Genomic DNA, 115,343 nt, shown 5'->3' with positions numbered 1-115,343 from the left:
TAAATAAAGGAGCTTATGAAATGAAATATAGATCAGCTTTTGACATCATTGGACCCGTTATGATCGGTCCTTCCAGCTCACATACAGCAGGTGCAGCGAGGATTGGCCGTGTCGCCAGAACATTATTTAACCGATTGCCGAAAAAAGCAGTGATTTCATTATATGGTTCATTTGCAAAAACGTATAAAGGACATGGAACAGATGTGGCAATCGTCGGCGGGTTATTAGATTTTGATACATTTGATGAGCGCATCCCAACTTCTCTTCAGCTTGCAGAGGAAGCAGGCATGGAAGTTGTTTTTCAGGTAGAAGATACAGTGACAGAACATCCGAATACGGTTCGGATTAATTTATATGATGACCAAAGTGATTTAGAGGTTGTTGGAATTTCGATTGGCGGTGGAACAATTGAAATAACAGAGCTAAATTCCTTTGAATTGAAATTATCTGGTGAACATCCAGCGATTCTTGTTGTTCATAATGATCAGTTTGGCGTGATTTCAGCTGTAACTCAAATATTAGCGAATCATGAAATAAATATTGGACATATGGAAGTTTCCCGAAAGGAAAAAGGGAAAATGGCATTAATGGTTATAGAAGTCGACCAAAAAATTGACCAAGAGATCATGAAAGAGATTGAAAAGCTGCCAAATGTAACGCAGACAATTAGAATGGTCGACTAAGAAAAACGCAAGCGCAATGATCATCGCCGTACAAACGCAGAAGGACTGGTCTTTCGATAAAGGAAATACGGTGAGCGAGAGCAAACTGAAGTTGACGCTATCATTGTAGAGATGGCCTGAAGTTTGATAGGCGCTGCAGCTAGACAACTCTCTAACTCCAATATTATAGTTTCTTATCTTTTAAAAAAGTACGTTGTGTATTATTAAACCAAAATGAAAGCAGCCAAGAATTAGGGGTGAAATCATGTTATTCAGAAACGTAGCGGAACTTGTTGAACTTGCGGAAAGTAAACAAGTGAAAATAGCAGAAATTATGATTCAGCAGGAAATTGAAGTGACAGGTCTATCAAGAGAAGAGATTATTGCAAAGATGGATCGAAACCTAACTGTGATGGAACAAGCGGTAGAACGAGGGTTGAACGGTGTAACCTCTGTTTCCGGTTTAACAGGAGGGGATGCGGTCCTTCTGCAGAAATACATTCAAAGTGGAAAAGCTTTATCTGGAAATATCTTATTGGATGCTGTGAGCAAAGCGGTTGCAACAAATGAAGTCAATGCTGCCATGGGTACAATCTGCGCAACACCAACTGCTGGTTCAGCTGGAGTTGTTCCAGGTACATTATTTGCCGTGAAAGAAGTATTAAATCCTACAAGAATGGAAATGATTGAATTCTTATTCACTTCCGCAGCCTTTGGATTTGTTGTAGCGAATAATGCGTCCATATCAGGGGCTGCTGGCGGTTGTCAGGCTGAGGTAGGATCTGCAAGTGGAATGGCTGCTGCTTCGATTGTTGAGCTGGCTGGCGGGACACCGCGCCAAGCAGCTGAAGCGATGGCGATTACATTGAAAAATATGCTAGGTCTTGTTTGCGACCCTGTTGCTGGATTAGTAGAAGTTCCTTGTGTAAAAAGAAATGCCATGGGTGCTTCTAATGCGATGACGGCTGCCGATATGGCTTTAGCAGGAATTACAAGCCGAATTCCATGTGATGAAGTCATACATGCGATGTTCCTTATTGGGCAATCTATGCCGTCTGCACTTAGAGAGACCGCTGAAGGTGGACTTGCTGCCACGCCAACTGGAAGAAGGCTGGAAGCTGAGATTTTTGGAAAGAAAAATTAGCTGTACATTTATGCCTGGATCCTTTTTAAAAAAGGGTTTAGGCTTTTTATTTGTAAAAAGTAAATGATCGGTTGATGACCTGTTCAAGCATATATGACGGGAAGAATAACTAGCACAGAGATGAAGATATAATGATATTTATATGCTAGGCTGTTAGCAGTCAATTTTTACTTACTTTTTTATCAACAATAAAGATTTCCATAAATTTCATAGAAGATTAAAAAAAGTGTAAATAAATATACACAGATTCCTTATAGGAACAATGATAATATAAAATTACCAAAAAAGCAGGGAGCGATACTTATGGAGGAGATACTAAAGCAGATATTATCTGGCATGAATGAAATGAAGAATGAAATAGCTGAAATCGGAAAAAACATTAAAACAGTTGAACATAGGCTGGACCGCTTAGAAAAAATGGACAGCATTGAACATAGAGTAGAAGTGAATCAAATTGATTTGACTGATATTAAGGAGATATTGGAGAAAATGGATTCATTCCAAACAGATGTCCTTAAGGACTTTTTCCAAATTTTTAAAGGCAATTCATTTAATAAAGTCCTTCAAGAAGAATTAGGTGTAATCAATCAGCGTTTAGATGCACAATTAACGAAAATTGCAAAAAATGAAGAAGCAATCTTAATGATTGAAGGGAAAAATAATAAAGTAAGCTAAACTATGCATAATCACGAGGCGCTAAAAAAGCGCTTTTTTTATTTTCCTCAAAAGAAACCATAAAAAATAAGAATCTTTTTACTACTAAACTTACGGACAAAAAATTCAAGTTATAACTGGATGTAACCCTCCAGAATTGTTGGAAGGGTCACTTATAATATGCTTTGTACCAATCGATGAATTGATGTAAACCTTGAACAATGGATGTTTTAGGATAAAACCCCACATCGGTCTGTAAATCGGATATATCCGCATAGGTTTCCTTTACGTCTCCTGGCTGCATAGGTGCAAATTCTATTTTTGCTTTTTTGCCAATTAAGCTCTCTAATGTATGGATGAAATCCATTAATTTAATTGGTTGATTGTTGCCGATATTGTATATTTTATATGGGGCATAGCTTGAACTTGGAATTGGATTTTGCCTATCCCAATTTTCGTTATATTTTGGCGGGTGATTAAGCAAGCGGATTATGCCTTCGACGATATCATCTATATAAGTAAAATCTCTTCGCATTTCTCCATTATTAAATACCTTTATAGATCTCTCCTCTATAATATTTTTCGTAAACGAATAATATGCCATATCAGGTCTGCCCCAAGGACCATAGACCGTAAAGAAACGAAGACCTGTAGCAGGTATATTGAATAGATGGCTATAAGTATGAGCCATTAATTCATTCGCTTTTTTTGTTGCAGCATATAAACTGACTGGATGATCAACTGAGTCATTGGAAGAGAATGGAATACTCTTATTTGCTCCATAAACGGAACTAGATGAAGCATAAATCAGGTGTTCTACACCATAATGTCTGCATGCTTCCAAAATATTCATAAATCCGATCAGATTTGATTCAATATAGGAATGCGGGTTCTCTAGGCTGTAACGCACTCCAGCCTGAGCTGCCAAATTTACAACTATTTTAATCGTTTTAGCTTTGAAAATTTCATTTACCTCTTCTCTATTGGTCAAATCGATCTTATAAAATTTGAAGTTTTTGTTTTTTTCTAGTAGTTTTAGACGGTCTTGCTTTAAACGAATATCATAATATTCGTTTAGATTATCTGCACCAATAACATGATAACCAAGGGTTAACAAGCGCTTTGATAGGTGGAACCCAATAAACCCTGCTGCACCCGTTACCAATATATTCATTGTGTTTCTTCTCTTTTTCGAATCACTAGATTTAGAACTTGTATTTTTCCAAAGCATCTATTACTGTATTGAATCTTCATTTTTTTTGCTCCTTTAAAAGGGAATGTAGGTTTAAGCTTACACATTATATATTCAGTAGATCACTATATGTATATGCGTGAGCCTACTATCCTAAAGGATGGGCAAATATAATCGTGAAAAAATATTTTCTGACATGGCTGTCATTGTGTTTTTAGCTGTTACCGCTGAAACAAACGAATTAAAAATTCCTATTAGCCCAAGCTATCTAGTTAAATCGTGCATATTTTATTTGGAAAGGACCAGAAGTTTTCTGATTTTGAACGAAAGGAGAAGATTTTTTTGCCTACTGCTATGCATTTAAATTTAAGAGTAGATCCAACTCAATATATTCCGCAGATTCGGCAAGTTCCTGGCTATGAATACATTCATTTAATCCGCCTGCCTGAGTATATGGTAGATAATTCCCTTCTGAATGAGAAGGTTCATTATTTAAATGAAATTTCCTCCCCAAAAGAATATGTAACTAAGAATAATATATCTCTTTTACATGCTCACCATGGTCAATTTGGTATATTACTGCTCCCTTTCAAAGAAAGGACAAATCTTCCATTAGTAACAAGCATTAGGGGAAGAGATGCAACCCTGGCAAACCAGCCTGTAAATTATTTAGGGAATATGAAATTGCTTTTTGATCAGGGCGAACGTTTTTTTCCTGTTTGTGAGTATCTTGCAGATAAAATTAGTTTATGGGGCTGTCCTGGTGAAAAAATAAGAATTTTATATGGCGGTGTTGACCTGAATCAATTTAAATACCGGCAGCCGAAGCTGGATGGCTCACAAAACATTCTATCCATAGGAAGGTTTGTTGAAAAAAAGGGTCATCATATCTTGATGCAAGCTTTTCAAAAAATAAAGGATAAATTTCCAAATGCCACTCTCACCATTATCGGAAGAGGAGAACTTGAAAGTTATTTGAAAACATTATCTAATCAGCTAAATCTAGGGGAGTCTTTTCGGCTATTAAATTATCTCCATAAAGATAAAGTACATGATCATATGGCAAGAGCTGATCTTTTTTGTGCGGCAAGTCTTGAAGCTTCTAATGGTGATGTGGAAGGGATCCCTAATACAATAAAAGAAGCTATGGCAACAGGAGTACCTGTCATCTCAACTTTTCATGCTGGAATCCCTGAACTAGTTACACATAACGAAGATGGAGTATTGGTAAAGGAAAATAATGTAAATGAACTGGCAGAGGCAATTGAATTCATGCTGAATAACAGGGAACTGTGGAAAGAATACACAATCAGAGCCCGTAATAAAATTGAACAGAAATTTGACCAAAATAAGCAGCTGCAGCTGCAGGCGAAATATTATGACGAATTGTTATATGGGAATTAAACTTCGAGAATTCAATACGGAAGCTATGTTTTTCAAAAATGAAAATTTTGAAGATCAGGTGTCCAATTGCAATCGTAAAAAAACTTGTGATTTGAAAATATAATGTATGAATCTATCAGAATACAAGCCAGCAATAGAAATACACTACTTATCAAGTATTTTTACTGAAGAGCTTGTAATAAAAGGGCTTTAGTAAATGGGTAGTAAATTCCCCCTTTTCTCTTCTTCTTATATTTCCCTTGTACACCCATATTCATATTTATTTAACAAATCATCTGTCCATTTTATATAGAGAAAAAGTAAAAGGTGAACAGAGTTCTTGCATAATAAAATAGAACAACAGCAAATGGGGACGGTGTAATGACAAAAGACAATTATTCATGCAGCAAGATAAGTATTATAGCTTTCGTATGCTGTTATCACTCCATTTAACAGCTTTAAAATGCAAATCTAATTAATTTGTCCTATACAAATATAGTTTATTAACATAATTTATAAAAGATTCATGATACTTCAAAGGAGGAGTAATATGAAAAACTTACAAATCGTCCCATGGGAAGTTGATGAACTTGTGCACGAGTTTTTTATTCCTGACTATATTACTGAACTAGCAAATGATGTTCTTCAGTCATATGACTTTGCTGTTCAAAGCATTGAGGTGGTTACTACTAAGCCGGATAAAGGAGGAGCGATCTGGAAACTAGAAACGAGTTCTGGGCCAAAGAGTTTAAAATTACTACACCGAAGACCCACTAGAAGTCTGTTTAGCTTAGGAGCTCAGGAATATTTAGTTAATGTGCAAAAGGCAAGGGTACCGCCGATTATAAAAACAAAGGATGGTGCACCGTATGTTGAGGCAGGAGGAAAGCTTTGGTTCGTAGCTGAGTGGATTTTACCATTGGAGCCTGTTACAAAAGATTTGGATGGAGCCAAACTCCTTTGTAGCGCTCTTGGAGAATTCCACCGATTAACCAAGGGCTATGTTCCTCCTCAAGGAGCTGAAACTGCTTCTAGATTATTTAAATGGCCAAAAAGCTATGAAAAAATAATGAACAAAATGGACTGGTTTCGAAATATTGGCAAAGCATATGAAGAAATGCCTGCAAGTCCATATTTACTGAATGTTATAGATGTATTCGAAAAACAGGCAAGAAATAGCTTAGAAAGATTGAATGAATCAAGCTATTGGGAGCTTGCACAGCAGGGTAATGAATACTGGGGATTAGTCCATCAGGATTATGGCTGGTCAAATGGGCAAATGGGTCCTAATGGCATGTGGATTATTGATTTAGACGGAGTTGCATATGATCTGCCAATTCGTGATTTAACAAAACTGATTACTGGTACGATGGCGGACTTGTATAATTGGGATGCATCTTGGATAAGAGAGATGATCAAGGCTTACAATGAGGAATACCCAATTTCAACGAAACTATACGATATCCTAATGATTGATTTATCCCTTCCGAATGAATTTTACAAGAATATTAAAGAGGTAGTATATGAACCTGAATTATTTCTCGATGATACTGCAACAGCCTTAATCCAAACCATAGTAGATACCGACCAGTCAAAGTGGCCAGCATTGGAAGAAATTAAAGACGATTGGAAGGGAGTAAATCAAGCATGAAAGTGTTAATGATTTGTACCGAAAAGCTTCCGGTTCCGCCAATAATGGGAGGTGCCATCCAAACCTATATATCCGGCATTCTGCCTTATTTAAGTAAAGTCCACGATATTAGTGTTTTAGGAGTAAATGATGCATTACTTCCGGATCAAGAAACAGTAGATGGCATCCATTATGTTCGTGTACCGGGAAAAATATTTGATTTATACAGAAAAGAGGTCATTCGTTATCTTGAATCTAATCATTTTGACCTCATCCATATATTTAACCGCCCTCTATTAGTCATGCCTGTTAGACAAGTGTCACCTAATTCAAGAATAACCCTAAGTATGCATAATGACATGTTCAATCCGGAAAAGATCAATCCCGAAGAAGCGAAATTAGCTTTAAATGAAGTCTCTAAAATTGTAACTGTCAGTGAATATATTGGTGATGTCATTCGAACCTTATATCCTGAGGCTTCGGCCAAGATCAGTACAATTTATTCTGGCGTGGATTCCAGCCGGTTTTTACCTGGTAATCATCCAAAGATGCAAAAAACACGCAGCGATATTCGCAAGGCGCATGGCTTAGAAAACAAGACGGTTATTTTATTTGCTGGGAGACTTTCCAATAATAAAGGAGTAGACAGGCTAATTAGGGCAATTCCAAATCTTTCGAGAAAATTTAATGATTTAGCCTTAGTTATCGTTGGCAGTAAATGGTTTAGTCAAGATGACATTTCGGATTATATTGCCTATGTAAAATCATTAGCAAAGAAACTGCCGATCCCCGTGGTAACAACAGGTTTTGTTGCACCAAATGAAATTCAAAACTGGTTTGCTGCAGCTGATATTTTTGTGTGTACATCAATATGGCAAGAACCACTGGCACGGGTGCATTATGAGGCGATGGCTGCTGGTCTGCCTATCGTGACAACTGCAAGAGGGGGAAATCCCGAAGTAATACTTTCTGGAGAGAACGGCCTTGTTGTGGAAAATCCAGAGGATCCTGGCTGCTTTGAAGAAAAAATTGCGGAAATATTATCGAATAAGTCACTGATGAGGAGAATGGGAGAAAGAGGGAGAGAGCTTGCGGTTTCTATTTATAAGTATGATAGAGTAGCTTCTGAGGTTCTTGATATTTGGGAGCAATCTATCCAAATGCCGGCCAATCAGGTACTTAAGGAAGAAGCAGTCTCGGCTGAAGTACCTATTACGTTTGAAATGCATAATGAATTAGAAAATCAAGGAGAACAAGAATTTGAGAATGCTAAAGTAGGTAGTATGCTTGGTAGTGAGCCTGAATTTGAGATTCCTAGTGAATCCCTTACTAAACAGCCTAACATCCCTCAAAGTGAACCGACCGATAAACCCCAAGGTATATATGAAGAAAACAATGAAGAAATATTGCTATACAAATTATTAATAAGAGGATTAGGAAAGGGAGTAAAAGAACTAGCCACCGAATTCCCTGAAATTGGGAAGGGGTTAATGCAATTATTATCTAACAATGTACCACCGCAAGGTACCGTTAAGACTTCTGTAGTCCCTGCTACGAAAGAAGTGCATAAATCTTTTGAGAATCAAGAAGAACAAAAAATTGACAATGAGTCCACTGGTAAACAATCTGACGCTGCTCAAACTAAACTAAACAATAATCTCCAAAGTCTTTTTGGCGGGAAAATTATGGATATATTGACAAATGAGTCATTAATGAAGAAAGTGGGGGATAAAGGAAGAGAAATCACATCTGAGGTTCTTGTCATTTGGGAAGATTTTTTACAAACGATATCTAATTATGTAGTTCAGGAAAATACCGATAAAACTGCTGAAGCGTCTAATATGAAGAACACACAAAACAATTTTGAAAATCAAAAAGAACAAGAAATCGAGAAGCCTAGTGAATATTCAACTAAACAATCAAAAGTCCTACAAACAAATCTGCATAATAAACCCCACACACAATCTCATATCACTTCCCAAAAACAGCGATTGTCTAAAAAAGATCGTTATCAAGGGGATAACTCCTACTCTGTAATGAAAGGCCGCTACAAAAATGAAGAAAGTTATTCAGTTATGAGGGGCCGCTATATTGATCCTGACAATCATCGGAAAGATAAATAATTGGCAACCGTGTCAGCCGAAGAAAATGCCATGCTGCTCAAGCTCGTGCAATTCAGAAAATAATCAATGACGTAAAAAACTGCTCCTATGAGAAGGGAAACAACCAAGATACTAATCACACAGAGGAAAAGGGCAAAATGGCTGTTATAGCATCCATTAGATTAAATAAAACTCCATGCCCATTTGGGTAAAGGAGTTTTTTATTGCAGTATATTGGCAAGTAAATCGCCAATATCAGAAAAGTACCTTGTTTAGTACGAGGAAAGATAGCAGGTTAGTTAACCTAACACGTTTTACAGTATTTAAATAAACCTGTTATTTATGCACAGTTGTTAGGCTTTTAACGTAGCGGTAATTATCTACTTGCATATAAAAGATTAAGGAAAAAATAGGGAGGCAGTTTATGAAAATTCGAAAAGCCATCATTCCCGCCGCGGGCCTTGGGATTCGCTTTTTGCCTGCTACAAAAGCTCAGCCAAAGGAAATGCTGCCGATTATTGATAAACCGACAATACAATATGTTGTGGAGGAAGCGGTAGCTTCAGGAATAAATGAGATTGCTATCATAATAGGGCGAGGGGAAAAGTCAATAGAGGATCACTTTGATAAATCATATGAAATTGAACAAGCACTATTAAATAAAAAGCAATTCGAATTATTAGAAGAAATCCAGAAAATATCTAACATGGCAACTATTTATTATATCCGCCAAAAGGAGCCAAAGGGTCTAGGAGAAGCGATTCTATGTGCGAAAAGCTTCATTGGCAATGAACCCTTTGCGGTCCTGTTAGGGGACGACATTATGATGTCTGAAATACCTTGTTTGAAACAAATTATCAATGTTTACGAATACTATAATTCCTCAGTGGTATCTGTCCAAAGTGTCCCTGCGAAGGAAGTAAGTAATTATGGGATTATCAAGCCAAAAGGGAATGAACTTGAGCCGAATCTTTTCTGCATTGATTCATTAGTAGAGAAGCCAAGTATAGAAGAGGCTCCTTCAAGATATGCCATTATGGGCCGCTACGTGTTAAGGCCCGAGATTTTTGACATTCTCGAAAAGCTTCCAGCTGGACATGGAAATGAGTTGCAGCTGACGGATGCTATACATGAATTAAACAAGCAGCAGGCAGTATACGCTTATAATTTTGAAGGAACTCGCTATGATATTGGAGGGAAAATAGGGTTTATTAAGGCAACGGTAGATTTTGCTTTACAAAGAGGCGATACTAGGGAACTAGTTCTTGAGTATTTAAAGGAAATAATCAACAAGGAAAATCATCTATATATAGAAAGAGAGCTTGAATAAGATGAATGTAGCCATTATAGGTACAGGTTATGTTGGGCTGTCTACAGGTGTGTGTTTGTCCGAAATTGGTCACAGAGTTGTATGTATTGATCTGGATGAACAAAAAATTAATTATCTTACTCAAGGGATATCCCCCATCTATGAACCTGGCCTTGAAGATTTACTTATTAAAAATATTCAAGCGGGGAGAATGGAATTTACAACATCCCATCGAGATGGGTTAAAAGGTGCCGAAATCATTATTATTGCTGTAGGAACACCGCAAAAGAATGATGGTGCAGCTGATTTATCGTATCTCGAGCAAGCGGTGCAGGATATTTCAATTCATTTAGAAGAGAGTGCTATTGTTGTATTAAAGAGTACAGTGCCAGTTGGTACCAATGAATATATTAAAAGCATTTTAGATGAACGCTGCAGCAAACAGGCAGCCATTGAGATTATTTCAAATCCAGAATTTCTCAGGCAAGGTTCTGCCATAATAGATACAATGCAAGCTGACCGAATAATTATTGGCTATGAAAAACGAGAGGCTGCAAATAAAATTCTAGAGATGTATCGTCCATTGAATGTTCCAATTTTATTAACAAGCATTAGAAGTGCGGAAATGATTAAATATGCTTCCAATTCATTTTTAGCGACAAAGATTAGCTTTATTAATGAAGTTGCAAACTTATGTGAAGCAGTAGGAGCGGATATTAAAGAGGTTGCTGAAGGGATGGGGAAAGATAAAAGGATTGGAGAGACTTTCCTTCGTCCAGGAATTGGATACGGAGGATCATGTTTCCCGAAGGATGTTAAAGCATTGCTTCATACTGCCGATTTACATGGAGTTCACTTCTCTCTGCTAAAGGAGACCATTGCTATTAATGATCTTCAGCAGGAAACCCTTGTCAGGAAAGCAGTGAATCGTTTTGGTGACTTAAAAGGAAGAAAGATTGCGCTGCTTGGTCTCGCTTTTAAGCCAGAGACAGATGATATGCGGGAAGCGCCATCTATTAAAATTTCGCGACTATTAACAAACCTTGGTGCAAAAGTGGCTGCATATGATCCTGTTGCAAAGGAAAATGCCAGAAAGATATTAGGGGATACCATCACGTACTCCAGCTCAATCAATGAAGCAGCTCTAAATTCCGACGCTGTTTTTATTATCACAGAATGGAAAGAAATTAAGAACGTGGACATGGAAAACCTGCTGAAAAATATGAAACATCCAATCATTTTTGATGGAAGAAATTGTTTAGATGAAGAAAGTGTAAGAGAATGTGAGGCTATAGAATATTATCCAATAGGAAGACCGGCTATTTTGATAGAAAAAAAATAAATGTATAAAAGTGGCTGGACCATCTGTTTATATGAATACCACTTGCTGATAGAGGAAGCAGTTAATTATAAAATAGAAGGAAAGAAGTTGAGCGAACACCTGCTGATTTTCAACTGAGTCAGCAGGTGTTCTTATGTTTAAAAAAATTATTTAATTTTCTGAAAACTAATTGACTTTTACCTGTTAACACGGTATCTTTGTGTTAAATATATATGACATTTAAAAGGTGTAACGTCTAATAAACGTTATATGCAAATATAATATTTTTAAAAGAAAATTATTAGGGGGTGTAGGCATTGTCGGATGTTATTTTTTCAAACCAATTAACTGAACAGGAAAAATACGGACATTTTTTAAAGCGGATTGAGGCAGGTGAAAAAATTGAAGCAGACGATTGGATGCCAGATGAATATCGCTTCACACTAATCAAACTGATCTCCATGCATGGAATTAGTGAGATTATGGGGGCCCTGCCTGAAAAAGAGTGGGTGCCAAAAGCTCCTTCATTAAAAAGAAAGTTAGGCATTATGGCTAAAGTGCAGGATGAAATGGGGCATGGCCAGCTATTGCTTCGAGTGGCTGAAGACTTAATGAAGCCTTTAGGAAAAACACGTGAGGATATTATGGAAGATTTATTTAGCGGCCGCCTGAAATTTCATAATGTATTCCATATGGAGGCGCCCACATGGGGAGACGCGGGACTAATTGGATGGCTTGTTGATGGAGCAGCGATTATTTCACAAACAAATATGCTAAATGCTTCTTACGGTCCTTATGCACGTGCATTAAAAAGAATTTGTGCTGAAGAAGTATTTCATGCCCAACATGGAGAAGCCATTATTATGGCATTGGCAGAAGGCACAAATGAACAGCGCACAATGGTTCAAGAGGCAGTCAATCGTTGGTGGGAAGCGCTTCTTATGTTTTTTGGCCCTGCAGATGCATCAACAACTGGCACATCAAAGCAGGATATAACGATTAAATATCGGATCCGGACAAAAACAAACGAGGAGCTAAGGCAGGACTTCTTTTCAAAATATATTCCAAGGGTGTTATCACTAGGGCTGACGTTGCCAGATGAAACGATGCATTTTGATAAGGAGAAAGAGGTTTGGGTATACAAACAGCCAGATTGGAATCGCTTTAAAGAAATCATAAAGAATAATGGACCAAAATCAAAGGATCGTTTGGAGCTTCGGAAGACCGCATATATTGAAAATCAGTGGGTACGAGAAGCTTTGAACATGGCTAAATAAGAAGAGTCCAGAAAGGAGAGAACCTTTTGAGCAGTGAAGGATTTTATCAGGAATTCGAGGTTTTTAGCAAACGATCGGATACCGCTCCACTTCAATATCAATTTTCTTTGCTGGCACCTAACAGTGAGCTTGCTCTGATTATGGCACAGGAAAATTTTATGAGGAGAGAGCCGGTGTCTGATATCTGGGTTGTGAAGCGTTCAGATATCCGCAAAATGAATTGTGAGGAAAAGCAATCATTGCAAAGGCTTGATAATAAGGATTATCGCAATACAAAAGGATATGGCTACTTAAAGAAAAAATGGCGTCATTATGAACAAGGGATGCTGGATGAGAAAGAAATTCTGTCATGGGGAGAGGAGAAGAAACGTGAAAATGGTTGATGTGAAACCAATGAATAAAGACTATCAATCTTCATTAATTTCACTCCTGTATCAACTGGCAGATGATGATTTCATTCTTGCCTATCGGGGTTCAGAATGGCTTGGTCTTGCTCCTCATATAGAGGAGGATGTTGCATTTTCATCTATTAGCCAAGATACGATGGGGCATGCAGCCATGTTCTATCAGTTACTTAGTGACCTTGGTGAAGGTGATGTGGACGATCTTGCACATGCACGTCCAGCAAAAGTGCGGAAAAATGCAATATTGCTAGAAATGGTGAATGGACCTGGTCATTATTTATCAAAGCCGAGTTATGATTGGGCATTTGCTGTTGTCAGAAATTATTTCTATGTCCAGGCGAAAAAGGTCCGTATGGAATCCTTGAAAAATTCATCTTATGATCCATTGGCAAATGCAGCGCTGAAAGTGAATATGGAGCTTTATTATCATCTTTTGCATTGGAAAACATGGTTTGTACAATTGATGCAGGCTGGTGGCGAAGCAAGGAAAAGAATGGAGGATGCTATTCATCGGGTTTGGGATGATTTTGCTGGTGTTCTTTCACTTGGGCCATTGGGTAAAGAACTAGCCACATTTAAAATCATTGAGTCTGAGAATATTCTTAAGGGGAAATGGAAGCAATCTATGAAGCCTGTCTTTGATTCAGTGAATCTGTTAATGCCAGAAGAGTTTGGCACGCAGAGTGGAGATGGACGAAAGGGAGTGCATATAAAAGATCTGGAGGATGCTTTGCTGACTCTTAGGGAAGTGTATCAAACCGATCCTGCTGCAAGCTGGTAGGAAAAGAGGAGGAATGGCCCGGTAAAAAATGCAAAGGATTGATGCAGAATGCCTCAAGAAAAAGAAAAAAGTGTAATGAAAGCGCTTCAGAAAGTAAAGGATCCTGAAATTGATTCGATCTCCATTATTGAATTGGGGATGGTTAAAAAAGTAGAGGTAAATGGTGACTCTGTTTTAATTGAGCTTTTACCAACTTTTATGGGCTGTCCTGCTCTGGATATTATCCATAAGAATGTAGTCGATTCGATAGCTGAATTGACTAGTATGAAAGAAATCGATGTTCAATTTATATATCATCCCCCCTGGACGTCTGACCGAGTTTCTGATGAAGGAAGATTGAGGCTAAAGGAATTTGGAATTGCACCACCCCCTAAAAGGATAACAGAAACTGGCGAATGGCACGTTGATTGCCCTTACTGTGACTCTACTTATACCACCATAGAAAATATTTTTGGTCCGACTGCCTGCCGCAGTATTCTATATTGTAAATCTTGTAAAAATCCATTTGAAGCGATGAAGCCTGTCTCGACCATAATGTAGAGCAATGAGGGCAAATAGAGGCTACGCAAAAATGAAGGACAATTTTCAAAAAGATAAGAGGTTTCGTAAAAAATAAATGATTGTTGGCAAATAAATATGAGGTTTAGCAATATTAATGATTGTTTGAAAAAATAAGTTATCGCAAAAATAACTAACGAATGACAAAAATATAAAAATGAGAGAGGAAGTTGTCCAAATGGTAAAACTAATCGCGCTTTACAAGCATCCTGAAAATAAAGAGGCTTTTGACAAGCATTATTTTGAAACGCATGGTCCCTTAACAGCAAAAATACCCGGACTTCGAAAAATGGAGGTTACTAGAATAGTAGGCAGCCCAATGGGGGGAGAAGGGAAATATTATTTAATGTGCGAGATGTTTTATGACAGTCATGAAGCGTTGCAAACAGCGATGAGAACGGATGAAGGGAAAGCATCTGGAAAAGATGCGATGAAATTTGCGGGAGATCTCATTACGCTAATGATTGGTGAGGAAGTGAATGAATAATCACTATGAATGTATTGAAGCTTCCATAACCGGAAAGCTTGGCCTCATCAATTTGAATCGTCCAAAAGTGTTAAATGCCATCAATCGTCAGATGGTGTCCGACATTCTTTCTGTAATGGAAGACTTTGATGAGAATGATCAAGTTCGTGTCATAGTATTATGCGGGAATGGAAGGGCATTTGCTGCTGGTGCAGATATTGATGAAATGGCTGCTGATGATGCGATCGATTTTGAGCTTCGCAATCAATTCAAGGATTGGGACCGCCTTGCGAGGATCAAGAAACCTATTATAGGTGCTGTACAGGGGTTTGCTCTTGGCGGCGGCTTTGAACTCGCCTTATGCTGTGATTTGCTTTTAGCTGCTGATGATGCTGAATTTGGGTTTCCTGAAGTGAATCTAGGCGTTATGCCAGGTGCAGGAGGAACACAGCGGTTAACAAAACTCGTCGGAAAAACAAAAGCAATGGAGTGGCTATTTACTGGTAAAAGAATTGGTGCACGCGATGCCCTCCAATTTGGAATTATCAATCGCATTGTCGCTAAAGAAGTCCTCATGGAAGAGACGTTGAAGTTTGCGGGGGAAGTTGCAAATCAGGCACCATTATCCATCCGGCTTATTAAGGAGTCCGTTCTTAAAGCAGTGGATGTTTCCTTGGACGAAGGAATGCAATTTGAACGCAAAAATTTCTATCTCTTATTCTCAACGGAGGATCAAAAAGAAGGAATGAGTGCTTTCCAAGAGAAAAGAAAGGCAAATTTTAAAGGTAAATAGAGGGGGGCTACATACACAATGTTTGAAACAGTTAAATATGAAGTCAATAATCAAGTAGCCTTGATTACGTTAAATAGACCTGAGAAATTGAATGCCTTTACAGAGCAATTGAATAAAGATCTAGAGCGTGCAGTGAAGCAGGCAAACAGAGATTCAGCGGTTCGCTGTCTAGTAATAACTGGAGAAGGTCGGGCCTTTTGTTCGGGTGAAGACCTTGCAGGGGTAAAGGAAGACATGGATCATGGGGAAGTCTTAAGACGCCGCTACAATCCGATGGTGATGGAGCTTCATAAGTGTGAAAAACCAATTGTTGCAGCTGTAAATGGAGTCGCTGCAGGTGCTGGGATGAGTCTCGCGTTAGCCTGTGATTTCCGTCTTTTATCGGAAAAAGCGAGTTTTATCGAGGCATTCATCCATGTAGGCCTCGTGCCAGATGCTGGGAACCTTTATTATTTACCTAAATTAATCGGACACGCAAAAGCATTGGAATTAGCTGTTTTAGGTGAAAAAATCTCTGCCCAAATGGCAGCAGATATAGGACTTGCGACAAAGGTTATTCCGCTTGATAGATGGGGAATGGAGGTAACGGCATTTGCAGAAAAGCTGGCAGCTATGCCTACAACTGCCATTCGATTGATTAAGAAAAATTTAAAGGCTAGCTGGGACCATTCTCTTGAAGAAGGTCTGGAAAAGGATGCACAGGCACAGCGGATCGCAGGTCTGACATCAGATCATAGAGAAGGTGTGCATGCCTTTTTAGAGAAAAGAAACCCGGTATTTACCGGTAAATAATTAGTATGGAACGAGCACAATGCCAATTTAGTGCTCGTCTTGTGTTTGTCGGGATGAACGCAGTGTTTCCGCATTTCTAAAGTTAGGGGTGAAATCATTGAAAAAAGTGGTTGTTATAGGTTCTGGTGTCATGGGAAGAGGGATAGCCTATGTAAGTGCAGTAGGTGGTTTTCATACAACTTTAATCGATATTAATGAGACACAGCTGAAGAATGCAGAAAAAGAGATCAATGCCATTTTTGAAAAAGGAATTTTGCGAATGAAGCTGACGTCTGAAAAAATGGAGGCAGCAAAAACAAGGCTCCACTACTCGATTAGTCTATCTCAAAATGTAATGGAAGCGGATTTAGTTATTGAAGCAGTTCCAGAAGTAATGGAAATTAAAAAAAATATCTTTGAAGTAATCGACCAGCATGCCGAAGCACATTGTATTTTTGCGACAAACACCTCTACGATGAGTCCAACGGAAATAGGATCCTTTACCAAAAGACCAGATAAGGTTATTGCCATGCATTTTTTTAACCCTGTGCATAAAATGCCTCTTGTTGAGATTATAAAGGGCTTGGAGACGAGCGAGGATACTGCAAACGCTATTAAGCGAGCTGCAGAACAAATGGGCAAAGAGACAGTCGTAATTAATGAATTTCCTGGCTTTGTCACAAGTCGGATTAGTGCGCTCGTAGGGAATGAGGCCTTCTATATGCTCCAGGAAGGCGTCGGCACACCAGAGGAGATTGATAAAGCCATCAAGCTTGGGCTGAATTATCCAATGGGACCCTTTGAGCTAGGGGATCTTGTTGGTCTTGATACAAGATTAAATAATTTAAACTATCTCCATGCAAAATTAGGGGAAAAATATCGTCCGGCTCCACTCCTTGAGCAATATGTTAAAGCAGGCAGGCTTGGCAGGAAATCTGGCAGAGGTGTATATGATTATCGGGGAAAGGAGGATTGAAGATGTCAGAAGAGGTTGTTATTGTTGATGCAGTAAGGACACCATTTGGACGGTACAATGGCATATTAAAAAGTGTGCGTCCAGATGATTTAGGTGCGATTGTTATTAAAGCCTTGTTAGAAAGGAATCCAGAAATAAAGCCAGCTGAAATTGAAGAAGTGATTCTGGGAAATGCCAATCAAGCAGGTGAGGATAATCGTAATGTTGCACGCATGTCATCACTCCTTGCAGGTCTTCCTGTAGAAGTTGGCGGTTCGACCGTCAATCGGCTTTGCGGTTCAGGCTTAGATGCGGTTAATTATGCCGCAAGGGCTATCCTTGCTGGAGAAGGAGAAGTATTTATTGCGGGCGGCACAGAGAGCATGACTCGCGCACCGCTTGTGATGGCAAAGCCACAGATTGAGTACCCAAGAGGAAATATGGAATTATATGACACCACAATCGGCTGGCGTTTCACAAATGAACGTTTACGTGCGAACTATGGGGCAGAGAGCATGCCGGAGACCGCGGAAAATGTTGCTAGGGAATATGCGATAACTCGCGAGGAACAAGATCGGTTTGCTTTAGAAAGCCAACGGAGAGCAAGAGAAGCTATACAAAAAGGGTATTTTAAAGAAGAAATTGCTTCTGTCACATTTAAGGATCGTAAAGGGACTGAATGCTTGGCTGAAAGGGATGAACATCCTCGACCGGAAACTACATTAGAAAAACTGACACAGCTTAAGCCTATTTTTCCGAATGGGACGATTACAGCAGGTAATTCCTCAGGAGTGAATGACGGAGCAGCAGCTTTATTATTAATGGCTTCTAAAAAGGCAGATCAGCTTGGTTTAAAGCCTTTAGGGAAATATATTGTATCTGCTTCAGCAGGTGTTCATCCGTCTGTCATGGGGATTGGACCAGTTGATTCCACAAGAAAGGCACTAAAGCGTGCCGGGCTCAGCGTAGATGATATCGATTTAATTGAATTGAATGAAGCGTTTGCGGCTCAATCGATTGCATGTATGAAACTTTTAGAATTAAATCCAGATAAAGTAAATGTAAATGGCGGGGCCATTGCATTTGGTCATCCGTTAGGAGCAAGCGGTGCAAGAATTTTGACAACCCTATTATATGAAATGAAAAGAAGAAAAGTAAAATATGGACTCGCTACAATGTGTATAGGTGTAGGACAAGGAATATCGACAATTGTAGAAAATATTTAACAAGGCTTACCTGTATGGGGATATTTCTCTTAATATATCGTTATTTCGGAAAAATATTTTTGGAAAATAAAGAAATCTTTTAGTAGAATAGAGATATAACGTATTTTTTCCGAACAAGTTTGTAAATGAAATGAGGATGTGTGCAGGTTGAATACAAGATCAATGATTTTTACATTATATGGAGATTATATTTCCCATTATGGAAGCAAAATTTGGATAGGCAGCTTAATCAGACTATTAAGCGAGTTTGGTCATAATGATCAGTCGGTCAGAGCGGCTATTTCGAGAATGAATAAGCAGGGATGGGTTCAGTCTGAGAAGATTGGCAATAAAAGCTATTATTCATTGACTGATCGTGGACAAAGAAGAATTGATGAGGCAGGAAAACGGATTTTTAAATTAATGCCGGAAAAATGGGATGGGAATTGGAGAATTTTCATGTACAACATTCCGGAGGAAATTAGGAATATAAGGGATGAACTTAGAAAGGAGCTTGTTTGGAGCGGGTTTGGCACACTTTCGAACAGCTGCTGGATTTCCGCAAATGACTTAGAAAAACAAGTTTTTGATCTAATTGAGAAATATGAAATTGATGACTATGTAGACTTTTTTATTTCAAAATATGCCGGACCGCATGAAAACAAACGATTGGTCGAAAAAAGCTGGAATTTAGAGGAAATCAATGCGAAGTATCAGGACTTCATTTCTGAATACAGTCAAAAATATATAATAGATAAAAATAAAATCCATAAAGGCAATATAACAGATGCGGAGTGCTTTGTTGAACGAACAAAGCTTGTACACGAATACCGTAAATTCCTCTTTGTCGATCCAGGTCTTCCAGAAGAACTGCTTCCAGAGAAATGGTTAGGCAGTCATGCAGCGTCTTTATTCGGCGATTATTACAAAGAATTGGCTGAACCAGCTTCTCGCTTTTTTGAAAGTGTTTTTCAAGAAGGAAATGAACTGAAGAATAAGGATCAGGAGTATAATGTGCTAACTCACCCCCTCATCCTCGAATAAAGGCCCAGTCACCACTAGTTTACAATTTGATAAAGAGTGCACGACCAGGGAGGATAAATTCTAAGGGGGCATTGAGATGAATTCTTTAACAAACCTATTAAAAATTAAGTATCCCATCATTCAAGGGGGAATGGGGAATATTAGCAATGCCATATTAACAGCTGCTATTTCGGAAGCGGGGGGGCTTGGAACAATAGGTGCAGGGACGATGACACCTGCTGAAGTGGAAGAAATCATAAAGGAAACAATAAGAAGAACGGATAAGCCTTTTGCTCTCAATATAGCACTTACAGTTTCTCCGTATGTTCGTGAAATTCTTTCCCTAGTAAAAAAATATAATATTACTGTCGTATCTCTTTCTGCAGGAAATCCTGCCCCGTTTATTCCGAAATTGCATGAAGACGGTGCAAAGGTAATAACTGTCTGTGCATCTATTAGGCAAGCAAAAAAAGCTGAAGCAGCCGGAACGGATGTAATTGCTGCTGAAGGATATGAAGCAGCAGGAATTAATTCTTCACTTGAAACGACAACACTTGTATTAATCCCACAAATTGTTGAAGCCGTTACGATTCCAGTCATTGCAGCTGGAGGAATAGGAGATGGGAGAGGGGTTGCATCGATGCTAGCTTTAGGTGCAAGCGGCGTCCAAATGGGGACGAGATTTATAGCTACAAAGGAAGCACCTTTTCATGATAAGTATAAACAGAAAATAATCGATGCTTCTGATCATAGTACGGTAATAGTAGGGCGGTCAGTGGGAAGAATCCGACGAGTTTTAGAAAATGATTATTCAAAGAAACTATTAAAACATGAGGAAAACGGAATTTCTCTAGATGATTTTAATAGACTAACCTCGGAAAATTTCCACAGAATAGGTGCACTGGAAGGGAAGGATGAAGAAGGCTTTATGAACGGAGGACAAATTGCTGGCTTAATTACTGATATTCCATCAGTCCAAGAACTAATGGAAAAAATAATCAATGATGCTAAGAACCAGCTAGAACAAGCATATCTACTATTTAAATAGGTAACGATTGAAAGCATACAGATTACTTTTCTGTATGCTTTTCTTCTTGCTATCATATAATTAATTATAGTAATCTAAAAATATAAAATTTTTAGAATATTATTGACCTTTCTGTCTGGAAGGTGTTAATATAACGTTATAAATACGTTATTCATAGTATTTATCATATAAAATTCAATGCATCAAACCAAATAGCACATCTACATAAGGAGTTCACACTATCATCTTTTGGTAGTGTTTTATTTTAAAAAATATTAAGGGGGTTAATTAGAGTGAAAAAGTCTTTAAAGGCATTTTCTTTAGTATTAGCAGCAGGTTTGCTTGTATTAAGCGGCTGTGGGAAAGAGGCTGCAAATGAGCCGTCGAAAGAGTCGGCAGCAAATAATGAAGAAAACAAAACATATAAAGTAGGAATTACTCAATTCGTTGAGCATCCTTCTTTAGATGCAGCTACTGAAGGATTTAAAAAAGCGATGGAAGAAGCCGGATTTAAAGAAGGAGAGAATGTTGAGTATGACTTCCAAAATGCACAAGCAGATATGAATAATACTCAAACAATTGCAAATAACTTTGCTGGAGATAAGGTGGACCTCATTTTTGCCAATGCAACTCCTAGTGCGGTCAGCGCTTTAAATGCAACTAAGGAAATTCCGATTGTTTTTACGTCTGTTACCGATCCAATTGGTGCAGGACTTGTGGAGGCACTAGACAAACCAGGGGATAATATCACTGGAACAACAGATAACCACCCGGATGGAACAGAGAAAACGATTAAATTTATTGTTGAGGAAGCAGGAGCTAAGACAATTGGCATAATTTATAATGCTGGAGAGCAAAACTCCGAGGTTCAGGTTGCTCAAGTAAAGGAACTGGCAGCTAAATTCGGTGCTACAGTTGAAGAAGCATCGATTTCAACGTCAGCAGAGGTTAAACAAGGGGCGGAGTCACTAGTTGGACGTGTGGATGCTATTTACGTTCCAACAGATAATACAGTTGTATCTGCACTTGAATCTGTAATTGCTGTCGCAAATAATGAGAAAATTCCGCTGTTTGTTGGAGAACTTGATTCTATGGCACGCGGAGCTATTGCTGCAAGTGGATTTGACTATTTTGATTTAGGCTTTCAGACGGGGAAAATGGCTGCTGACATTTTAAAAGGAAATAAGAAGCCTTCAGAAATTCCTGTTGAACTGCCAAGCAGTCTAACATTGATGATAAATAAGAAAGCTGCTGAAGCACAGGGGCTTGAAGTGAAGCAGGAGTGGGAAAAAATTGCGGAATTTTATGAAGGCGAATAATAAAGGGTGTGATTCTTAATGCCTACTGCGGTCTTTGGAGCGTTTGAGTCTGGAATTATCTATGCCATTATGGCACTTGGTGTGTATTTATCCTTTCGTGTGCTTGATTTTCCCGATTTAACAGTCGATGGCAGTTTTGTTACTGGAGCGGCTGTTTCTGCAACAATGATTGTCAGCGGGGTGAATCCATTTATTGCAACATTAGTCGCATTAGCTGCTGGTTTCATTGCCGGCTGTATTACTGGAGTTCTTCATACATTTGGCAAAATAAATGCGCTCCTATCAGGGATTCTTATGATGATTGCCTTGTATTCTATTAATCTAAGGATAATGGGGAAATCAAATGTTCCTTTATTGAATACAGATACGGCAATGACGAGCATGAGTGATGTTTCGAATAAAATCGGAATGGATTCTTTCTTTAATGGCATATTTTCTGCTATTGGTCTTGGTGACAGTTTGCCAAGGACATGGGGAATTTTAATTTTTATGATTATAGTAACTTTTGCTATTAAGTTTCTAACAGATAAGTTTTTACAAACTGAGATTGGGCTTGCAATCAGGGCAACAGGGGACAATAAAAGAATGATTCGCAGTCTTTCCGCTAACACAAATTTGACGGTTATTCTCGGTCTTGGTCTCTCAAATGCGATGGTTGCCTTTTCCGGTTCTCTCATTGCACAGCAGGGTGGATTTGCCGATGTCGGAATGGGAATAGGGATGATCATCATTGGGCTGGCTTCTGTCATTATTGGGGAAGCGCTTTTCGGTACAAAAACGATTGCTAGGACGACATTAGCAGTTATCGGAGGGGCAATCATTTACCGTATTGTTGTCACATTAGCTCTAAGAGTGGACTTTCTTGAGCCTGGCGATATGAAACTCATCACGGCTACAATTGTTATATTGGCGCTTATTATGCCAAAATTCATCGATGCCTCAAAGGAGAAAAAACGAAAAGCGAGAAGGAAAGCTGAACATATGATAGTAAGCCAAATCCCTTCAGATAGAAAGGGGGAGGCAGATGCTGGAATTAAAGCAGATTCATAAAGTTTTTAATGAGGGGACACCTGATGAGAAAATTGCCTTGGACCGGATCAATCTAACGTTAAATGCAGGTGATTTTGTTACAGTTATTGGGAGTAATGGTGCGGGGAAGTCGACGTTAATGAATATGATTTCTGGCGTTATGACTCCTGATGTTGGAACCGTTTCGATCGATAGTCAGAATGTAACCCCAATATCTGAATACAAAAGAGCTAAACTGATTGGCCGTGTGTTCCAAGACCCGATGGCTGGCACAGCTCCTAGCATGACTATTGAAGAGAATCTAGCGATGGCTTATTCAAGAAATAAGTCGCGCAGTTTAAGAAAAGGAGTTACGAAGAAGCGGAAAGAGTATTTTCAGGAGGTACTCTCAACCCTTCATTTAGGTTTGGAAAATCGATTGTCTGCAAAGGTTGGTTTATTATCAGGGGGAGAGAGACAGGCACTTTCATTGCTTATGGCAACCTTTACTGAGCCTTCCATTCTTTTATTAGATGAGCATACAGCTGCACTTGATCCGGCACGTGCAGAGCTAATCACGAATTTAACAAAAGAAATAGTTGAAAAATTTAATTTAACAACTTTGATGGTTACACATAATATGCAGCAGGCATTAGATCTCGGCAATCGATTAATTATGATGGATAAGGGACAAATCATCCTTGAAGTAGATGAAAATCAAAAAGGACATTTGACGATTGAACAGCTATTATACGAGTTTCAGAGAATTAGAGGCGTTAAAATGGCAAGTGATCGCGCGCTCTTATCCTAAAATTCAAAAGGATTAATTAGGCACTTTTAGCTAGTTAATCCTTTTTATTTTGGAATTTAATCATGTAATAGAATGAATTTTTAAAGTTTTTACAATTTATTGACTATTTATTGAACGAAATGATATTATATCGTTAATAATACGTCATACATATATAGTGATACTCCTTTATTGGCTGTTAAAATAATGCAGGTTGATATTGGCTAGGGGGAATGAACATGAAACAACGACTGAAGATTGGAGATACAGCAACAGTGGAGGTAATTGTTACACCAGATATGTTTGCTCAGTTTGAAGGGGAAATTGTTCATCGAGTCTTTTCAACTGTATCATTGGTCTATTACATGGAGTGGGCATCAAGAAAAATCATTCTTCCCATCCTAGAGGAACACGAAGAGGGGATGGGTGGGGCAGTTTCTGTGAAGCATCTTGCCCCATCTCCTGAAGGTTCACGTTTAACCATTACTGCAGCTGTTTCTGGTCTGGAAGAAAATATAGTGATGACAGAAGTTTCAGTTAAACATGAAGAAAGACTTATTGGCACAGGAGAAGTGAAGCAATTCATTCTTCCAAAAAGGAAGATTGACAGTTTACTTGCTAAATTAGAAGGTAGCTGATTATCTGGCAGCGTCTTTATCGTTTTTAAATGTGTAAGCGTTATCAAAAATTTGGGAGGCTCAATTCATATGAATATGTTTTCAAAAATAAGCGGGCATGAACAAGTTGTTTTTTGCAATGATGAATCAACTGGTTTGAAAGCAATTATCGCAATTCATAGTACAAGGCTTGGTCCAGCTCTAGGAGGCTGCAGAATGCTTCCCTATGCAAGCGAGGAGGAAGCACTAGAGGATGTTCTTCGTTTATCAAAAGGAATGACCTATAAATGTGCAGCAGCAGATGTTGATTTTGGCGGAGGAAAGGCAGTAATCATTGGCGATCCAAGGAAGGACAAAACACCTGAATTATTCCGAGCCTTTGGGCAATTTGTGGAATCATTGAATGGACGTTTTTACACAGGTACTGATATGGGTACATCTCCAGAGGATTTTGTGCATGCATTAAGGGAAACAAACTGCATTGTTGGTGTAGATGAAGTGTATGGGGGAAGCGGAGATTCATCGATTCCAACAGCTCAGGGTGTTATTTATGGGCTTCAGGCAACGAACAGAGCGCTTACAGGTTCGGATGATTTAGCTGGGAAAAGCTATTCTATCCAAGGGCTCGGCAAGGTTGGGTTAAAAGTAGCAGAGAGGCTGATAGAAGAAGGGGCAGACCTTTATGTGACAGACATTAATCAGCAGGCAATTGATAAGCTGCTGACAAAAGCGAAAACAATAGGTACTGGTGTAAAAGTAGTAAACAAAGAAGAAATTTACCAAGCGAATGCAGATATATTTATCCCTTGTGCTATGGGCGGGATAATAAATAGTGAAACGATTGAGCAATTGAGGGTGAAAGCAGTAGTTGGCTCAGCAAACAACCAGCTTTTGGAGGTAAACCATGGGCAATCCCTGAAGGAAAAGGGCATTTTATACGCACCTGATTATATTGTAAATGCTGGAGGTCTAATTCAAGTAGCCGATGAGCTATATACACCAAACAAGGAAAGGGTTTTACAGAAAACAAAAGCTATTTATAATTCATTGCTAAATATTTATGAGGATGCGGAAAGCAAGGGGTTAACTACAATCGAAGCAGCCAATCAATTTTGCGAAAATCGGATAGAGGCACGATCACGCAGAAATAGCTTCTTTTCTCATATGAAGCGACCGAAATGGGCAGTAAGAACGTAATTTTTGCTAATAATAAACAACATTATAACAATAGTAAACTGGTAATCGTAGAAATGATAAAAGAGAAGGGTGAGAAAATGGATAATCAGTTTCCGATCCAGCAAATTATGGATCTAAACGGAATAATTGTTTCACCTGAATATAAAGAAAAAATCACTGCAGATCTCGCCAAAAAATTTTACAGACAACTTGTAAGAATCAGGATGTTTGACCGAAAGGCAATTAGTTTACAGCGTCAGGGTAGAATTGGCACATATGCACCTTACGAAGGCCAGGAAGCCTCTCAAGTAGGAAGTGCGCTTGCATTGCATTCATCTGATTGGATGTTTCCAACGTATCGAGAACATGGAGCTGCATTTGTATTTGGGCATTCGCTGCGAAATATACTTCTTTTTTGGAACGGCAGAAATGAGGGCTGCATCCCTCCAGATGGAAAAAAAATATTTCCGCCAGGTATTCCAATTGCAACGCAAATTCCTCATGCGGCTGGGGCTGCATTAGCGGAAAAGATGAAAGGTACAAAAAATGCTGCAATTGCCTACTTTGGGGATGGGGCAACATCTGAGGGAGATTTTCATGAAGGCCTCAATTTTGCAAGCGTATGTAAAGCACCTGTTGTCTTTTTTAATCAAAATAATCAATATGCAATTTCAGTTCCGATTGAGAAGCAGATGAACTCAAAGACGATTGCTCAAAAAGCAATAGCTTATGATATTCCCGGAATTAGGATCGATGGAAATGATGTATTTGCCGTTTATTTTGAAACATTAAAAGCTTTGGATCGTGCAAGAAGCGGTGAGGGACCGACTTTAATTGAAGCAGTTACATGGCGATATGGGGCGCATACGACAGCTGATGATCCAGCGAAATACCGAGATCAAGAAGCAAGCAAGAAACGCAGAATGGAAACAGATCCGATCTTACGCCTAGAAAGATGGCTAAAAAATGAAGGGCTTTATGATGAGGATTGGGTACGTAATATCGAAACAGATGCAACAGCGGAAATAGAAGAAGCCATTGTTGAAATGGAAGCCTTTCCTCCTGCTGATCCAGCAGATATATTTGATCATGTTTTTGCTGAACCGACTTGGCAAATACGTGAGCAAAAAGAGGAGTATCTTAGATTGATAGGTGGTGTCACTACTTGAGTACAGCAGTTAGAACAAAAACGATGACGCTGATACAAGCTATTACCGATGGACTAGGTACAATGCTTGCCGAACGGAAAGAAGTCGTATTGATGGGCGAGGACATTGGTAAAAATGGCGGCGTTTTTCGGGCAACAGATGGGCTTCAGGAAAAATACGGAGAAGAGCGGGTGATGGATACACCTTTAAGTGAGGCAGGCTTTGTCGGTGCGGGTATTGGCATGGCAGTTAATGGTTTCCTGCCAGTAATTGAAATACAATTTTTGGGTTTTATTTACCCTGCATATGAACAAATCATGACACATGCCACACGATTAAGGATGCGCACGATGGGGCATTATACCGTTCCGATGGTGATTCGTGCTCCATATGGTGCAGGGGTGAGGGCACCGGAGATTCACTGTGACAGCACCGAAGCCATTTTCACGCATATGCCTGGCATCAAAGTGGTTTGCCCCTCAAGCCCATACGATGCAAAAGGATTGCTCATAGCGGCGATCGAAGACCCTGATCCGGTTTTATTTTTAGAACCGATGCGCACTTATCGATCTGCTAGAGAGGAAGTGCCTGAGGGAAAATATACAATTGAAATTGGCAAAGGGAAAAAACGGCTAGAAGGTGAAGACGTCACGGTTATATCATGGGGAGCCATGATGCCAATCGCATTAAAGGCAGCAGAAGACATGAAGGCAGAGGGAGTTCAATGTGAGGTCATTGACTTGCGCACACTTTTCCCAATTGATAGAGATATCATTGCGGAATCTGTCCAAAAAACGGGCAGGACCGTGATTGTTCATGAAGCCCATGCAACAGGCGGAATTGGGAATGATGTGTTAGCCATCATTAATGATACATCATTTTTATACCAAAAAGCACCAGCCGAGCGGGTAACTGGATTTGATGCCCCAGTTCCTTATTTTGGTTTTGAGGATCACTATTTGCCGAATGAAAAAAGAATTAAACATGCCATAAGAAAAGTGATGATGTTTTAGAGGAGGGAAGCAATGGAAGTAAAACTTCATGACATTGGTGAAGGGATAACTGAGGCAGAGATTACTTGTTTTCTAGTAAAACCAGGAGATTTCGTTCAAGCAGATGATCCGCTGCTAGAAGTGCAAACAGATAAAATGACTGCAGAAATCCCTTCCCCGATGGGGGGGATTATACAAGAATTTAAAGTGAAGCCAGGGCAAACAGTACCTGTTGGAACAACACTCGTACTATTGAATAATATTGATGGAGCAGTGGATAGGATTAGTCAAAAAAAATCTAGTAAAACCGCCATAATTGAAAAAGTTCCACATGATATAAATGATAAAAACACTCCATCCAAACGAATTTTAGCTTCCCCTTATACAAGAAAAATTGCGCGTGAAAAGGGCATCAATATTGAAGAGGTGGAAGGAACAGGTCCTAGTGGGCGAATTACCGATGAAGACATCTTTAAGCTTATTTCTGTTCTTCAGGATACGGCAATTGCTCCCGAAATAAACTCAGCTGTGACCCCAACTAAAACCTCCTATGAGAAAAACACGATCCCATTTAGGGGCAGACGAAAGCAAATCGCCAAAAAAATGGTCAGATCCATGTATACAATCCCACATTGCACCCATTTTGAAGAAGTAGATGTGACCAGTATTCTTCAATTTTGCAGCGAGCTAAAGAAACATAATCAAAACATTTCTATGACAGCTTTTTTCTTAAAAGCATTATCCATTTGCTTAAAGGAATACCCAATATTTAATGCTGTCCTTGATGAGGAAAATGAAGAGATTCAGCTTCTGGATGAGCATCATATTGGCATAGCGGTTGATATGGAAGAAGGTTTAATGGTCCCTGTAGTGAAAAATGTAGAAAAAAAATCAATCCGTGCCATTCATTCAGAAATGAAACAGCTTACTGAAAAGACTTTGGAAAATAAACTAGCTTTGAAGGATATTTCAGACGGGACTTTTACAATCAGCAATGTCGGTCCACTAGGAGGGAGCTTTGGCGCTACACCTATAATCCAGCATCCAGAGGTTGCATTAGTTTCCTTCCATAAAACAAAAAAAATGCCCGTTGTTACAGAAGATGATCAAATTATCATACGCTCGATCATGAATCTTTCTATGTCTTTTGATCACAGAGTGGCTGATGGTGCGACTGCAGTTCGGTTCACAAACCGCTTTGCTGCACTGATACAAGATCCTAAAATGCTATTGCTGGAGATGGTGTAATGGTTGTTGGCGAACTAGCTCATGAACGTGAACTCATCATAATTGGCGGGGGTCCAGGCGGCTATCAGGCTGCCATTCGGGCGGCTCAGCTTGGTCAATCAGTAACACTTATTGAAAGAGCGGAACTTGGCGGAGTATGTTTGAATAGAGGCTGTATTCCTACTAAGGTTTTTACAGAGGGTGCTAATAGGTTAGCATCTATTAGAAAAGCTGGCCAATTTGGAATAGAAAGTGATTCAATCCACTTTAATCTTCATACACTTCAAACACATAAAGAAAAAACCATTCACCAGCTGCGTGAAGGCATTGCAGCTTTATGTAAAGCGAATAAAGTGGAACTACTAAGCGGATCAGCTTTCTTTCTTGCAGAAGACCGGATTGGAGTAGAGAATGGCGACCAATATGCAGTGTATCGATTTAAACATGCAATTATCGCAACAGGTAGCATTCCCTTTATACCTAAAGGCATAGAAATTGATCATAAACGCATTGTAGATACATGGTCAATAACAAAACTTGAAACGATTCCTGAAACACTTATTGTTTATGGATATGATTATATTGCATTAGAGATGGCAATGGCCTTTAGCGTTTTTGGATCTCGCGTTACGCTAATAATTGAGAAGAATGACTTTCCCTTTGATCACTCAATCAATCGTGAGATAAAGCGAGTGTTCAAAAAGAACGGAATTAAAATACTCAGAAATACAGCGATTTCTGCAGCATTTGCTGACAGGAATCGTGTATCAATTAATCTAGAAAATGAAGTACTCACTTGCACTCACCTATTTGTTTCCACAGGACAAAAGCCAAACACCGATAACTTAGGGATTAACCGGATTGGCATTGAAATGACATCAAGCGGGTTTATTCAAGTAAATAAGCAATGTCTTACTTCAATCCCCTCTATATTTGCTGTTGGAGATGTGACAGAGGGTCCTGCATTAGCTGTAAAAGCAATTCGGCAAGGAAAAGTCGCATCAGAAGCCATAGCAGGTATCTCCTCTGAGGCAGACTTTAGCTTCTTGCCAACAATCGCTCATACTTTGCCCCCGATTGCGAGCGTGGGTCTAACGGAACAAGAAGCGTACGAGCAAGGATATCAGATAAATGTTGGTCAATTTCCGCTATCATCGAGCGGAATTGCTGCAATTAGTGGAGAAAGAGATGGATTCATTAAAGTAATAATAGACAAAGAGAGTCAGCTTTTTCTTGGTTTGCATATGATGGGATATGGAGCTGTAGAGCTGATTACAAGCGGGGTTTTTTCCTTGGAGATGGCAGCTCGTGATGAAGATTGGCTGTTTCCCACTTATCCGCATCCGAGTATAAATGAGGGGATGCTTGAAGCTGTTGAGTCGATAAAAAAACAGGCCATTCATATTCTACCTCCACTTAGAAATGAAATATATAAAGTTTAATATAACGATAATTTTACTTTAACGCAGATAAGCATCATAGCTTTAACTTATACTCTTGAGAACGTTTACACATTTCATATATTATTAATTTAGTTCAGAATATTATTAATTTTTAAAATAGGAGGAATGAAAATGCAAGAAAAAACAGTTGCTAATCATCAAAAGGTAGAGGAATTTTTTCCTGTAAAAGAGGTGGATTATTTAGAAATATACTCTGGGAATGCGAGACAATCTTGTCATTTTTATTGCTCAGCTTTTGGATTTAAGCCAGTCGCTTACTCAGGCCTTGAAACAGGGAATAGAGAGACAGTTTCTTATGTCCTTCAGCAAAGGAAAATTCGTTTAGTCATCACGGGTTCGTTAAATGATAGCAGTAGAGTAGCTGAGTTTGTGAAGAAGCATGGGGATGGGGTAAAGGATATTGCCCTAACAGTTGATAATGTAGAAAAGGCTTATCAAGAAGCAGTTTCAAGAGGAGCCATTGAAATCTTGCCGCCATTTGAATTAAAGGATGGGAATGGAACGGTAAAAAAGGCGGTCATCGGTACATATGGTGACACGATTCATACATTAGTTGAGAGAAATGACTATCAAGGTGTTTTCATGCCTGGCTATGAACCATTAGAAATGAATGTTCCATTCGAAGATGCGGGATTTATCGGCATTGACCATGTTGTCGGAAATGTAGAGAGAATGGAAGAATGGGTCAATTATTATGCGAATGTAATGGGATTTAAAGAAATGAAACACTTCACAGACAAAGATATTACGACTGAATACTCTGCACTAATGTCAAAGGTTATGCATAATGGAGGCAGAATTAAGTTCCCGATAAATGAGCCAGCTGAAGGAAAGCGGAAATCTCAAATCGAGGAATACTTAGAATATTATAATGGACCTGGAGTCCAGCATCTAGCGATTCTTACTGAAGATATAGTAAAAACAGTTAGCATCCTTCGAAAAAACGGGGTTGAGTTTTTAAGCACTCCGTCTACGTATTATGATGCTTTAGCAGAGCGTGTAGGAAAAATAGATGAGGAAATAGACAAAATTAAAGAATTAAGCATTTTAGTAGACCGTGATGATGAAGGCTATTTGCTGCAAATCTTCACAAAGCCAATTGTTGACCGCCCAACATTATTTATTGAAATCATTCAGCGTAAAGGAGCAAGAGGCTTTGGCGAAGGGAATTTTAAAGCATTGTTTGAGTCTATCGAGCGGGAACAAGAAAGAAGAGGAAATTTATAAATATAGAAGACTCCCTTTATTAAAAAGGGAGTTTTGCAAATAAAAAAGAAGTTCCAAAAAGTAAAAATGAGGCTTTGCAAAATAAAAGGAAAGATCGCAAAAAATCAGGTTTACAATGAAATTCGAGTTCAGCAAAAATAAATGAGGATTACCAAATAAAGTGAAGTTCAGTAAAAATAAATCATGCCTTACAAATAAAACGCATGCTGTCTAAAAAATTGAGGTGTTTTACATGGCAAACATTCAAACAAGACGTGCTGTAGAAGGGATTGTCTCCTATCCTTTAGGAGATTCGGCTGAAGAAATAAAAGAAAAATATCAACTTCGAACAGTAAAAAAAATGTCTGACAATGAAAATGTATACGGCTGCTCAATTCAGGTGAAGGAGGCCATTTCGCAAAATTTGCACCAGCTATCCTTATATCCTGATGGAACGGCGTCAGGGATAATTAATAAATTATCGGCCTTTTACAAGCTTGGGGAAGAAAGTTTTCTAATCGGGAACGGATCAGAAGAGATTATTCGCCTGCTAGCAAGAGCATATATAAATCCCGGTGATGAAGCAATCATGGCTGCAATGACATTTCCTCGTTATGAGACGAACGTTGTTATTGAAGGTGGAGTTGCTGTCACTGTCCCGATGGTAAATGGCACGCATGATTTATCCAATATGTATGTAAGGATTACTGAGAAAACAAAGATGATTTTTATCTGTAATCCAAATAATCCGACAGGAACAATTGTGAGAAAAGAAGAGCTATTAACATTTATCGAAACGATTCCGCAGCAAATTTTGATTATATTAGATGAAGCTTATTACGAATATGTAAGCTCAAATGATTATCTTGAATCCGTTCCACTACTGAGTAGTCACCCAAACCTAGTTGTCCTGCGAACTTTTTCAAAAATTTATGGGTTAGCAAGCCTTCGTATCGGTTATGGGATCATGCACCCAGCAATAGTGAAGGAGCTGCATAAGGTGAAGGAGGTTTTTAATGTAAATCAGCTGGCTCAAGCAGCTGCAGAAAGTGCTCTTGATGATCAGGAATTCATTAAAGGCTGTGCGATGAAAAATGCATTGGAGAGATTATTTGTTTGTGAACAATTGGATGCGATAGGGCTTGGTTATTTTCCATCTGAAACGAATTTTGTTTACGTGTATACAGACCAGTCTGTCACCGCCAAGTTAATATCTAATGGAATCGTTGTCCGGCAAATGAAGCTAACAGGATTTGCTGATGCCTTTCGGATTACACTTGGCACACGAGAAGATAATGAGTTTTTCCTAGAAACCCTTAAAGAAATAGTTAGAGAGAAGGCGGTGTAATTCATTGGAAATCAACCCGGGTAACCTGGAATGGAAAGATGCCTATAAATTACTGGTGGGGTCCATTTTACCCCGGCCGATTGCGTTTGTGACGACACTGGATGAGATGGGCATCGTGAATGCGGCACCTTTTAGTTTTTTTACTGCTATTTGTGCGGATCCGCTGCTCATTTGTTTTTCGCCAATGAGAAGGGGAACGGATGGAAAGAAAAAGGATACGCTTGCCAATATTGAAGCAACAGGGGAATTTGTAATTAACATTGTTAGCGAAGATTGGGTTGAAAAGATGAATATTTGTGCGTCAGAGTTTCCAGCTGAAATTGATGAACTAGAAACCTCTGGTTTGCAGAAGGAAAGCAGTCAGTTTGTTAAACCTCCTAGGGTAAAAGAATCAAAAGTTCATCTGGAATGTTCACTTTTTCAAATCCATCATTTTGGCGAGCACCCAGGTGCAGGGAGTCTCGTCATTGGGAAGGTAGAACATGTTCATGTTGCAGAAGAGCTATATGAAAATGGCAGAATTAATACAGATAAACTAAAACCTGTCGGACGTATGGCTGGACAAATGTATACAAAGCCATTGGGTGATGTTTTTGAATTAGTCCGAAAAACAAACCCGAGGTGAGACTATGAAATTTGTAACCTTTCAAAAAAAGGATGGATCGATAAGAGCTGGATGGATTGAAAACGATCACTTTGTCGTTGATATGCATGAAGCTTCAAACGGTGTATTACCGAAAGACATGCTTTCTTTTCTTGAAAATCATTCCTTTTTCATGAAGTATCTCTCTAGTGAACTGAAGTTCTCGGTTAAAAACAAAGGATTATATTTATTAAAAGAGGTTGAATTAAAAGCCCCGCTGCCAAATCCAAAAAGTTTTCGGGACTTTTATGCTTTTGAAGAACACGTAAAAACAGCAAGAGAAAACCGTGGACTGGAAATGATTCCTGAATGGTATGAAATCCCTGTGTTTTATTTTTCTAATCACTTAGCGATTAAAGGACCAAACGAAAGGATCACTCGGCCGAAAAAATGTGAGTGGCTTGATTATGAATTGGAAGTGGCTTGTGTAATTGGAAAAGAGGGCAGGGATATTAAAGCAGAGCATGCAGATCAATATATTTTCGGCTATTGTATCCTAAATGATTGGAGTGCAAGAGATTTCCAGCGAGAGGAAATGAAGGTTGGTCTTGGACCAGCGAAGGGGAAGGATTTTGCTACCTCAATCGGACCATTTATAGTGACGAAGGATGAAATGGAAGAATATCGAGTCGAGAATGGCTATGATTTAACTATGAGAGCGAAAGTAAATGAAGTCTTATTATCAGAAGGGAATATGAAGGATATTTACTACTCGTTCGGAGAAATGATTGAGCGGGCTTCAAAAGGGGTTACTTTGTATCCTGGTGAAATTATTGGATCTGGGACAGTAGGGAGCGGCTGTATTCTAGAGCTTGGAACGGATGTCCATCGCTGGTTAGTGCCAGGGGATGAAGTTGAATTAGAAATTACTTCATTAGGAAAATTGACTAATACAATCATTAATGAATGAGGTGGGGACATGTTTTATCGCCAAATGGGAAAAATTCCGCATAAACGTCATACGGCGTTTAGAAAAGACGATGGCAGCCTATTCAGAGAGCAGGTGATGGGAACGAAAGGCTTCTCGGGAACACAATCCATTCTTTACCATCACCATATGCCAACAGAGGTAGTTAGAACATCACTAATAGGTAAATATTTGCCGGAATTTGAAGAGCAAGGTCCACTAAAGCACAGACATTTGATGACGAATCATATCAAGAAAAATGGCGATGCGCTAAATGCCAGACAATATCTATTAGGAAATGAAGATTTACTGATAGCGACAGGAAATATAACTGAGCCGATGAAAAGTTATTATCGAAATGGTGACGGCGATGAAATGATCTATATTCATTATGGTAATGGGAAAATAGAAACCATGTTTGGAACAATCACTTATCGGCCTGGAGATTATGTAATTATCCCTATTGGAACCATCTATCGGTTCATTCCAGAAAATAGCGAAAAGACAAAGGTTTTATTTATTGAATCTTTCAGTCAAATAACAACGCCGAGAAGGTATCGGAATGAGTATGGGCAATTACTCGAACACAGCCCATTCTGCGAACGAGATATTCGCGGTCCCGAAATACTTGAAACGTTTGATCAAAAAGGGGAGTATGAAGTCATTACAAAAACGAGAGGTTATCTGCATTCCCATATACTAAATCATCATCCGTTCGACGTGGAAGGCTGGGACGGGTATTTATATCCATGGGTATTTAATATTGAAGATTTTGAACCAATTACCGGTAGGGTTCATCAGCCGCCGCCAGTCCATCAAACATTTGAGGGGCATAATTTTGTGGTTTGTTCATTTGTGCCAAGGTTGTTTGATTACCACCCGGAGGCAATCCCAGCACCTTATACACATAGCAATGTGAACAGTGATGAACTTCTTTACTATGTTGAAGGGAATTTTATGAGCAGGAAAGGGGTAAATATCGAATCCATCACCTTGCATCCAAGTGGAATTCCTCATGGACCGCATCCAGGAACTACGGAAGCGAGTATCGGGAAGAAAGAAACGCTGGAGCTAGCGGTTATGATTGATACGTTCAAACCCTTGAAGGTCGTCCAGCAGGCTAAAATAATAGAGGATGATAAGTATATGTATACATGGGTTTAATTAAAAAAATGCCTGTGAGATAGCATGTATCCCCAGGCATTTTTTTAAAAAGAATTAGTATAACCATTATTAAAATTAGAGAACTGTCTAGCTCCTATTGCACCTCTCTCCCCATCCTACGATAAGTCAAGCACGAATGCGCTACTGCTCTTCGTGTTTCCTTTATTTAGTCGTTGGTGGTCAAGTCTATACGGCACTAAGCAAGGCGCTTCTACTTTCTTTATTCGTTATGCCACAATGTAGCAAGCGTGCCCTCACCAGAATGTGCGGCAATCGTGGAGCTTATTTCACCGATAAAAATATCAAGTTTAGGGAATAGAGCTTTAATTTCATTTCCAAGCTCTTTTGCTTTTTCATGGACATTCCCGTGTAATATTTGAACTTGTGAAATGGAGTGTTTTTTATAGGCATCACCAAGTAATTCAAGCATACGTTTGACTGCTTTCTTCTCTGATCGAACCTTTTCGAAAAGTTCAAATTCCCCATGATTGTTAATTCTGATAATTGGCTTTATATTTAAAAGGCTGCCTAATAAATAAGCGGTACCTGACATTCTTCCGCCTTTGTAAAATTGATCAAGGCTTCCTAGCAAAAAATAGTTTTCTGATTTAGCTGCGTCCTCTTGGAGGAAGCTTGCGATTTCTTTACTAGACATACCCTTTTCAGCAAGATCCATCCCTTTATTTATTAAGGTTGTTATTGCATAAGACATTGACTTTGAGTCGACAGCTTCAACGGGGAAATCTGCGAGCGCAGCTCCAGAAAGACAGCTATTAATGGTCCCGCTTAGTTTACTAGAAATATGAACGGCAACAGCAGAATCATAGTTTTCCTTTAATTGTTCAAACAGCTCTGCAAATCGTCCTGCAGCTGGCTGAGAAGTCTTCGGAATTTCTTTTGCTGAAACAATTCTTTTATATAATTGATCTGTACTTAAATCGATTCCATCTTCAAAGGTTTCATCACCGAATGTAATGGATAATGGAATAACATACACATCAGGATGCTTTTTCAAATCATCTGTAATATAGGCAGTACTGTCAGTAATCCAGGCAATCTTTTTTACAGTCATAAATTAGTTAGTCCTTTATAAATATTTACCCGCTTAAAGGTTAGCCATGAAGAGAAATATTACTATTTTCTCATAGTTATAATTTAAAATTTTATCAATTTACGGGCTTTTTTTATTATACACTATTGTAATCGGTTGCACGAGTTTTATTAAATGTTCAAATATTGGTCACAAATGCCTACATATAAATAAAAGCCCCTGCTATGCAGAGGGCTTCTTTACATGATTATTTAGATAGCTGCTGGGACCATTCTTCGACATTCCATACCTTCGTTACCCAGTCCTCATAAAAATCAGGCTCGTGACAAACTAAGACAACCGTTCCTTTATAGGCTTTTAATGCACGCTTCAATTCTTCTTTTGCTACGACATCAAGGTGATTGGTGGGCTCATCAAAAAGGAGCCAGTTACTTTCGTTCATTAGAAGCTTACATAGTCTAACCTTCGCTTGTTCTCCACCGCTTAATTGGTTTAATGGGCGAGAGATATGTTCATTTTTCAGACCACATTTTGCTAAAGCCGCGCGGACTTGGTGCTGATCCATGGATGGAAATTCATTCCAAACATCATCGATTGGTGTGATATTTTCAGCTTTTACTTCTTGTTCAAAATAAGAAGGGAAGAGGAAGTCGCCTCTTTCAACTTTACCGCTAATCGGGTTGATTTTTCCGAGCATTGTTTTTAGTAGAGTTGATTTCCCGACACCATTACAGCCGACAATGGCAATTTTTTCACCACGTTCAATCGTAATCGACATTTTGGGTAATAATGCGTGTGCATAACCGATTTCAAAGTCCTCTCCTTCGAATACATAACGGCTGCTGCCTCGTGATTCTTTAAATTCAAAGGTAGGTTTCATGGCTGTTTCAGGACGATCTATTCTTTCCATGCGATCAAGCTGCTTTTGACGGCTTTTTGCTCGGCCAGTCGTTGAATACCGTGCCTTATTTTTTGCGATAAAATCTTCTTGTTTTTTAATAAAATCCTTCTGTTTTTCATATGCATTAAGATGCTGATTTTTATTAATTTCTGCCAATTCGAGAAACTTATCATAGCTCGCTGTGTAGCGTGTCAGCTTCGAAAATTCCAAATGGAAGATCGTGTTTGAGACCTGATTCATAAATTCTGTATCATGAGAAATAAGCATGAATGCATATGGATATTCTTTTAAGTAGTTTGAAAGCCAGCGAATATGTTCGACATCCAAGTAGTTTGTCGGCTCATCGAGCAATAGAACTTGCGGCTGCTCAAGGAGCAGCTTTGCGAGTAATACTTTTGTACGCTGTCCACCACTTAAAGCGGAAACATCGCGGTCTAATCCAATTGCATCTAAACCAAGTCCGCGTGCAGCTTCTTCAATCTTAATATCGAGAGTATAAAAACCACCTGCATCCAAACGATCCTGAATTTTCCCCATTTCATCCAGCAATTCTTCAAGTTCTTCAGGAGTAGCATCAGCCATCTTTGATGTAACCTCATTCAGTGCCTTTTCCTGTTCAAAAAGCGGTAGGAAGGCATCCTTTAGCACATCTCGCATGGTTTTTCCTGGAGTGAGAACCGTATGCTGATCTAGATAGCCATAATGAACACTTGGTGTCCATTCGACACGTCCTGAATCATGTATCAGCTGTCCTGTAATAATATTCATTAAAGTTGATTTTCCAACCCCATTTGCCCCAACAAGCCCTACGTGATCTTCTGCTAATAGCCGGAAGGAAACATCTTTAAATAATGTACGATCACCAAAAGTATGGCTCAAATTTTCAACATTTAATAAGCTCATTTTTATATCCTCAACTTTCAAAAGTAATCCATTTTTACATCATACAAGATTTTTATTCATTCGACTAGAGTTTCAGCCGTATGGCTGCGGAAAAAGTAATGGAAAAGAGGTGGAGGGTGAAATAGCGGGGCAGCTTGGCAGAGATTTAGTTATGACAATAGGAGAATCCTAACAAGAATTCAATAACCCAATAATTTATAAAGCAGCAAAAGTTGGGTTCTAACAAAAATTTGTGACCCTATTCATTCGAAAATACAGGAATATTTAGCTGTAATAAGAATTTAAGCATCAACTAATTCCGAAAATTGTTTACGAACCTATTATAACTAAAACATGTATTAAGCGAAAAAGGCATCCATTAAAATAAACGGATGCCTTTTTACAAGAATCTGCTATTTTACCTCTTGTGGAACCTTTAATCCTAGTCCTTCTGCAATACGAGTGCCGTATTCAGGATCTGCCTTATAGAAGTGCTGGATTTGACGGAGCTTAATTTCCTCCAATTCAACAGGCTTCATTGCCGCAACAATGTTGTCAACTAAGCGAGTACGTTCTTCTTCAGACATTAAGCGGTAAAGATCTCCAGGCTGAGTGTAATGATCATTGTGATCGTAAGCAACACTTTCAGCAATTCCGGTAACTGGGAATGCAGCTTGCTTGTGCTCAGGTACTTCAGCAGGTCCCCCGAAGCTGTTTGGTTCATAGTAAACAGAACCGCCGCCGTTATTATCAAAACGCATTTGTCCATCACGCTGGTAATTCTTCACTTCATTTCTTGGACGGTTAATTGGCAATGCTTGGTGGTTTGCTCCAACACGATAACGATGTGCATCATGGTAAGCAAAAAGACGTCCTTGCAGCATTTTATCTGGTGAAACATCAATTCCAGGAACTAGCGTACCAGGGGAGAATGTTGCTTGTTCCACTTCCGCAAAATAGTTTTCTGGATTTTTATTTAAAACCATTTTTCCAACTTCAATTAATGGATAATCTTTATGTGACCAAATCTTTGTTACATCAAATGGATCAAAGCGGTAAGTGTTTGCATCCTCTAGCGGCATGATTTGTACTTTCAGCGTCCAAGAAGGAAAATCTCCATTTTCAATCGCGTTAAATAAATCCTCTGTATGGTAATCAGGATTTTCACCTGCCAGTTTTGCTGCGAGGTTTACATCCATGTTTTTCACACCTTGATCAGCAATAAAGTGATATTTCACCCAAACGCCATCGCCGTCTTTGTTAGTCCATTTAAATGTATGGCTGCCGTACCCATTCATATGTCGTAATGTTGCTGGGATTCCACGGTCTCCCATTAAGTATGTTACTTGATGAAGGGATTCAGGAGATAATGACCAGAAATCCCAAACAGCAGTTGGGTTTTTCAAATGTGTTTTTGGATCTCTTTTTTGTGTATGAATGAAATCAGGGAATTTAATTGCATCGCGAATGAAGAAAATTGGTGTGTTGTTTCCAACAAGGTCATAATTTCCTTCTTCTGTATAAAACTTTACAGCAAATCCACGTGGATCGCGGACAGTATCTGCTGAGCCAAGTTCGCCGGCAACAGTAGAGAAGCGGATAAACATTGGCGTGCGTTTGCCTACCTCAGATAAAAAGTCTGCCTTTGTATATTTCGTAAGATCGTTTGTTACTTCGAAATATCCATGTGCACCTGCACCTTTTGCATGAACTACACGCTCTGGCACACGTTCGCGGTTGAAGTGAGCTAATTTCTCAAGTAAATGGACATCTTGGATTAAAGTAGGTCCTCGAGAACCTGCAGTCATTGAGTTTTGGTTGTCACCAACAGGTGCACCCCAGCTTGTTGTTAGATTATTGTTAGTTGTCATTTCATTTTCACCTCATATGAATTAAGTTAATTAATACTTCTTGCAAATAATGATAACACTTCTCAACAAAAAATCAATACTTATTTATAATTAATATAAATAAAAAATGAATATAATAAAATAATTGATAAAATGATTAGCTTTGCCAAAGGTCAATGAAGTATAAAATATATGTATTGTATGGAAGGGGATGTCCTAATTGTCATAACAGTACATTTATATGAAGAAATCCGGAAATAAGAACTAATGTGAAGATTTTAATCACGAAACTTATTGAATCGCTTGACTTTTATGATAATTAAAATAAAATAGAAATTGAATTTGTTAAAAATGAATAGCAGTACATCACTTTCTTATCCAGAGAGACCGAGGGACAGGCCCAAAGAAGTCTCGGCAGCAGGTTCTAAAATGAACACTGTGCCAATTCCTGCAGATGCATTATGTATCTGGAAGATGAGAAATGAGATGGTTTCGTAAATAGGAGCCTTCTTTTTTCTTATGGATGAGAAAAAAGGAGGTTTTTTTTCGTTCAATTACTTACTCATTACTTTCATATAAAATGAGCAAACTAGAAAATGTAGCTAAAAAATTTACCATCAATTCTGTCCATGAGGTATGTACAAAGTTTAAAATTATGTTAAAGTATAATCTATGAATCCTTTACATAACAAGGTTGCAGATGTCCTCTCTAGAAATACAACTGTATACTGTAAGGTGACAATTAGTGTGAAAATATCTAACTGGGGGATTTAATGATGACAAGTAAAACATTAGATGCATTTTTAAATGAGAATCTTGAAGATTTAAGAGGCAAAGGGTTATATAATGTGATTGACCCTCTGGAAAGCCCAAATGGACCAGTTATTAAGATAAATGGAAAAGAACTAATTAATCTTTCTTCCAATAACTATTTAGGACTGGCAACAGATGAACGTTTAAAGAAAGCGGCGTCGGATGCCATTAACAAATATGGCGTTGGTGCTGGGGCTGTTCGTACAATCAATGGGACATTAGATATTCATATTAAGCTTGAAGAAAAATTAGCAGAGTTTAAACATACAGAGGCAGCAATTGCCTATCAATCAGGATTCAACTGCAATATGGCTGCGATTTCAGCTGTAATGGATAAAAACGATGCCATTCTTTCAGACGAATTGAATCATGCGTCAATTATAGATGGATGCCGTTTATCAAAGGCCAAAATTATTCGTGTCAACCATTCTGACATGGAGGATTTAAGAGCAAAAGCAAAAGAAGCAAAAGAATCAGGTCTTTATAATAAAATCATGGTTATCACTGATGGGGTTTTCTCGATGGATGGAGACATTGCAAAGCTTCCTGAAATAGTTGAAATTGCAGAAGAATTTGATCTTATTACGTATGTAGATGATGCACATGGATCAGGTGTTTTAGGTGATGGTGCTGGTACTGTTAAGCATTTCGGATTATCTGATAAAATTGATTTTCAAATCGGAACACTATCTAAAGCGATAGGCGTAGTTGGCGGTTACGTTGCTGGGAAGCGCGAACTGATTGATTGGCTAAAAGTTCGCAGCAGACCTTTCCTTTTCTCTACTTCATTGACACCTGCAGATGTTGTTGCAAGTACGAAGGCAATCGAATTGCTAATGGAAAGCACAGAATTAAATGAGAAGCTATGGGATAATGCGAACTATTTGAAAGCAGGATTAAAGAAATTAGGGTTTGATATCGGGAATAGTGAAACACCAATTACTCCTTGTATTATTGGTGATGAAGTAAAAACACAGGAATTCAGTAAAAAGCTGAATGAAGAGGGTGTTTACGCGAAGTCAATCGTGTTTCCTACTGTACCAAGAGGAACTGGCCGAGTTAGAAATATGCCTTCAGCTGCACATACAAAGGAAATGCTTGATAAAGCAATAGCGATTTATGAAAAGGTTGGAAAGGAAATGGGCATTATCTAAAAAATGATCATTTCTTAGATAGAGAACACTTTCAATTAGGGAAGAGATGGAGGCAATCAATGAAAAAGATCTTTATTACAGGTGCGTTAGGGCAAATTGGGTCTGAATTAACTGTTAAACTAAGAGATATTTATGGTACTGATAACGTGATTGCAACAGATATTCGAAAAAATGAATCAGAAGCTGCACAATCAGGTCCTTTTGAAGTGGTAGATGTAACTGACTCAAAAACGATGATTGAGGTTGCTAAGAAGTATAATGTCGATACAGTTATTCATATGGCTGCATTGCTTTCTGCTACTGCAGAGGCAAATCCTGTATTCGCTTGGAATTTAAATATGGGTGGACTTATGAACGCTCTTGAAACAGCTAGGGAATTAAATAGTCAGTTTTTCACACCTAGCTCAATTGGTGCGTTCGGCCCTTCTACGCCTAAAGATCAAACGCCACAGGATACAATTCAGCGTCCAACGACCATGTATGGAGTAAATAAAGTTGCGGGTGAGTTATTAGCTGATTATTACTATCATAAATTTGGTGTTGATACACGTGGATTAAGATTCCCAGGCTTGATATCATATGTAACTCCTCCTGGAGGAGGGACAACTGATTATGCAGTGGAAATTTATTATGAAGCGATCAAAAATGGACACTATACTTCTTATATTGATAAAGGAACATACATGGATATGATGTATATGCCAGATGCATTAAATGCAATTGTTGAGTTAATGGAAGCCGATGCATCCAAATTATTACACAGAAATTCATTTAATGTAACGGCAATGAGCTTTGATCCAGAAGAAATTGCAGCAGAAATCCGCAAACATATCCCGAGCTTTAAAATGAACTATAACGTCGATCCTGTTCGTCAAAAAATTGCTGATAGCTGGCCAAATTCTATAGATGCTAGTGCAGCCAAGGAAGAATGGGGCTTTAAAGCGGAATATGATTTAGCAAAAATGACTTCAGATATGTTAGATAAACTAGGGAAGTAATATCGAAAGGACAGCTATGAATAGCTGTCTTTTTTTGTCAAATCTTCGATGGTTTTAGCCCAAAGTCATTCAGTTTTTACTTTTTAGAGAAGGGTAAAGAGTGATAAACTTTTTGAGTATAGTTAGTGATTTGTTCATCGTATACTGGATAATCGTAACACAGTTTATTGGCAACTAATTTGGAGTATTTTCTAAAAAGATCATAGCAATTAAATAATGATTGCCACATATTTTCATAACTGTTCTCTGCAAAAGTATAGAGCAATTGATCCCAGTCATTTTTGTCTAAATGTTTTTGGAGATATTTGTAATTCTTTCCGAGGCTTAGTGAGAAATTAGTTTCTATTCCAATATACCACGACATCATTCGTAAGAGATTAGGTCTTGCAATTTCATTTAAATGATCAATGGCAAAAAGTATTTCCTTACGTGCTAAACCTTTAACAACATAAGTTGATACCATCCAAAACTCATTGCAGCAATCATCAAATTCTTTTGCAGAGGGTTTTTTAATATGAAATTTTTTATCGGTGGGTTCTAATGTATCCTTAATTGAAGAATCCTTATCCAACAGTACCTCTACCAAACCATCAGTATTTAAAAAATACGATTCTGCTTCATCTAATGGAATCAGTGTTAAATCGATTTTATTTCCATCATCAAATAACATTAAATAGGAAAACCAATTGCCAAGTTCAGGTGGAAAAAGTTCCATATCTTCTGGCTTTTGCATGATTATTCTTTTTCCAAATGCATTTAACCATTCATCAGTTGATTTAAAAGAATCAATATCAGTTACAAAGTAAGAAATATCATAGTCTTGAAATTTGTCTTTTGGTATATTTTTATTGGTTCTAGACCCCTCTAAAGTTACTATCCTAATTCTTTCATCTTTTTTTGCGATACTAAGAATTATTTCCATCATTTCTTGTACGCTTCTCAATTTTTATTCCTCCAAAATGATATTTTAATACATTATAGCCGATGATGCGTGTACTTTGCAGGGATTATTGCAGATTCAAAAGCAATGAATAAATTGGATTTTGACCGTTGGATGGACGTATTTTTAAACGCTGTCTGCAAATGTGATGCCAGTAATTTTATCAGAGTCGAGATTGCTCAAGATGTTCAGATAAATGGATTGATTGCAAGTGGTAATGTGCTGAGAATGTCAGAGGGCTAGAGTGGCTACTGCCGGCTTTTAGGGAATGGTTAAGACAAAGAGTTTTCTGAAAGTAAGATTTCCAATATACTAGATTGTGCGAAAGATTCGATTCACGATTCGCCAGAACGAACGAAATCCGTTATGAATAATTTTTTATACACTGTGGGGATTTCGTATTTTCCGCAGCATGAAAATGCAAAATTAGACTATAATAAATAACCCAATTGTCCTCTTCAAAACTATATGTTTTTGGGCTCATATCACACGATCAATTTATGATTTACACTTGCGAAATCTTTATAACTATTTTAAAGTAAAAGGAAGATATTATTAAAGGGTGAACTTTTTGTTAATTGTAGAATTCTAATCTGAATCAACATAATAGCTAAATTTTGTCGAACAAACCACCGACCTTGGTGTTATTTGTTGTGCAAAAAAAGCAAGATTAGAATTAGTTAGCTTCTTATAAACTTTTGGCGCGACTAATTTAGTCGCGCTTTTTCTATTCGTTGATTTAGACAATTTTAATTTATTCCTTATTAAAATTGAGAGGACGAATCTACAATGCAAAAACACTTACAACAAATTACAGCTGATATGCAGCTTGAAGAAAATTATTACACATTAGAAAAGGCTCTACTTGCTTTATATTTCCATAAAAATTGTACAACTAAATCTTTAGCTCATACGACAAACTTACCAATTCCAATCGTTTCAGCTATGAAAAAAGAATTTTCCAAGCGAGGATGGGGCAAACATAGCTTAACGAAAAAGGGTCAGTTAGCTATCTTGCAATATTTTCAACTCACAGGTGCTGATACTAAACTCTACCTTCAATTAACGACCGATGACGCATTTCGTAAAGAATGGATTAAACAAAATATAAGCGAATTAAGCACGATTTATGACGCTAGACCCTCAGCTGACGTGACAATTGATCAAGCGAAATGTACAGTTGAGGCAGCCTTAAAACGTGCATTGCTCGCACTAGACTATACTATGCTATTTAATAAGAGTATTTTGTGCTTAGGCGATGATGATTTCATAAGTGTTGCACTAGCGTTTTTACTAAAGAAACTTGCTCCACATACGACAACTAAAATTGTTGTGTTAGATATTGATAGGCGAATTTTAAGTACGATTAGCAAAATAGCTAAGGACTATGAGCTTCCGATTATAACAGATTATTATAACGTTCAGGATCCTTTGCAAAAAACATACGCCAATCAGTTTGATTGCGTATACACTGATACACCGTATACCTTAATTGGCGCACAGCTTTTTTTATCACGTGCGATTAACGCACTAAAGCCGGAAGCAATGCGGCATGTGTTTTTTTCCTACGCTAAACGCAGTTATCAAAAGCAGTGGCAGCTACAACAAAGCTTATATGCTATGGGTTTCGTTATTGACAGTATTAAATACGACATAAACACATATGAAGGTGCGCAGATTTTAGGGGCAACAAGTCAATTATTCGTATTACAAACAACAGAGCATATGAATTCCTACATGCCTAATCAGCGTAAATTTACACGGCCAATTTACACAGGAGAAATTGAGAGAAAATCCGTCGGTTATCAGTGTATTCATTGTCAGCACTCACTTACAGTCGGCGCTGGCAATCAATTCACCACGATTGCTCAACTTCAATCCAGTGGTTGCCCAAGTTGCAAAAACAAAAAGTTTTCACAAATTAAAAGAACAGTACAAAAGATACAATCCCAGCATGTATTAGGGCATCATATTTTAATAGAGTTGCACGATTGCAATGATATATTACTCAATGATGTGCCACAAATTAAATCGATTATGTGTCAAGCTGCCCATAAAGCAAAGGGAACTATTGTGACTGAACATTTCGATCAATTTTCACTTTACGGGGTTAGCGGTGTAGTTATTATTCAAGAAGCACATTTAACGATTCATACATGGCCAGAGTACGGTTATGCGGCAATAGATGTTTTCACTTATAGCAGTATATTAGCTCTACAAGAAGCTGTTCAATATATTACTGAGGAATTTAATGCAGGAAATGTCACACAACATTATATGCATCGAGGTAAATAGGGGAAATGGAGGGGCATGTTCAATTGTAACGCGACCAATTCCGGTCATTTTAACAATTTCACTGACGGTATATTGTTTAGATTTATGTTAGTTAATAGTTTTTTAGTTCTCTTTCATTTAATTTAGGATGAGCAATTATGATACGCTAGAAGAAGTGGTAGTAATATCAGTTTGTCTAAAATCAGGAGATTTCATTTACCTATAGGGGAGGATAATGATGAGTAGGAAAGTTTATGATGCCAAGGGTACGGTACCCTCAGGACCGTACTCACACGCGGTAGATGCAGGAGAATTTGTTTATTTTTCAGGCCAAACGGCAATGAACTCACCTTTGGGAGAAAAAATGAAAGGTGATATTCAAGCACAAACGAAGCAATGCTTTACTAATTTATTCGAGGTATTGGAAGCAGCTGACCTTACGCCAGACGATGTCGTAAAAGTAAATGTATATTTAACGAATATGAATAATTTTTCTGCTATGAATGAGGTTTATAAGACACAGTTTTCCGCTCCGTATCCTGCAAGGACTTGTGTTGCAGTTTTAGCACTGCCGCTTAATGCAGATGTAGAAATCGAAATGATTGCAAAAAGACGCTAACCTTGTGAGGACGTGTCTTATTATTGGTTAAATGGTAAAATAGAAGTATCAGAAAGTTAGTAAATGATTCCGGCGCTGCTCACTGCTCCGGGATCATTTTTTTTGATTAAAATATTCATTTCCTCTCTATTAACGTCGTTTGCTCTAATGGGGAAAAGGAATCCCCATTAGAATGTATCCAGGTTCTATTAGGGCATAACGGTCCACACCAAACACAGTTTTATGCTCGTTTATATCATCAGGCTAGAAAAGAGATATGATCAATGGATGTAAAAGAGGAAAAGTGCGTAAATTTCAATTTAACGTTTAAATAATTTGGTGTAAAAATGTCTTGACCCTTGGTACATATGGGATTAGACGTTTTTTATATCATAATTAACGTTAATAAGAAATAAAACTCTATTTCTTGAGGTTACTAAACTATCGAAGCAGAAGAGCTTAAGGGCAGTTAAACAAATATAATTTGAAATTGAACACCAATGTCTAGTATTATAAAGTAGACATTAGTGTTCATTTTAATAAGAAAGGGGTAGTTATAGTTGTGCCTAAAGTAACTGCAGCTTATCGGAGAAAAAAACAATTGGAAATAGCTATCGCTGCGAAAGAAGTATTTGAAAGAAAAGGTTACACATATACCTCGATGAATGACATCATGCTTGAAGCAAATATAGCAAGAGGAACACTATATTCTTATTTTGACAGTATTGAGCAGGTATTTTTGGAAGTTTTAGCAATAGTAGATAATCTTTCTTTTACTGCCATAGAGGAAGACTGCAATATGTTTATTGAACGTCTGGATAATTTTGTTCACAAGGAAATTGTTAATCTGCTGCGCCAACCATCACTTGTTCAAGCAAGGGCAGAATATTTCTTTTCATTAGAAGATCCTACATTTTTTGAGCAAAGATATAAAAGAACGATTGAGGGAATTACAAGTTTTCTTCAAAAAGGAGTCGAGTCAGGAGAATTTACACCTCAAAAAAGTGTAAGATCCATTGCACGTTTTATGCTTTCATTCGTAGATGGTCTTATGCTTAATACTTCACAGCTTAGGGAATTCTCTAATTTTGTAAATGATCAGTTAGAAATTTTTCATAGTTCCCTCTATTATTTACTTGGGGTGGATAAGGAAACTAAAACTAGGAATGGCTGTTAAATTATTTTCATAAGGGGGAAAAAGGTATTGTTTAACTCTAATAGAATCAGATTAAGAAAAATGGTAAGTGAGGATGCAGAATTGTATCATTCATGGAGAAATGATATGGAGGTTATGGTATCAACGAATCCCTCATTAGATCTATACACATTACAAGATACAAAAGAATTTGTGGAAAATGTTGTATTAAGCTCCAGTTCTTCAAAGAGTTATATAATAATTGAAAAGGAATTGAGCAAGCCCATTGGTATAACATCATTAATTAATATCGACTATAAAAATAGAAATGCCGAATGTATTATTGATATTGGTGAAAAAGATTTCTGGGGGAAGGGTTACGCAAAAGAGGCATTAAAATTATTGCTCGACTTTGCTTTTCAGGAAATGAATTTACATCGAGTCTCATTAAAAGTGTTTTCGTTTAATGAAAAAGCGATTAATTTATATGCGAAAATTGGTTTTAAACATGAAGGAGTTAGCAGACACTCCTTGTTTAGAAATGGTCACTGGCATGACATTTTCCATATGGGAATTCTTCAATCCGAATTTATTCATTTAGGTCCAGAGGGTGAAGAAAAGGGTGGCAAAATTATTTCTGAGGGAACTCCGGATTCGATAATGAAAAATCCGAAATCTCAAACAGGGAAGTATTTGTAGCATATATTTATTAAAGTATTAAATGAAGTGAAACAAATTTTATTGGAGTTGCACAAATGATTTTATATTGCAGTTTCGAACCTTGTGTGAAAATGAAGCACTATATTTAAATAAGCAGGGAAGATGTCTCTGCTTATTTTGACTTTAACTAAATGCTGTTTGTAAATATTCAGTCAGCATTGGATTTAATGTCGACAATGCAGTATGGAGCGGACGGCAATCGTATAATTATTAATAAATCAGCAATTTGTGAGAAATAAGAATAGCAGGGGTAATAAAAATATTGTCGAAGTTCCTCTAAAACATCTTTATTCGACAAATCAGAAAGTATTACACTGCATTTACCTTATAGTGTATTCCAAATCGAATTTCCCTCTTTTATTTGAAAACGCTAGGTCACTACCAGCGTTTTTTTTTGTTATTTTGGTGATGAAAAATAGAACAATCCCTTTAGGTATTACGCCTAAGCACTAGATGTTTGTCTTAACATATATTATTTAAAACTTCGTAATTAAAGGAGTTACTTAATCAATCCCTTATCTTAATCATTAAATAAAAAGAAAAGAGAGTTGGAAAATTTTAATGGACATCCAAACTTTACAGGTTCGATCCTGTCTTGATTGAACACAAACTTTTTCCTTTTGTGCATCTATAAATAAATATTAGGTTCCAGTGGTTGGTGGGCAACTTGGCCTTTTCCTACCTTCTCATAAAGTTCTACTACACCTGTTCTATTTACTAAAGGAGTTCCAACACTAACTATGACCTTGTATGTTCTCTAGCTGTAGATGCCACCGAAGAAATGTAACCACACACGGAATCAAAAAGTAATGAGTAACGGAGTAGTAGATAGACAGAGAAAAATGCTTCTTCACAATTTATTTTTGAAAGACAATCAAAAGTCTCCCAAACCGAGTTAAGGGAAGTTCATACACTAAAGTAGTTTTTAAATAACAAAGACATATGGTATATACATCAAACTAAGACAAAATACTAGCCAGTTTAGTTTATGAATAATGAGAAAGGCGGTAATACATTATGTCAGAAGAAAGAATAAAAAGGATAACGAGTTCACCTCCAATGCATCAAATTATAGAGCAAAGTGAAGAACATAAGGAGAATGAAGAAAATACATCCATATCAATACTACAAGTGGACTCAACAGATTTTCGAATCTCAACTTTAAATGGACAGCCCGAAAATGAGCCTACTGTGGGGGTCAATCCGAATAATTCCTCGTCAATCATTGCTGCTTCTCACGCCTATACACTTGCAAATGGATTTCCTCAATTCGGGGTATACCGATCCACAAATGGAGGTGCTTCATTCACAACTTCGTTTCTCCCAGTCCCAGCAGGATTTAGAAATACAAGCGACCCAATCATAGATGCCGATTTAAACAATAGGTGGTTATTAGCTGGTATCGCTGTTCAACCTGTTTCAGAGACTGTTAATAGGGCATCCATCATTGTTTATCGGTCAGTTGACGATGGAGCAACCTTTTCTGCTGCCATAAATGTTTCTGGCATAGATAACAATTTCTTTGATGATAAGGAGTATCTTGCCTTCGACAAGACCCCAGGAAGCCCATTTGTAGGGAATGCCTATATTAGTTATACTAGGTTTACTAATGATGCTGCAGCTACCTCTCAAATTTTACTTCAAAGGTCTGAAGATGGTGGTTCAACATGGATGGCGCCAGTCCCTATCTCAGCGGCAATTGGCGGAGCTCCTTTTGTCCAAGGATCAAATGTTCAAGTGGGTCCGAATGGAGAAGTATATGTTGCTTGGATTGAGGGAGATTTCACTAACGCTACGTTTCGGATTCGCCGGTCAGATGATGAAGGGGTAAATTTCGGTCCCACTTTTGATGTCAGTCCTATAGTTCGAGTTCCTTTTACTCTAACTGCGAAGGTACCTGTATGGGCATTCCGTGTCCCTACCTTTGCTTTTCTTGGGGTAGATACATCCGAATGTTTTGGTTCCGAAAATTTCGCAAGAGTGTATGCCGTATGGCAGGCTTACGTCACCACAAATGGCACACCAAATGCTCACATACTTTTGTCTTTCTCGGATGATGGAGGAGAAAACTGGTCTCCCCCCACTAGTGTTGACAACAGTCCAGAGGATACCCAAAATTTTTTCCCGTTTATATCGGTTTCTCCATGCAGCGGGACGGTAACTATTATTTACTATACAAACCGTGAATCTACTACTCTTCTAGATGTTTTTTTAGCGGTATCTACTGATGGAGGAGCCAGTTTTACAAATACACGGATAACCGACGTTTCCTTTAACCCTAATGCTGATCTATCCTTTGGTAATCCTAGTACATTTATTGGTGATTATATCTATTCGGCCTTTATTCCTCCAGCTTTGCCAGAACCGGAAAAGTTAATCTCAGTATGGACTGACACTCGGAGCAACAACAGTCAAGATATTTTTGGCAACATTAGCGATCTGGATCGCATACCAACTATCGTTTGTCCAGATAACATCATTCAGGATAATGACCCGGGTGTATGCGGAGCCATTGTCAACTATTCGTCTCCAACTGTAAGTACTAGTTGCCCAGAAGTTGTTGCAAGTTGCAGCCCTGCTTCTGGAACCCTATTCCCTGTGGGTGAAACCATCGTCACTTGCACTGCTACTGACTCTTGTGGAGGATCTGCAGAATGCTCATTTACGATTACAGTCAACGATGTTGAGCCACCGACCATTATCTGTTCAGGAAACATCACTCAGGATAATGACCCGGGTGTTAGTGGGGCTGTAGTGAACTTTCCACCGCCAACCATAAATGATAATTGTCCTGGAGCAACATTTGTTTGTACACCAGCATCAGGTTCCCTTTTTCCTATTGGAACTACTTTAGTGACATGTATAGCTACTGATACCTCTGGAAATACAGCAGAATGTTCGTTTACAGTAACAGTAAACAATGTCGAACCGCCGGTGATTGATTGTCCTGAAGACATTACAGTATTAAATGATCCAGGTACAAACGGAGCTATTGTCAATTTTCCAGATCCTATAGTAAGCGACAATTTTCCTAACGTTACTTCAGTATGTACACCACCATCTGGATCTTTCTTTCCTCCCGGTAATACCACAGTCATTTGTACTGCAACAGATGCTGCAGGAAATACAAGTACTTGTTCGTTCAACGTGAAAGTAATCGTAGATCCTTGTAGGTTCTTTAGCGGCAGATGCAGTCGAAGAAGATAGCGATTAAACCACACATGGGGTCAAAAAGAAATGAGTACTTTATACAAATCTAGTTAACATTAAATTATTTTTGGGAATTTTCAAATAAAAAACCCCTTGAGCTGGAGAATAACTCAGTAAAATGAGGAAAGGAAAAAACACCCCTTGAGTCGTATTTATTACTTATACGATTTTGGAGGTGTTTTTCTTGTGGGGACAAGAGTTCATTACCAAGAGGAAATTAAGTGGAAAGTGATCAAGTTAAAACAAAAAGGATATACCAACAATCCTATTATGGACCAAATGGGCGTTAAAAATGTTTCTCAAATTAAAACTTGGATGAAATGGCATAGAGAAGGACAGATTCACAGATTTTCTCAGCCTGTTGGCAATTAATACACAAACGGTAAGGAACCAAATGGATTAAGTGAAGTAGAGGAAATAAGAAGAAAGAAACCAATTAGAGATACAGTTGGAAATTCAAAAAATGTACCAAGAGATAGAAATGAGATGGAGCCTGAGGTTGTCGCTGGGGAAAAATGTATCGCCAAGTAATAATGAATCCCTTAGAGGAGCTAAGCATCTCTTTTTGTGAAGAAAAACATTTTCGTTATGGACCCGTTAAATAAAAACTTACTTAAGCGAAAAAACCAGTTAGTTGTAAATCGGAATACAGTGCAAAGAATCATGCAGAAAAACAAAGTGGAGTGTCAAATTAAAGTGAAGCGACCTTAAACGGGGGAAGTAATATAGTAGTGGGAAATCTTTTAAATCGTCAGTTCAGTTCAATAAACCAAAATGAAAAATGGGTAACAGATATTACATATTTACTTTATGGGAAAACAATGATGTATTTATCAACTATTATAGACTTGTATAACAATGAAATTGTGGCGTAAAAAATGAGCACAAGCCTGGACACTCACTTAGTTTTATATTCCCTTTGGGAAGCCATTGATAAAAGGAAACCAAATGAAGGAATTAAGATTCATACTGTTCAAAGGGATGTTTATACCTCCTGTGCCTTTCAAAAACGACAAAAGAAAACTGCAAGATCACAAGCTGTCCCGAAAGGGGAACTGCCATGACTATGCCGTCATCGAATTCTTTCACTCCTTGCTATAGGAGGAAGAATTCAGAGATTAAAGATGATCTTCTCTTAATCATTGTAAAATGGTATATATTGTAAAAAATATATGTATTATTACAACGAAATACGCATTCAGGCAAAATTAAACTACCCATCCCCATTGAATTTAGGGGACAGGCAGCATAGGTGTTTTTTCTAAGTCTCAAAACTATACATCAGTTCATAGTAAACAGATTTTTGTTATTTCATCTGTCTACCTTATAGGGAACATATCACTACACCACACCGCTTTTTCTATAAATATATTACTATATAATATACGAGATAGGTTAGATTAATAAGATGCTATCTTCGTATGCATCTACCACTAAAAAACCGACAAGGATCTACAACCACCCTCACATTGAAAGTACAAGTACTGGTATTTCCAGCAGCATCTGTTGCGGTACAAGTGACCGTTGTCGTACCGGGAAGAAAGAAAGAACCAGATGCTGGCGAACAAACAGTAGTTACAGCTGAGCAGTTATCGCTCGCGGTTGGAGGTGGATAATCTACAATAGCTCCATTTGAACCTGGATCATTGAAAACGGTGATGTCAGGATGACATTCGATGGTTGGTGGTATAGTATCAGGGATAAGGGTAATTTCAACGAATCCGTTCCCTTGTCCGCCACCAGCAGTGTTGATTTGGTTGCTGCCTGCATTAAAAGAACCGCCACCGCCACCGCCACCATCACCGGCGTTTGGAATTTGTTGACCACCACCACCACCACTAAAACCGCCACCACCACCGCCACCATCGAAATCGCCACCACCGCCGCCGCCAAAACCACCAGTACCTCCGCCACCACTACCCGTACCGCCAATTCCTCCAGTGTCGATCGCGGTTCCACCGCCACCGCCACCACCAACACTACCACCATCTGTAAAGATGCCTGCGCCACCGCCGCCGCTATCAACGGCACTACCACCATTGCCGTTTTTTCCACCGCTTCCACCGGGATTCCCAGCAGTTCCATTTGTAGTAATCGATGCAGCTATTCCGGGATTCCCATTAGTGATTTCACCCTGACCACCGCCGCCGCCACCACCAGCAGCAATTAGAATAGATGCAAGGCTTAAATCAGAGAAGTCATTTCCACGCCAAATAAAAGAACCACCGCCGCCGCCGCCAGCACTTGTAGCGCTATTCATTCCTGCTCCTCCGACCAAAATGGATAGGGTTTCTCCAGGGATCACCGAAAAATCACCCTGAATCGAGGCACCGATTCCACCAGCACCACCATTAGTTCCAAAATTCGGGAGATTCCCACCGTTGCCACCTGATGCACCCACAGCACGGATGGTTATAGAGCATACATCTGGTGGGATAGAAAATGTTTGAAGAGCTCCCGTAAAGAAAAAGGTTACCATTCATTGTACTCCTTCCATATTTTTTCCTAAATAAACTGGTTTAAGAGGTCCTTACTTTCAATCCAAATCACGTGACTTGGTTTTTAGAGATTAGTTGGACAACATAATGACGTTGAAAAGCTTGACCACTAAATGAATTAATAAACAATTTAAAATCCTTCCTTGGTTGTATCTATACCATCACAATACTATATGTAAAATTATCATTAAGGAGTTTGTACAAGTGGGAACAGGATAAAATTCGCCATTAACCTAAAATATAATGCAACAAAATAAGCAACTTTTCTTATTCAGCGAAACAAGCTACAAAAATATCTTATGCAACACTAAATTTAGGAATACTAAATAACCGTCCAAAGTTCAATGATTGGAAAATTTCGGGCTGTTTGTTTTTTTTTAAAAACTAGACGGAGATTGATTTGATTGGATAATTTTACACTCTTCAATTTGCTTTGCAAAAGCATGAATTTCATCCAATGTACGGGATCGACTCAAATGGACGCTTACGTTCTACCCCGGCTACCGTTATCATAATTCGATATAAAAAGTGGTCAACCAGAAAAAGTTTTTGGTTAACATTATAATAAGAAGGGTGTTTTAGCTGAAGAACAAAAAATTTTGTTGTTGTAGTAAGGTAAGTGAGGTCATTTGTAGTATAAAAAAGGATAGGAAAAGCAGTATTTATTTCCACATTATATTAAGGTTATTCTAGTATTCTCTTGATTTTTAATTAAATGAATTGGTTCTTTTTTAAAATTTATGAGTAAAGGTAAATGTAATGCTTTTTGTTTTTTATATGAAAGGGGTCGTGCATTTCATAATTAGGATCTTTTCCATTCGAGATTAATTACCAAATCTATTAATTAAAATAAAATTAAGATTTTCTTAATACTTTTCTTTATATTTTCTAAAGTTTTGCCTACTACACTTAGGCTATCAATAATAATGGAGGCAAAAAGTATGAAAAACATCATCGGTCAAATTTTAATAAAAAAATATTTGATCACATTAACAACTATTATGATTCTTTTTGGTTCATTTAATGGAGAAGAAGCTAGCGCACAAACAAGCAAAAAGGTTTATGAGATTGATCAATTCATTCAATCAATGATGGAAAAGAACAATATTCCGGGAGCATCTGTTGCAATTACTCATAAAGATAAGGTGATCTTTTCAAAAGGCTATGGACAAACAGCAGACAAGATTCCCGTCACATCAGATACTCCGTTTCCGATTGCTTCTTTAAGCAAATCCTTTACTGCTTTGGCTGTCATGCAGCTAGTTGAAGATGGGAGAGTAAATCTAGATACGCCTGTTGTCAATTACATTTCTTCTTTAAATTTACACGATAAAAGAGGGTCAAAAATAACTGTACGACATTTATTAAATCAAACAAGCGGGTTAACCGACAGGGTGAATCCTGACATGACTCTGAATCCACAACCAAATAGTCTTAAAGCTGCAATAGACCGAATAAAGAATGTTGATCTTGCTAGTGAACCCGGACAGAAATATCATTACCATAATCCAAATTATCAAATATTAGCTCGCCTGGTGGAAGTTGTAAGTAAAGAGAAATTCTCAGATTATTTAACTAATCATATTTTTAAACCATTAGATATGAAACATACTTATAATGTCACTAATACAAATGAACTTAATAAATCTGACAAGCTTTCTTCCGGACATTTTTTCCTTTTTGGAAAACCAGTGGCAGTAAACGAGCCAGAATGGTTTATCGATGGTCCAGCAGGCATTGTTTCTACCGCTGACGATATGGCGAACTGGTTAATCTCACAACAAAATGGCGGGATGTATAAGAATAATCAAATCCTAAGTTCTAGTGGCATTCAAATAATGCAAACTTCTGCAAGTTCAGAGATTTCATATGGAATGGGGTGGAATATCGGTGAAACAGAGGATGGCAAAAAACAAGTTCAGCATAGCGGAATCTTATGGACATACAAGGCTAAAGAAGTTTTATTGCCAGAGGATGGATATGGTGTGGTCATGCTGTTTAATAGTGGGTTAAATACATTTGTTGACTATTCCTCTTTTACAAATGGTATTACGAAGTTATTGGCCAATCATCCAACAGAAGAGTCTTTTTGGGGCAGCCAGTTTCTAGAAATAGGAATGATTGTTCTAATTGCGTTATCCATCATTTTAGAAATTCGAAACTTCCTGCATATAGAAAACTGGGAGCGAAAATATAAAAAACGTCCAAAATGGCGCTCATTTTTCTATCTCATTGTTAGGCTTATTCCGTTCTTTCTGCTTATTTTAATTCCATCTATCATCACATTTATTGGGGGTGGAAGAGTTCTTAATATGAAAGGAATCCTAATGACAATGCCTAGTATTATCATTTGGCTTGGAATAGTTTCTATAATGAGTCTAATAATTGTTATATCTCGTATGATCCGAATCCTTCAGATGAAGAAATAGATCAAATACATCTATAATACTTGTGAAAAAATAATAAGCTTGAGGATAGATGCCTCAAGCTTATTTAAAAATTCTAAACATGTATTAATCCTATAGCTTTGGGTTTAAAAATGGCAACAATTGTTATCATATTATATATTAATATGAAAATGTTCTTTAAGAAACTTTATTTTTTCTTCCTCTGATGAAAGCTCCCATTTTTCCTTTTGCCCATTTTTCGTTATTGTAACGGTTAAGCCAGATAAGGTTATACGGCCATCAGAAGTTCCGAGTGTAACGATATCCCCATGTGTGAAAGTAGAGTCTGGAGACGTTTGATTATATAGAGAGCCTTCTTCAAAATCTTCAATGTTTTTAACAGCGGTTGAAAATTGATAGAGTGTCTTCCATTGATCCTCATCCAAACGTTGTAAATCAAATGAACTTTGCCCTGCTTCTATTACTCGATAAGTCCCGCTTACATCCGTCTGTTCCTCTCCTGTTAAGGGAATTGGCTTTCGAACTGAGTCCCCAAAGCCAACATCTACAAGGTAGGGCCGGTCTAAGTGAACAATAATAGCTGCGTGTGTATCAGCTTTTGCCCAACCTTTAGGCCTTTTCACGGTGCAAGCTATGAGGTGAGAACGATAGCCTAGATTTGTTAAGAGCTGTTGGAATAGCCCGTTAAGCTCGTAGCAAAATCCTCCTCGCCCATTCTTCATAACTTTTTCATGAAAGCGATCAATGATTAAATTAATTTTCACTTTCCGTGTGACATCTAAATTTTCAAATGGAATTTTTTCCATATGATTTTTCTGGAGTTTAGCCAGATATTCTAATGTTAACTGCTCTTCCTTTTCAACTGAAATGCGTTTTAAGTATGCTTGAACATCCATAAAAACACCTTTGCTTTCTCGCAGATTTCGGCCGGCAAAATCCCAACTTTAGAAGTTCTGGGTACAGTAAATTCTAGGCGGGGGATTAAACAGCCCGTAAATGCCTGATGACGGACAAGATGTCCTAGCCAGGCGAAGGCCACAGGAATTGGCGTTCCTGGGCTATTCGTTTAACTAACAATTTATGGGATGAAGAACCCCAAACTAACTGACGTTTCACTCTTTCAAATAAATGAGCTTATCCTGCCTTTCGGATACTCGCCCAATAATAGATGCAGATGGAAGCCCTGCATGATGCAATTGCTGAACATATTGTTCTGCCTCTTCTTTATTCATTGCAACAAGCAATCCGCCTGAAGTAATTGCATCGCAAAGAATATATTGTTCATCAGGCATAATGGTGCCATAATCAACGTCATTAGCAAGCCAGTTATAGTTTGCTTTTGTGCCTCCAGGAATGACCCCTTTCACAGCAAGTTCATATGTACCATCTAGAATTGGGATACGTTTATAATCAATTTCAAGGCTTACATTACTTCCTCTAGCCATTTCACTTCCATGACCTAGCAGACCAAATCCAGTCACATCGGTTACTGCATGGGGTGTAAAGGAAGTCAAAATTTCAGCAGCGACTTTATTTAGAGAAGCCATTGTTTCGGTTACTTCTCTTTCTTGTTCTATTGTCACTACCCCACGTTTAATTCCGGTGGTCATGATTCCAACACCGATCGGCTTTGTTAAGACGAGAACATCGTCTGGTTTGGCACCAACATTTTTCCATACATGGTTTGGATGAACAATTCCTGTTACAGAAAGACCAAATTTTGGCTCTTGGTCATCAATGGAATGTCCTCCTACTGTAATTGCACCAGCTTCTTTCACCTTGTCTGCTGCACCTCTAAGTATCTCTGCTAATATATCAGGTCCCAGTTTTTTCACAGGATAACCAACAATATTGAGGACTGTTTTGGGCTGTCCTCCCATAGCATAAACATCACTAAGGGCATTTGAAGCGGCAATTTGGCCAAACATATATGGATCATCGACGATTGGAGTAAAGTAATCGATAGTTTGTATTAATGCAATTGAATCTGTTAATTGATACACACCAGCATCATCGCTTGTTTCATGGCCGACAAGCAATTCCGGAACTGGATCTTGTTTCGGCAACAGTCGCAAAACTTGCGACAAGTCCTCAGGACCAATTTTGCAGCCTCAGCCAGCTTTTGTTGACAATGAAGTTAAACGAATTTTTTCTTGCTCACTCACTGATACCACCTCCATCCATCAGTATACCTCTAATACTGAGTAAAATCACTTGATTGTAGTTCAGCATTTGTGGAAAAACAGCATTTATACTACAATAGAAGTGAAAAAATATGAAAGTTTCGAGAATTTATACTTGGAGGTCAATGATATGAAAACCTACGAAGTTAAAATCGAATTTTGCATGCAGTGAAACTATGCACCGAAAGCCGCGAGTTTCGCGGAAGAATTATTTACTCATTTTCGAACGAATATTAAGAAAATGGAATTAGTCCCTAGCTCTGGCGGGGTTTTCGAAGTGACTGTAAACGGAGAAAAAATTTACTCTAAAGATGAAACAGGATTATTTCCGAAAGCTCAAGAAGTGATTGGAAAAATGGAAGCATAGCCTATTAACAAACCTTCTCTATACAAAGAGGAGGTTTGTTTTATATAAAAATATTATGTAAACTAAACTATCAACTAGACTTCCTTTAGCCTTAGGGCAAAAATGGTATATAATGAATCTGCAAGAGAAGGAGGGGGCAAGTTGAAGCAGTTACTAAGAAATATACCTCCTGTTCATGAGCTCCAAAAAGATTCACGTTTTGTTCTATTGTTGGAGAAGAGCGGGATTGATTCAATACATATGACCAATGAAATGAAAAAAGTACTTGAATATGTTCGTACTGAAATTATCAATGGAAAATGGCAAGGGGCTGAGCCAGGCAGTCAGCAATTTACAGAGCTACTTTTTCAGCGTTTAGAAGAACATGCAGGAAAGCAATATAGCTATACGATTAAACGAGTGATTAATGCTACGGGGACAATTTTGCATACAAATCTTGGCCGTGCAAGACTGAGTGAACGTGCTGTAAATCATGTGCTTGAAACAGCATTACATTATTCCAATTTAGAGTATAGACTTGAAGAAGGTGAGCGTGGCTCAAGGCATAGTCATATTGAAGGACTGTTGAAAGAGCTTACTGGTGCAGAGGCTGCTATGGTTGTGAATAATAATGCAGCGGCGGTCTATCTCATACTTAAGGCATTGGCTAATAATCGTCAAGTGATTGTATCAAGGGGCCAGCTTGTTGAAATCGGCGGCTCTTTTCGAATCTCTTCTATAATGGAAGAAAGTGGTGCAGAGCTTGTTGAAGTAGGTACAACAAATAAAACACATCTTGCAGATTATGATCGGGCGATTACTGAACAAACGGCGATGGTTTTAAAGGTTCATACAAGCAATTTTAAGGTAATTGGTTTTACAAAAACAGTAGAAACAGAGGATTTGGCATCGCTTGCGCAAGAACGGAATATTCTCTTTTATGAGGATTTAGGGAGCGGCGCACTTTTTAATTTTGAAGAGAAAGGCATTGGCGATGAACCTATAGTTAAGAAAGTGCTGAAAAAGGGTGCAGATCTTGTTTCATTTAGCGGGGATAAGCTGCTTGGCGGTCCGCAAGCAGGAATTATTGCGGGGAAGCAGGAATTAATAAATCAGCTAAAGAAGCATCAGCTTGCAAGGGTTTTACGAGTGGATAAAATGACACTGGCTGCATTGGAAGGCACATTAATAGATTATTTAAAAGGGGAAGCAGGAATGAAAAATATTCCTGTGATTAGAGATTTATTAACTTCGAAGGAAGAACTGGAAAGAAGAACGCAAGCCTTTATCAGCAAACTTTTAAGCTGCACTGATCAGTACGTTGCAACATTAAAGGAAAGTGTTGGACAAGTAGGCGGTGGAACGATGCCAGATGTTGAGCTCAATACTTATGTTGCCATTATTAAACATAAGAATATGAGCGCAGACCAGCTCGCAAGAAAGCTACGGACTGGCTTCACACCTGGGATAATTGTTAGAATCCATAAGGAAGAGATTCTAATAGACTTAAGGGCTGTAACGAAGGAAGAGGAAATTCATCTCCTTCATTCATTAACTTTAATATAGATAAGGGTAACAGCTGAAGCAATAAGCGACAGCTGTTTTTTAATACCTTTACATATCGTGATTGCTGTTATGCTTTTGTCTTGTATGATTGCGGTTTTTCACTTTCTTTGATCCGCTAAGCGGTTCTGGCTGGCCTGTGTTATGCCCTTTTGTTGCATTTTTTCGCATATCCTTGCCATCGTTTTTATTCATTTCTACATCCCTCCTAGTCAATAGGATGGAATGTTAATGAGAAATTATGCGGAATAATTTTTTAAGGACTGCACAATTTAATTGTACAAAATATAGAAGGGGTGAATAGAACATGCCTTATAATAAGAACAAACAGCAAGCATTCCAAGCAGCCCAGCAGGGGATGGAAGATGCAGAAGAATTGTATCATGAAATTGTTAGAGATACTGCCAGCTATGGCCATCAATTAAAGCATTTAAAGCAGGAAGTGAATGAAGCCTATGAGCAAATTGAAAATGCACTGGAAGTGGCTTCAGAAACACAAAGAGCTCAACTGGAGAAATTTCAACAAGATTTAAGTTCAATGGTTCGTGAAGTAAACGAGTTTCAATAAAGATATATTTGCAAGAGTTACCTAAAGACTTTAAAAATAATGCATTGCTATGCTAAATGTAATTTGTAAAAAAAAGCAAAGTCTTACAAAAATAACTGCTAGCTTACAAAATAAACATGCAAAATAACTCCTGAATATCTGGTTAATTCTACAATAGAATGAAATTCAAAAGCCCGACATTTTACCGGGCTTTTTTTGCTTCTAGAAATAATTATTGATTCTTCTTCCTCTTTTTGTTGTTTTGCTTTTCTTTTTCTGTCAGTGGTTCATTGGCAAATTCCTCGTTAAAACCTGCACCCATTCCTTGACCTTTAGCCTGATTCATTCCTGGTATAACATGTTTTGCTTTCCTGTTTTTTGCCATCGTCTTCACCTCCATGTATAAGTTTTTGTTTTATTTGTAAAATTATGTAGTTTTTTTGCGTTTATCCTCCCGATTTCTTAAAGGTAAAAATTACTTTCTTACTATAATTTAATAAGTCGTTTTTATGAAATCTTAAAAAAACGACACTAATGATTTCCCCCTTTTTAATTAAAAAAATTAGAAATTAATATTTGGTATAAGTAATACTTATCGAAACCAATAACTTTCTTGTTATTTACATATAAAGAAGGTTGTATTAAGATAAGAATTGTGAGAAAAGTTAGGATAGATGAAAATTCCAACTTTTCGACAATTTCCTATATTTATTTTCTTGTAAATTTGTAAAAGGGGGATATACCCATGGCAAAAAATGATGTATTTAATGCCCGTAAATCTTTTGACTTGGACGGGAAGCGTTACCACTATTATCATTTAGGCGCACTTGAAGAAGCTGGCGCTGGCAATGTATCCAAATTACCTTACTCTATTAAAGTTCTATTAGAATCTGTTCTTCGTCAATATGACGGACGTGTAATTACTAAAGAGCATGTTGAAAACTTAGCAAAATGGGGAACTAGTGAAGTGAAGGAAGTAGATGTTCCATTCAAACCTTCACGTGTTATCCTTCAAGACTTTACAGGTGTTCCAGCAGTTGTAGATTTAGCATCCTTACGTAAAGCAATGGCAGACATGGGTGGAGATCCAGACAAAATTAATCCACTTAAGCCAGTAGACCTTGTAATTGACCACTCCGTACAAGTTGATAAATTTGGTACTGCAGAAGCACTGGATTTAAACATGGAGCTTGAATTTGAACGGAATGCAGAACGTTATCAATTCCTAAGCTGGGCACAAAAGGCATTTGATAATTATCGTGCTGTTCCACCAGCAACAGGTATTGTTCACCAAGTTAACTTAGAGTATTTAGCAAATGTTGTTCATGCAATTGAAAATGAAGATGGAGAATTTGAAGCGTTCCCTGATTCATTGGTAGGAACAGATTCCCATACAACAATGATTAATGGGATTGGCGTACTTGGATGGGGTGTAGGTGGAATTGAAGCAGAAGCAGGGATGCTTGGACAGCCTTCTTATTTCCCAGTTCCTGAAGTTGTAGGAGTAAAGCTTACTGGAGAGCTTCCAGATGGTACAACAGCTACTGATCTTGCGTTAAAAGTAACACAAGTGCTACGTGCACATGGTGTGGTTGGTAAATTTGTTGAGTTCTATGGTCCTGGTGTTCCTGCATTGCCGCTTGCTGATCGTGCAACAATTGCAAATATGGCACCTGAATATGGGGCAACATGCGGATTCTTCCCAGTGGATGATGAAGCTCTTGAATATATGCGTTTAACAGGACGTTCGGAAGAACAAATTAAAGTAGTTGAAACATATAGCAAAGAAAATGGATTATTCTTTGATCCTGCATTAGAGCCAGTTTATACAAATGTGGTAGAAATTAATCTTTCAGAAATCGAAGCGAATTTATCAGGTCCAAAGCGTCCTCAAGATTTAATTCCGCTTTCGGCAATGAAGAAAGAATTCAATGCTGCTTTAACAGCTCCTCAAGGAAACCAAGGATTTGGTTTAGATGAAAAAGAAATCGACAAAGAAGTGACAGTAAAATTCAATAATGGCGATACAACGCAAATGAAAACTGGAGCAGTTGCCATCGCAGCAATTACTAGCTGTACAAACACTTCTAACCCGTATGTACTGGTAGGTGCAGGCTTAGTTGCTAAAAAAGCAGTTGAACTTGGCATGGAAGTACCTAAATTCGTGAAAACATCTTTAGCTCCAGGATCAAAAGTAGTAACAGGTTACTTGCGTGATTCAGGACTTCTTCCTTACCTTGATCAGCTTGGCTTTAACCTTGTAGGCTACGGTTGTACGACATGTATCGGTAACTCGGGTCCATTGAAAGAAGAGATTGAAAAAGCTGTAGCTGAGAGCGATCTTCTTGTTACATCTGTCCTTTCTGGTAACCGTAACTTTGAAGGACGTATTCACCCGCTTGTAAAAGCCAACTATTTAGCTTCACCACCGCTTGTTGTTGCTTATGCACTTGCTGGAACAGTAGATATCGATCTTCAGAAAGATGCTATTGGGAAAGATAAAGACGGAAATGATGTATTCTTTAAGGATATTTGGCCAACGTCTGCTGAAATTAATAAAGTAGTGAAACAAACAGTTACTCCTGATTTGTTCCGTGCTGAATATGAGAATGTATTTGGTGACAATGCACTTTGGAATAAAATTCAAACGAGCAATGAGCCACTTTATACATTTGATGAAACATCAACATATATTCAAAACCCACCGTTCTTTGAGGGCTTAAAGCCTGATCCTGACGAAGTAAAACCTTTGAATGGTTTACGTGTTGTTGGTAAATTCGGTGATTCTGTAACAACGGACCATATTTCTCCTGCTGGTGCAATCGGTAAAGATACGCCTGCTGGAAAATATTTACGAGAAAATGGTGTGGAAGTTCGTGATTTTAACTCATACGGATCTCGTCGTGGAAACCATGAAGTGATGATGCGCGGAACTTTCGCAAACATTCGTATTCGTAATCAAATTGCACCTGGCACAGAAGGCGGATTCACAACTTACTGGCCAACTGGTGAAGTCACTTCAATTTATGACGCTTGCATGAAGTATAAAGAAGATGGAACTGGTCTTGTTGTTCTTGCTGGTAAAGATTATGGAATGGGATCTTCTCGTGACTGGGCTGCAAAAGGAACAAACCTGTTGGGAATTAAAACAGTTATTGCAGAAAGCTACGAGCGTATTCACCGTTCAAACCTTGTATTAATGGGCGTTCTGCCGCTTCAGTTTAAAGATGGTGAAAGTGCTGAAACGCTTGGCTTAACTGGCAAAGAAACAATCGATGTTCAAGTAGATGAAAGCGTACGACCTCGTGATCTTGTTCAAGTTACTGCTACCGATGAAAATGGAAATAAGAAAACGTTTGAAGTACTTGTTCGTTTCGATTCAGAAGTTGAAATTGATTACTACCGTCACGGAGGAATCTTGCAAATGGTTCTTCGTGAAAAGCTAGCTAACTAAATGATTATAAAAGGCATGTGATTTCAGAAATGAAATGGCATGCTTTTTTATTTTTAAAATTGTCACAATTACCTTGTCTAACCTAAGGGAAATCATCTTATTTTTTATTTGTGTCTGGGTTACAATAACCATATAAGGTTAAAAAAGGTGTGGAACAGCATGTTAAAAAAAGTAATAGCTATCGTTTTTTTATGCGGCTTAATGACAGTCGCAATCGTTCAAGCAATGGAAAAGAATGCAAAGGAAGAGCAAGAAGTTGAATCGATTCAGACAAATAATCTCCCCGGTCTGGCGGTAGGGCTAAAGGCTCCGGATTTTGAATTAAAAAATTTGGCAGGTGAAACAGTCCGTCTTTCTGATTTTAAAGGACAAAAGATCATGCTTAATTTTTGGGCAACTTGGTGCCCGCCGTGTAAAAAGGAAATGCCGGATATGCAAAAATTTTTTGAGCTAGCTAAAAATGATGTGGTCATTCTTGCGGTAAATATTGATCCTGAAGCTGATGTTGCTGGCTTTGCAAAGAAAATGGATGTTCATTTTCCTATCTTATTAGATGAAAAAGATAAAGTAAGCTCAATCTACAAAATCCTGACCATTCCAACCACGTATTTTATTGATGAGGACGGCATCATCCGGCATAAGCATTTAAGTGCAATGACTGTTGAGATGATGAAGGAATATACAGGTTTATAAAATGTTAAAGCATCAGAGTATGCAGCTGATGCTTTTTATTTTGCTAAAACAAATAAATTTTCAAAAAGTTGTAATAATTACAAAGTTTTTTGTGAATAATAACTGTTAATATAGGATTAAAGGAAGGTGAAATAACTAATGAGAAAACCAAGAAAACGTTCATTCGCCGATCTTGTTTTAGAAAATAAACGGCAAATATTAAAAGATCAAGCCGCTATGGATAGAATTGAGGCACGATTAGAACAAAAGCGATTAAATAAAGCTGAATAACAATATTTACAAGAAATAACTCCCTTCTCAAATGACCATACTTAAATTGAGGAGGGATATTTTTATGGGAAATCCAAAAAGAGATGCAAGAAAATTTAATCCAAACCATATTGGTACGCAACCAAGAGGCTATGGAGGAAATAATGGCAAAAAAATGCAAAGCAACACTGGCGGAGTGCCGCAGGTAATGCAAACCAAAGGTGAATAATTATATCTATCCTTAATAACCACCGTATTAATTTACGGTGGTATTTAAATTGAATAAAAAAGATAACATTTTAAAATTGAAGGTCAGTCCAAAGCAAACACTAGCGTAAATTTGACGCCCTTTCCTCAAAAGGTCTAGAATGAATGTCTTATGGATCTTCGTGTATCCATTATGCCGTCAGGAGCTGCTCAATCCATACAAAGCCAAACAAGTTGTTTGTGTTTTCTTTTTAAACAACCACTTTTTTCCGTTGATATTTTTACTCTTAATTCACAAACTAAATGCGTATTACTACAACAATATTAGGAGGACTAGGAGTATGGCCTATAATAATAAACCAAAACTAGATGATCGCAGTGACAATGTTGAAAAGTTACAAACGATGGTTCAAAATACAATCGAAAATATACATGAAGCGGAAGAAACATTAGAATTTTCGAATGCAGAGGATCGAGCTAGAGTTGAAGCTAAAAACGAGCGCAGAAAGGAAAGTATTGATGCGATGCGCTCTGAAATTGAGGATGAATCCCAAGCTAGACAAAATGGATATAATCAATAACAACATGTAACCTAAGAAGACCTGTTCCAAATGGACAGGTCTTTTCCTATAAAGGATGCAGGTAAATATGATATGATAGGTATGGAATTTGATAAGAAGAAGTGTGAGATTATGGAAAAACAAAGACAAAAGCAGTCAATTATAGACAAATGGCAGCAATGGGAACAGGAATTAATTCAAAATAAGTACATAAAGAATGAAGCGGATTTATTATCAGCAATCAAATCATTAGATGAAAATTCTGATCCAAAGCTTGCTTCTGAACTATTAACAATTGCTTCCTTATCGAGAATGAATAAATATAAGCAGGATTCATTAAGCTTGGCATGGCTCAAGAAAGCGAATCAATTAAATGAAAAGAACGAAAGAGCAGCAGAATTATTAGGGCAATTCGAATGGAAAAAGAAAGAAGAAACCCTTGATACACTTGTTTTTCCGCCATTAAGAGAAACAGATAACAGGCAAGCAAAGAAAAAAACAGCAGAGCAATTTTTGCTTATTTGCCAACAATTTCTTGATCATGCAGATGCTGAAAGAGATCAATTACAAAGAGGGAAGGAAAATGCCCAAAAGAGAAAGGATCTCAGTTTACAGCATACACATGAGAAACTGGTTCTCCTATTGGAAGAGGTCATTGAAGAGACAGCCTTGTTCTTGAAGGCATCAGAAGAATATGATCAATCGATAGCGGGTGTATTCTATACTTCGACTTATTATAGTGACATGAAGAGGCACTTAGATCGAATTGAAGATTTGAAAAAAGAATGGGCCGAGATGTTTGCTGACGAGAATGAGGAGGCAGAATCAGAAAGGAATCCTCTTGAAGAGCTAGAGGGAATGATTGGACTTGTCCATGTGAAAAAGAGAGTAAATGATTACTATCGCTTCCTTACCTATCAAAAGGAACGAAAGAAACTTGGATTTCAAGTAAAGGATGAAATGAGCTTAAACATGGTCTTAACTGGGAATCCAGGGACAGGGAAAACGACAATTGCTCGCTTATTGGCTAAAATTTATCATGAGCTTGGCGTTCTGCCGCGAGAAGATGTAGTTGAAGCAGACCGCTCACAGCTTGTTGGTTCCTTTGTTGGTCAAACAGAAGAAAATGTTCGCACAATGGTGGAAAAAGCGCTTGGTGGAGTCCTTTTTATCGATGAAGCGTACAGTCTTAAAAGAGAGGGACAATCTGGAAACGATTATGGACAGACAGCAATCGATACGCTCGTTTCATTGATGACTGGACCAGAATATGGCGGGAAATTTGCAGTTATATTGGCTGGTTATCCAGATGAGATGAGACAGTTTTTAGATGCCAATCCAGGCTTAAGAAGCCGCTTTCCACAATCTAATCATATCCAGCTTCCTGACTATTCGAACGCCGAACTAATCGGGATTGCTGAGAAGCTTGCAATAGAAAATGATTATGTGATGACAGATGATGCAAAGCTGGAACTTGAAAAAACGATTGATAAGGAACGAGTGGATGATACGTTTGGCAATGCACGGACCGTTCACGATTTAGTCCTAGGCGCAATTTTTAAAAAGGGTTCACATTCTTCACTGGACAAGCATATTTTGACGTATACACTGCTTGAAAAAGAGGATTTCGAAGTAATCAAGTCCGAAAAGGCAGTGAATCCAAGGGAACAATTAGATCAACTAATTGGACTTGACTTAATAAAAAATGAAGTAAAGATGCTGATTTCTTTTGTGAAAATGCAGCAAATTAGGAGAGAAAAAGGATTGCCCGTCGTTCCAATCCAGCTTCATTCCGTGTTTACTGGCAACCCTGGAACAGGTAAGACAACAGTTGCAAAAATTTTTGCAGAGCTCTTGAGGGAATGCGGGGTGCTGAAAAGAGGCCATTTAGTTGTTACTAGCCGCGCAGATTTTGTTGCTGGCTATGTTGGGCAAACAGCTATAAAAACAAAAAAAATGATTCGAGATGCACTTGGCGGTGTTCTTTTTATTGATGAGGCGTATTCGTTGCTGTCTTCTTCTCAAGGGGATTTTGGTAAGGAAGTAGTTAACACGCTTGTTGATGAAATGACGAAGCATAATGAAAATTTAGTTGTCATTTTGGCTGGTTATCCAAAGGAAATGGATGAATTACTAAAAAGTAATCCAGGGTTAAGATCGAGATTTAAGAAGTTTTTCCAATTTAATGATTATTCTAATGAAGAATTGCTGCAAATTATCATTAACTATGCCTCATATTATCAGTATCATATATCTTCAGATGCTCTGAACTATCTCAAAGAATCATTGGATAGTATAACAATTAATGGGAATGCCAGATTCGCAACGAATGTAACAGATGAAGCCATTCAGTCACAGGCGCTAAGATTAATGGAAGAAGTAGACAAGCAAAATAATCGATTGGAAAAAGTGAACAACCTAGAAAAATCTGATTTTGAAACTGCCATTTTCAGATTAGGAAAAGGGGAATAAAAATGTTTGTTTCAACGAGGGAAATTGAAGTAAGATATGCGGAGACTGATCAAATGGGTGTTGTCTATCATGCTAATTACCTAATCTGGATGGAATTAGGGCGCACTCAATTAATTAAGGATTTAGGCTTTAATTATGCCGAATTGGAGAAGGACGGTATCCTTTCTCCGGTAATGGATATTCAAGCATCATATAAAAAACCGCTTCTTTATGGACAAAAAGCAATTGTGAAAACTTGGATAGAAGAGTATGATGGATTACGTGTCAATTACGGATATGAAATTTTCAATGAAGAGGGGGAATTAGCTGTTACTGGTCTTACTAAGCATGTATGTGTAAAAAAGGACTCCTTCCGCCCGCTTTCGATTAGAAAAAAATATCCTGAATGGCATGAAGCGTATGAAAAAGCAAAGAAACAACCAGTAGAAGCTAATTAATTTTGAGGAGCGTAAGCGCTTAGGAAGATATCGCTCCTGATCTCTTCTTTTTATACGATTGGTGGTGCAGGCTTTGGCATTTGGTTTAAAAAAGAAAGACATAAAAGAATGGAAAACTAAGATTGATCAAGGTGAATTAGCCTTTTTAACACATTTTTGGCTAGATGACCGCTTTCCAGGGTATAAGACGGTGACTAAAGTTGGCTGCAGCGATATGAACCGCCTAATTGAATGGGGAAAAAAATATCAGTTACGGCCCGAATGGATACATAGGCGGAAAGACGGGTATTCCCATTATGATTTAATTGGGGAACACCAAGCAAAGATATTAGAAGCAGAAGGGCTTGAAGATCATATTTGGGAAGGAAAAAAGAGTTAGCAGAACATGTCTGTAACTCTTTTTTTGTTATTTTTCGTATTTAAATTCAGGTTCTTTTGCTTTTTCATTAAATTCAACAAAGAGATTATGGTTATCGAAATACCACAAATCTTTTTGCTCAATATAATAGGTAATGCCATCTTTTGTTGTTGATATGCCAGCATCAAGCGGTTCTTCAGTTGAAATGCCCAACGAAAAGCCTTGCTGTACAGTACTATGGCCGCCATATCGGGCAAAAAAACGAACGTAGTCTCCAGTATTCAGCTCCATTTCCTCTTTATACCAGTTAGCAGCTTGGTCATTAATTACTATTTTCAAAATAAACTCCTCCTTAAAGCAACTCTAATTCATACACCATATGTTGCGCTTAATTTCTGTTCTGGATTGAAAAATAAGTCACTGCATTCTAATATACCCTTATTCAATAAACGGAATCAGACTACTCAGGATCATAAGACAATTAAAGACAATATGCCAAATGACAGCGGGAAAAATGCTGCCTGAACGAATGGTAATGCCCGCATAGAAAAAGCCGCCAATTGCAAAACCGAAGCATACTGGAATCGAGTAGCCTAGTATTAAGTGTGATAAGCCAAAGCCTAATCCTGAAAAAAGCAAAGCTGCTTTTTCACCTGCAAGATTGACCATCCTCGTAAGTATGATCCCTCTCCATAATATCTCTTCCAATATCCCATTAATAATCGAAAAGGATAATAGGAATAGCAGGAGAGGGAAGCTAAAACTAGGATTTTCATGGATGATAAAGGGCAAGAATATCGCTATATTGATACTTAAGGCAATGAGCAAAAATCCCTTAATAGAAATAGAGTGAAAACCATGCCAAATAAAGGGGAATGATATTTTTGCTTTCCAATTCGACCATTTCCAATAAAGAATCGGCGTCTCACCAAACTTCTTTGCAACATACAACATGAATATGATAGGGAATAATATTAAAAAACGACTAAGAACCATTAAAATGTTTACATGATAGGGGAGATTGTCTATAAGTCGGTCCCCAAAAAGGTAACAAAAGTGGCCAAGGATATAGGCAGCCAAGCTCCACAGAAAAACTCTTTTTTGTTTTGCAAAAATTGCTAAGTAAAGAATAGATGCAAGCAAGAGGGTAAAAGCGATAGTGAACAGTTTAAATTGAACAATGACAATAATGATAACAAATAAGAAGAGCTGAAAATAGGGAAGAATCATTTTATGCTTTCCTGAAATCACAATGTGTTCACCCCTTCAATAAGCCATTCTACCACTTTTACCCTCTTTTTTCTTATTTTAGCACTTACTAATAGTAGAAAGATTGAATAAAGAATGAACAAAGCCTGCTCTATGGCATATTTTTCTTATAAAGACGTTTTAAAATGCATAATCAATTCTCTTAGTTCAAAGGTTAGCTTATGTAAGTTATCAGATATGGTCTTTACATCTTGAACAGATTGCTGCTGTTCTTTTGTCATACTTGTCACTTCCTCCACACCTGCTGAAGTTTCTTCAGAGATGGCAATGACACTATCAACTGAGCTTGAAATCGACTGACTGCTGGATGAAAGAATAACACTTGCACCTGCTATTTCATCAATTTCTGTTATAAGATGCTCAATAAATTGAATCATATTGTCATAACTATCCGCTGTGTTCTTTACCATTTCTGCACCTTGGACAGCAGATTCTCTTCCAATATCAATATTTTCAAGAGCTTTAGAAGAATCACTTTGAATTTCTGTAATTAACGCAGAGATTTTTTCAACAGAATCCCTGCTTTGCTCGGCGAGCTTTTTGACTTCCTGAGCTACTACTGCAAACCCTTTGCCTTGCTCACCTGCTCTTGCGGCTTCAATCGCTGCATTAAGTGAAAGTAAATTTGTTTGCTCTGCAATATCTTGAATGAAGGCAGTAATATCATTAATTGTTTGCAGCTTTTGGTCAAGCTTTTTCATAATCGTGGTTGAATCAATTGATTGGATAACGATTCGGTTCATTTTATTTTTCATGTTTTCCGTTGCTCTTTGACCTTCGGCAGTTACTGCTTTCGTATCTTGAGCATATTCGACTATTTTACTTATTCGTTCCGACATGGAACGGACGGCAATATCATTTTTTTCGACATGTGCAGAAATATTGAACATATCTGAAGTAAGCTGTTCAGTGCCGCTTGCTACTTCATCCATCGCAGAGCTTACAATGGATGTCACATGTGTGGAAACGCCTGCTTGGTTATTTAATACATTTGAATCTTTTTCAACCTCAAGAATTAAGTCATTCATTTTACTAGCCATATTTCTTAGACTATCAATCATATGATTAACAGAAATAAATAATGCACTGATTTCATCCTTTGATTTTACCTCCATTTTCCTTGTTAAATCTCCATTGGCAACATCTTTTAAGAAAGTAGAAAGCTTTTTTATTGGTTGAATGAAATATTTGGCGAAGAAGAGGCTGGTTACGATTGAAATAGCGAGCAGGATTAGGATGATGATGACTTGTGCTGACAATAATTTGGTAAAAATAGATTGCAATTTTTTGTCAGCATCTACAATTCGGCTGCTCATATTTTGAGAAATTTGATTAGAGAAAGACTTGATTTCCTCTTGAGAAATAACAGAAAATATCTCCCAACCTGTTTCTTCGTCCTTATCACTTACATATGTAACTTGATCAATATCTAAATATATATTTTTATCGTTTCTTTCTTTAAAAATAGGCAATGAGGATATATTCTCATTTTTACGTACTAATTCTTTGTCCTTATAAGCTAGAAGAGAACCATCTTTGTCGGTTAATATCACATAGCCTGTATTTCCAACCTTTGTATTTGCAATCGATGCAGTTAGTTTCTCAAGAGATAGGTCAACACCTAATACACCATATAATTTTTCATCCTTAAACAAAGGCAAGCTAATAGTGACGAGATAGTTATCTGTTCCTGCATCAAGATAGGCATCGGTAATAATAAATTGTTCATTTTCAGCTGTCTTTGCGGGCGTGTACCATGGTCTAGTCGTTGGATCATATTCAGAAGGCAAAGGATAGTCGGCAGGATAAATGGTAAAATTTTTTTCTTCTGTCCCTAAGTACATATTCGTGATTAACTCATTTTGTAAGGCAATTTTTTCAAATAATGCTGCTAAGGCAGCTGGATCGTTTGAAAAGACATCATTAAAATTTGAAACAGCAGCTAAATCACTTTTTGCTCTTGAAATGATATCATTTATGGATGCTTTTACATTTTCTGTCTCATGGTAGGTCAAGGTACCAGCATAGTGCTCAGCAAATCCATTTACATCTCTCATTGCATCTGCAGCTAATCCGCTTGTTAACTCCTTTCCGTTCTTTGAGAAGAGAGAGACAGAAACATAAGTAAACCCAGAACTTACTGCTAAAATAAGCACCATTGTCGATAACACACCGACAATTAATTTAGTCTTTAGTGACAATTGAATTTCCCCCCTAAAACCTATATGAAACATTTCTGCCTTACTTAATTATAATCTATAGGTAGGAGGTACTATTTTGAATTTTCGAAAGTTATGTAACACTTTTAAAATAGTAAAAATCAATTCTTAAGGTTTTACTGTTCGTTTCTTTTTGATAAATTACCAATCATATGCTGCTGTATCTCTTTATACTTTGTTTCTGCGTTCTGTAATCCATATTTACCTGCATCCTGAAGAGGTACAACAAGATAGTTGCGAATACGTTCAATTTTTGAAACATATGTAGGATGGAAGTGCGGGTTTTTTAAAGAAATAGTAACACCGTTACTATCTATGGTCTTTGTCACTTCAATCGTCGCCATTCCGCCGATATCTTTATAATTATTATTCTGTCCTGAAATGAAATTTCCTAAGGAGTAAACGACGAGAGTTTGATGCCCATCAGCTGCCATTCTCCATTCCATTGGCTGTAAGACATGAGGGTGGTGCCCGAAAATTATATCGACACCTTCATCAGTGAGAAATTGTGCCAATTCTTTCTGCTCTGCAGATGGATAGCGTTGATACTCATTTCCCCAATGTATGCTCATCACTATGATGTCAGCTTCCTTTTTGGCCCGAGTAATTTCTTCTTTCATAGATTTTCGGTCAATTACATTTACAAGAAACTCTTTTCCTTTAGGAACAGGAATGCCGTTAGTCCCATAAGTATAAGATAAATATGCGACTTGTATTCCTTTCGAGCTTAATATTTTCAGCTGCTGTTTTTCTTCTGCATTCCTATATGTACCTACATGCGGCAAGCTGATTGTATCCAAATAATGAAGAGAAGTGACAAGACCTTTTTCGCCTTTATCCAAGGAATGATTATTGGCTGTTGATACGATATCTACGCCAGCATCTTTTAATGCATCTCCAACTTCTTGGGGGCTATTAAATAATGGATAGCTAGATATCCCTATTTCCTTCCCGCCTAGAATGGTTTCCTGGTTGGCAAGCAGAAGATCTGGCTGCTGAAGTGTTTGTTTAATATGTTGAAACATGGGGATGAAATTATAACCAGCAGATGTTTTTGCATCATTGTATACCCAATCATGTATTAGAATATCGCCAATCGCAGCGAGGGTTATTGTTTCGCTGTATGATTTCGATTCAACAAATGTCTTTCGTTGCTCATGTAATTGTATGGGCTGGAAGACAAACTTGCTTTCCTTTGATTCTTTATACATATTTAGAATCAGGAGAGAAGAAAGGGTAATTAATGAAATACAGAAAAAGATAGAGAATAAGAATGATAGCTTCCTTTTCATTGCGTACTCCTTAGTATATTGTATAAATTAAATATAATATAAAAATAGGAATTATACTCTAATAATATGAAGAAAAAAAGCGGCCCTAATGGTGCCGCTTTTTCATTAAACTATAAACTACTGTGGACCGGAAGTATAATTTTAAATGTTGATCCCATTCCTAATTTACTAGTTATAAATATTTGACCTGAATGTTCTTCAATAATTTTCTTGCAGATCGGGAGTCCAATACCAGTTCCAGTAGTCTTTGTTGTATAAAATGGAGTAAATAGATGGGTTAATGTTTCATTTGTCATTCCACAGCCATTGTCAGAAATACAAACGCATACAGTTGATAAATCCGTTTTTTCAACGAAGATATCTATTTTTCCAGATGTTTTTTCGTTTTTTTCTTTAATGGCTTCAATGGCATTTTTTATGAGATTTACTAGTACTTGTTTTATTTGCATTCCATCTGCAAATATTGCTGGCAAATGATCTGGAAGTTGTATATTCAGTATAATGTCATGAAACATTGCTTCACTTTCATATAATAAGCCAATCTCATTAATAATTTTGCGTAAAGAAAGTTCCTCTTTTTTATTTATTTGCGGTTTCGATGCATTTAAATATTCAAAGATGAGATTATTTGCCCTGTTTAATTCGTCGAGTGCGATATCTATATATTGTTCCTTGCCGTTTTCTATTAAATACGGTCTTAATAGCTGGAGGAATCCTTTAACTGATGTTAATGGATTCCTAATTTCATGAGCAATCCCAGCAGCAAGTGCGTTGATATTCTCTAAATATTGAGGATAAATGAAAGTTTCAAGTAACTCATTCGAATCTAGCTTTACTTGATTATCTTTTTCAAGGATTGGCTTGTTTGAATCATTCATAATTAATCATCCTTACTATGATTATTTCTTAAAACGAACGGTGGCCAACTAACAAGAATTCGTTCTTAATCTAAACTATGACGAAAAAAATCTAATTATGTTCAGTTATGTAATTTTTTCTATGTAAGGAATGAAAAAAGAAAAATTATGACTTTCTGACTATAGTATACTAAATATTTTAAAGTTATCAATAACGAACAATATTTACTTTTAATTCGAACAGTAGAAATCACAAAATTGTTAAAAACAAATAGATAATAAAAGAAAACAGCAGAAGGCTCTGCTGTTTATAAGTGACAAACTATAGGATTTATAGCCATTTAATTTTTGGCTCAGTTTTGTTGATTATACGTTTGATATTTGCCCGATGCCGATAAATGACAAAGGTGGTCATAAGCAAGACAACAATAATAAGTGGGAGATCCCAAACAATTAGTGAGTAAATGAAAGCAACGATTGCTGCAAGCATAGATGATAAGGAAACGTATTTCGTAATATATAAACAAATAAAAAATACGATTAACATAATAATGAACATAGGAAATGCGTATCCTAGCAGAACACCACCAGATGTGGCTACAGCTTTTCCTCCTTTGAAGCCAGCAAAGATCGGGTACATATGACCTATAACTGCAAAAATACCTGGAATTAGTTTATGCATATCCTCTGAACCAAAGATCAGTGGCAGCAATACAGCTATGGTTCCTTTTAAAATATCTGCTATTGTAACTACTAACCCAGCTTTCTTTCCAAGTACGCGAAAAGAGTTAGTCCCACCTAAATTTCCGCTGCCATGCTCTCGAATGTCCACTCCATGGAAAATCTTTCCGATTATTAAACCAGAGGGGATAGAGCCGAGTAAATAAGCTAATACAATAATTATTCCGTTTATTACCATGTAAACTCTCCTTCAAACTTTATATCAGGTGTCTATATTGTACCATGAGGAAAATAAAAAATACTATGTACAAACGTAATGAAATTGCCCAGAAAGATTAATTATCATGAAAATGTAAACCGATGAAACCTTTCTATCTTTTATTTCGTTTCCATTAAAGGGGGATTTCTGCTCATTTGCCTTTCAAATTTCTGCATTTTTCGATACGATAGTTTTAAGGAGGAAAGAGACAATGGCTCGTGTAGAATATCATAAACAAAAATCATACTCAATGGGCTGGATTATTGCCGGACTATTGATTGCTTTTCTATTAATTATTTCAAGCATTATATTATTACTCTATCCATTTGCTTCATCAGAGAAGGAACCTTATTTCCAAGGAGAGAATCCAATTTTATTCGAAGGAAAACAGGCAGGAAATGCAATTATTGAAAACGAAAGTGTCTATATGCCATACTCTTTCCTTAAGGAACATATTGATGACTCTATCACTTTTGATGAAAAATCTAATTCTATTATTTTGACAACGAAAAACAAGGTTATACAAATGCCTTCTGAATCGCTGACCTATTATGTAAATGAAGAACCGGTTCAATTACACTTCTCCGTTTTTAAAGTAAGTAACGGGGAAAAGTATATCGCTCTTGATCCAATATTGGCTTATTATCCTATCGAATACTCAATCATGCCGGAAACGAACGCGATATGGCTGAAAAAAGATGGGGAAAAAATAGTTCATGGACATGTGACGGACAAGAAGATTCACGAGGAAAAGCTTCGATTGCGAACGGATTCTAATTTACAATCTCCTTTTACTGTTCAAGCAGAGAAGGGTGACAAGCTATATATTGAAAGTGAAAAGGAAGATTACTATTTTGTTAGGAAAGAAAACGGTATCGCTGGATATTTAAAAAAGGATTTTGTAGTGAAAGAGGATCTCGTTGAGGAAGTTTCGATCACACATGAAAAAGAAGAAATCATTGTTCCGAAAATTGATGGACCAATCCATCTCACATGGGAAGCTGTTTATACAAAAAATCCGGATCCAGCAAAGATGCCCAAAATGCCAGGTGTCAATGTAATTTCACCAACATGGTTTGAATTAGGTGATAGCAGTGGGGCGATAAAAAATCTAGGTTCGCTTGATTTTTCTACTTGGGCTGGGAAGCAGGGCTATCACGTATGGGGCTTATTTTCTAACGCATTTGATCCGAAGCTAACCCATGAAGCCTTTAAAGACTTTGAGACAAGACAGAAGATAATAAGACAGCTTCTGCATTTTAGCCAGATCTATCATTTGAACGGAATTAATCTGGATATTGAAAATGTAAATCCAGAGGATGGGCCGCTGATTACCCAATTTGTACGCGAAGCTGTTCCTTATTTTCATGAGGCAGGTCTCGTCGTTTCGATGGATGTGACGTTTATTGCAAGTGGAAATTGGTCTGCATTTTATGAAAGAGATAAACTAGCTAGTCTCGTAGACTATATGGTTGTTATGGCATATGACGAGCATTGGGGATCATCCCCAGTCGCAGGAAGTGTTGCTAGTCTTCCATGGGTGGAGAAAAATTTACAAACCCTATTGGAGGTTGTTCCGAATGACCGCTTAATATTAGGGGTTCCTTTATATGCTAGGCTTTGGGCAGAAAAAGATACTGGAGAGGTTTCTTCTAAGGCGCTTTCAATGAGTAAAGTGCAGGAGTGGCTAACAGAAAATGGATTAACTCCTGTATATGATGAAGCAAGCGGGCAGAACTATGCAGAGCTTTATATAGAAGCAGAACAAACGACGTACAAAGTTTGGCTGGAAGATGAATTGTCGTTAAGCAAACGTGCAGATTTAGCCATGAAATATGATCTGGCGGGTGTGGCAAGCTGGTCAAGATTTTTTGCGGATGAATCCGCTTGGACGGCACTTTCTTTAAAAGAAGGACAAATAACGAAGAAGTAAGTTGATTAGCTAGGGGATCTGCCCCTAGCTTTTTTCAGATCTTTGGGTCATATTCTACATTTATATGCCTAAATGTTTTAACATCAAATAAGCCGAGATCGGTTATCTTAAGCTCGGGTATTACTGGCAATGCTAAAAAGGAGAGGGTGATAAATGGATTAAATGCCAGGGTACAGCCGATTTTTATTAATGCTTGATTTAAGTCTTTTAAATGTTCATATATTTCTCTTGAACCCATATCGGACATAAGACCTGCGATTGATAGCTGAAGGGAGGCAAGAATCTCCCCGTTCTGCACAACAGACAATCCACCTCTCATTTCAGAAATGAAGGTAATTGCTTTTAGAAGATCCCTGTCTGACGAGCCAGCAGCGACAATATTATGTGAATCATGTGCAATGGTCGAAGCAATGGCTCCATTTTTTATGCCAAGCCCTTTAATAATTCCTAAACCGATATTGCCTGTCAATTTGTGCCGCTCAATAACAGCAATTTTTAACAAATCATTCTCCAAATTATATTGAAACAAGCCTTCATGAGAATCAACTTTCTCAACAAGATGTTTTGTTACAATCATGTTTGGCAGGATTTCAATTATATTCGCCAGGCTTCCATGGGGAATATTGATTTGCAGCTGTTCTCTTGAAAGTGGACGTATTTTCACACTATCAATGATTAAAGGCTCAGGTGCTATTTTTAAAACCGCAGAGTTTGTTGCTTTTCCGTTTTTAGCAACGAGCTTACCAGATTTATAAACTTGATCAATTTCAATTGTATGGAGATCTTTTACTACCAAAAAGTCAGCTTCATATCCTGGAGCAATGGCCCCTTTTGTTTTCAGGCCAAAGCATTCTGCTGCATTTAATGTAGCCATTTGAATGGCAAGAAGCGGGTCTAGGCCTGCATTTATTGCTAGTTTAATATTGCAGTCGATGCTTCCTTGGTCAATTAGTTCATCCAAATGCTTGTCATCGGTAACGAATAAACATCTTCTCGCATTATTTTCATTTACAGCCTTCAAAAGGGTTATTAAGTCTTTTGCAGCAGAACCTTCTCGGAGCATGACGTACATTCCTTTTCGCAAACGTTCCAATGCTTCTTCTGCGGTAACACATTCATGATCTGTCCGAATGCCGGCAGCCATATAAACATTAATCCCATCTCCATCTATCCCAGCAGCATGGCCATCAATATGTTTGTCTTTTGTATGGGCATCGTTTAGCTTATAGAGCATGTTTTCATCATTTTGCATGACAGAAGGATAATCCATTACCTCCCCAAGTCCGACCACACGGGGATGATTATAATAAGGTGCTAGATCTGAAAAATCAAGTGTGGCTCCGGCGTTTTCGAATGGGGTGGCAGGAACACAGGAGGGAAGCTTGATTAATACGTCTAGTGGGATTCCTTCTGATGCATTAAGCATGTATTCTATCCCATTCGTTCCACTGACATTCGCAATTTCGTGTGGATCAGCAATAATTGTTGTTACTCCATGAGGGAGGACAACATTAGCAAATTCGGAAGGGGTAACCATTGCTGATTCAATATGCACATGGCCATCAATAAAACCTGGGACAATGTAGTTTCCGACTACATCGATTGTTTTGCTGCCTTCAAACTGGCCTATCCCAGCAAAAAAACCATCAACTATCGCTAGATCATCTTCAATTATTTCTCTTGTAAAGACATTGACAATCTTCGCATTTTTGATAACTAAATCAGCAGGTGCTCGTTTTGCTGCAACAGCAATTCTTCTTTTTAACGATTCAACTGTAAGCGACATTTAAATTTCCCCCTTTCTTATACTTTTTCTATATATACTTCCATGATTCCGCCGCAAATTCCTCCATCTTCGTAGAATAGTCCTTTTGTTAGATCGACAATATGTTTAATGGGAATACTTAATTGTATGACCTTGATCGCTTCCTCAATAACTTCTGCTTCTCCACAGCCGCCGCCAATTGTCCCTTCAATTCTTCCGGATAGAAAGATAATCATCTTGCTGCCAGTTTTCCGCGGAGTGGAGCCCTTCGTTCGGATAATTGTGGCTAAAGCTGCGTCCTCACCAGCTGCTTTAATCTCCATAGTCCGTTTAATTATGTGAAGCTGTTCCATTTAATCTCTCCCTCACGAAACCCCAACTTTGCATAATTGCGGATCATCAAGCTTAATGAAGAACCAGATGTTCGATTTTTTACCTTCAAAATTTCTGCCATAATACTCACAGCAATTTCCTCTGGTGTTTGTGCACCGATATCAAGTCCGACTGGGGTAAATAGCTGATCAAAGCTTTCCTTAGGAAAGTCACCTTTCAATTGTTCAAAGACACCAGAGATTCTGCGTCTGCTGCCGATCATTCCGATGTAGGCAGGTTTTTCCTGCCGCTTTAGCAGTTCCTGCAAGCTTAAAACATCGTATTTATGTCCTCTTGTTAGAAGGAGTATATATGTTTGTTCTGTTAACTCGGCCTTCTTGAAAAAATTGAGAAAGGATTGACAGACCACTTCATCTACATGAGGAAATCGGTCCCTATTCGCAAATTCATTTCGGTCATCAATGACAGTCACATAGAATCCAAGCATTTTACCGATCCTAGCGACAGGCTCACAAACATGGCCAGCACCTGCAATTATTAAATGGATGGGGACTGGGAAATATTCTGCAAAACATTCAACTTTTAAACCATTCCAGGTAAAAGTAAAAGTGCCAGAGCGCTTTCTTTTTACTAGTTTTTCAGAATGATTCAAGATCATTTGCTGTAAAGAAGGAGGGGGAGGGGAAGCGGCATAAAATTCCCCCATAGGTAATAATAGTGCTTTAAATCCAATCAGCTCGTGCTCGTCACAGTCAGTAATCGTCAGCAGAAATATTTCTTTGCGAAGTTTTATTGATTCAGATAGTTTTTTGAATAAGCTGTCATTCATCATATTTATCACCTTGAGGGCTGGATATTTTGCTTTTTCATTTCTTTTAGTGCATTGAAAATTCTTTCGGGAGTTGCAGGCAGATGATAAATTCTTGCTCCAGTGGCATCATAAATAGCAGACATAATCGCTGGAATGATTGGAATCATCACTACTTCTCCAATTCCTTTTGCTCCGAAAGGCCCTGTTTGCTCTTCATCCTCAACAGGGAAGGTTTCTATCAATGGAGTTTCTCGGATGGTAGGGATGATATAATCAGTAAAGTTTTTTGTCTTATGGAAGCCTTCCTCGATGATTACATCCTCATAAAGTGTGTAGCCAATCCCCATGACTGCACCGCCTTCAGCCTGACCCTCTAATCCTTGAGGATTTATCACTCTTCCTGCATCTGGAATAGAAACAACTCGAAGGACTTCTGTTTCACCAGTTAACGTATCAACCTCAACCATCACAACATGTGTTAAATAGCCGTATAAGTGGTGGGGAGCTCCTCCGGAACCTTTTATTTCTGTCTTTTCCTTAGGGAGGAGGAAATGTCCTTCTACTTTAGTTGGCTGATGGTGGATATAAAGATATTCATAGATCGCTTCATATGAGAGAATTTCCTCCTTGGCAGCTAAGCAGTCCCGCAGGATCTTTATTTCTGATAAAGGCACCTTCAAGATAACTGCAGCAGTATTTGAGAGAAGCTTGATCATATTCGGTGCTGCCGTTGCAACGGCTCTCCCTCCTGTATAAGTGGAGCGGGAAGCGGTTACGGTCCCGCCATCGAGCGTTTTCGACGTGTCACCCTGAATGACTTTTATTTTACTAATATCACAATTTAGTATTTCAGCAGCAACCTGTGCATAGGCAGTACCATTTCCACCGCCAATTTCTTCACAGCCAACAGCTACTAAAAATTTTCCATCTGGTAAAAGTTCAATAGAAGCTGCTCCATAGTCTGGCAATCCAATTCCCATGCCGATTCCATGGAAGGAGGTTGCTAAAGCAACACCTCTTTTTTTCCAAGGTTCACTAACTTCTTTTTTATATTGATTACGATTTTTCCATAGGTCACAATTTTCAGCGGCTTCAAGTGTTTTAAAGGTTCCGACACTTGATTTTACGACATGCCCCATGCTGGAAACTTCCCCTTGATGATACACATTCTTCTTTCGAATCTCGATTGGATCTAATCCAAGCTGTTCTGCAATCATATCTAAATGAGTTTCAATTCCAATGCAAACCTGATTAACTCCAAATCCTCTAAACGCACCGGAAATTCCGTTATTTGTATAAACACAAAAACCTTCCAAATTTACATTGGGAATTTTGTATGGACCACAGGAATGTTCGATGGCGAGAGCAATTACAGCACCGCCTAGGGAGGCATAGGCCCCTGTATCGGCGACTGCTCGAACTTCGTTTGCAAGCAAGGTTCCATCCTTTTTTGCTGCCGTTCTCATTCGCACTTTGAATGGATGTCTTTTAATTCCTGCAATAACGGATTCTTCACGGCTCAAATGGATCTTTACAGGTCGCCCATTTGTATGCATAGCAAGGAGAGCCAGGTAAATTTGAACTGTAATCTCATCCTTCCCCCCAAAAGCACCTCCAATTGGACTAGAAATGACTCTAATTCGCTCGGGATTATAGGCGAGGGCGCGGGCAATTTGCATTCGATCTCGATAAGCATATTGGCCCGGACAGCGGATTGTAATAAATCCTTCTTCATCCATTACACCCCATCCGCCTTCTGTTTCTATAAAGGCATGCATTTGCCTAGGTGAATAGAATGTATTTTCTACAATGATATCGGCTTCTCTGAATGCTTTATCGATGTTCCCATTTTTAATTTTTACATGGCTATGAATATTGCCGTCTGGATGGAGTTTTGGTGCTTCAGCAGACATCGCTTGTTCTGCATCAGTAACCGCTTCGAGCGGTTCATAATCCACTTCGATTAATGAAAGTGCTTGTTCGGCAATTTCCAGTGTTTCAGCTGCCACTAATGCAATCGCATCACCTGTGCACCTGACAATATCAGAAGCAAGGACAGGCTGATCAGGGACGACGATGCCAAAGCCATTAAAACCTGGAATATCTTCGTGTGTAAGGATGCAAATGACACCTGGAAGCTGCTTGGCCTTATCAGTTTGTATTGAATGTATTTTAGCATACGGGTATGTTGCACGAAGCACTTTGCCCCATACCATATTTTCAAAATGAAAATCTGTCATATATTTTAATGCACCGGTTACCTTTTCCGGACCGTCTAAACGCTTGACTCGTTTTCCGATCCAGTTCAATAATTGCTTCATTTATTTTCCCACCTCCTCATTAATCGAAAAAGGCCTCTCTCAAGCAGCGCGCTTGCCATGTCACGCCGATATTCAGCTGTGGCTCTTCCATCGGTAATCGGCATAACTTCCTTCCATGCAACTTTAGCAATGTTTTCAATGATGTCGTCGGTTAAGGGGTTTAAGGATAGAAGTGCTTCACATTTTTTTGCGCGGATAATGGTTGGTGCAACAGAACCAAAAGCAATTTTTCCTCCTAAGCACTCACGATTACTAGCCATGCTAAGCATGATCGCAACATTAACAATCGAAATAGATTGAGCTTTACGTGGACCTAGCTTTTGGAATATCCCAATTTCATTTTCAGTTTGTGGCTTGATGATAATATTGGTTATCATTTCGTTTGGTTTAATTACTGTTCTGCCAGGACCTGTAAAGAGTTGATTGATTGGAATGATCCTGCTGCTGTTTATCGATTGCAGCTCGATAGATGCTTCCAATACATATAAAGCAGGAATCGTATCTCCTGCAGGGGAAGCGGTGCCAATATTTCCGCCAATCGTCCCCATATTTTGCATTTGAACGGCTCCGACTTCCCGACATGCTTCAACTAGTACATCCGCTCTTTTTTGTAAAAGAGGGGAGTGGATGATATCTGTATGTGTTGTTAAAGGACCGATATGAATGGCTCCATTTTTTTCTTTAATATATCTCAAGTCCTTTAAACCTTTAATGTTAATCCATGCTGATGGCCGCCATTTTCCTTCCTTCATCCGTACAACCGCGTCCGTGCCTCCAGCGATTATACGGTGTTCAGTTTCATTTTTTGAGAGTAAAAGCAAGCAATCATTTACTGATATGGGTGTGATGATTTCTATCTCAGAAACTAACATTTTTTTTCCCTCCTAATTAGAAAAGCGGATACATCTTCGGAACAAGCAGGGTGGAGCTTGTTCCTGTGAGGAGAACTGTTAGAAGTTTTCCAATGCCTAGTATCGACAAGCAAAAGGTATCCTGTTGAGCAGGCTGTTCTTAAACCTTCTTGATTGCTTGGCTTATGACCATGAGCAATTAGGTTTTGGAGCTAGACACTTTCAAATTTCAGCTTTTATTTTTTATTACTTTACATTGTTCAAATCCAAGGCATTTTGATAATCGGATGGAGTGTTGATATTTAGATTTATTAGTGAATGATTAATTGGAACCTCGATTACATTTGTATAGTATTTTTGAAATAGATAGCGAAGCCCTTTTGTTTCTTCTCTAATAGATAGTAAATCTTTCATGATGTTTGCAGAAAATAGAACGGGGTGTCCTCTTTTTCCGTCATTAACGGGGACTGCAATGAAGCAGTTGCTCGTTTGAAGTGCTTCAATAAGCTGATGAATGATTGAAGTGTCTGTCGGCTGATCAACTGCAGCAATTAATATTGCTTCTGTTTCTATACTTACAAAATCAATTCCTCTTAATATAGAAGAGCATTTTCCTTTAAGGTACTCGGTGTTCGTTGCTAAGGTTACAGAGTAATTAGCCGCCAACTGCAAGTACTTTTTCGATTCAAAGCCTGTTACAACGATAATTTGTGATAGATTAGAAGCTTCCAAAACATGGAGCTGGTGCTCGAATAATGTCTTTCCTTGCCATGGAAGTAAACCTTTAAGTTCACCCATACGATTGGATTGACCAGCAGCAAGAAGGATAGCTGAAACTCTCATTAGACTTGAATGGATCCTTTTTCTTGAAACTGTTTAATGGCTGCGGTTTGAATGGCATGAATAATTTTTGTGTAGCCTGTGCAGCGGCAGAGATTTCCTCCTAGAGCGGTTTTGATTTCATCAACCGTTGGCACATGATCAATATTCTTAAGGAATGCCTTTGATGCGACAATGATTCCAGGCGTACAGTAACCGCACTGAGTTGCTCCTTCATCAACAAACGACTCTTGGATGATGTCCATATTCTCAGGAAATCCAATCCCTTCGCATGTTGTAATTTCTTCATTTTCAACCTGACCAATGAGCACTAGACATGAGCATACAACTTCTCCATTTAGCAAAACGGAGCAGGATCCGCATTCACCCTTGCCACAGCACTCTTTACTTGCTGTCATATCCAAATCCTCACGAAGTACATCCAATAATGTTTTCGCTGGATGGCATGACACAGAGTGGAGGGTACCATTTACAGTGAAATTTAGCTCTTTCATCTTTTCTCCTCCTTGAATAAAAAGTATAATACCTCGGGAAAACTGGGGGCATATTGTAAGAAATCGTCGAACAGAATTTAGATTTAGATGACAGCCTTTGACATCTTTCCCAAAAACAATTAGATAGAATAGGCTGTAAGATAATAGAATGATTCGTTCTTAGTATTCAGTTCTACTTCTACGAAAAGCGAAATTTCTCTTAACTATATTGGTATGAAAAGTGGATTAATTTAATATAGTGATGGACAGGAGGCAAATATGTCTACTATTTCAACACATTTCCAGCACACCTTTAAAAAGGATCTTGCTTTCTTGTATAATCGGGTAAATCAAGAAATCTATGGTGTGGGTGTGAAAAAACAGCGAATTGAAACATTTGATGATCGTGTCATTATTTTTGCACAGCATAAACGAGTCCAGGCACTGAAAATGCTAAGCAAGAATTTTCATCACCTGACCATCTCGGTTGATTCTGCATTGATTGCTGAATTTAAATCATTATTTAAAGGTCAGATTGAAAGTACCCTACACCTAAAAGTAAAAACGATCTTAAAAGATTATGATCCGATTACGGAAGAAGCGTGTACTATTATTTATTTTTCTGAATATATGTAAGAGAAGACTTATTTAGAGATTGATGTGCAATGCGCATTTATCTTTAATCATATATTGAAAGCGGTTACGCTAGCTTTTGTTGATCGAAAGTTACATGAAACCGCAGCAATAGACCATTCTATTTCAGGGATGTGCTCTATTGCTGCGGTTTTTTATATAGAGTCATATTCCAATGTAGGAGGTGAGAGCTGAACATTACGTATGTTTTTCATACAGAGGCTTAATTAAGAAGAGACTTGAAAAGGCGAAGACAGAGGCGTAGTTGCACTTATCCTACATTCATAAAATTTTCGACTGCGTCAACAGACTTCACGCTGAAAATTATTCTTTCTTAATGTACAAAGCGAAAACCAGGGGGGATGTCTTTGGAAAAGCTAAATTCTTGGAAAGTGGGTACATTAGGATTCCAGCATGTACTCGCTATGTATGCAGGTGCTGTAATTGTACCGCTAATCGTTGGACCGGCAATCGGATTAAACGCCGAACAGCTAGCTTATTTAATCTCCATTGATTTATTTACATGCGGGATTGCTACTTTACTGCAAGTGATTGGCGGGAAGCATTTTGGAATTAGGCTGCCTGTCATACTAGGGTGCACGTTTACAGCAGTTGGCCCAATGATTGCGATTGGGAATATGCAGGGGATCACGGCTATCTATGGCGCTATCATTGCCTCAGGAATCATTGTTATGATTTTATCTCAGTTTATGAGTAAAATTATGCGATTTTTCCCGCCCATTGTTACTGGCTCTGTTGTAGCGATTATCGGGGTGTCTTTAATCCCAGTTGCAATGAATAACGCAGCAGGAGGGCAGGGAGATCCTAGCTTTGGGAGTTTAGAAAATTTATTTTTAGCGACTTTGACTCTAGTCTTGATTATTGTGATGAACCGATTTTTCAAGGGGTATATGCGAGCCATTTCGGTGCTGCTTTCATTAATTGCAGGAACAATTGTTGCCTATTTTATGGGAATTGTAAGTTTTGCTGAAGTGTCTAACGCTTCTTGGTTTCATTTGGTTCAGCCTTTTTATTTCGGATTCCCAACATTTAATGTATCAGCCATTCTTACAATGACTCTTGTAGCTATTGTAAGCATGATTGAATCAACCGGAGTGTTTCTAGCATTAGGAGATGTCTGTGAAAAAAAACTTGATTCAAAGGATATTAAAAAAGGGCTGCGGGCAGAAGGTCTTGCGGTTGTCATTGGGAGAATATTTAATTCTTTTCCATATACATCCTTTTCGCAGAATGTTGGACTTGTGGCGCTAACAAAGGTAAAAACAAGAAATGTAGTCATTGCTGCTGGTGTTATTCTCATGATTCTTGGACTTTTGCCAAAAGTGGCTGCCTTAACAACAATAATTCCGATGGCTGTATTAGGAGGAGCGATGATTCCAATGTTTGGGATGGTCATTTCCTCAGGCATTCGCATGCTTTCCAGTGTCGATTTCAGTAAAAATGAAAATCTTCTTATTGTGGCATGCTCGATTGGAATCGGACTCGGTTCAGCCGTAGTGCCAGCTATTTTTGGAAATCTTCCAGAAAGCGTCCGGTTACTAGTTGAAAATGGGATTGTTGTCGGAAGTTTAACAGCAATTTTATTAAATCTGGTATTTAATTATAAAGAAATTAATAGTAGTAAGAGTGAGCAGCTTGAACAATTGAAAAATGATCATTCAATGGAGATCATTTGACGATTCAAAGTAGCTAATTATTTTAATAGATGGAGGTCTTTATATGGATTTAATTTTAAAAAATGCAAATATCCCACAAGGGGATCGTCAAGTATTAACAAATATTCTCGTGAATGAGGGGAAAATTGTTGGATATTCAAATGACATTAGCTTTTTAAATGGAGAAAAAGTAATAGATATTGGCGGTAAGCTCGTTGTCCCAGGATGTATCGATCCCCATACACATTTCATGGATCCGGGCTTTACCCATCGGGAAACCTTTGCGACAGGAAGCCGCTCGGCTATTGCAGGCGGATTGACTACGATCATTGACATGCCTTGCTGCAGCAAGCCTTCCGTAAGGGACGGGGAGAGCTTCCAAAAGAAAATTGGGCCAATCCGTGATCAAGCATATGTAGACTATTGCTTTTGGGGCGGAATGACTGGAGAGGATGCTCGTGAAGGCTGGCTTGATAACGTTTACCCGCAAATAGAGGAAGGGGTTGTTGCATTCAAGGTGTATATGACACCTTCTGTCCCAACCTTCCCTCGCGTTTCCGATGCAGAAATGCTGGAGATTTTTAAAGCTGTCTCAAAAACAGGTTTGCCGATCGGTGTTCACGCTGAAAACTATGATATTTGTACGTTTAACTCTAAGAAACTAGAAAAAGAGGGCCGCTTTGATGGACCTGCATGGGCGGAGGCACGCTCAACTCTAGCAGAAAAGGTAGCAATAGAATTAATCATTAGTTTTGCCGAAGCAACAGATGCACGTGTTCATGTTGTGCATATGACGACAAAGGAAGGCGCGGAACTAGTTAAAGCAGCGAAAAAGCGTGGAGTGAAAGTAACAGCTGAGACTTGCCCGCACTATTTAGTGCTTAATGCAAAAGATTCAATGTCTGAGCGGGGGTCTTTTGCAAAAATTGCACCGCCATTGCGCGGAAAGGAAGATAATGAGGCACATTGGCAAGCCTTGGCAGACGGAACAATTGACTTTGTTGGAACTGACCATGCACCGTACGAAATTGCTACAGAAAAGGATTTTCCAGGTGCAACGATCTGGAATACATTCCCTGGGATTCCAGGTGTAGAAACAATGGTGCCTATTCTTGTGAGTGAGGGATTAAATAAAGGACGTTTATCGCTTTCGCGTTTTGTTGAGGTGACAAGCAGAAATGCGGCTATACACTATGGCATTTACCCGAAAAAAGGCTCAATGGAAATTGGAAGCGATGCAGACTTCACTGTGATTGATCTTGAAAAAGAATATGAAATCGACGAACAGAAAACAGAATCAATGGCAAAATATAACCCGCTTCACGGGATGAAATTAAAAGGAAAGCCAGTTCAAACGATTATCCGGGGCACTGTTGTATATGAAGATGATAAAGGTGTTGTTGGGCAGGCGGGATATGGCCAATATGTACCTCGCCAAAGTATTCAGCGTCTTGATAGAACCTTTAAGTATGAGAAATTTGAAGCAGCCAAGGTGGAAGCAAAGGAAACAGTGAAGCAGAATTAATCAGTTACGTGTTGAGTTGTCGAAGAATCGATAATTTAAAAAATTCGTAGATATGACCTCCAATTTCGTAGATATATTTTAAATATCGCAGATAAATAGATTCATTTCGAAGATAAAACAAGAAAGGATGATACTTTAGTGGAGTTAAAAGGAAATAATCATTGTATCGTGGTTATTGATATGCTGAACGATTTTATTGACGAAAAAGGTGCGCTTTGCTGCAAAAATGGCGTAAAAATTGTTCCTAAGATTAGTGAGTTAGTAGATTTTGCACACGAAAATCAAATTCAGGTCGTTCATGTACAAGAGGCGCATCGAAAGAATGACCGCGACTTCCGGGTGAGACCGGTGCATGCGGTCAAAGGCACATGGGGTTCAGAATTTATTCCAGAGCTGCAGCCGAATGAAGAAAAGGGGGATTATGTTGTTCAGAAAAGAAGACATAGTGCCTTCAGCTTCACAGATTTTGATTTGTTTCTAAGAGAAGAAGAGATTGATACCGTCGTATTAACGGGGGTTTGGACAAATGTATGTGTAAGAAGCACGGCTTCAGATGCTCTTTACCATGGCTATAATGTCATTTGTATTTCTGATGGAACTACATCACAGGATGAAGATATGCATGTATCTGGTCTAAGAGATATTGATATTTTTGGCGATATTTTCACGACAGAGGAGTATAAAGAAGCAGTTAAAAGTAAATTCTCCCAAGACGAAAAAGTTGTCTGATTTCAAGCAAACAAGTGAAAGAAAAACACGGATTTTAGTGGGGATTACCGGAGCGAGCGGATCAATTTATGGATATACATTGATCCGCGCCCTTCATCAATTAGGGATTGAGACGCATGTCATTGCGACGGAAATGGGAGAAAAAGTCATGCAATTTGAGTGCGGGATAGGGATGAAGGAACTTAAGGAATATGCCACGATTCATAGCAACCAGAACTTGTTTGCATCCATAGCTAGCGGCTCTTATCTTACAGATGGAATGGTTATCGTCCCTTGTTCAATGAATACGCTTGGAGCCATTGCAAATGGGGTAGGGGACACGCTTCTTAGCAGATCAGCTAGTGTTATTTTAAAAGAAAAGCGAGAGTTCATTATCGTTCCTCGTGAAGCTCCTTTTAATCTGATTCATTTACGTAATATGACTAGATTAGCAGAATCGGGTGCCTGTATTATGCCAGCTTCACCAGGATTCTATCATAAGCCAACGGAAATTTGGGAGCTAGCAAATTTCATGGTTGCTCGTATTCTTGACATGCTGAGGATCGATCATCGCTTGCTCGAAAGATGGGGTGAAAAAGTATGAATCCTGTTACGATGAGGGCTTTATTAGATGATTGGGAAAATAGAGGGCTATTGTATCGAATCAGGAAAGAAGTAGACCCCCTTTATGAACTAGGAGCGATTATCAATACGAAAAACGGGAAGCAGCCGTTCCTCTTTGAGAAAGTAAAAGGATATCAATCGCAAATGGCGGCTGGGCTTGGAGGAGACAGAGCGCTGGTTGCGGATAGCATGGGTATCCATTCTTCAGAATTGATTCCAAAAATTATTGATTCAATCGTAAATCCGATTCCAACAACTTTAAGGGAGTCAGGTCCAGTACAGGAGAATTTAGTTACCGGTGATTTTGACCTGGCAGATCTTTTTCCCATACCGACTTACCATGCGGATGATTCAGGAGCTTATTATGTGTCAGGTATCCTCGTAGTCAAAGATATAACTGGCCAAAAAAGGTATACATCCATCAGGAGAATGCAATACTTGGGCGGAAATCGGACAAATATCTTAATCACCTCCCCAGAATTAATGGAGCAATATAGCTATTATGAGAAATTAGGTCAACCGATGGAAATAGCTGTAATGTTTGGGGTGGTGCCTGCTGTTGTATTAAGCTCCCAAATAAGCACACATCTCTATCATACAGATAAACTGAATGTTGCTGGTGCTCTACTTGGACAATCTCTAGATGTGGTCCGGTGTAAAACCGTAGATTTGGATGTGCTTGCTGAGGCTGAAATTGTATTCGAAGGGCATATGCTGCCACATGAAAGAGAAATGGAAGGTCCTTTTGGAGAATTAGCTGGCTATTATGGAACTCAGTCTCCACAGCCGATAGTTGAGATTTCAGCTGTTACCTATCGAAATCAAGCCATAAATCAGACGATTTTCCCTTCCAGTTATGAAGAGAGGCTGCCGATGGCACTCGTTCGCGAAGCAACTTTACTTAGTACAGTTCGTCAGGTCGTTCCCAATATTACGGGTGTACATATTCCAATGGGAGGTGTAGCCCGCTATCATGCAGTCATCCAGATAAAAAAGAAATCAGAAGGGGACGGTAAGCAAGCGGCTCTTGCTGCATTTGCCAGTGATAAAGACTTAAAGCATGTTGTTGTTGTAAATGATGATGTAGATATCTTTGATTCAGATGATGTGGAGTGGGCAATAGCTACAAGAGTACAGGCTTCGGAAGATTTATTCATCGTTCCAGGTGCAAAAGGTTCTCCGCTAGAATCGTCCCATAATTTAAGAGGGGTCACAGACAAAATGGGGATTGACGCCACCTACCCGCTTGGTAAAGAAGAACTATTCCGAAGAACGTCTATTCCTATAAATGTTCAACTCGAAGACTATCTATAGAGTCTCCCTCCGGTCTCATGGCACACGAACGAAGATATTTAAAAAGGATTGATGTTGTTTAAGCAGGGAGTGAGTACGTATGAAGGCAATTGGCATGATTGAAACAAGGGGTTTCATTGCTGCCATAGAAGCACTTGATTCAATGGCAAAGGCAGCAAATGTCTGTTTAGTCGATTTAAAAAGAGTGGGTTCAGGGCTTGTAACAGTTATTGTGGAAGGGGATGTAGCTGCCGTTTCAGCTGCCGTTGAAATTGGAAAAACAGCTCACTCGAAAACAGGCGGGGAGCTTGTATCATTTAATGTTATTCCTCGTCCTCATGCAGAGCTTTGCAAGATCCTATAGTGGAGGTGAATAAACGTTGTCCGACTTTATGAAAAGCATTGTCCAAGAGGTGTTGAAACCAAACCAGAAACCGAAGGAGAATCCTCTTTTCAGCGGCGAGACTCGCTTTGCCTATTCAAAATCAATGGCTGGAAACAAATATCCACAATCACCGCCAAATATTGACCGGCCAAACTATCAACAAAAAAACAGACAAAAGAACTTATCTTTTATCAAAGAAGAAACAGTCGAACATAGTGAAAGTAAACGATCTAATAAAGAATTTGCAGCAAAAAATGAATCCGTTCCCTCAGAAAAAGACTATAGCAAGGATCCGCTGGCCATGCTTCAAACGCTGTCGCTCGTCCAAGGAAAGCAGCCGACTCATCAACAGCGGAATCATGCACCTATTCGGAAAAACAATGTTCAGGAAGAAAGCCAATTGATCGGGCAGACACGGGATGGCATGAAAGCTTGGCTGTATTCGAATCCTTATTCCTGCCTGTTGGAAAATTTTCAGCGATCGATAAAATCAAATGCAATCGGAGTGATTACCTCTCCAACATGTCAACCAGGACAGCTTTTCTTATTAAATGAATTATTAAGAGAATACCCGACTATGAAGTACTTTTTGACATGGGACAAGGAAAGCAAGCAATGTTTGGTTCTTGAATTGTATGAAGAGAATGTTGAACTGCTCAAGCAAGCGTTAAAGATATTGTTCAAGCGCCTTTCACAACATTCATATAAACAAATACAAGTATACCAGGCTCATTCACCAAGCCCATGGCTGACAAAGCAATTAGATTTAAAAACACAAGTGGACGGTGTAGCTGTACTCGAAGGAATCGAGAAATATTCAGCCATTTTTCTGCTCGATCGTTTGCTTAAAAAGTCACAGGATAAAAACATACATTATAAGATCGAAAAAAACTACCTATTACTGCACGGATACTACGAAATTGTTAAAGAAGTTTCGGAAGAATTGCTTAAGCAAGCAGAGCGTTTAAGCTAATTTGCAAAGGGAAGGGCGGGAAAAGGATTGCAAGCACTTGGCTTAATTGAAACAGTTGGCTATTTAACAGCTGTTTCAGCCGCAGATGCTGCTGTAAAAGCAGCGGATGTAGAAATTGTAGGAATCGAGAAAGTAATTGGAGTGGGCGGCTACCTTGGGGTAACCGTACATTTTAGCGGGGATGTAGCTGCGGTAAAATCAGCGGTTGAATCCGGGAGGGATGCAGCTGAACGAATCGGGAAAGTGATTTCCTCCCATGTCATTCCAAGGGCACATCAGGAAGTAGCTGGAAAGCTTTTGCCTCATTTTAAACTAGAAAAGAAGTCAGTAATTGAAGACTTGCCGAACCAGGCAGGTTCAGAGGAAGACACGGAAAAATAATCAATTTAAGGAGGCTGCAAAATGGGTGAAGCATTAGGATTAGTTGAAACAAAAGGGCTAGTAGGTGCTGTTGAAGCGGCAGATGCGATGGTAAAGGCAGCAAATGTGGAAATTTGCGGCTACGAAAAGGTTGGCTTTGGACTTGTTACAGTGATGGTCAGAGGAGATGTTGGGGCGGTGAAAGCAGCAACAGATGCTGGAGCAGAAGCGGCAAGCCGTGTGGGTGAACTTGTATCTGTCCATGTCATTCCAAGACCTCATAGCGAGGTAGAAAGAGCCTTATTATCGAAAAAAGGTGAATAAGGATGGTTCCTGAAAAGCAGAGTGTACTGTTAGAGCATACTCTGCATGAACTTTTTTATCACCGTACGGGAAATAAAAAGCTGAAGCTGACAGTTCTGGCTCTAATTACCACTCATCTGATTGGAATGGATTCAGGACTTTCTTTTTTAAGTGAGATTGATAGGGAGGAAGTCATTGTTCGTTTCGCTGCAGAAGACGAGGTGATTACACAGATGTCAATCGAAGAATTAGTAAAGACCATTCGCAATGACAACTGGATTCCCCATCACTTGCTTTCAGAGAAGGTTCTCTCCCATACAGATGTTATCTTAATCCCTAATCTTTCTTTTTCTATGGTGGCAGACATCCTATCTTTTAATGAACAACGAACTTTTGTCCGACTGATTTTAACCGCCTTGATAACAGGAAAAACGGTGATTGCCTTAAAAACTGGAGCAGATCCTTATCATCCGGTTTTGCGAATAAAAGGGATGAATAAAGGGTCAAATGGATTAAAAAGAAAGCTTTATAACCAAATGATGCAATTGAAGGATATGGGGATTAAATTAATCGATGAAAATGAGAAATTATCTACCCAAAAAGTGAAGAAAACGGTTATTAACGAGGAAACCATCCGTTATTTTCATCAGCAAAATATAAAAAGTTTTGCTATTTCGAAAGAAGTGATTATTACACCACTTGCCAGAGATAAAGCAAAAGAATTGAATATTACACTTATGCTTGAATAAGGGGACGATGAATATGCAAATGGGAGTAGTAGTCGGTCGAGTAACAGCAACGAAAAAAGATGAGAATTTGGTAGGAACAAAGCTGCTGATTACCCAGCCGATTGGTATAGATGGCAATATGTTATCGAACCCCATTATTACAGTAGATACAGTAGGTGCTGGAATAGGAGAACGAGTGATATTTGTGTCAGGCAGCATGGCAGGAAGAGCCATTAAGAATAAAGAGGCTCCAATTGATGCAGCAATTATCGGCATCATAGATAGTTTAGAAGGAATGACGTTAGGAGGGTAAGGCTTGTGGACGCACTAAAAGTAAAGAAAGCATTGCAACATCGCAAATTAATAGATGTATTATTGGATCCAAACCTTTTCGCGGATATCGTACTAAAGGGCGGATATTTTATCAATGTCATTACCCGTGAAATTTATGAAGCTGATGTGGCAATCAAGGGTGATTATGTTTTGATGGTTGGCGATGTGAAGGATATGATTGGTCCAAAAACAAAGGTTGAGGAAATGAAGGGGAAGTTCGTCAGTCCGGGATTTATCGATTCACATATGCATTTTGAAAGTGCCATGCTTACGTGCACAGAGTTTTCAAAGCTATCCATCCCGACGGGGACAACGACTTTAATTGGTGACCCGCATGAAATCGGAAATGTACTTGGTGTTGCAGGAATGAAGGAAATGATTGAGGAAGCGAAAACACTGCCGAACCGGATTCTTTTTACTGTTCCATGTGCAGTGCCTGATGCACCTGGTCTTGAAACATCCGGTTTTGATGTAACAGCAAAGGATATGAAGGATTTGCTGACAGATCCTTATGTACAAGGGATTGGGGAAATTCAGAGTTTTAGTAATATCAAACCTGTTTATGAGCATGCACCTGAATTAATTGATGACCTTATAGCTGCTGTTACCTATGCGGATTCAATCGGTAAAACAGTGGAGGGGAACGCACCGGGACTTTTTGGCCGTGAATTAGCAGCACATATAATAAGTGGAGGCACACATGTATCGTGTCACGAAACGACGACTAAAGAAGAAACGGTTGAGAAGCTTAGGTATGGTGTGAGTGTTTTCATGCGTGAAGGCTCGTCACAGCGAAATATGGCAGAATGCATTCGCGCCATTACTGAGGATGGATTAGATTCCAGACGAGCCATCGTCGTTTCGGATGATATGGTTCCAGCGGATCTCTTAAGATACGGTCATATGAATGATATTATTCGCCGTACCATTGCAGAAGGGATGGATCCTGTAGAAGCGATTCAAATGGCAACAATCAATCCTGCGACACATTTTGGCTTCAAGGATGTAGGTGTACTTGCTCCTGGAAAGCGTGCAGATATTGCAATAATTAGTGATTTAAGGAACATGACAATAGATCAAGTATATTTATCAGGGAAAAAAGCTGCAGAAAAAGGCGAATTAACGATTGAGATTCCCTCATATACCTATCCTGAAAGTGTAAAGAAATCAGTGAAACGCAAACCTGTTACGAAAGATGAACTCATCGTAAAGGCGAGTGGAAGTCGTGTTAAGGTCCGTGCAATTGAAGCAATTCCTTTCCAAAATTTAACTGGCTGCAAGGAATTTACCTTACATGTGAAAGATGGTATCGTCCAGCCTTGTTTGAAACAGGATGTGCTTCCGTTACTTGTCATTGAGCGTCACGGACGAACAGGAAAAATCGGAAAAACCTTTTTACAGGGCTTTAATTTGAAAAGCGGAGCAATTGCAGAAAGTGTTGCCCATGACACACATAATATTATTGTAACAGGAACGAATTATGAGGATATGGTTACAGCAGTTAATCGCGTAATCGCAATGGATGGCGGAATTGCCATGATTAAAGATGGAAAGGTCGTTGGAGATTTGCCACTCCGGATTGGCGGGTTAATGACCGATGAATTAACTGGAAAAGAAATGAGCGATAAGGTGGATGAACTTTCTAGGCTTGCTAAAGAAGTACTTGGCTGTGGAATGGAAGTTCCATTTATGCATTTATCCTTCTGGTCATTAGTTACTAGCCCAAAATGGAAAATTACTGATAAAGGGTTAATCGATGTTGATAAATTTGAGGTTATTCCAACTATTGTATAAGAATGTGGCGGGTTTTAACAAGTAAATAACCAAATACCCAGTGGCAAAAAGAGTTTATCTAGTAGCTTCGGATATTTATCTAGCAATTGCCCAAAGTTATCGAGCAAACTTAGAGATTTATCTAGCATTTTTCAATATTTATCTAGCAAATCATCATTAGCCAGAATTATTTATGAAAGGAGATTTTCATGGGCGTTAAATTAGTCGATCTGACACAAGAAATCTATCATGGCATGCCAGTCTTCCCCCTTCATCCAACTACTATGATTTTTCAAAATGTTTCCCATGAAGAAACGCTAGAAAAGATTGGCTTCCCTTTCGCAACAAACAACTTAATTATCAATGAACATGGTCCCACACACAGTGATGCTACATACGAATATGACCCAAATGGAAAGTACATTGATGAAATGCCACTAGAGTACTTTTATGGTCCAGCCGTATGTTTAGATCTATCACATATTCCGGTCAATCGCTCCATTACAAGTCGTGATCTTGAAGCTGCTTTATCACAATCAAGTCAATTTATTGAAAAGGGAGATATTGTTCTCCTCTATACAGGACATTATAACCGTTCCTATGGTACAGATGAATGGCTAACAACGTATACAGGACTAAATTACCAAGCAGCCAAATGGCTTGCTGAAAAGGGTGTTGTCAATATCGGGATTGACGCTCCTGCGATTGATCATCCAGATGATTCTAGCTATTCGGGGCATCTGGTATGCAGAGAATACGGCATGACGAACACTGAAAATTTATGCAATCTAGATCAAATTGCCGGGATGCGGTTTCTTTATTTTGGCTTGCCTCTGCGGATTAGAAAAGGAACAGGCTCTCCGATCAGAGCAGTTGCGGTATTTATTGAATAAGCACGTGCAAGTAAATGCTGAAATTTGAAAAATAGTTCTGGTTTTTGCAATTAAAAAGGTCATAAATAAAGCTTAGTAGGACGCAAGAAAAAGCTTGTTAATGCAAATGACATCGGAATGCCGCAAAAAAGCTGATAGTGTCCAAAATAAAGTCCGATTGCCTCAAAAAGCCTTTTAGATTGCAAAAAAAAATTGTCATTAGCAAAAATAATGATTTGCCCTCCATATTTATCGTTCACGTAAAATAAAAACATTGCAGGTGATAAAATGTTCAATCAAGAACGGATTCGTGAGGAAATTATCATTCCGCCGTACGAAGGAAGAAGTGCATTTCTTAGAAAGGGAGAAGAGCTCATTATTATTGATATGGACGGCAAACAAGTAGGTGATTTTGTTTGCTTTAATCATGCGGATCCAACGGAATATGTCTCTCCCGTCCATATGAGGGCTTCCTTGAGCAGCATCCGGTTAAAAACGGGTGATTTTCTATATAGCAACAAACGGCGCCCGCTTATGCAGCTTGTTGAAGATACGGTAGGAAAGCATGACTTCTTCTTTCCGGCTTGCGATTACTACCGCTATAAGGTGGATTTTGATCTGGAGGATCATCCTAACTGTCATGATAACCTGCAAATGGCGTTGAAAAAATACAACATCGATCCCCCAGTAATACCAGATCCCATTAATCTATTTATGAATAATGTTGTAGATGATTTAGGCGATTACTTTATTGCTGAACCGCTTTCGAAGCCTGGTGATTTTGTGCGGCTGAAAGCGTTAGATGATACTGTAATTGCATGCACAACATGTTCACAGGATCTTGCGCCTGTTAATGGATGGAAAGTCACATCGTTAAAAATGCAAATTGTGGAGGCGAGATGATGGATAATGTCCAGTTTCTCCAGAGCTTGCTCCGTATCAGTAGTTCAAATCCTCCAGGGAATGAACATGAAGTAACAAAGGCTTTTGTTGAAAGATGCAAGATGAATGATTTGCCTTATAAAGTAACGAATCTTGGAAATAACCGCAGTAATTTTGAGGTTACCCTGAAAGGCTCGGAAGGAAAGCATCTCTTTTTTTGCGGACATATGGATACGGTATCACCAGGAGAAGCAGAATGGGATTACGCTCCTTTTTCTGGTGAGATTATTAGCAACAAGATTTACGGCAGAGGCGCATCCGATATGAAGAGCGGTTTAGCGGCGATGTTTTTAGCCGTTGAATCGATATTTTTAGAAAAAATCACTCCTTTACCAACTATTACATTCCTTGCTACAGCTGGTGAAGAAGTAGACAGCTGTGGGGCTAGAGCATTCCTCGATGAAAACGAGGATCGTACGATTGATGCACTTGTAATTGGTGAGCCGACAAATGAGAAAATTGTTGTTGGTCATAAAGGGGCGCTTTGGTTAGAAATTACTGCTTTCGGGAAAACCGCTCACGGATCAATGCCGGATCATGGAATTAATGCAGTCGATCATATGGTGCATGTGATCAATGAGTTATCGGCACTGAAATTAAACTGGAAAATTGCAAATGAGCCCCTTGGCAGCAGCAGTTTAGCTGTGACGATGATTGAAGGCGGTATCCAGACAAATGTTATTCCTGACCGTTGTACCATTCGAGTGGACATTCGAACCGTCCCCCCTCAAGATCATGAGAAATTGATTAATGAACTAAACAATAAATTAGATAAACTTATCGAGAACCATCAGCTTCATGAATATAAAGTAACAAAAATATTAGATCGGCCGTCCATAATTACATCATCATCAACCTCTCTTATTCAGTGTGCCTTAGCTATCAAAGGTGAAGCAGCTGATCAATGCTTCGGTGTTTCTTATTATACAGACGGTGCGGTCCTCAATCCGAGAAGCGAAATCCCAACTTTAATTTATGGTCCTGGAGATGAAAAACTGGCTCACCAGCCAAACGAATCAGTAAGCATCGATGCATTTATACGCTCAATTGAATTTTATAAAAAACTTGCGCTTACGTTTGACTCTAAAATGGATTGGCAAAAGAGTCCGCTGCAAGGAGGAATGAAATGAGGAGCATCCTAATTAAAAATGCCGAAATCATTACGATGAACACAAATGAAGAAATCATTACTGGTGATATTTACATTGTGGATGATCGAATTAGAGAGATTGGCCAAAATCTATCACATGCAGCAGATAAAGTAATCGATGCGACTGGCCGAACAGTAATTCCAGGCTTCATTCAGACACATATTCACCTTTGTCAGACGTTATTTCGGGGGCAGGCAGATGATCTGGAACTGATGGACTGGTTAAAGCAGAGAATTTGGCCTCTTGAAGCATCACACGATGAGGAATCCATTTATTATTCGGCTATGCTTGGAATCGGAGAGCTTATACAAAGCGGAACGACAACAGTAGTAGATATGGAAACCGTTCACTATACGGATTTTGCCTTTCAGGCAATAGCGGAGAGCGGTATCCGTGCACTAGCTGGTAAAGTCATGATGGATAAGGGAAAAGAGGTTCCTGTCCGCTTACGTGAAAACACAAAGGAATCTCTCCAAGAAAGTGTTGATTTACTTGAAAAATGGCATAGGTATGATGACGGTCGAATCCAATATGCATTTTGCCCAAGATTTGTTGTTTCGTGCACGAAAGAATTACTAACAAACGTAAGGGATCTTTCAGCAACGTACAAGGTTTGCGTTCATACACATGCCTCTGAAAATGCGAATGAAATCCTGCTTGTTGAAAAAGAACACGGCATGCGAAACGTTGTCTATTTAGATCATATTGGTCTAGCCAATGAACGCCTAATTCTTGCTCATTGCGTTTGGCTTGATGAAGAAGAAAAAAGAATAATTGCAGAGCGTGGGGTGAAGGTGAGCCACTGTCCAGGCTCCAATCTAAAGCTGGCTTCAGGTGTAGCTGAAGTGCCTTCACTTCTTGACCATCAGGCACATGTAAGTTTAGGTGCTGACGGCGCTCCGTGCAATAATAATCTGGATATGTTTAATGAGATGAGACTAGCAGCTATTATTCAAAAGCCAGGTCACGGACCAACAGCGATGAACGCAAGAACAGTCTTCCGCATGGCAACAATTGGAGGAGCAAGGGCAGTAGGAATGGAAAAGGAAATTGGCAGCATTGAGCCGGGCAAAAAAGCAGATTTAGCTATATTAAACTTAAACGATTTTCACGTGTATCCTTCATACGATATTGATCCAATTTCAAGGATTGTCTATTCTGCTACCAGGGCAGATGTGGAATCAACGATTGTAAATGGGAAATTATTAATGGAAAATCGACAACTGAAAACGATTGATAAAGCAATTATATTAAAAGAATCTAATTTTGCGATTAAAAGGCTAATGAAAAAGCTTGAGAATGTAGCATATTAATACAATTGAAAAATATTTTGTCAATGATTAGAAAATGAGCCAACTTTTATGTAGAATAAAGATGACGAAAAATATCTGGTGTCAGCGCCTAGCCCCTCGAGGGTCTACAGCCAATCCCTGAAAAAGAAGGGAACACCTTTTTCATGAGGCTTGTCCTATGCATGTTGTGGCTGAGCACAAGGAAGCTCCTCTGAGTAACCATGCAGGAACAATATGCACTTTGATTGTTCCGAAGGCGCTTACGCTTTTAAATTAGGAGGTACATAAATTGGCGATTGAAATTCCAAGCCGGGATGAGCTCGGTGTCATCTTAAAAAAAGCAAAAAGAATTGCTGTTGTTGGTTTAAGCGGCAATCCTGAAAGAACATCTTATATGGTTTCAAAAGCGATGCAGGATGCTGGCTATGAGATTATTCCAGTTAATCCAACTGTGGATGAAGTTATGGGTGTAAAAGCGGTAAAATCTTTAAAAGATATTGAGGGGCATATTGATATCGTCAATGTGTTTCGCCGTTCAGAGCATCTGCCACAGGTCGCTGAGGAATTTGCAGAAATTGATGCCGAAGTGTTTTGGGCACAGTTAGGGTGTATCAATGAGGATGCCTATCATTTTCTTAAGGAAAAGGGTTATACAGTTGTAATGGATCGGTGCATTAAAGTAGAACACGCCTTAACAAAATAAGCGAAAGTGCATGAGATCGAATAAGGTCTCATGTTTTTTAATTATTTTTCAAAAACGTTGAAACAAAGGGGTTTATATGCACAAAAAGCATGGATGGATGAAAGAATTAACAAAGACGTCATTTGCCAAAACTGAATAAATAGATACAATAAACAATAGGCAACGATAAAAATTATGGTAAAATAAAAAGATAGAACATTCGTTCTTACTATCTGTTTTTCCATATAAATAAAGGATATTTATTATTTTAAACGAATACATAAACGAGTGTTTAACTGTATACATAGAATAAAATTTTGTTAAGCTAATCAGAATTTATATCCATAAATTCTGAACGCATAAGAAAAACTAGGGCATTCGCCGAAAGGCTTGGTGGATGCCAAGTTTATCTAATCGCAAAAGGTTTTCTATATACAAGCAAGTTGTTAACCTGCGTTCTTGGTAAATGAAAGGGGTATGTTTGTGGCAAGGAATCAAGAAACTTTTGATTATAATGATGATGCCATACAAGTACTCGAAGGGCTTGAAGCTGTAAGAAAACGCCCTGGGATGTACATTGGAAGCACAGATGCAAGAGGTCTTCACCATCTTGTTTATGAAATTGTCGACAATGCGGTGGATGAAGCGCTGGCAGGATTTGGAGACCATATTATTGTCAAAATACATAAAGATAATTCAATAAGCGTAATAGATAAAGGCCGTGGAATGCCGACTGGTATGCACCGTATGGGCAAACCGACTCCAGAGGTGATTTTAACCGTCCTTCATGCCGGCGGAAAGTTTGGTCAAGGCGGCTATAAAACGAGTGGTGGCTTACATGGTGTGGGTGCTTCAGTTGTGAATGCATTATCCGAATGGCTTGTTGTTAAGATTAAGCGTGACGGAATCGTGTATGAACAGCGCTTTGAAGATGGCGGCAAACCGGTGACTACCCTTGAAAAGGTAGGCAAAACAAATCAATCAGGAACAACCATACATTTCAAACCTGATCCATCCATTTTTTCAACAACTACTTATAATTATGAAACGCTATGTGAGCGCTTGCGAGAATCTGCATTTTTGTTAAAAGGGATGAAAATTGAAATCATTGATGATCGCAATGGTGTCCAAGAAATCTTCCATTATGAAAATGGCATTGAAGCATTTGTTGAATATTTAAATGAAGAAAAAGACGTCCTTCATCCAGTTGTCAGCTTTGAAGGACAGCATAATGAAATTGAAGTGGAGTTTGCCTTTCAATTTAATGACGGCTATTCAGAAAATGTTCTATCGTTTGTAAATAATGTCCGTACAAAAGATGGCGGTACACATGAAGCTGGATCAAAAACAGCTATGACTCGGATATTTAATGAATATGCAAGAAAAGTAAATCTCTTAAAGGAAAAAGAAAAGAATCTTGATGGTTCAGATATTCGTGAAGGGTTCACAGCAATCATTTCTGTCCGCGTTCCTGAGGATCAGCTTCAATTTGAAGGGCAAACAAAGGGGAAGCTTGGGACGAGTGAAGCACGTTCAGCAGTAGATTCTGTTGTATCTGAGCATCTTACCTATTTCCTTGAAGAGAATCCAAACATCAGTTCACTGTTAATTAAAAAAGCAATCAAAGCCTATCAAGCGAGAGAAGCAGCTCGAAAAGCTCGTGAGGATGCTAGAAGCGGAAAGAAAAGGAAACGATCAGAAGCGGTCCTATCTGGTAAATTAACGCCTGCACAATCACGTAATCCAGAGAAAAATGAATTATATTTAGTTGAGGGAGACTCAGCTGGAGGTTCTGCCAAACAAGGAAGAGATCGACGCTTTCAGGCTGTATTGCCACTTAGAGGAAAAGTTATTAACACTGAAAAGGCAAAGCTTGCAGATATATTTAAAAATGAAGAGATTAATACAATCATTCACGCTGTCGGCGGGGGTGTCGGAGCGGATTTTAACGTTGAGGATATCAATTACGATAAGGTAATTATTATGACAGATGCAGATACAGATGGAGCGCATATACAGGTGCTGCTTCTGACCTTCTTCTACCGTTATATGAAACCTTTAATTGATGCCGGAAAAGTTTTCATTGCCTTGCCTCCTTTATACAAAGTCAGCAAAGGAACTGGAAAAAAGGAAATCATTGAATATGCATGGAGTGATGATGACCTTCAGGATACGATAAAAAAAGTGGGAAAAGGTTATATTCTTCAGCGATACAAAGGACTTGGGGAAATGAATGCAGACCAGCTATGGGACACGACAATGGATCCAGAAACAAGAACATTGATCCGAGTGAGAATTGATGATGCTGCAAGAGCAGAGCGACGTGTGACAACGCTTATGGGAGACAAGGTTGAGCCGCGCCGTAAATGGATAGAATCGAATGTAGCATTTGGACTAGAAGAAGATGCTAGTATTCTTGAAAATGAGAATATTTCTGTTTTAGAGGAGGGAAATGAATAATGAGTGCATCGGAAAAATTTCGTGACCTCCCTCTTGAAGACGTTCTTGGTGATCGATTTGGCAGATATAGTAAATATATTATACAGGAACGTGCCTTACCTGATGCGCGTGATGGATTAAAGCCTGTTCAGCGCAGAATTCTATATGCCATGCATGTAGAAGGAAATACGCATGAGAAAGGATTTAGGAAATCGGCGAAAACAGTCGGTAACGTTATCGGTAATTATCACCCGCATGGAGATTCATCTGTGTATGAAGCAATGGTTCGGATGAGCCAGGATTGGAAGGTTCGTAATCTGCTCGTACAAATGCATGGGAATAACGGGAGTATTGACGGGGATCCGCCTGCAGCGATGCGTTATACGGAAGCGAGATTATCAGCAATATCATCAGAATTGCTGAAGGATATCGAAAAAAGAACAGTTGACTTTATCCCAAACTTCGATGATACATCTGAAGAACCAACCGTACTACCAGCCATGTATCCGAATCTTCTCGTAAACGGTTCAACAGGGATTTCAGCTGGTTATGCCACAGAAATTCCCCCGCATCATTTGAATGAAGTTATCGATGGTGTGATTCACCGTATGGACCATCCTAATTGTACTGTTGATGAACTTATGGAGCATGTAAAGGGTCCAGATTTTCCTACAGGCGGGATAATCCAAGGGGTTGAAGGGATTAAGAAAGCCTATGAAACAGGAAAAGGAAAAGTAATAGTCCGCGGAAAGGCTGAGTTTGAAGATATTCGAGGCGGCAAGAAGCAGATTGTGATAACGGAAATTCCATATGAGGTTAATAAAGCAAACCTCGTTAAGAAAATTGACGAGTTTCGCTTAGACCGCAAAATTGAGGGAATCGCAGAGGTCCGTGATGAAACAGACCGAACAGGTTTGCGGATTGTGATTGAATTAAAAAAGGATGCAGATCCGGAAGGGGTCCTTCATTACCTTTATAAAAATAGTGATCTGCAAATAACTTATAATTTTAATATGGTTGCAATTCATAACCGTCATCCTAAGCTGATGGGCCTCAGAGAATTATTAGATGCCTATATTGGTCATCGAAAAGAAGTGATCACAAGAAGATCAGAATTTGATTTAGAAAAGGCACAGGCACGACAGCATATTGTTGAGGGTTTAATGAAAGCCCTCTCTATCTTGGATGAAGTAATTGCAGCCATTCGTGCATCGAAGGATAAGCGGGATGCGAAAGATAACTTGATTGCTAAATTTTCGTTCACAGAACCACAAGCTGAAGCAATCGTTTCATTACAGCTTTACCGTCTTACGAATACTGATATTACAGCTTTGCGTGCAGAGGCAGAGGAGCTAGCTAAGAAAATTGCTGAGCTTACGGCTATTTTACAAAGTGAAAAGAAGCTCCATGCTGTTATCCAAAAAGAGCTAAAAGATGTGAAAAAGCGTTTTGCAGATGATCGCCGAACAAAAATTGAAGCAGAAATTGAAGAAATCAAAATAAATCTCGAAGTTCTAATCGCGAGCGAGGATGTTATTGTAACTGTTACGAAGGAAGGGTACGTGAAAAGGACGAGCCAGCGTTCATTTGCTGCATCCAACGGGCAGGATTTCGGAATGAAGGATTCGGATCGTTTGCTTGCACAGCTGGAGATGAATACAACAGATGTACTGCTTGTATTCACTAACAAGGGGAATTATTTATATTGCCCTGTTCATACTCTGCCAGATATTCGCTGGAAGGATCTTGGCCAGCATATTGCTAATATTATTCCAATCGACAGTGATGAAACAATTATTAAGGCACTGCCGATTAAAAGCTTTGACACCTCTTCATTTTTACTTTTTACAACAAAAAATGGAATGGTTAAGAAAACAGAATTGAAGGAGTATAAGGCACAGCGCTACTCAAAACCATTAGTTGCAATCAATGTAAAAGGTGATGACGAGGTCATTGATGTTTATGAAACTGACGGGACAAAAGAACTCTTTATTTCAACATATAATGGCTATGCCCTCTGGTTCCATGAAGAAGAGGTAAACATTGTTGGTACAAGAGCAGCCGGAGTGAAAGGCATCAATTTAAAAGATGGTGACTTTGTTACTGGCGGGCAATTAATTGATCCATCTAAGGCACAAACAGTTGTTATTGTTACCCAGCGCGGTTCAATCAAAAGAATGAAATTAACTGAATTTGAACGAACTTCCAGAGCGAAGCGCGGTGTTGTCATGCTGAGAGAATTGAAATCAAATCCGCATCGTGTGATTGGCTCAGTGATTGTAGCGGATAATGATCATATTTTTATCGAATCGGATAAGGGTCATATCGAATCAGCAAAAGCAGCTAACATTAGATTTAATGATCGGTATTCAAATGGTTCATTCATAATTGATGAATCAGAATATGGTCAAGTGGCAGATGTTTGGAAAGTAGCTGTTTCAGAAAAAGAGAATATAACTGGTGAATAAATGAAATCCCCTGCTTTTGGTGGGGGATTTTCTTATTTCTCACTTAAAAAACGTACAGGTAAAAAAATCAACTTGTCTATTATTTATAATTTTGATAGATTAGAAAAAGTAATATTATTTTGAAATAGTAAGATATCTATCTAGAATCGACACAAGGGAGGAAAAGCATGGAATTTTTAGAATCAGTCATTGGATATTTGAATGACATCATTTGGACCTATATTTTGATTGCAGCTTTAATTATTTTAGGTCTTTACTTCAGTTTTAGAAGTAAATTTGTTCAATTGCGCTATTTTGGTGAAATGTTTCGTATATTGGGTGACAAGTCGATGGTCTCCGCAGATGGAAAAAGAGGAATATCCTCTTTCCAGGCCTTCTGTATAAGTGCGGCTTCAAGGGTAGGCACAGGAAATATTGCAGGGGTGGCAACAGCAATTGCTACAGGCGGTCCTGGTGCTGTATTTTGGATGTGGCTGATTGCCTTTTTAGGAGCTGCATCGAGCTTTGTTGAGAGTACGCTTGCTCAAATTTACAAAGTAAAAGATAAGGATGGTTTCCGAGGCGGCCCTGCTTATTATATGGAAAAAGGGCTAAACAAACGCTGGATGGGAATTGTTTTTGCCATTATCATTACGTTCTGTTTTGGTCTTGTATTCAACTCTGTCCAATCGAATACAATTTCTCTTGCTTTTAATGAAGCATTTGGAACTAACCGTTTAACGATGGGAATCATTCTTGCAGTATTAACGGCAATTATCATTTTTGGCGGAGTTAAACGTATTGCTAATGTTTCACAAGTAGTTGTACCAATTATGGCTGTTATTTATTTATTCGTTGCTATCGCAGTGGTTATCATGAATATCACTGAAATTCCAGATCTTATTGTTATGATTGTTAAAGGCGCATTTGGACTGGATGAAGTACTAGGCGGTACGATTGGTGCTGCGATTATGATGGGTGTTAAACGCGGCCTGTTCTCTAATGAGGCAGGTATGGGGAGTGCACCGAATGCGGCTGCAACTGCTGCTGTTAGCCACCCAGTCAAACAAGGACTGATTCAAACGTTAGGCGTGTTTGTTGATACAATTCTTATTTGTTCTGCAACCGCATTTATTATTCTTCTATATGGCGACTTTTCAACATCAGATTTAACAGGGATTCAATTAACACAAGCTGCATTAAGTTCTCATATAGGTTCATGGGCACCGATTTTTGTTGCTGTTGCTATCTTCTTATTCGCATTTACATCAGTGATAGGCAACTATTATTATGGGGAAACAAATATTGAATTTATTAAAAACAGCCCTGCTGCACTATTCGTTTATCGTTTAGCTGTTATTGGAATGGTGATCTTCGGTGCTGTTGTTGATTTAGCGATTGTGTGGAATCTTGCTGATTTATTTATGGGGATTATGGCATTAATCAATCTAGTCGCTATTGTCATGCTCGGAAAAGTAGCCTTTGCTGCCTTAAAAGACTATAAGGCTCAGCGCAAAGAAGGCAAAGATCCTGTTTTCTATGCCGATTCTATTCCTGGTATAGATGGAATAGAATGCTGGGAAACAAAGGAAGAAGCGTTGAAAAATCAAGGGTAATATCAAATGAAAAGCCTCCTGTATTTACGAAGCAGGAGGCTTTTTTCTATTTAATCCCCTTTTATTCCTACATTATTTTTCCAAAATTGGACATACTAACGTATGAAAGCAAGGGAGGTATTTTCAATGAAAAAAGAAATGATTTTTGCACTTGCAGCTTTATTCTTTATGACTCTTTCGATTACCGGGGTTTATGCAGGTGAGAATAACAGTAAATGGAAAACGATGTCTAAGAATAGCATGGATGTGACAGGGGATGGAAAAGATGACTTAATTGAAATAAGAGGGATTCCATATGAGGAAGGGCAGCAATTTCTTAAAGAAATCCAACTGCACATTTCTGCCTCCAATGGACAAGAATACAAAATGGAGTTGGATGGCGGTTATAATCCGCATGTTCAATTTGTTGATTTAAACCATGATAAAGTGAAGGATATGTATGTGAGTATTGAAACAGGTGGAAGCGGGGGAATTTCAAATCATTATTTGTATACCTTAAAGGACTTTAAGATTACAGATATAACAGTTCCTGATCCACTCGTAATTAACGGGCAATTTCATAATGGCTATAAAGCTTCAATCACGATCCAGGAGACAGGAAAATCAGTTACCTTTGATTTAAGGAATAGAGGAATGGATTATGAAAAAAGCGGCCTTTTTATAAATGGGAAGCTTAGTGAACCGACAGAGCTGATGGTGGATGGTTACTCTAGTTTAAAACCTGTTATTTTTAATGGGGAAAATTATGGATTAACGGGCGTTCAAGCTATAAGCGGTGCTTACCATGCAGATTGGATTGCAAATGTTGTATCTACATGGATGTATGAAAATGGGAAATGGATCCTAAAGGACACGAAAATTATGGAAGGAAAAAGAAAGAAAAATAGGCATTAATCACGTTTTTCATTCATTTCTCATAAACTGTTGAAAATGGTGTTGTGTAAAGGGGGTCACATAAAGTATGAACAATTGGGATCCGACGAAAATAACTGTCCTATATTTACCGCCAGCAACTGAATTTCGACCAGTTGATCGTCGAAAATATACTTGGACACAATCGAAGACAACCGGAGAATCATATTTATCCATTGGGTATCAATATGACTTTAATGCCATACAAGTAGAATTTCGTGATGAGGTACTAGCAGAATGGACGCCACAAATGGGCCAATACGTTCTCAGTGGAAAAATCTTTATAAGTGATGAATCATTTGATGAAAAGTATGCAAATGTTCGCTTTTTAATCTTTCAACGGGAAGTAAAAAGTGCTTTAGCGGCCATGATATTTGGGGATCGACCATTTTTCTCTAACTATCCTTGGCTTTTAGATTCACCGATATATATTCATTTCCAATCAAATTATAAAGATTTTAATAAGATTATCTATTATGAAACTCCTCGGCAATATTTAAATGAAGCCATGCAGCTTTTGGGAACATAACGGTCCTTTACCTGGCACAGGAATACTACCTGTGTTTTTTTGTTCCTCGAAGATTTTAAAGAAACTAGGTATAAGCTTGGTAAATGGAAACAAGATAGTAGAAGAGGAGTGATTTGATAGTGGAAAAGAAAAATGAAAAGTCCTTTCAACTTAGCTATGAGTCTGATGGAAAAATGGGAAAGATAAAAAAAGAATTGAACTTAAAAAAAGACACTGCACAAATCTTCTTTAATAATACACAAAATAGTGAATAAAAAGGAAGCAGGCACAGCATGTGCCTGTTTTTTTATATGCTCATGCATATGTGCCGGCAGATCCTTTTTCTTTGAATAAATCTACAAAGTTTTGTGCGGCCTTAGATAACGAATGGTTTTTTAACCATATTAATCCCACTGGGGAAGATAGCTTTGTACTTGTAATTTTATAAGAATTTATAGGATATCCTTCATGCTGCTTAAGAACAGTTTCTGGAACAATAGATGTGCCAAAATCGGCTGAAATTAGATCGAGCAAAAGTGTAATATCTGAACATTCACCAATGATATGAGGTTGTAAGGAAAGTCGTGAAAATGCCTCGGAAATTAAATAATGTACACCTAACCCCTCTGTACTCGGCAAAATAAGCGGATATTCATAAATTTTTTCAAGTGTGACTTCTTCATCGAGTATTTGATGTTTGTTGGATGTCACAAAATAAAACGGCTCGGTATATAGGTGATGTACTGAAAAATCATCCACATTTAGCGGCAAACGAATGAATGCGAGTTCTATTGTTCTATTTCTAACTAGTTGACAGAGATAAAAGGATTCATTTTGGAGAATTTTATATGTAACTTTAGGATATTGTTTTTGAATTTCTTGTAGAATCTCAGATAACCTATCTACAGAAAATGTATTCACACCTATTGTTAGCGGCCCGCTTACTCCGGCACCAACTTCTTTTACCTCAATTTTTGCTTCTTCCATCAATTGAGTCATTTGTAATGCATATTTATATAAGATTTTGCCTGCGTTCGTAACTTTAAAATACTTTCCACTTCTTTCTACTAATTTTGTCCCAAGTTCCACTTCCATTGTTTTCAATTGCTGGCTCAATGGGGGTTGTGACATATGAAGTCTTTCTGCAGCAGCAGAAATTTTCCCTTCCTCAACAATGGCGATAAAGTATCTCAACTGTCTAATGTCCATTTTCAAGAGCCTCCTTTTAACTATATGAAAAAAATTAGTAAGACTTATTTTCTTTATATTTTTCATATAGTTAATCCAATGATAGCATATTAGTATCGGAGGAAAAAGAAATGATGAAAGTTCGGATTTTCTTGGTTTTATATGTTTTTCTGCTCACTGCATGTCAGTCAAATGAGGATTCCTTACAAAGTCCTTCTAATGGAACACAAACAGAACAGGGGGAAAAGTTGATGGATCAAGGACAATTAATTGAATCAGCCGAGAAAGGAGACATTGAGAAAGTACTGCAGTTACTTGAAAATGGAGCAGACATCAATGTGACAGACAACAGAGGAAGAACAGCCGTAATGGCAGCTACCTATAACAATCAGGTAGAAATGGTTAGAAACCTGATCGAAAAAGGAGCAGACATTAATATTCGTGATAAAAATCTGAATAACGTACTTTTGTACGCTGGTGCTGAAGGGATAAACGAAATTGTCAAATTAGCAAACGAGGCAGGAGCTGATCCTTCACTTACTAATCGATTTGGAGGTACTGCCCTAATTCCAGCATCTGAACGAGGACATGTTGAGGTTGTGAAAGAACTTCTCACTAATTCAGATATAGATGTAAATCATATCAATGATTTGCATTGGACAGCCTTATTAGAAGCGATTATTTTAGGAGACGGGGGAAAGAAACATCAAAAAATTGTTCAATTGTTAGTTGACCATGGAGCGGATGTTTCTATAGCGGACAAAGATGGGATTACACCGCTAAAGCATGCTCAAAATCGCGGATTCCGAGAAATAGAAGAAATCCTGCTTAACCATAGAAGTAACTATTAAAGGAGGGCAACCGAAAGTGACAAAAAATGAATATTGGCTAACAAATCTCAGATTAGAAGTTGGTTACTACTATGAAAATGGTGCCATCACAGGAACAAAAACAGAAATTTTCCATGTGAGAATTCAAGATGGAAAAGTACTTGAAATTGTTTCAGCTGACAAGCAGTTAGAACCCCAATTACCTAAATGGGATGCAAATCATTATTTAATGCTTCCATCCTTTAGAGATATGCACATTCATATTGACAAAACATATTATGGCGGACCTTGGAAAGCACCAACTGTTCCAACTAAGGGGTTACTGACAAGGTTAGAAGAAGAGGAGGAGCTGCTTCCGCGGTTATTGCCTGTCGCTGAGGAAAGGGCAAAAAAATTAATAGATTTACTCTTGCGTGCGGGCTCTACCCATATCCGTACGCATTGTAATATTGATCCTTATATCGGGTTAAAAAATCTTGAAGCTACTTTACGGGCAAAAGAGTCTTACAAAAATAAAGCTTCCATCGAAATTGTTGCTTTCCCGCAACATGGCTTATTACGAAGTCAATCTGTTTCACTTATTCGAGAGGCATTGCAAAATGGCGCCTCCCTAGTAGGTGGTGTTGACCCAGCATCCATAGATGAAAATATTGAGAAATCATTACAAACGGTGATGGAACTTGCAGTTGAGGCAAATGCCAACATTGATCTCCATATTCATGATCCAGGCCATCTGGGAATATTTACGTTTAAGAGATTGGCATCCTTAACTGAGGAAGCGGGTTGGCAAGGAAGGGTAACGATCAGCCATGCGTTAGCCTTAGCTGATGTCTCTCATCAAGAAGCAGACGAAGTTGCAGAACTGCTGGCTAATAATGGGATTTCAATTACATCCTCTGTTCCTATTAGAAGAACGATTCCAATTCCTCTCTTACAGGAAAAAGGAGTAGAGATTTCATTAGGTGATGATAGTATAACCGATCACTGGTCCCCATTTGGAAAAGGAGACAGTTTAGAAAAAGCAGGTACGTTAGCAGAACGTTTTGGCTTGAGTGATGAACGTTCGTTAGGACAAACATTAAGGTTTATTACTGGAGGCATAGTTCCTTTAAATAACGAAGGAGAGCAAGTTTGGCCGAAAGTAGGAGATGATGCTGATTTTGTTATCGTTGACGCGAGTTGTTCAGCTGAAGCAGTTGCAAGAAGAGCTAGGAGAGTAGCAGTATTCTTTAAAGGGAATGTAGTTTCTGGCTCATTATAATTAATGGAAAGAAAGGATTGATGGGAGATGAAATCATCTTTTTGGTTAATAAATGCACAATTAGAGAGCGGATACCGTTTAGAAAATGACGTGATAACAGGAACAGATACAGAATCCTGCCATCTTTTAATTACGGATGGGAAAATTGAGAAGATTATTGCAGCTCACGAGGCTATTACAGACAATTTACCGAAAAAAGATGCAAACCACTTGTTGGTTCTTCCATCGTTTATCGAAAAACATTGTCATTTAGATAAAACTATACTAGGAGATAGATGGCGTTCGGTTACACCAGTTAAAAGTATTTTTGAACGCCTTCAAATCGAGAAGGATACTCTTCCTGCATTGGGAACAACTACACAGGAACGAGCAGAAAAATTACTCGATGTTTATTTAAAAGCCGGAGTTACTCATGTACGGACACATGTTGATATCTATCCTGAAGTGGGATTAAAGAATTTAGAAGAGGTTCAAAAAGCACTTCAAACTTTTAATGGTCAGTTATCATATGAAATTGTTGCATTCCCGCAACATGGGTTATTACGATCAAATGCCAAAGAATTAGTAAGAGAAGCCCTGCACCAAGGAGTCAGCTTTGTGGGCGGAGTAGATCCAGCTACAGTTGATGGGGATATTGAAGCCTCTCTTCAAGAAATGGTCGCACTAGCATTGGAAGGTGACGTGGGAATAGATTTGCATTTACATGATGCAGACCATTTAGGCATCTTTACGATGAAAAGGCTGGCTCAGCTTACAAAGGATGCTGGCCACCAAGGAAAGGTATCAATTAGTCATGCATTTGGACTCGGCGATATAGCTCAATATCAAGCGGAAGACATGGCAGAACGATTGGCTGATGCAGGAATCACTATTATTACGAGTGTCCCTTTAGGGAGAAAATTTCCGCCAGTAGGCTTATTACGTCGGAAAGGAGTATCTGTTGCAGTTGGGTGTGATAATATTTTGGATGTATGGTCCCCATTTGGAAATGGCGACATACTAGAACGTGCAGGCCGTTTAGCAGAAATTTCTGGATGGACAGATGAACGGTCATTAGCACAAACACTCTATTTTATTACCGGTGGAAAAACACCTCTTAATCAAAATGGAGATCAGGTTTGGCCAAAAGCTGGAGATGAAGCGAGTTTTGTTTTCGTTGAAGCATCGTGTTCTGCTGAAGCAGTCGCTAGAAGATCTAACCGAGTTGCTACCATGTTTAAAGGAACTATTGTTTCAGGTACTCTTGAATCTAAATAAGAATAGCAGTATGTGAATGAATAAACTCGAAATTATTTATAAATAGCTCTAAAAACAGAAAGACTCCATTTAATGGGGTCTTTCTGTTTTAGAGCTTGCAGTTGGGTCTGGATATGGACACTTTATCTTCTAGTAATGATAATAATCCTTCTTTAATAAAGACAATCTTATTTCTGGAATGCATGGGAATTTAAATAGGTAAATATTAAATTTATTTTATACTTTTTTTCAATAATTTTAAGATGCAGTTTATAGCCAGTTAAGTTGTTATTTATATAATCAAGATGTTAGTAATTTTAATCTATTAATGTGGAGGGAGCACGGAGGAAGTAACCAGGTGGTGATCATTAATATAGTATTTTCGAGGAGGTTTTTATACTACTTAGCTTCCACTCATATGAGTGATGAAAAATTTCTAATAAGGGTAACCATGAATAGCCAGTAAGGAATGATCCTATTAAGGTGTATGTTGCCCGCAAACATGGAAAATAGCGCTCAGCGGTAACTAAACGATATGAATGATACCCGTAAACAGGGAAAAGAGAGCTGAACGGTAACCAAC

Annotated in this window: 102 protein-coding genes, 4 pseudogenes and 1 riboswitch; of the genes and pseudogenes, 82 read left to right on the top strand and 24 right to left on the bottom strand. The window is 38.4% G+C overall.

Annotated elements, in window-relative coordinates:
* Positions 1-20 precede the first annotated feature (20 nt).
* From sdaAB to ASU02_RS14335, 3 genes are all read left to right on the top strand, one after another.
* Positions 21-683, top strand: a complete 663-nt coding sequence (gene sdaAB / locus ASU02_RS14345; RefSeq protein ID WP_057764736.1) for an L-serine ammonia-lyase, iron-sulfur-dependent subunit beta — start codon at positions 21-23, stop codon at positions 681-683.
* Between the two features lie 244 nt (positions 684-927).
* Positions 928-1,806 carry an L-serine ammonia-lyase, iron-sulfur-dependent, subunit alpha gene (sdaAA, locus tag ASU02_RS14340; RefSeq protein WP_053475865.1) on the top strand — a complete coding sequence of 293 codons (879 nt, stop codon included), beginning with the start codon at positions 928-930 and terminating at the stop codon, positions 1,804-1,806.
* A gap of 303 nt (positions 1,807-2,109) precedes the next feature.
* On the top strand, positions 2,110-2,481 hold the full coding sequence (locus ASU02_RS14335; RefSeq protein ID WP_057764734.1) for a hypothetical protein: 372 nt from the start codon (positions 2,110-2,112) through the stop codon (positions 2,479-2,481).
* Between the two features lie 148 nt (positions 2,482-2,629).
* Here the strand turns inward: ASU02_RS14335 and ASU02_RS14330 are convergent, their stop codons facing one another.
* Positions 2,630-3,634 carry an NAD-dependent epimerase gene (locus ASU02_RS14330; RefSeq protein ID WP_057764732.1) on the bottom strand — a complete coding sequence of 335 codons (1,005 nt, stop codon included), beginning with the start codon at positions 3,632-3,634 and terminating at the stop codon, positions 2,630-2,632.
* Positions 3,635-3,994: 360 nt separating this feature from the next.
* Here ASU02_RS14330 and ASU02_RS14325 point away from each other — a divergent pair, with 360 nt between their 5' ends.
* From ASU02_RS14325 to ASU02_RS14180, 30 genes and pseudogenes are all read left to right on the top strand, one after another.
* On the top strand, positions 3,995-5,056 hold the full coding sequence (locus tag ASU02_RS14325) for a glycosyltransferase (RefSeq protein WP_057764730.1): 1,062 nt from the start codon (positions 3,995-3,997) through the stop codon (positions 5,054-5,056).
* A gap of 529 nt (positions 5,057-5,585) precedes the next feature.
* On the top strand, positions 5,586-6,686 hold the full coding sequence (locus tag ASU02_RS14320; protein WP_057764728.1) for a CotS family spore coat protein: 1,101 nt from the start codon (positions 5,586-5,588) through the stop codon (positions 6,684-6,686).
* Positions 6,683-7,820: pseudogene (locus ASU02_RS26990) on the top strand (glycosyltransferase family 4 protein); the annotation flags it as partial. The gene ASU02_RS14320 and the pseudogene ASU02_RS26990, both read left to right, overlap by 4 nt.
* Positions 7,821-9,191: 1,371 nt before the next feature.
* Positions 9,192-10,097 (top strand): UTP--glucose-1-phosphate uridylyltransferase GalU, encoded by a 906-nt coding sequence (gene galU / locus ASU02_RS14310; protein WP_057764726.1) that lies wholly within the window; start codon positions 9,192-9,194, stop codon positions 10,095-10,097.
* A gap of 1 nt (position 10,098) precedes the next feature.
* Positions 10,099-11,418, top strand: a complete 1,320-nt coding sequence (locus tag ASU02_RS14305) for a UDP-glucose dehydrogenase family protein (RefSeq protein ID WP_057764724.1) — start codon at positions 10,099-10,101, stop codon at positions 11,416-11,418.
* A gap of 296 nt (positions 11,419-11,714) precedes the next feature.
* Positions 11,715-12,674 (top strand): 1,2-phenylacetyl-CoA epoxidase subunit PaaA, encoded by a 960-nt coding sequence (paaA, locus tag ASU02_RS14300; RefSeq protein WP_057764721.1) that lies wholly within the window; start codon positions 11,715-11,717, stop codon positions 12,672-12,674.
* A 26-nt stretch (positions 12,675-12,700) separates the two neighbouring features.
* Entirely contained in the window at positions 12,701-13,057 is a 357-nt protein-coding gene (gene paaB / locus ASU02_RS14295) for a 1,2-phenylacetyl-CoA epoxidase subunit PaaB (RefSeq protein WP_057764719.1), read from the top strand.
* Positions 13,050-13,859, top strand: a complete 810-nt coding sequence (paaC, locus tag ASU02_RS14290; RefSeq protein ID WP_057764763.1) for a 1,2-phenylacetyl-CoA epoxidase subunit PaaC — start codon at positions 13,050-13,052, stop codon at positions 13,857-13,859. Before paaB ends, paaC begins: the two co-directional genes overlap by 8 nt.
* 48 nt (positions 13,860-13,907) lie before the next feature.
* Positions 13,908-14,399: a 1,2-phenylacetyl-CoA epoxidase subunit PaaD gene (gene paaD, locus ASU02_RS14285; RefSeq protein WP_057764718.1), complete on the top strand. Its 492-nt coding sequence runs from the start codon at positions 13,908-13,910 to the stop codon at positions 14,397-14,399.
* 196 nt (positions 14,400-14,595) lie between these two features.
* Entirely contained in the window at positions 14,596-14,904 is a 309-nt protein-coding gene (locus ASU02_RS14280; RefSeq protein WP_057764717.1) for an EthD family reductase, read from the top strand.
* Positions 14,897-15,676 (top strand): enoyl-CoA hydratase-related protein, encoded by a 780-nt coding sequence (locus ASU02_RS14275; RefSeq protein WP_057764716.1) that lies wholly within the window; start codon positions 14,897-14,899, stop codon positions 15,674-15,676. The genes ASU02_RS14280 and ASU02_RS14275 overlap by 8 nt, the downstream gene beginning before the upstream one ends.
* Positions 15,677-15,694: 18 nt before the next feature.
* Positions 15,695-16,468: an enoyl-CoA hydratase-related protein gene (locus ASU02_RS14270; RefSeq protein WP_057764715.1), complete on the top strand. Its 774-nt coding sequence runs from the start codon at positions 15,695-15,697 to the stop codon at positions 16,466-16,468.
* Positions 16,469-16,565: 97 nt separating this feature from the next.
* A complete protein-coding gene (locus ASU02_RS14265; RefSeq protein WP_082631804.1) occupies positions 16,566-17,423 on the top strand; it encodes a 3-hydroxyacyl-CoA dehydrogenase in 858 nt (285 codons plus the stop codon).
* Between the two features lie 2 nt (positions 17,424-17,425).
* Positions 17,426-18,628 (top strand): thiolase family protein, encoded by a 1,203-nt coding sequence (locus tag ASU02_RS14260; protein WP_057764714.1) that lies wholly within the window; start codon positions 17,426-17,428, stop codon positions 18,626-18,628.
* Between the two features lie 147 nt (positions 18,629-18,775).
* On the top strand, positions 18,776-19,651 hold the full coding sequence (gene paaX / locus ASU02_RS14255; RefSeq protein ID WP_057764713.1) for a phenylacetic acid degradation operon negative regulatory protein PaaX: 876 nt from the start codon (positions 18,776-18,778) through the stop codon (positions 19,649-19,651).
* A gap of 76 nt (positions 19,652-19,727) precedes the next feature.
* Positions 19,728-20,678, top strand: coding sequence for an NAD(P)H-dependent flavin oxidoreductase (locus tag ASU02_RS14250; RefSeq protein ID WP_057764711.1), 951 nt, complete (start codon positions 19,728-19,730; stop codon positions 20,676-20,678).
* Positions 20,679-20,950: 272 nt separating this feature from the next.
* Complete coding sequence (locus tag ASU02_RS14245; RefSeq protein ID WP_057764709.1) at positions 20,951-21,976, top strand: ABC transporter substrate-binding protein; 1,026 nt, start codon at positions 20,951-20,953, stop codon at positions 21,974-21,976.
* Positions 21,977-21,994: 18 nt separating this feature from the next.
* On the top strand, positions 21,995-23,026 hold the full coding sequence (locus ASU02_RS14240; RefSeq protein WP_057764706.1) for an ABC transporter permease: 1,032 nt from the start codon (positions 21,995-21,997) through the stop codon (positions 23,024-23,026).
* A complete protein-coding gene (locus ASU02_RS14235) occupies positions 23,001-23,795 on the top strand; it encodes an ABC transporter ATP-binding protein (protein WP_057764704.1) in 795 nt (264 codons plus the stop codon). The genes ASU02_RS14240 and ASU02_RS14235 overlap by 26 nt, the downstream gene beginning before the upstream one ends.
* Positions 23,796-24,013: 218 nt before the next feature.
* Positions 24,014-24,412 carry a thioesterase family protein gene (locus tag ASU02_RS14230; RefSeq protein WP_057764702.1) on the top strand — a complete coding sequence of 133 codons (399 nt, stop codon included), beginning with the start codon at positions 24,014-24,016 and terminating at the stop codon, positions 24,410-24,412.
* A 69-nt stretch (positions 24,413-24,481) separates the two neighbouring features.
* Positions 24,482-25,588, top strand: coding sequence for a Leu/Phe/Val dehydrogenase (locus ASU02_RS14225; RefSeq protein WP_057764700.1), 1,107 nt, complete (start codon positions 24,482-24,484; stop codon positions 25,586-25,588).
* 77 nt (positions 25,589-25,665) lie between these two features.
* Positions 25,666-26,736: a pyruvate dehydrogenase (acetyl-transferring) E1 component subunit alpha gene (gene pdhA / locus ASU02_RS14220; protein ID WP_057764698.1), complete on the top strand. Its 1,071-nt coding sequence runs from the start codon at positions 25,666-25,668 to the stop codon at positions 26,734-26,736.
* Positions 26,733-27,728 (top strand): alpha-ketoacid dehydrogenase subunit beta, encoded by a 996-nt coding sequence (locus ASU02_RS14215; RefSeq protein ID WP_057764696.1) that lies wholly within the window; start codon positions 26,733-26,735, stop codon positions 27,726-27,728. The genes pdhA and ASU02_RS14215 overlap by 4 nt, the downstream gene beginning before the upstream one ends.
* 12 nt (positions 27,729-27,740) lie before the next feature.
* Entirely contained in the window at positions 27,741-28,955 is a 1,215-nt protein-coding gene (locus ASU02_RS14210) for a dihydrolipoamide acetyltransferase family protein (RefSeq protein WP_057764695.1), read from the top strand.
* Positions 28,955-30,376 carry a dihydrolipoyl dehydrogenase gene (gene lpdA, locus ASU02_RS14205; protein WP_057764693.1) on the top strand — a complete coding sequence of 474 codons (1,422 nt, stop codon included), beginning with the start codon at positions 28,955-28,957 and terminating at the stop codon, positions 30,374-30,376. Before ASU02_RS14210 ends, lpdA begins: the two co-directional genes overlap by 1 nt.
* Before the next feature lie 126 nt (positions 30,377-30,502).
* Positions 30,503-31,624, top strand: a complete 1,122-nt coding sequence (hppD, locus tag ASU02_RS14200) for a 4-hydroxyphenylpyruvate dioxygenase (RefSeq protein WP_408607274.1) — start codon at positions 30,503-30,505, stop codon at positions 31,622-31,624.
* Positions 31,625-31,856: 232 nt separating this feature from the next.
* A complete protein-coding gene (hisC, locus tag ASU02_RS14195) occupies positions 31,857-32,951 on the top strand; it encodes a histidinol-phosphate transaminase (RefSeq protein ID WP_057764689.1) in 1,095 nt (364 codons plus the stop codon).
* A 4-nt stretch (positions 32,952-32,955) separates the two neighbouring features.
* Positions 32,956-33,576 (top strand): flavin reductase family protein, encoded by a 621-nt coding sequence (locus tag ASU02_RS14190; protein ID WP_057764687.1) that lies wholly within the window; start codon positions 32,956-32,958, stop codon positions 33,574-33,576.
* Between the two features lie 4 nt (positions 33,577-33,580).
* Positions 33,581-34,504: a fumarylacetoacetate hydrolase family protein gene (locus tag ASU02_RS14185; RefSeq protein WP_057764685.1), complete on the top strand. Its 924-nt coding sequence runs from the start codon at positions 33,581-33,583 to the stop codon at positions 34,502-34,504.
* 9 nt (positions 34,505-34,513) lie between these two features.
* On the top strand, positions 34,514-35,665 hold the full coding sequence (locus tag ASU02_RS14180; protein WP_057764683.1) for a homogentisate 1,2-dioxygenase: 1,152 nt from the start codon (positions 34,514-34,516) through the stop codon (positions 35,663-35,665).
* A gap of 220 nt (positions 35,666-35,885) precedes the next feature.
* On the opposite strand, the gene ASU02_RS14175 is transcribed toward ASU02_RS14180, so the two are convergent.
* The 3 genes from ASU02_RS14175 to katA form a co-directional block, all read right to left on the bottom strand.
* The gene (locus ASU02_RS14175; RefSeq protein WP_057764681.1) at positions 35,886-36,737 is read right to left on the bottom strand and encodes a DegV family protein; all 852 of its coding nucleotides are present in this window, start codon (positions 36,735-36,737) and stop codon (positions 35,886-35,888) included.
* Positions 36,738-36,963: 226 nt separating this feature from the next.
* A complete protein-coding gene (locus ASU02_RS14170) occupies positions 36,964-38,520 on the bottom strand; it encodes an ABC-F family ATP-binding cassette domain-containing protein (RefSeq protein ID WP_057764679.1) in 1,557 nt (518 codons plus the stop codon).
* A gap of 392 nt (positions 38,521-38,912) precedes the next feature.
* On the bottom strand, positions 38,913-40,370 hold the full coding sequence (gene katA, locus ASU02_RS14165) for a catalase KatA (protein WP_057764677.1): 1,458 nt from the start codon (positions 40,368-40,370) through the stop codon (positions 38,913-38,915).
* A gap of 350 nt (positions 40,371-40,720) precedes the next feature.
* Positions 40,721-40,830, top strand: a riboswitch (SAM riboswitch).
* A gap of 295 nt (positions 40,831-41,125) precedes the next feature.
* Between katA and ASU02_RS14160 the strand changes: the two genes are divergently transcribed.
* A complete protein-coding gene (locus ASU02_RS14160; RefSeq protein WP_057764675.1) occupies positions 41,126-42,316 on the top strand; it encodes a glycine C-acetyltransferase in 1,191 nt (396 codons plus the stop codon).
* Positions 42,317-42,375: 59 nt separating this feature from the next.
* Positions 42,376-43,314, top strand: a complete 939-nt coding sequence (locus ASU02_RS14155; protein ID WP_057764671.1) for an L-threonine 3-dehydrogenase — start codon at positions 42,376-42,378, stop codon at positions 43,312-43,314.
* Between the two features lie 76 nt (positions 43,315-43,390).
* On the opposite strand, the gene ant(6) is transcribed toward ASU02_RS14155, so the two are convergent.
* Entirely contained in the window at positions 43,391-44,257 is an 867-nt protein-coding gene (ant(6), locus tag ASU02_RS14150) for an aminoglycoside 6-adenylyltransferase (protein WP_057764669.1), read from the bottom strand.
* Positions 44,258-44,305: 48 nt separating this feature from the next.
* Here ant(6) and ASU02_RS27300 point away from each other — a divergent pair.
* The 7 genes and pseudogenes from ASU02_RS27300 to ASU02_RS26260 form a co-directional block, all read left to right on the top strand.
* Positions 44,306-44,677: pseudogene (locus ASU02_RS27300) on the top strand (DNA alkylation repair protein); the annotation flags it as partial.
* A 366-nt stretch (positions 44,678-45,043) separates the two neighbouring features.
* Complete coding sequence (speD, locus tag ASU02_RS14140; RefSeq protein ID WP_057764665.1) at positions 45,044-46,549, top strand: adenosylmethionine decarboxylase; 1,506 nt, start codon at positions 45,044-45,046, stop codon at positions 46,547-46,549.
* 217 nt (positions 46,550-46,766) lie between these two features.
* A complete protein-coding gene (locus ASU02_RS14135; protein ID WP_198317446.1) occupies positions 46,767-47,147 on the top strand; it encodes a RidA family protein in 381 nt (126 codons plus the stop codon).
* A 541-nt stretch (positions 47,148-47,688) separates the two neighbouring features.
* Positions 47,689-48,303 (top strand): TetR family transcriptional regulator, encoded by a 615-nt coding sequence (locus ASU02_RS14130; RefSeq protein WP_057764661.1) that lies wholly within the window; start codon positions 47,689-47,691, stop codon positions 48,301-48,303.
* Positions 48,304-48,330: 27 nt separating this feature from the next.
* The gene (locus tag ASU02_RS14125) at positions 48,331-48,960 is read left to right on the top strand and encodes a GNAT family N-acetyltransferase (RefSeq protein WP_269745986.1); all 630 of its coding nucleotides are present in this window, start codon (positions 48,331-48,333) and stop codon (positions 48,958-48,960) included.
* 1,038 nt (positions 48,961-49,998) lie between these two features.
* Positions 49,999-52,188: an HYR domain-containing protein gene (locus tag ASU02_RS14120; RefSeq protein WP_057764659.1), complete on the top strand. Its 2,190-nt coding sequence runs from the start codon at positions 49,999-50,001 to the stop codon at positions 52,186-52,188.
* Positions 52,189-52,377: 189 nt separating this feature from the next.
* Positions 52,378-52,560: pseudogene (locus ASU02_RS26260) on the top strand (IS3-like element ISBt2 family transposase); the annotation flags it as partial.
* 1,042 nt (positions 52,561-53,602) lie between these two features.
* Here ASU02_RS26260 and ASU02_RS14105 read toward each other — a convergent pair.
* Positions 53,603-54,670, bottom strand: coding sequence for an HYR domain-containing protein (locus tag ASU02_RS14105; RefSeq protein ID WP_057764655.1), 1,068 nt, complete (start codon positions 54,668-54,670; stop codon positions 53,603-53,605).
* A gap of 960 nt (positions 54,671-55,630) precedes the next feature.
* Here ASU02_RS14105 and ASU02_RS14100 point away from each other — a divergent pair.
* A complete protein-coding gene (locus tag ASU02_RS14100) occupies positions 55,631-57,118 on the top strand; it encodes a serine hydrolase domain-containing protein (RefSeq protein WP_057764653.1) in 1,488 nt (495 codons plus the stop codon).
* 131 nt (positions 57,119-57,249) lie between these two features.
* Here ASU02_RS14100 and ASU02_RS14095 read toward each other — a convergent pair whose 3' ends face one another.
* Together ASU02_RS14095 and selD are read right to left on the bottom strand one after the other, a co-directional pair.
* Positions 57,250-57,993: an arylamine N-acetyltransferase family protein gene (locus tag ASU02_RS14095; protein WP_057764650.1), complete on the bottom strand. Its 744-nt coding sequence runs from the start codon at positions 57,991-57,993 to the stop codon at positions 57,250-57,252.
* Positions 57,994-58,209: 216 nt separating this feature from the next.
* On the bottom strand, positions 58,210-59,277 hold the full coding sequence (gene selD, locus ASU02_RS14090; protein WP_408607273.1) for a selenide, water dikinase SelD: 1,068 nt from the start codon (positions 59,275-59,277) through the stop codon (positions 58,210-58,212).
* A 187-nt stretch (positions 59,278-59,464) separates the two neighbouring features.
* On the opposite strand from selD, the pseudogene ASU02_RS25900 reads away from it, so the two are divergent.
* Together ASU02_RS25900 and selA are read left to right on the top strand one after the other, a co-directional pair.
* Positions 59,465-59,647 (top strand): annotated as a pseudogene (locus ASU02_RS25900) (Rdx family protein); the annotation flags it as partial.
* 141 nt (positions 59,648-59,788) lie between these two features.
* Positions 59,789-61,192, top strand: a complete 1,404-nt coding sequence (gene selA, locus ASU02_RS14085) for an L-seryl-tRNA(Sec) selenium transferase (RefSeq protein WP_057764646.1) — start codon at positions 59,789-59,791, stop codon at positions 61,190-61,192.
* Between the two features lie 48 nt (positions 61,193-61,240).
* Here selA and ASU02_RS25895 read toward each other — a convergent pair whose 3' ends face one another.
* The gene (locus ASU02_RS25895) at positions 61,241-61,384 is read right to left on the bottom strand and encodes a small acid-soluble spore protein P (RefSeq protein ID WP_082631801.1); all 144 of its coding nucleotides are present in this window, start codon (positions 61,382-61,384) and stop codon (positions 61,241-61,243) included.
* A 112-nt stretch (positions 61,385-61,496) separates the two neighbouring features.
* Between ASU02_RS25895 and ASU02_RS14080 the strand changes: the two genes are divergently transcribed.
* Complete coding sequence (locus tag ASU02_RS14080; protein WP_057764644.1) at positions 61,497-61,757, top strand: hypothetical protein; 261 nt, start codon at positions 61,497-61,499, stop codon at positions 61,755-61,757.
* Positions 61,758-61,968: 211 nt separating this feature from the next.
* Here ASU02_RS14080 and sspO read toward each other — a convergent pair whose 3' ends face one another.
* Positions 61,969-62,121: a small acid-soluble spore protein O gene (sspO, locus tag ASU02_RS14075; protein ID WP_057764642.1), complete on the bottom strand. Its 153-nt coding sequence runs from the start codon at positions 62,119-62,121 to the stop codon at positions 61,969-61,971.
* Between the two features lie 360 nt (positions 62,122-62,481).
* Between sspO and acnA the strand changes: the two genes are divergently transcribed.
* From acnA to ASU02_RS14035, 8 genes are all read left to right on the top strand, one after another.
* Positions 62,482-65,190, top strand: a complete 2,709-nt coding sequence (gene acnA / locus ASU02_RS14070; protein ID WP_057764640.1) for an aconitate hydratase AcnA — start codon at positions 62,482-62,484, stop codon at positions 65,188-65,190.
* 159 nt (positions 65,191-65,349) lie between these two features.
* Positions 65,350-65,883 carry a peroxiredoxin family protein gene (locus ASU02_RS14065; RefSeq protein ID WP_057764638.1) on the top strand — a complete coding sequence of 178 codons (534 nt, stop codon included), beginning with the start codon at positions 65,350-65,352 and terminating at the stop codon, positions 65,881-65,883.
* A gap of 138 nt (positions 65,884-66,021) precedes the next feature.
* Positions 66,022-66,153 carry an FbpB family small basic protein gene (locus ASU02_RS14060; RefSeq protein WP_057764637.1) on the top strand — a complete coding sequence of 44 codons (132 nt, stop codon included), beginning with the start codon at positions 66,022-66,024 and terminating at the stop codon, positions 66,151-66,153.
* A 64-nt stretch (positions 66,154-66,217) separates the two neighbouring features.
* Complete coding sequence (locus tag ASU02_RS14055) at positions 66,218-66,361, top strand: acid-soluble spore protein N (RefSeq protein WP_057764635.1); 144 nt, start codon at positions 66,218-66,220, stop codon at positions 66,359-66,361.
* A 319-nt stretch (positions 66,362-66,680) separates the two neighbouring features.
* Positions 66,681-66,920 carry a small acid-soluble spore protein Tlp gene (tlp, locus tag ASU02_RS14050; protein ID WP_057764633.1) on the top strand — a complete coding sequence of 80 codons (240 nt, stop codon included), beginning with the start codon at positions 66,681-66,683 and terminating at the stop codon, positions 66,918-66,920.
* Positions 66,921-66,950: 30 nt separating this feature from the next.
* Positions 66,951-69,371: an AAA family ATPase gene (locus tag ASU02_RS14045; RefSeq protein ID WP_232426255.1), complete on the top strand. Its 2,421-nt coding sequence runs from the start codon at positions 66,951-66,953 to the stop codon at positions 69,369-69,371.
* 2 nt (positions 69,372-69,373) lie between these two features.
* A complete protein-coding gene (locus tag ASU02_RS14040) occupies positions 69,374-69,808 on the top strand; it encodes an acyl-CoA thioesterase (RefSeq protein ID WP_057764632.1) in 435 nt (144 codons plus the stop codon).
* Between the two features lie 73 nt (positions 69,809-69,881).
* A complete protein-coding gene (locus ASU02_RS14035; RefSeq protein ID WP_057764629.1) occupies positions 69,882-70,187 on the top strand; it encodes a hypothetical protein in 306 nt (101 codons plus the stop codon).
* 27 nt (positions 70,188-70,214) lie between these two features.
* On the opposite strand, the gene ASU02_RS14030 is transcribed toward ASU02_RS14035, so the two are convergent.
* The 6 genes from ASU02_RS14030 to plsY form a co-directional block, all read right to left on the bottom strand.
* The gene (locus ASU02_RS14030) at positions 70,215-70,505 is read right to left on the bottom strand and encodes a HesB/YadR/YfhF family protein (RefSeq protein WP_057764627.1); all 291 of its coding nucleotides are present in this window, start codon (positions 70,503-70,505) and stop codon (positions 70,215-70,217) included.
* Positions 70,506-70,604: 99 nt separating this feature from the next.
* Complete coding sequence (locus tag ASU02_RS14025; RefSeq protein ID WP_057764625.1) at positions 70,605-71,417, bottom strand: CPBP family intramembrane glutamic endopeptidase; 813 nt, start codon at positions 71,415-71,417, stop codon at positions 70,605-70,607.
* A 125-nt stretch (positions 71,418-71,542) separates the two neighbouring features.
* Positions 71,543-73,636, bottom strand: coding sequence for a methyl-accepting chemotaxis protein (locus ASU02_RS14020; RefSeq protein WP_057764623.1), 2,094 nt, complete (start codon positions 73,634-73,636; stop codon positions 71,543-71,545).
* Between the two features lie 134 nt (positions 73,637-73,770).
* A complete protein-coding gene (locus ASU02_RS14015; RefSeq protein ID WP_057764621.1) occupies positions 73,771-74,946 on the bottom strand; it encodes a CapA family protein in 1,176 nt (391 codons plus the stop codon).
* Positions 74,947-75,056: 110 nt separating this feature from the next.
* Positions 75,057-75,824: an ATP-binding protein gene (locus ASU02_RS14010; RefSeq protein WP_057764619.1), complete on the bottom strand. Its 768-nt coding sequence runs from the start codon at positions 75,822-75,824 to the stop codon at positions 75,057-75,059.
* Positions 75,825-76,134: 310 nt separating this feature from the next.
* Complete coding sequence (gene plsY, locus ASU02_RS14005) at positions 76,135-76,722, bottom strand: glycerol-3-phosphate 1-O-acyltransferase PlsY (RefSeq protein ID WP_057764616.1); 588 nt, start codon at positions 76,720-76,722, stop codon at positions 76,135-76,137.
* A gap of 232 nt (positions 76,723-76,954) precedes the next feature.
* Between plsY and ASU02_RS14000 the strand changes: the two genes are divergently transcribed.
* A complete protein-coding gene (locus ASU02_RS14000; RefSeq protein WP_057764614.1) occupies positions 76,955-78,676 on the top strand; it encodes a glycosyl hydrolase family 18 protein in 1,722 nt (573 codons plus the stop codon).
* A gap of 34 nt (positions 78,677-78,710) precedes the next feature.
* On the opposite strand, the gene ade (ASU02_RS13995) is transcribed toward ASU02_RS14000, so the two are convergent.
* The 7 genes from ade (ASU02_RS13995) to ASU02_RS13965 all read right to left on the bottom strand — a co-directional run bounded on the left by ade (ASU02_RS13995) (position 78,711) and on the right by ASU02_RS13965 (position 86,091).
* Entirely contained in the window at positions 78,711-80,462 is a 1,752-nt protein-coding gene (ade, locus tag ASU02_RS13995) for an adenine deaminase (protein WP_057764612.1), read from the bottom strand.
* 17 nt (positions 80,463-80,479) lie between these two features.
* On the bottom strand, positions 80,480-80,794 hold the full coding sequence (locus tag ASU02_RS13990; protein ID WP_057764610.1) for an XdhC family protein: 315 nt from the start codon (positions 80,792-80,794) through the stop codon (positions 80,480-80,482).
* Positions 80,776-81,603 (bottom strand): XdhC family protein, encoded by an 828-nt coding sequence (locus ASU02_RS13985; RefSeq protein ID WP_057764608.1) that lies wholly within the window; start codon positions 81,601-81,603, stop codon positions 80,776-80,778. Before ASU02_RS13985 ends, ASU02_RS13990 begins: the two co-directional genes overlap by 19 nt.
* 8 nt (positions 81,604-81,611) lie before the next feature.
* Complete coding sequence (locus ASU02_RS13980) at positions 81,612-83,906, bottom strand: xanthine dehydrogenase family protein molybdopterin-binding subunit (RefSeq protein ID WP_057764607.1); 2,295 nt, start codon at positions 83,904-83,906, stop codon at positions 81,612-81,614.
* Positions 83,903-84,778 carry an FAD binding domain-containing protein gene (locus ASU02_RS13975; protein WP_057764605.1) on the bottom strand — a complete coding sequence of 292 codons (876 nt, stop codon included), beginning with the start codon at positions 84,776-84,778 and terminating at the stop codon, positions 83,903-83,905. The genes ASU02_RS13980 and ASU02_RS13975 overlap by 4 nt, the downstream gene beginning before the upstream one ends.
* Before the next feature lie 225 nt (positions 84,779-85,003).
* On the bottom strand, positions 85,004-85,600 hold the full coding sequence (locus ASU02_RS13970; RefSeq protein ID WP_057764604.1) for a nucleotidyltransferase family protein: 597 nt from the start codon (positions 85,598-85,600) through the stop codon (positions 85,004-85,006).
* Positions 85,600-86,091: a (2Fe-2S)-binding protein gene (locus ASU02_RS13965; RefSeq protein WP_057764601.1), complete on the bottom strand. Its 492-nt coding sequence runs from the start codon at positions 86,089-86,091 to the stop codon at positions 85,600-85,602. Before ASU02_RS13965 ends, ASU02_RS13970 begins: the two co-directional genes overlap by 1 nt.
* A 258-nt stretch (positions 86,092-86,349) precedes the next feature.
* On the opposite strand from ASU02_RS13965, the gene ASU02_RS13960 reads away from it, so the two are divergent.
* From ASU02_RS13960 to ASU02_RS27225, 24 genes are all read left to right on the top strand, one after another.
* Positions 86,350-86,706, top strand: a complete 357-nt coding sequence (locus ASU02_RS13960; RefSeq protein ID WP_057764599.1) for a Na-translocating system protein MpsC family protein — start codon at positions 86,350-86,352, stop codon at positions 86,704-86,706.
* Between the two features lie 365 nt (positions 86,707-87,071).
* Entirely contained in the window at positions 87,072-88,400 is a 1,329-nt protein-coding gene (locus ASU02_RS13955) for a nucleobase:cation symporter-2 family protein (RefSeq protein WP_057764596.1), read from the top strand.
* Between the two features lie 43 nt (positions 88,401-88,443).
* Positions 88,444-89,904, top strand: coding sequence for a dihydroorotase (locus ASU02_RS13950; protein WP_057764594.1), 1,461 nt, complete (start codon positions 88,444-88,446; stop codon positions 89,902-89,904).
* A 138-nt stretch (positions 89,905-90,042) separates the two neighbouring features.
* Positions 90,043-90,633, top strand: a complete 591-nt coding sequence (locus tag ASU02_RS13945; RefSeq protein WP_082631799.1) for a cysteine hydrolase family protein — start codon at positions 90,043-90,045, stop codon at positions 90,631-90,633.
* A complete protein-coding gene (locus tag ASU02_RS13940) occupies positions 90,626-91,216 on the top strand; it encodes a UbiX family flavin prenyltransferase (protein WP_232426254.1) in 591 nt (196 codons plus the stop codon). The genes ASU02_RS13945 and ASU02_RS13940 overlap by 8 nt, the downstream gene beginning before the upstream one ends.
* A complete protein-coding gene (locus ASU02_RS13935) occupies positions 91,213-92,550 on the top strand; it encodes a UbiD family decarboxylase (RefSeq protein ID WP_057764592.1) in 1,338 nt (445 codons plus the stop codon). The genes ASU02_RS13940 and ASU02_RS13935 overlap by 4 nt, the downstream gene beginning before the upstream one ends.
* Before the next feature lie 79 nt (positions 92,551-92,629).
* A complete protein-coding gene (locus ASU02_RS13930; protein WP_057764590.1) occupies positions 92,630-92,893 on the top strand; it encodes a BMC domain-containing protein in 264 nt (87 codons plus the stop codon).
* A 16-nt stretch (positions 92,894-92,909) separates the two neighbouring features.
* Positions 92,910-93,887: a hypothetical protein gene (locus ASU02_RS13925; protein ID WP_057764588.1), complete on the top strand. Its 978-nt coding sequence runs from the start codon at positions 92,910-92,912 to the stop codon at positions 93,885-93,887.
* Positions 93,888-93,914: 27 nt separating this feature from the next.
* On the top strand, positions 93,915-94,268 hold the full coding sequence (locus ASU02_RS13920; RefSeq protein WP_057764586.1) for a BMC domain-containing protein: 354 nt from the start codon (positions 93,915-93,917) through the stop codon (positions 94,266-94,268).
* 21 nt (positions 94,269-94,289) lie between these two features.
* Positions 94,290-94,571: a BMC domain-containing protein gene (locus tag ASU02_RS13915; protein WP_053475955.1), complete on the top strand. Its 282-nt coding sequence runs from the start codon at positions 94,290-94,292 to the stop codon at positions 94,569-94,571.
* Positions 94,572-94,573: 2 nt separating this feature from the next.
* Entirely contained in the window at positions 94,574-95,299 is a 726-nt protein-coding gene (locus ASU02_RS13910; RefSeq protein WP_057764583.1) for a hypothetical protein, read from the top strand.
* 13 nt (positions 95,300-95,312) lie between these two features.
* The gene (locus ASU02_RS13905) at positions 95,313-95,591 is read left to right on the top strand and encodes a EutN/CcmL family microcompartment protein (protein WP_057764582.1); all 279 of its coding nucleotides are present in this window, start codon (positions 95,313-95,315) and stop codon (positions 95,589-95,591) included.
* A 5-nt stretch (positions 95,592-95,596) separates the two neighbouring features.
* Positions 95,597-97,405: an adenine deaminase gene (gene ade, locus ASU02_RS13900; protein ID WP_057764580.1), complete on the top strand. Its 1,809-nt coding sequence runs from the start codon at positions 95,597-95,599 to the stop codon at positions 97,403-97,405.
* Between the two features lie 188 nt (positions 97,406-97,593).
* A complete protein-coding gene (locus tag ASU02_RS13895; protein WP_057764578.1) occupies positions 97,594-98,277 on the top strand; it encodes a cyclase family protein in 684 nt (227 codons plus the stop codon).
* Positions 98,278-98,544: 267 nt separating this feature from the next.
* Positions 98,545-99,159 carry a DUF1989 domain-containing protein gene (locus tag ASU02_RS13890; protein ID WP_057764576.1) on the top strand — a complete coding sequence of 205 codons (615 nt, stop codon included), beginning with the start codon at positions 98,545-98,547 and terminating at the stop codon, positions 99,157-99,159.
* The gene (locus ASU02_RS13885; RefSeq protein WP_057764574.1) at positions 99,159-100,328 is read left to right on the top strand and encodes a M20 family metallopeptidase; all 1,170 of its coding nucleotides are present in this window, start codon (positions 99,159-99,161) and stop codon (positions 100,326-100,328) included. Before ASU02_RS13890 ends, ASU02_RS13885 begins: the two co-directional genes overlap by 1 nt.
* On the top strand, positions 100,325-101,662 hold the full coding sequence (locus ASU02_RS13880; RefSeq protein ID WP_057764572.1) for a 5'-deoxyadenosine deaminase: 1,338 nt from the start codon (positions 100,325-100,327) through the stop codon (positions 101,660-101,662). The genes ASU02_RS13885 and ASU02_RS13880 overlap by 4 nt, the downstream gene beginning before the upstream one ends.
* Before the next feature lie 268 nt (positions 101,663-101,930).
* Positions 101,931-102,344 carry a CoA-binding protein gene (locus ASU02_RS13875; RefSeq protein WP_057764570.1) on the top strand — a complete coding sequence of 138 codons (414 nt, stop codon included), beginning with the start codon at positions 101,931-101,933 and terminating at the stop codon, positions 102,342-102,344.
* Between the two features lie 462 nt (positions 102,345-102,806).
* The gene (gene parE, locus ASU02_RS13870; RefSeq protein WP_057764567.1) at positions 102,807-104,783 is read left to right on the top strand and encodes a DNA topoisomerase IV subunit B; all 1,977 of its coding nucleotides are present in this window, start codon (positions 102,807-102,809) and stop codon (positions 104,781-104,783) included.
* Positions 104,783-107,230 carry a DNA topoisomerase IV subunit A gene (gene parC, locus ASU02_RS13865; RefSeq protein WP_057764565.1) on the top strand — a complete coding sequence of 816 codons (2,448 nt, stop codon included), beginning with the start codon at positions 104,783-104,785 and terminating at the stop codon, positions 107,228-107,230. Before parE ends, parC begins: the two co-directional genes overlap by 1 nt.
* A 167-nt stretch (positions 107,231-107,397) precedes the next feature.
* Positions 107,398-108,825: an alanine/glycine:cation symporter family protein gene (locus ASU02_RS13860; protein ID WP_057764563.1), complete on the top strand. Its 1,428-nt coding sequence runs from the start codon at positions 107,398-107,400 to the stop codon at positions 108,823-108,825.
* A gap of 126 nt (positions 108,826-108,951) precedes the next feature.
* Positions 108,952-109,719, top strand: coding sequence for a hypothetical protein (locus ASU02_RS13855; protein WP_057764560.1), 768 nt, complete (start codon positions 108,952-108,954; stop codon positions 109,717-109,719).
* 67 nt (positions 109,720-109,786) lie between these two features.
* Positions 109,787-110,266, top strand: a complete 480-nt coding sequence (locus ASU02_RS13850; RefSeq protein WP_057764558.1) for a staygreen family protein — start codon at positions 109,787-109,789, stop codon at positions 110,264-110,266.
* Between the two features lie 119 nt (positions 110,267-110,385).
* Positions 110,386-110,520, top strand: a complete 135-nt coding sequence (locus ASU02_RS27225) for a hypothetical protein (protein ID WP_269745981.1) — start codon at positions 110,386-110,388, stop codon at positions 110,518-110,520.
* Between the two features lie 40 nt (positions 110,521-110,560).
* On the opposite strand, the gene ASU02_RS13845 is transcribed toward ASU02_RS27225, so the two are convergent.
* A complete protein-coding gene (locus ASU02_RS13845; RefSeq protein ID WP_057764556.1) occupies positions 110,561-111,454 on the bottom strand; it encodes a LysR family transcriptional regulator in 894 nt (297 codons plus the stop codon).
* A gap of 230 nt (positions 111,455-111,684) precedes the next feature.
* Between ASU02_RS13845 and ASU02_RS13840 the strand changes: the two genes are divergently transcribed.
* Genes ASU02_RS13840 through ASU02_RS13830 form a run of 3 tightly spaced genes read left to right on the top strand, consistent with a single transcriptional unit; the run spans position 111,685 to position 114,781 of the window.
* Positions 111,685-112,284 (top strand): ankyrin repeat domain-containing protein, encoded by a 600-nt coding sequence (locus ASU02_RS13840; RefSeq protein WP_057764752.1) that lies wholly within the window; start codon positions 111,685-111,687, stop codon positions 112,282-112,284.
* A 16-nt stretch (positions 112,285-112,300) separates the two neighbouring features.
* A complete protein-coding gene (locus ASU02_RS13835; RefSeq protein ID WP_057764554.1) occupies positions 112,301-113,524 on the top strand; it encodes an amidohydrolase in 1,224 nt (407 codons plus the stop codon).
* Positions 113,525-113,551: 27 nt separating this feature from the next.
* The gene (locus ASU02_RS13830) at positions 113,552-114,781 is read left to right on the top strand and encodes an amidohydrolase (RefSeq protein WP_057764552.1); all 1,230 of its coding nucleotides are present in this window, start codon (positions 113,552-113,554) and stop codon (positions 114,779-114,781) included.
* The last annotated feature ends 562 nt before the right edge of the window (positions 114,782-115,343 follow it).

It is taken from the genome of Cytobacillus praedii, from assembly GCF_001439605.1.
GTDB classification, from domain to species: domain Bacteria; phylum Bacillota; class Bacilli; order Bacillales; family Cytobacillaceae; genus Cytobacillus; species Cytobacillus praedii.
The sequence above is the reverse complement of the archived record's forward strand: the minus strand, read 5'-3'. Positions and strand labels throughout refer to the sequence as shown.

Coding starts and splice junctions, on each gene's coding strand:
- ASU02_RS13990 (WP_057764610.1), bottom strand. CDS start 80,794: ATGGAACAGCTTCACATAATTAAACGGACTATGGAGATTAAAGCAGCT.
- ASU02_RS13930 (WP_057764590.1), top strand. CDS start 92,630: ATGAAGGCAATTGGCATGATTGAAACAAGGGGTTTCATTGCTGCCATA.
- sdaAA (WP_053475865.1), top strand. CDS start 928: ATGTTATTCAGAAACGTAGCGGAACTTGTTGAACTTGCGGAAAGTAAA.
- ASU02_RS13965 (WP_057764601.1), bottom strand. CDS start 86,091: ATGAAAGAGCTAAATTTCACTGTAAATGGTACCCTCCACTCTGTGTCA.
- pdhA (WP_057764698.1), top strand. CDS start 25,666: ATGGATAATCAGTTTCCGATCCAGCAAATTATGGATCTAAACGGAATA.
- ASU02_RS14225 (WP_057764700.1), top strand. CDS start 24,482: ATGAATATGTTTTCAAAAATAAGCGGGCATGAACAAGTTGTTTTTTGC.
- ASU02_RS14100 (WP_057764653.1), top strand. CDS start 55,631: ATGAAAAACATCATCGGTCAAATTTTAATAAAAAAATATTTGATCACA.
- ASU02_RS14235 (WP_057764704.1), top strand. CDS start 23,001: ATGCTGGAATTAAAGCAGATTCATAAAGTTTTTAATGAGGGGACACCT.
- ASU02_RS14240 (WP_057764706.1), top strand. CDS start 21,995: ATGCCTACTGCGGTCTTTGGAGCGTTTGAGTCTGGAATTATCTATGCC.
- plsY (WP_057764616.1), bottom strand. CDS start 76,722: ATGGTAATAAACGGAATAATTATTGTATTAGCTTATTTACTCGGCTCT.
- ASU02_RS14120 (WP_057764659.1), top strand. CDS start 49,999: ATGTCAGAAGAAAGAATAAAAAGGATAACGAGTTCACCTCCAATGCAT.
- ASU02_RS13985 (WP_057764608.1), bottom strand. CDS start 81,603: ATGAATGACAGCTTATTCAAAAAACTATCTGAATCAATAAAACTTCGC.
- katA (WP_057764677.1), bottom strand. CDS start 40,370: ATGACAACTAACAATAATCTAACAACAAGCTGGGGTGCACCTGTTGGT.
- ASU02_RS13915 (WP_053475955.1), top strand. CDS start 94,290: ATGGGTGAAGCATTAGGATTAGTTGAAACAAAAGGGCTAGTAGGTGCT.
- ASU02_RS14135 (WP_198317446.1), top strand. CDS start 46,767: ATGAGTAGGAAAGTTTATGATGCCAAGGGTACGGTACCCTCAGGACCG.
- ASU02_RS14320 (WP_057764728.1), top strand. CDS start 5,586: ATGAAAAACTTACAAATCGTCCCATGGGAAGTTGATGAACTTGTGCAC.
- speD (WP_057764665.1), top strand. CDS start 45,044: ATGCAAAAACACTTACAACAAATTACAGCTGATATGCAGCTTGAAGAA.
- ASU02_RS14040 (WP_057764632.1), top strand. CDS start 69,374: ATGTTTGTTTCAACGAGGGAAATTGAAGTAAGATATGCGGAGACTGAT.
- ASU02_RS14260 (WP_057764714.1), top strand. CDS start 17,426: ATGTCAGAAGAGGTTGTTATTGTTGATGCAGTAAGGACACCATTTGGA.
- ASU02_RS13935 (WP_057764592.1), top strand. CDS start 91,213: ATGAATCCTGTTACGATGAGGGCTTTATTAGATGATTGGGAAAATAGA.
- ASU02_RS13830 (WP_057764552.1), top strand. CDS start 113,552: ATGAAATCATCTTTTTGGTTAATAAATGCACAATTAGAGAGCGGATAC.
- ASU02_RS14210 (WP_057764695.1), top strand. CDS start 27,741: ATGGAAGTAAAACTTCATGACATTGGTGAAGGGATAACTGAGGCAGAG.
- tlp (WP_057764633.1), top strand. CDS start 66,681: ATGGCCTATAATAATAAACCAAAACTAGATGATCGCAGTGACAATGTT.
- parC (WP_057764565.1), top strand. CDS start 104,783: ATGAGTGCATCGGAAAAATTTCGTGACCTCCCTCTTGAAGACGTTCTT.
- ASU02_RS14010 (WP_057764619.1), bottom strand. CDS start 75,824: ATGAATGATTCAAACAAGCCAATCCTTGAAAAAGATAATCAAGTAAAG.
- ASU02_RS14305 (WP_057764724.1), top strand. CDS start 10,099: ATGAATGTAGCCATTATAGGTACAGGTTATGTTGGGCTGTCTACAGGT.
- ASU02_RS13855 (WP_057764560.1), top strand. CDS start 108,952: ATGAAAAAAGAAATGATTTTTGCACTTGCAGCTTTATTCTTTATGACT.
- ASU02_RS14250 (WP_057764711.1), top strand. CDS start 19,728: ATGAATTCTTTAACAAACCTATTAAAAATTAAGTATCCCATCATTCAA.
- ASU02_RS13845 (WP_057764556.1), bottom strand. CDS start 111,454: ATGGACATTAGACAGTTGAGATACTTTATCGCCATTGTTGAGGAAGGG.
- ASU02_RS14330 (WP_057764732.1), bottom strand. CDS start 3,634: ATGAATATATTGGTAACGGGTGCAGCAGGGTTTATTGGGTTCCACCTA.
- galU (WP_057764726.1), top strand. CDS start 9,192: ATGAAAATTCGAAAAGCCATCATTCCCGCCGCGGGCCTTGGGATTCGC.
- sdaAB (WP_057764736.1), top strand. CDS start 21: ATGAAATATAGATCAGCTTTTGACATCATTGGACCCGTTATGATCGGT.
- ASU02_RS13950 (WP_057764594.1), top strand. CDS start 88,444: ATGGATTTAATTTTAAAAAATGCAAATATCCCACAAGGGGATCGTCAA.
- paaC (WP_057764763.1), top strand. CDS start 13,050: ATGGTTGATGTGAAACCAATGAATAAAGACTATCAATCTTCATTAATT.
- ASU02_RS13860 (WP_057764563.1), top strand. CDS start 107,398: ATGGAATTTTTAGAATCAGTCATTGGATATTTGAATGACATCATTTGG.
- ASU02_RS14000 (WP_057764614.1), top strand. CDS start 76,955: ATGGCTCGTGTAGAATATCATAAACAAAAATCATACTCAATGGGCTGG.
- ASU02_RS14045 (WP_232426255.1), top strand. CDS start 66,951: ATGGACAGGTCTTTTCCTATAAAGGATGCAGGTAAATATGATATGATA.
- hppD (WP_408607274.1), top strand. CDS start 30,503: ATGAAAATGCAAGAAAAAACAGTTGCTAATCATCAAAAGGTAGAGGAA.
- ASU02_RS13905 (WP_057764582.1), top strand. CDS start 95,313: ATGCAAATGGGAGTAGTAGTCGGTCGAGTAACAGCAACGAAAAAAGAT.
- paaD (WP_057764718.1), top strand. CDS start 13,908: ATGCCTCAAGAAAAAGAAAAAAGTGTAATGAAAGCGCTTCAGAAAGTA.
- ASU02_RS13840 (WP_057764752.1), top strand. CDS start 111,685: ATGGATCAAGGACAATTAATTGAATCAGCCGAGAAAGGAGACATTGAG.
- ASU02_RS14080 (WP_057764644.1), top strand. CDS start 61,497: ATGCCTTATAATAAGAACAAACAGCAAGCATTCCAAGCAGCCCAGCAG.
- ASU02_RS14270 (WP_057764715.1), top strand. CDS start 15,695: ATGTTTGAAACAGTTAAATATGAAGTCAATAATCAAGTAGCCTTGATT.
- ASU02_RS14155 (WP_057764671.1), top strand. CDS start 42,376: ATGAAAAAGATCTTTATTACAGGTGCGTTAGGGCAAATTGGGTCTGAA.
- ASU02_RS13850 (WP_057764558.1), top strand. CDS start 109,787: ATGAACAATTGGGATCCGACGAAAATAACTGTCCTATATTTACCGCCA.
- ASU02_RS13980 (WP_057764607.1), bottom strand. CDS start 83,906: ATGAAGCAATTATTGAACTGGATCGGAAAACGAGTCAAGCGTTTAGAC.
- ASU02_RS14060 (WP_057764637.1), top strand. CDS start 66,022: ATGAGAAAACCAAGAAAACGTTCATTCGCCGATCTTGTTTTAGAAAAT.
- ASU02_RS14185 (WP_057764685.1), top strand. CDS start 33,581: ATGAAATTTGTAACCTTTCAAAAAAAGGATGGATCGATAAGAGCTGGA.
- ASU02_RS14275 (WP_057764716.1), top strand. CDS start 14,897: ATGAATAATCACTATGAATGTATTGAAGCTTCCATAACCGGAAAGCTT.
- ade (WP_057764612.1), bottom strand. CDS start 80,462: ATGTCGCTTACAGTTGAATCGTTAAAAAGAAGAATTGCTGTTGCAGCA.
- ASU02_RS14175 (WP_057764681.1), bottom strand. CDS start 36,737: ATGACTGTAAAAAAGATTGCCTGGATTACTGACAGTACTGCCTATATT.
- ASU02_RS14065 (WP_057764638.1), top strand. CDS start 65,350: ATGTTAAAAAAAGTAATAGCTATCGTTTTTTTATGCGGCTTAATGACA.
- ASU02_RS14055 (WP_057764635.1), top strand. CDS start 66,218: ATGGGAAATCCAAAAAGAGATGCAAGAAAATTTAATCCAAACCATATT.
- ASU02_RS13885 (WP_057764574.1), top strand. CDS start 99,159: ATGGATAATGTCCAGTTTCTCCAGAGCTTGCTCCGTATCAGTAGTTCA.
- ASU02_RS14335 (WP_057764734.1), top strand. CDS start 2,110: ATGGAGGAGATACTAAAGCAGATATTATCTGGCATGAATGAAATGAAG.
- ASU02_RS13975 (WP_057764605.1), bottom strand. CDS start 84,778: ATGTTAGTTTCTGAGATAGAAATCATCACACCCATATCAGTAAATGAT.
- ASU02_RS13960 (WP_057764599.1), top strand. CDS start 86,350: ATGTCTACTATTTCAACACATTTCCAGCACACCTTTAAAAAGGATCTT.
- ASU02_RS25895 (WP_082631801.1), bottom strand. CDS start 61,384: ATGAATAAAAACGATGGCAAGGATATGCGAAAAAATGCAACAAAAGGG.
- ASU02_RS13890 (WP_057764576.1), top strand. CDS start 98,545: ATGTTCAATCAAGAACGGATTCGTGAGGAAATTATCATTCCGCCGTAC.
- ASU02_RS14230 (WP_057764702.1), top strand. CDS start 24,014: ATGAAACAACGACTGAAGATTGGAGATACAGCAACAGTGGAGGTAATT.
- ASU02_RS14105 (WP_057764655.1), bottom strand. CDS start 54,670: ATGGTAACCTTTTTCTTTACGGGAGCTCTTCAAACATTTTCTATCCCA.
- ASU02_RS13910 (WP_057764583.1), top strand. CDS start 94,574: ATGGTTCCTGAAAAGCAGAGTGTACTGTTAGAGCATACTCTGCATGAA.
- ASU02_RS14095 (WP_057764650.1), bottom strand. CDS start 57,993: ATGGATGTTCAAGCATACTTAAAACGCATTTCAGTTGAAAAGGAAGAG.
- sspO (WP_057764642.1), bottom strand. CDS start 62,121: ATGGCAAAAAACAGGAAAGCAAAACATGTTATACCAGGAATGAATCAG.
- ASU02_RS13970 (WP_057764604.1), bottom strand. CDS start 85,600: ATGAGAGTTTCAGCTATCCTTCTTGCTGCTGGTCAATCCAATCGTATG.
- hisC (WP_057764689.1), top strand. CDS start 31,857: ATGGCAAACATTCAAACAAGACGTGCTGTAGAAGGGATTGTCTCCTAT.
- acnA (WP_057764640.1), top strand. CDS start 62,482: ATGGCAAAAAATGATGTATTTAATGCCCGTAAATCTTTTGACTTGGAC.
- ASU02_RS14160 (WP_057764675.1), top strand. CDS start 41,126: ATGACAAGTAAAACATTAGATGCATTTTTAAATGAGAATCTTGAAGAT.
- ASU02_RS14170 (WP_057764679.1), bottom strand. CDS start 38,520: ATGAGCTTATTAAATGTTGAAAATTTGAGCCATACTTTTGGTGATCGT.
- ASU02_RS14015 (WP_057764621.1), bottom strand. CDS start 74,946: ATGAAAAGGAAGCTATCATTCTTATTCTCTATCTTTTTCTGTATTTCA.
- ASU02_RS14280 (WP_057764717.1), top strand. CDS start 14,596: ATGGTAAAACTAATCGCGCTTTACAAGCATCCTGAAAATAAAGAGGCT.
- lpdA (WP_057764693.1), top strand. CDS start 28,955: ATGGTTGTTGGCGAACTAGCTCATGAACGTGAACTCATCATAATTGGC.
- ASU02_RS14180 (WP_057764683.1), top strand. CDS start 34,514: ATGTTTTATCGCCAAATGGGAAAAATTCCGCATAAACGTCATACGGCG.
- ASU02_RS13895 (WP_057764578.1), top strand. CDS start 97,594: ATGGGCGTTAAATTAGTCGATCTGACACAAGAAATCTATCATGGCATG.
- ASU02_RS13880 (WP_057764572.1), top strand. CDS start 100,325: ATGAGGAGCATCCTAATTAAAAATGCCGAAATCATTACGATGAACACA.